This is a genomic window from Sphingobacterium siyangense, assembly GCF_007830445.1.
GTDB lineage: Bacteria > Bacteroidota > Bacteroidia > Sphingobacteriales > Sphingobacteriaceae > Sphingobacterium > Sphingobacterium siyangense.
This window is the reverse complement of sequence record NZ_VLKR01000001.1, coordinates 173015-288357: the sequence shown is the minus strand read 5'-3', so window position 1 is coordinate 288357 and position 115343 is coordinate 173015. Positions and strand designations below refer to the sequence as shown.

The window sequence follows — 115343 nt, the reverse complement described above, 5'->3', positions numbered from 1 at the left end:
AAACCTCTGCAAGGTTTGCCGGCTTTCTATTTTTCGTTCCATTGAAGATAATATTTTCCATTTTATCGGAGCGAAGCATCTTTGTACTTTGTTCCCCCAGTACCCAGCGTATGGCGTCGACCACATTGGACTTTCCGCATCCATTGGGACCGACAATCGCTGTGACACCATCATTGAAGTTGATCGTGATCTTGTCTCCGAAACTCTTAAATCCTTTAATTTCTAGTTTGGTTAACTGCATTTATACCAAATTTGTTTGTCGTTATAAGCTTGCGAAAATAGTAAAATTAAACAATAATTTTTTCTTTCTTTATTCACATTTTCCTGTTTCAGGATCACATGAAGGGCCTTCTTCGCCTCTGCGTTCAAGAGGTGCAGGCTGACCGGCCAGGCATTCATTTATTGTATTGTGAAAGACTTCCATGGGCTGTGCTCCGGGGATAGCGTATTTTCTGTCAAATACAAAGAAAGGAACACCTCGGAGTCCTAAGCTGACACCTTCTTGGATATCCTGTGCAACATCATAAGCAAATTCATCCGATTCCAATAAGTTTTTTACATCCTGAGCGGAAAGCTGCTCTTTCGTTGCGATAGTGACGAGAACCTCATTGTTATTTACATCGAGACCATCGGTGAAATGAGCCTTAAATAAGGCTTTTTTGATCTGAGTGCCTTTTTGCTGCGCCTGGGAAAAATGGATCAGACGATGAGCTTTTTTTGTATTTACAACGATTGCTTTTTCAAAATTCAGGTCAATACCCAGCTCTTTTCCCTGCGCACTGAGCTGTGAAGTCATTGCAACAACATCGTCCATGCTCATGCCTTTCGTTTGAACGAGGTAATCGTAGGTTGGCATTGCCGGAGCATCTTCGGGATAGTCGGGGTTAAGCTGATACGATTTCCAGATGATTTCAGCGGCTGGCTTACTTGCGGTTTGTTGAAGAGCCAATTCAAGCTTTGTCAAGCCAATATAACAAAATGGACAAATAATGTCCGACCAAATTTCTATTTTCATATTTCTTTTTTTACTGCGTATATTGTAATCAAAAATACATATAATAACGATGATTATCTGTTTACATTGTTGCTTGGATGTAAACAAGTGTTTCATGTACTTGTATAATTATGTTGGAGAAAGCTTTTTTGAATCGTAAAGTTACCCTTGTCCTGGGCGGAGGTGGTGCAAGAGGTCTTGTGCATATTGGTATTATTCGAAGGCTTGAAGAGCTGGGCTTTGAAATCGATGAGGTGGTAGGTTGTTCAATAGGAGCACTTGTCGGTGGTATTTATGCGCAGGGGAAGATGGATGTTCTCGAAGATTGGATGCAGCGCCTGACGAAGAAATCGGTCTTTAATATGATGGATTTTAGCTGGAAGGGACTAGGAATGATGAAGGGGGTCAAGGTGTTTAACGCCTTGAAATCTGTGATCCCCGATGCTAATATAGAGACTTTTCCAATTTTGTTTAAAGCCGTTGCGACAGATCTAAACTACGAAAAGGAGGTTGTGCTGGATTTTGGGAGTATGTATGATGCCATTCGGGCTTCGATTGCAATTCCAGCTGTATTTACAGCGGTAGAGGAGGAGAACCATGTGTACGTTGACGGTGGTGTACTGAATCCATTGCCCATAAATCATGTAACCAAGAAAGAGAATTTAATCATTGCTGTCAATCTGGAATCTAAACCGGATAAACAATATTCTGTTATCAAAAAACTGGATCCGAAGACTTCGAATTCCTTGGATATTCTACAAGCCTCGTACTATGTGATGCGCAGGAAAATGAGCCGTATGATTGTTGATTTATACCATCCCGATGTGGTGGTGGATATTCCCTATAATATCTGTAACCTTTGGGATTATCACCGCTCTGAATTTTTGGTTCAAAAGGGACGGGAATATATTGAAAAAGCATTAAAAAACAAAACCAAAGCAAAGTAGTTGAGGCGATTAACGAACTGCTTTGCTTTGGTGTGGCTTGGTTTCTCCTGGCATTGAGATGAACTAGAACTCAATTTTTTTCATTCTAAGCGAAACAAGCAAGGTGTTTGTTAAAACAAATTGGGGTAATCGCTAATAATTCCATCAACCTTTACAGCCTTCAGCTGTTCTATCTCGTCCTTTGTATTGACTGTCCATGGAATAACCTTGATATCGGCTTTGTGGCACTGTGCAATAAAATCGCGTGTAGCTATTTTATAGTGCGGACTTATAATAAAAGGTGTAAAGCCCAAAGCTGCAATTGTTTGCTCAACGCTTTTGGTATAGTTTGCATCAATAAGATAAGAAACTTTGATTTGAGGATATGCTTTGTGCAGATATTTAATAGCTCTACTATCAAACGATTGGATGACGGTTCGTGAAGCAATTTTCTTATCAGTGATCACCTGCACCATAAGGTCCACAAATTCTTCTACCCTTGGATGGAAAATACCATCTTTATCTTCCTTACTCTTCACTTCGATATTATAAAACATCGGCGCTTTCCTTTTTACACTTGCGTAGGCTTCAGTACTGTCAATAAGGTCTGATAGTTTTGCTATACGCGTAACCTGTTTTTTCTGTTCAGGAAACTCTTTATAAAATTTCGATCCGATATCGTATTTAATCAGCTCTTTATAAAGCATATCATAAATTCTCAGCGGTTTATCTTTGTCAGAAATTTCGGAGCCATTGGGTTTCAGTACAAATTTTGGGTTAAGATAATCGTCGTGAAAGACAACAACCTTACGATCTTTGGTAATGTGGCAATCCATTTCCAGTGTGGTCACCTTTGCCAGATCTATTGCATTTTTCATGGCAGCGATAGACTCTTCAGGATATAGGCCGCGGCCGCCGCGATGTGCTTCCAGACTAAGTTTAGGGAAATTGCCTGAATTTGATTTTGCTGAATCTTTCATAACTGAACAAGATACAAATGGTAATAACGTGCCCCAAAAGGCAATTCTGAGAAGACTTCTTTTCATTATTAAAATATTTAAACAAAATAGGGGAGTTGTTATATATTGCCCTTTTGAATAAGCGAATATACATATATATTTTACTTATACGTATTTTAACTGTTTCGAATATTTGATTTTGCAACTTTATGAAGGTTGATTCGAAACCGAATAAAGTTAAATGAATTTGTTTTTGTCTGAAATAGACGGAAACAAAGTGGTTGGAGTGGCAAATTCGCTTGATCTGACAGCGTTTCTGTGTCGAGCTCAACTCCGTTGCGCGGTCCTTTGTCCTTGGATAAATTTCTTTATTGTTGACATGAAATCTATTTTTTTTGTCTTTTTTGCAAGAAATTATTGTCATTCCTTTCAGAATTCCCTTTATTTGCACAAATCTCAAATTAGATGGCGAAAAATTTATTGATAGTTGAGTCTCCAGCGAAAGCGAAAACGATAGAAGGGTATTTAGGAAAGGATTTTTTGGTCAAGTCAAGTTATGGACATATTCGCGACTTGGTGAAAACCGATGATGCAATTGATACCGAAAAGAATTTTGAACAAAAGTATGAAGTTCCCTCCGACAAAAAGGCGGTTGTAAGTGAACTGAAGAAATTGGCTAAAGCTGCAGAAACCGTTTGGTTAGCGTCCGATGAGGACCGCGAAGGAGAGGCTATTTCATGGCACTTATTTGAGACTTTGGGATTAAAAGATGAAAGTACAAAAAGGATTGTGTTTCATGAGATTACGAAGCCAGCTATTCTGAAGGCTATTGACAATCCGCGTAAAATAGATTATAACTTAGTAAATGCACAACAAGCGCGAAGAGTTCTAGATCGATTAGTCGGTTTTGAATTATCTCCGGTTCTATGGAAAAAGGTGAAGCCTTCCTTATCTGCTGGTCGGGTGCAGTCTGTTGCAGTTCGTCTGATTGTAGATCGTGAGCGTGAAATCAATAAATTTGAACCCGAAGCGGCTTTTAAGATCGTTGCTTTTTTTCATACGGGAAAAGTTAAAGATAGTTTTAAAGCCGAACTTCCGCAGCGTTTTGCAACAGAAGCAGAGGCGACCAAATTTTTGGAAGATTGTAAAGCAGCGCTGTTTTCAGTAAAAAATCTAGAAACAAAACCTGCAAAGCGTTCACCAGCGGCGCCATTTACCACATCAACATTACAGCAGGAAGCAAGTAGAAAGCTTGGATTTTCGGTTGCCCGCACCATGCAGGTGGCGCAAAGGCTGTATGAATCAGGACGAATTACCTATATGCGTACCGATTCTGTTAATTTGAGTGATACGGCGATTGAGGCTGCTGAAAAGGAAATCAAATCGGCTTACGGCAATCAGTACCATAAACTCAGAAAATATAAAACAAAAACATCGGGTGCTCAAGAAGCACACGAAGCTATTCGTCCTACTTATTTCTCTGAGCACACCATTGATGGGGATGCATCCGAAAAAAGATTATATGAGCTTATTTGGAAAAGAGCAATTGCTTCCCAAATGAGTGAGGCGGAGTTTGAACGTACATTGGCAAAGATCGACATCTCAACCCGTACCGAAGATTTGAATGCGTCAGGAGAGGTTATGAAATTTGATGGGTTCTTGAAAGTTTACATGGAATCCTTGGATGACGATCAAGACAACGCGATGGACGAAGATAGTGACAATGCTATTCTTCCACCGTTAGCCATTGGTATGCCATTGACTTTGAAAAACATGTCGGCAACGGAGCGCTTTACACGACCTCCAGCACGTTATACGGAAGCTGCTTTGGTGAAAAAATTGGAGGAATTGGGAATTGGCCGTCCTTCAACCTACGCCCCTACGATTTCAACTATTCAAAACCGCGGTTATGTTATAAAGGAAGAGCGTGAAGGTAAATCGCGCGATTACCGTGTACTGACATTAAAGGATGCCGAATTAACAGCGGTAACAAAAACCGAAATAACCGGTGCCGAAAAAGGAAAAATGTTTCCAACGGATATCGGTGTTGTGGTGAATGACTTTTTGGTTGAACACTTCAACGGTATTGTGGATTTTCATTTTACGGCCAACGTAGAAAAAGAATTTGACGATATTGCGCATGGACTGACCGAATGGACAAAAATGTTGCATGATTTCTATGGACCTTTTCATTCCGAAGTAGAAGATACTTTAGTAAATGCAGATCGTGCGAATAATGAGCGTGAGCTCGGTGTGGATCCAGTTTCCGGAAAGCCCGTTTCGGTTCGTATTGGTAAGTTCGGCCCATTGGTACAGATTGGTTCTCCCGACGATGAAGAAAAACCTCGTTTTGCGTCCTTGCGGAAGGGCCAAATGATCGAAACCATTACTTTTGAGGATGCCATGGAATTGTTCAAATTACCGAAAAAAGTCGGTTTATTTGAAGATAAAGAAATGACTGTCGCGGTTGGACGATTTGGACCTTATATACGTCACAATTCATCGTTTTACTCCTTACCAAAAGGTGTTGATCCTTTGGATGTAACAGAAGAAGAGGCGATACAGATTATCAAAGACAAACGTCAGAAAGATATCGAGAAAGTGATTCGGGTTTTTGATGAAAATCCAGATGCTCAAATCGAGCAGGGACGCTGGGGACCATTTATTCGATTTGGTAAGCAAAATCTGAAAATCCCTAAGGGAACCGAGATTGAAAAAATCACGTATGCGGATGTGCTGAAATGGGCTGAGGCGGATGCTCCGAAAGGAAAAGCGACCAAAGCAAAAACAACAGAAAAGAAAACTGTAGCAAAAAAAGCTACAGCAAAGAAGGCTCCAGCTAAAAAAACTACAAAGTCTAAATAAGGATGAAAGCAGATTTGCCTGAAAATATTGTCAAAGATATTATGATCGCCGTTGTTTTGGAAGGTGAGACGGTGGAGACAAAAAATTGGACTGTCTATGTGATCAATGACAAGAACATTGCCATTCAGAATGTGCTGATCAGCTCAAAAGGTTATGGCGAAAAGGATGGCCGACAAGTAACAACAACAACTTTGCGTCATTTTATTGGAAATATAGAAGCTAAATCTTTCGATCGTGTTGAAGCGATTGACGAACAGGTATTCGGGCTGACAAATGAATATTGGTTGAGTTTTTATATTGATAATATTATTTACGATAAAAAATATATCTTTTTACCCGAAAGCATTGTGGATGGTAACCTGACTAAGGTTCCTTTGGTCAATCGTCCCGGTGTAATCATAGGAGGAAACGAATAATGAGTGGACGTCACAATTTTATTATCGCCATAGATGGTTTTTCCTCCTGCGGTAAAAGTACCCTCGCAAAGGCCTTGGCAAAAAAACTGAAGTTTGCCTTTATTGACAGTGGAGCTATGTATAGGGCCGTCACACTCTATTTTATCCGGCATGAGATAGCGCTGGATGATCAAGAAGCGATCGAAAATGCACTGAAAGATATCCACATTGATTTTATCCCAAATGCAATAAAAACAGAAATTCATCTAAATGATGAGGATATCTCGGAAGAGATCCGTCAGATGTATATTTCTGATAAAGTCAGCGATGTGAGTGCAATCAAAGCTGTTCGGGTTGCTATGGTTGCCCAGCAGCAAAAATTGGGTAGCAGACGAAATATTATTATGGATGGCCGTGATATTGGTACTACTGTTTTTCCAGATGCTGATCTGAAAATTTTTATGACGGCAGACCCTAAAGTACGTGCCGCGAGGCGTTATCTGGAGTTGACGGAAAAAGGAGAGGACGTGACTTTAGAAGAAGTCGTGGAGAATCTTTCTACACGTGACCGTATCGACAGTACGCGTGCGGAAAGTCCATTACGGCAAGCCGAAGACGCTATTGTTTTGGACAATTCAAATCTGACACCAGAACAACAGCTTCATTTTGTTGAAGAAGAATATTTAAAAGCTAGGGCTGCAAAAGCACAATCATAAAACAAAAAGGAGGCCGACTATTTAGTCGGCCTCCTTTTTTTAGCTATTTTACACTATTGATCTGCTGCTGTTCCAATAGTTTTCCAACGTTGTTTTTCTCTCCGAATTCTGCTGTCTGCTCTTGAAAAGACTCCAGAAGAGCTTTGATAGCATCTGAATTATCTGCTGTACGCTGATAGATATCGGGAATTGTTTTTTCAATATTCTTATCGCCGAGTTCAATGTTATCAACTTCGATTTTGCCTATTTTTTCCAAAACAGCTTGTTGACTATTTCTGACATCTTCTAATTCTCTTGCTATTTTTTCCATCAATTGGAATTTCTTCAATTTATCCATATGAAATCGTTTTGGTTACTATAATAAGAACAAGATGCCTCGAAAGTTTGTTTTGTTTTTTTTAAAAATGCAAATAGAAGAGGAGTTTGTGGGAAGGAACTACAAAAAAGAAAAAGGCGGAACATGCCTGTCCCACCTTTCATAAGTCCTGTTATTTTGTTATTAATTTGTACGTCCCGGATACACTTGAAGAGCTTTCTCTAGGCAAACCAATGCTTTATTAAGATCATCTTGATTAAGCACATAGGCAAGGCGTACTTCATTTACACCAGCACCCTCCGTACTGTAAAAACCCGTAGCGGGAGCCATCATTACTGTTTCGTTATTGTAAGAGAACTCTTCCAACATCCATTGGCAGAATTTATCAGCATTGTCAATCGGTAGTTTGGCAACGACGTAAAATGCACCACCTGGGTTAGGAGAGTAAACTCCTTCAATGGCGTTAAGTCCTTTCACGAGGGTATCTCTTCTTGCTGTGTATTCTTTGGATACTGCTTCAAAGTAACTGTCTGGTGTATCAACAGCAGCCTCACCCGCAATTTGACCTTCCAGCGAAGGGCTTAAGCGAGCTTGCGCAAATTTCAGTGCAGTCTGATATAGCTCTTTATTTTTGGTAATGATACATCCAATACGCGCACCACAAGCAGAGTAACGTTTTGATACTGTATCAAAAATAACCACATTATTTTCGAGACCTTCTAAATGCATTGGTGAGATAAACTCTCTGCCATCGTAACAAAATTCACGGTAGGCCTCATCTGAGAAAAGGTAAAGATCATATTTTAGACAAAGTTCACGAAGAGCTTCGAGTTCTTCTCTGGAGTAAAGGTAACCCGTCGGGTTATTTGGATTACAGATGCAGATCGCTTTGGTTTTAGGGGTAATTACTTTTTCAAATTCAGCGATAGAAGGTAATGCAAATCCACTTTCAATATAGGACATGATTGGTTTGATTACAACATCAGAGGAACACGCAAAACCATTGTAATTTGCATAAAATGGCTCTGGAATGATAATCTCTTCTCCTTCATTTAAACAGGCTTGCATAGCGATCATAATCGCTTCTGAACCGCCATTCGTTACTAATATATCTGTTGGCTCAATATTATAATTTAGCTTATTATAATATTCTGCTAACTTATTTCGATAAGAGGCTGTACCTTCAGAAGGTGTATAGGCCCACACTTTGAACTGTATATTTTTCAAAGCATTAAGCATCACTTCAGGTGTTTGGATATCAGGTTGTCCGATATTGAGGTGGTATATCTTTTTACCTTCTTTTTTTGCTTGATCAGCATATGGCGTCAGCTTTCTAATAGGCGACGCAGGCATATTCAGCCCTTTTTCTGATATTACTGGCATTATAGTTTTTTTAAAATTAGTAGTGCAAAGCTAACCAAAATAAAACGAAAAAAGCCACATGATTATGTGGCTTTTTTCGTTTTATTTACGAGCATTGTTATTCTACAATGCCCTTAATATATAGCGTTTTTACAGGAGTCTTGGTGTTCGACTGTACGGTGAAACTCTTTGTGAATGGAGCTTTTGCCGCCGCATTGTAAGTTACTTTGATCGTTCCGCTTTCGCCTGGTTTAATTGGTGTTTTCGTAAATTCTGCTACAGAACATCCGCAGGTAGGCACAACATTTGAAATGATAATTGGCTCACTGCCTGTGTTTGAAAACTTGAAATTATACGAAACGGGCGTACCGGCCGGAATTTTGCCAAAATCATGGGTTTCTTTTTCGAATTTAAATTCCCCTTGTCCTGTCTGCATCGAAGAAAAACCTATAAAGGAAATGATCACTGCTAAGATTGTTATATACTTTTTCATGCTTCTAAAATATTACTTTACGATTAAAATAGTACAACTGATATGCCAAATTTAATATTTATTGCCAATTTATTGTACATCTAACAACTTTATTACAGTTATATTATACCTTCTTTCAATAGATCCTGTATGTGGATAACACCAGCATAATTCCCTTTGTCGGAAACCAGTAGTTGTGTGATGTTATTTTCACGCATAATATGGAGAGCATTGGCTGCCAATTCATTTTTGTCGATGATTTTTGGTGATTTTCCCATGATATCGGCGGCAGTAATTGCCGCTAAATTGGTGTGTTTCTCCAGCATACGACGGATATCACCGTCTGTGATGATGCCGAGTATGCGGTCAGCAGCCAACACCGCTACAGCTCCCAGTCTAAACTGTGTTATGGTGATGATGATATCACTTACAGTGGCTTGCGGTTGGACACTAGGTTTGCCGTTCTGATCGGATAGATCGCCGACTCTTAAGTACAGTTTTTTTCCTAATGCTCCTCCTGGGTGGTATTTTGCAAAATCTTTATCCGTGAAATCGCGGCACTCTTGTAAAACGACAGCAAGCGCATCGCCCATGGCTAGCTGAGCAGTTGTACTTGAAGTCGGCGCAAGGTTGTTAGGACAAGCTTCTTTCTCAACGGTGGTATTTAAAATATAGTCTGCATTTTTAGCGAGATAGGATTCCGTATTTCCGACCAAAGCAACCAAAACATTCTTTGTCTGTTTTAAAAAGGGGACAAGTACTTTAATCTCAGGTGTATTACCACTTTTAGAGATCGCAATAATTAAATCATTTTGTTGGATAATACCAAGGTCTCCGTGGATAGCGTCAGCTGCATGCATAAAGATCGATGGTGTGCCTGTCGAATTTAGCGTTGCAACTATCTTTTGAGCGATAATGGCACTTTTGCCGATTCCAGTTACAATGACGCGGCCCTGTAAATTTAGAATACGATCGACAACGGTAACAAAATCATCATCAATATATTGAGCTAAAGCAGCTACCGCCTTGGCTTCTTCTTGAATAGCTTGAATAGCTATATTTTTTATTTCGTAGTTGTTTTTCACAAAAAATACTCTTACTTTTATGTATTAGAATAGATTGCAAAAATAGATTATTTTTCAAGATTATTTCTTCATTTATCTATCTTATTTTTGCCCAAGGCGCAATGGAAATAGAAAAATCACTTTTCGACAATTTACAAGATTTTTTTGGTTTTGATACTTTTAAAGGGGATCAAGAGGCAATTATAACTAGTATTCTTCAACGAAGAGATACTTTTGTAATAATGCCAACCGGAGGAGGAAAATCAATTTGCTACCAGCTTCCTGCTCTTATGAGTGAGGGAACTGCAATTGTTATTTCTCCGCTGATTGCTTTAATGAAAAACCAGGTAGATCAGCTTCGTGCATTCGGTGGCGAAGATAGTATCGCTCATTTTTTAAATTCATCATTGAATAAGAGCGAAATTACAAAGGTTAAGGATGATGTACTCGCCGGGAAGACCAAATTGCTGTATGTAGCTCCAGAATCCCTTGCCAAGCAAGATAATTTGGAATTCTTACATCAGATTACCGTGTCTTTCGTAGCGGTTGACGAAGCGCATTGTATTTCGGAATGGGGGCACGATTTCAGACCAGAATATCGTAAAATACGCCAGGTAATCAACGAAATAGGTGCCAATATCCCTGTTATCGCTCTTACGGCGACTGCTACTCCTAAAGTTCAGTCGGATATCCGTAAAAATTTACAGATGAATGATGCTGTTTTATTTAAATCATCATTTAATCGAAGCAATTTGTATTACGAGGTGCGGCCCAAAAAGGATGTTGTTAAGGAGATTGTTCGTTTTATCAAAACCAAATCGGGTAAGACCGGTATTGTCTATTGTTTGAGCCGTAAAAAGGTAGAAGAAATCAGTGAGGTTTTGAACCTAAATGGCATCAAAGCCTTACCTTACCATGCGGGATTGGACGCTAAAACAAGAGCTGATACACAGGATAAATTTTTGATGGAGGATGTGGAAGTGATTGTTGCTACCATCGCTTTCGGTATGGGAATAGACAAACCTGACGTTCGTTATGTCATTCACCATGATATTCCTAAATCCATGGAGGGTTACTATCAGGAAACTGGACGTGCTGGACGTGATGGGGGGGATGGTTATTGTTTGGCTTTTTACTCGGAAAAAGATGTTGAAAAGCTGACCAAGTTTATGAAAGATAAACCTGTGGCCGAACGCGAGATCGGTACACAGATCTTAAAAGAGGTTATTGATTATTCGGAGTCTGCAGTATGTCGTCGTAAACAAATTCTTCATTATTTTGGAGAAAATTTTGACGAGCAGGGCTGTAATAATATGTGCGACAACTGCCGCTCGGAGAAAGAATATTTTGAGGCCGAAGACTCCTTGAAAAATGTACTGGGTTTCATTCAGGAGCAGGGCGAGAAATTTGATGATCATCACGTGATCAACGTCATGATGGGTCAAAATAATCAACCCGTATCTTCCTATAAACATGATGAACATCGTCTTTTCGGAACGGGTAAAGAGAAAGGTGTTATTTATTGGAAATCTTTGCTGAGACAGGCTGCGCTTGACAACTTTATCGAAAAAGATATTGATCACTATGGCCTTTTAAAATTGACAGATATTGGCCGTCATTATCTAGATAACCCTTATCAACTAAAATTTGTTTTGAATCGTCCAATAGAAGGAGGAGATAGCACAAATTCGGAAGATACAGGCCACGGCACAGGAGCCTTAGATACCGTCTTGTTGGGAATGCTTAAAGACCTACGCAAGAAAATTGCAAAAGGGAAGTCATTGCCTCCATTTGTCATCTTTCAAGATCCTTCGCTGGAAGAAATGTGTACACATTATCCAATTGCCATCGATGAGTTGAAACAGATCCAGGGAGTAGGGAATGGTAAAGCGATTAAATTTGGCGCACCATTTATTGCCTTGATCAAAGACTACGTTGAGGAAAATGAAATCGATAGACCCGTGGATCTTGTCATTAAAAGTACAGCAAATAAATCGGCATTAAAGGTATCTATTATTCAAAATATCGATCGTAAAATAGCATTGGATGATATTGCTTCAGCTAAGGGGATAACTTATGAGGAAATATTGAAGGAAATAGAAACGATTGTAAATGCGGGCACAAAAATCAATATCAATTATTTTATTGACGAGATTATTGATGAGGATCGCCAGGATGAGGTATATGACTATTTTAAGACAGCGGAGACTGATTCAATTAATGATGCGCTTAAAGAACTTGGAGGGGATGATTACAGTTATGAAGATCTCCAATTGATGCGAATCAAATTTTTATCAGAGCTTGGCAATTAATATTTTTATAATTATATGATTAACAAATACATTCCCGAAATAAAGAATGGGACATCGCAGAATTTCTTTTTAATGGCGGGGCCGTGTGCAATTGAGGGAGAAGAAATCGCTTTGCGTATTGCTGAAAAGATTGTTACAATTACAGATAAACTTAATATTCCTTACATTTTCAAGGGATCCTACCGTAAAGCCAATCGGTCCCGCCTAGATTCATTTATGGGAATAGGTGATGAAAAGGCGCTGAAGATTTTAGAAAAAGTAGGGAAAACTTTTGGTGTACCGACGGTGACAGATATCCATGAGAGCCACGAGGCAGAAATGGCAGCTGCATACGTTGACGTTCTTCAAATTCCAGCATTTTTGTGCAGACAGACTGATTTATTGGTTGCGGCGGCAAAAACGAATAAGGTGGTCAATGTAAAAAAAGGTCAGTTTTTGAGTGCGGGATCTATGAAATTTGCAGTAGATAAGATCGTGGAATCAGGAAATGAAAAGGTTTTTTTAACTGATCGTGGCAATACATTCGGCTATCAGGATCTCATTGTAGATTATCGAGGGATTCCCGAAATGCGTGCTTTTAACGTCCCAACAGTGATGGACTGTACACATTCCTTGCAACAACCAAATCAGACTTCTGGCGTAACAGGAGGAAAACCAGCCTTAATTGAAACGATAGCGAAAGCAGCTATCGCCGTGGGAGCTGACGGTCTGTTTATAGAAACACATCCTGATCCGGCAAATGCGAAATCTGATGGCGCCAATATGTTACATTTGGATTTACTTGAAGGCTTGATGGAAAAACTGGTACGAGTTAGACAAGCTATTTTATAGTATAATAAATAAATCACAATAAAAAGGAGCCAATAGGCTCCTTTTTTATAATCAATTATATCAAACTTAAAGCTAAATTATTATATGTTATCAAAAGTTGCGTTGACAGCGTTTTTTCTGTTGTCTTTTTCTGCCATTAAAGCGCAGGAGAATTATAGTTGGTTTTCTCCACTAGAAGATAAACATGTGGAAGGTAGGTTGGAGAATCAGAAGCTTTCAGCCTTCAACAGACTTCCCGATGAATTGGAAAGTCAGGTACGTAAACCAGTATGGGAGCTAGGTAAGAATAGCGCAGGATTCTATATTGACTTTCAAACTTCTTCGCCTGAGATTACAGTTCAATACCAAGTTGCCGGAGGCTTAAATATGCCCCATATGCCAACAACAGGTGTTAGTGGGCTGGATCTTTATGCTTATGATACGGTAAAGAAAGAATGGAAGTGGGCTTATGGCAGTTATGATTTTTCGGATACTATTTCTTATACGTGGAAGAATATTGGGCGCAATGAAAAATTTAATTATCGCTTATATCTTCCGCTCTACAATACTGTTAAGTGGTTAAAGATTGGTGTGCCAAATACGGCTAAATTAACGTATACTCATACCACAGCAGCAAAGCCCATTGTTGTCTATGGAACCTCGATCGGACAGGGGGCCTGTACAAGCCGTCCTGGTTTGGCTTGGACCAGTCAGGTAGGAAGGGCATTTAATAACGAAGTGATCAATTTATGTTTCTCTGGAAATGGTCGACTTGAACAGCCTATTTTAAATATGATGAACCAAGAAGATGCCGCCTGCTATATTCTCGATTGTATTCCCAATCTGGCTATTTCGAAATCGTTAACAGAGACACAATTGGATTCTTTGTTGGTCCATGCGGTGACATTTTTAAGAAAAGAACATCCCGCAACGCCTATCATTTTGACCCAGCATAGTTCGGGAAGTATAGCAGAAGTCTTTAATGAAGATAAAAATGCAGAGTATCAGCAAAGTAGCCGTGTACTGAAAGCTGCGTTTGAAAAATTACAATCGAAAGGGGTTCGCCAGCTTTTCTTATTGTCGAGCCAAGAGCTTAATCTGGATCTGAATTCGACTGTAGACTATGCTCATCCAAATGATCAAGGTATGGAAAGAATCGCAAATGCGTATATTAAATTATTGAAAAAAATTCTAAAGTAGGCTATTGTTAACGGAGACGCTCTGGATATGGGCGTTCGGAATTCACTGAATCAATAATAGGGCATCGTATATGAAACAGATTTATTGGATTAGCATACATCCGTCAGCACAAGAAATAAAAATAGAAAAGGGAAGCTTAAAACTTCCCTTTTCTATTTTTATTTCTTTTTCATTTTCATCGTCATTTTTGCCTTTTCACCACCCCCATAATTAAAGGTTTTGGCATTGCTTTCTTTCTTTTGGTGAAAAGCACCGCCACGGGAAAGATCTTCTTTATCTTCCTCCTTGCTCGACTTTTTCTTTTTGTCGGCGATGGGATTATAGATTGCAAGGTCCTCAGGCAATTCCAAAACATCCATTCTTTTACCGACGGCCTGTTCTATTTTTTTGACCATTGGTAATTCCAGATCTGTTGTGAAAGTCAACACGACTGATTCTTCATTATCGTCATTTTTAACAAGATGATTTAAGAATTCCTCCTTTTCATTCGGTAACTCAAATTGAAAAATGAATGGAATAGCGGAAAGGTCCACATCGTTTGTATTTTCCCGTGCAATAATCAAGACACGAGATTGATTATTTTCCTTGAAATCTTCCATGGTCTCGTAGCCAAAATCATCGTAGAACAATGGATTGAGGATAGCAATTTCTTCTTTATTGCTACTGAACAAACTGCTGGCCAACTTTTGGGCAGTAAGTTTCGAGTTTACAAAGACGATTACTTTTTGAAATACTTCTTTATCCTGCAACAGAAGATTTAATAAATTGATCTTTGTTGTGAAATTGGGAACATGATATAATAATAGATCCAGGGTGTCGACAGTGTCATTTTCAAGTTCATCTATTTCGACTGAGGCACAATTTTCATTCATGAAATTGTCGATCATGTCATAAAGTTTTTGGTGTTCAACAGTACTGAAAACCAAATGTTGTACCTTTCCACAGCTTTCGGCTAATTCCCTTACTGTATTTTGCATTCCTTGTTTGATAATCTCTTCAGCATCATCAATAATTAGTGTCTGAATACGGTTGAGATTCAAGGCCAATTTAAGATAGATCGCTCTTGCACGATTTGGAGTAGCTACAACAATATCTTTTCCATCAACCAGTTCTTCGATTTCTTCTTCCATGCTACCTGAAGCCCGTAATCCAATGATGCGAAGACCTTTATTTTTGCTTAATTGGTAGAATCTCTCAACAATTTCGTCGATACGTTCTTCATTAGGCGCCAAGATCAAAAACTTCGGAGCTTCATCTGTTGTGAATTTCAACTTCATCAAGGTAGATAAGACATAAGTTGTGGTTTTGCCAGCACCTTCCGGAGCGATGGCAATCACATCCTGTCCACCAAGAATTCTGGAAATGCATCTACTTTGAATTTCCTTTGGAGCTAAGTAACCGAGTTCGGTCATCGTAGCAGTCAATCTTTTGCTAAGTTTTAGTTTCTCTAATGACACGTATCCTTTTATTTATGTAAGTTACAAAAGTACAAATTTAGATCTTAGATCAGCTAATGTGCGCCCATTTTTGAAAAGAGATTAATAATAATGACTCCAACGACAATCAAGACCATGCCGATAATGGCTGCTGTATCGGGGATCTGTTTGAATAAGAACATACCAATCAGCGTAATGGCTACAATACCAACCCCAGACCAAATTGCATAGGATATTCCGACGGGGAGGTATTTAAGTGTGATACTTAAAAAATAGAAGGCAATAATATAACCTACAATACAGATAAGGGTAGGTTTTATAAGGGTAAAACCTGCAGACTTCTTTAGAAAAGTGGTTGCAAATATCTCAGCGGCTATGGCAAGAAAAAGATAGATGTACTTCATTGTTACAAAGGTACAATTTTTTGTTTGGTAAGGTTCGGTTAATTAGGTCAATAACAGCGAGAAGTTAAGTTGTTTTCGAGAGAATGAATTGCGTATAAGGGTAAATTTATCTAAGTTTGGCCAATTCACATAGCTAGACGGAAGATTTGATTTTATGGGGCATGTTCGAACTTTTTGGAAATCGATACTAATATTTTTTGTTTTTTTGTGCTTTTGTAGTGCTATTCTTGCCCAAGAACAGCTGCAAGAGTTAAAGAAATCATATTACAGTCTTCCTTTAGGAAGCAAGGAGCGGTTTGTATTGACTGGAAAATATGCGCAGGGCTTATATTTTAATAATGAAAAAGTACTGGCCAGTCAACTGCTTAATGATAATATTCAGCTGGCCAGAAATTATCCTGACAAGCAATATTATGCTTATTTGAATTGTATTGCAGCCATGAATAGCTTTAACGATCATGCATATGAAAAATCACGGTATTATTTAGAACATGCTAAATCTGTGCTACCGATTGTCCGGGATAATGGAATTAAAGGTTATGTGTATTATTGTGATGGATGGGTTATGACAAGGCAGAATAAGGAGGATGAAGCCGTTTCCCAATTTCATAAAGCAATTTCATTTTTAGAGAAAGCTTCACAGACTGACGCAAATATCGCTCGAAAACTAGCCGTTTATAAGGAACTGACAGCAATATATGCAAACCAACGCAATTATGATTTTCAAGAAAAGTATACTTCTCTTTTGTTAGAAACGGCTAAAGAAGGGAAGAATGTCAATAGCCTATTTGACGCCTACATGCAGGCTGGTTATCTATTTGAAGAGGAGTATAGATCGAATAATGCAGATCGTGATTTATTGAGGAAAGCTGAACAACACTATCTTGAGGCTTATAATTTGATCAATAAGAATGAGAAGCATTTGGTTAATCCGACTGATCTAGCGTATGTTTCGGTTAATCTGGCGAATCTGTACCACGAGTTTTATCCTGATAATGGCGGTAAGAAAGCGATATCCTACGCCAGACAGGCTTTAGATATTGCTGCTGAAACGGAGCAATATGCCATTACAATACCTGCTTATGGTATCCTCGCTGACGAGTCTTTCAAAGTGGGGCATCGTGAGGAAGGGAAAAAATATCTGCAGCAGGCACTGTACAATCTTCAAAGAGAGGCCCATTACGATTATCAAGTGGGGCTAAGCCTGTTTAGCAGACTGGCCGAAGTAAGTGTTGAGGAAGGTAAATATGAAGAGGCTTTCAATTATCAAAAAAGCTACATAGATGTATTTGAAAAAGCATTTAATTCGGATAAACTCGATAAGACAAAGCAGCTGGAGCTGAAGTATGAGCGTGAACTGCAAAACCAAAAGTTAATGCGGCTTCGATTGGAAGGGGAGAAAAAGGAACAGCAGATCAAGTTGATGAAAGCCTTGAATGATAGGCAGCATCAACTGGTGGAGAATTTGAAGTTAAATGAACTGAATCGAACCCAGCAACTTAAAGTATTGCAGCTCGAACGGGATAAGAAGGAGCAGGATCTGCAATTAAGCCGACTGGAAAATGAACAACGGTTACAGGAGCTTGATGTTTCCAAAAAACAGATTGCTTTCAAGTCACGGATGAATTCGATCTATATCTGGTTATTTATCAGTTGTTTGATTGTGATCGTATTATTATTTTACGCCTACTGGCAGCGTTCAAAGGCATTGAAGCAACAGGAACATTTGCATGAGCTTGAGATAGAAAAGAATAATCAACAACATGCCATTAAAAACCTGACTGCGATGTTGGCTGGGGAAGAGAAAGAGCGTACCCGTCTTGCTCGCGACCTTCATGATGGATTGGGAGGTTTACTGTCAAGTACCAAATTGGGATTATCAGCCATCAATAAAAGTGCTTTGGAGCAAGAAACCATGAAAGTAGGAATCGATCGAAGCATTGATTTGCTGGACGGGGCTGTCGATGAACTTCGCCGGCTTGCGCATAATCTTATGCCAGATTTAATCGTAAAATATGGTTTGAAAGAAACTTTAAGAGACTATGCAAGCCGAATGAGTCAATCTACATGTCAAGTTGAATGTGAATTTTTACAATTTGAATCAACCCTAAGTACGGAACAGGAGATTTCTTTGTATAGAATTATTCAAGAATTGGTGAATAACGCGTTGAAGCACGCTAATGCGACCAACATTTTAATACAGCTTTCTTCACATAATAAACGTTTACACATTACAATTGAAGATGATGGCAAGGGTTTTGATATGGAAAGTGTCGATTTGCAGCATTCTGCAGGAATGCATAATGTGCGATCAAGACTTTCGTTTCTAAACGGGGAAATGAAGGTTATGTCGGAGAATGGAGCGGGTACAACCATTGAATTGGAATTACCCATGATTTAACTTTTTGGAAAAATGATAAAAATAGCGATTACAGACGATCACCCTTTGCTACTTGAGGGATTGAAAAACATTATAAATGCGCATGAGGATTTTGAAGTAGTGGGTATGTATTCCAGTGCAACTGAACTGTTCCATCGTATTGCCACTGATATGCCATTGGTATTGCTGCTCGATATCAATCTACCGGATGCTAACGGTATCGATTTGGTTAAAGGTCTGAAGGAAAGCAATAAGGATTTAAAAATTATTGCGTTTAGTGTCCACAATGAATTTGCAGTGATCAACAGCATTTTAAATGAGGGTGCCAATGCCTATTTACAGAAAAATGCAAATGGTGATGAAATACTTGCTGCCATTTCCGCTGTTCTTGTTGGAAGAAGATATCTCTGTGAAAAAACTCAGGCTATCTTGAACAAGAAGGTGGAAATGGGGCTTAAGCAAGTACCAAAATTGACACGTCGTGAGAAAGAAGTGCTTACTTTCGTGGCGCAAGGAATGACAACAAACCAAATTGCAGATTCATTGTTTATCAGTTCACATACGGTAGAAAGCCATCGCAAGAATCTAATGGAGAAATTTCAAACCAAAAGTGTTACTGCTGCAGTAAAATCGGCTATTGAATACGGATTAATTCGGGAAACCTAATTAAATTCCCCAATTCCCTGATTTCAGGGATGAAAAGATCTCCAGGCATTTGATACTTTTGCTATTATTGATTTAAAATAGAAGGTATCAAGTGCATTGTTGAAAACTAGTATTTTGCGCTATTTCAAGAGAAGACATTGTTTCGGTCTTCGATTCATTGATCTATTTTAAGATTCATCGGTCTATTTTAAATAGAATCTGTTTCAGAACAAAATTTCAAATCTAGGTTTTTCTTAGAGCGCCTAATACTGCGAAATATAACTTTTTCAGCTTGAGGGACCTTTCAGAGGAGCTTTTAGGAGATAAACAACCAAAAATTACTGATTCAATTGATATGATTAAAAAAATAATACTTTGGACGATAGCTGTCCTCGTACTTTTGGCGATCGTTGCCTGGGGCGGTTACATACTACGACAGCAAGAATCCTACAAATCATTGGTCCATAAAAGAAGTAAGGCTTTGTTGACCGTATCATTAGATGATATTCTTTTGAATCAGTTTTTTAATAAATGGCAGTCAGCGCCGAAAGAGGGGCAAGATTTTGGTCAAAAACTAAGTAAACTCAAAGACAATGGAATTGATATCAAAGCGAATGTATTTCTTTTTGCTTTGGAGCCCCACCCCAAAAACTTTTATGCTTTTTTTCAGCTAAAGGATAAGCAACAATTTTTGACCTTTCTAAAAGATGTGATACAGGTTGGTGCTGTGGAAAGTAATCTAGCCCCTGATGTGAGCTATGCCTATCATCAACCGAGCAAAATCGCATTTATCTGGAAAGGGGATGACCTGCTGCTAAGTCTAGGCTTTGATCTTGACACAAAGAAAGAAGAAATGCTTCAGTTAATTCAATCAAAAGAAGAACGGGTTACCATCGAACAATTTATTAACCGTCCAAGTACATTGACAGGTAAATCACTGCGTTATAGTGATATTTCAACGGATAATTTTATTGAGTTTGAATTGAAAGGAGACCATCTCGATGTGTCTGGTGAGTTTTTCTCAACAGATTGGAGCTTTCCGAAGGAATATCTTGTTAGAGAACTCGTTTCCTCAAAATACATTGGTAAAGCTTGGATCAATATCCCCAATAGTCAACTTAAAAATCAGCTAAAGCAATTAGTTAGCGAACTTCCTATAGCCGCTGATTCTATTATAGCACATTTGGATGGAAATTACGTCGATATTGAAATTTTGAAAAACAAGGTCATTCAAACAGATACCATTATTAATTATGCGGTTGACGAAAATTTCGAAACGATCGAAGAGAAAACACCCTACGAAACGAAAGTTCCAGAAGTAAGATTAGCCATGCGTGGAGATAACGACATGCGCAGGTTCCTCCCCAGTAAATTATTTTATCAATGGTTTCAAAAACAAGATAAGGAGTTTAGTTTGCTGACCACGTCAAAGGACATTGATAAACTTAATGTGGCTTACAATAAGACAGCTGAGCTATCCCATGTTGCAGTTCATTTGGTAGATTGGCCAAGTGAAGCTAAAATATCACCGATTCTATTATTGAAAACCATCGCTTCAGATATTACGCTGAGTCTGAAAGTTGTAGACCACAATCGCTTGGTTCTCCAGGGAACTATAGCGGACTACTCGCATTAAATCACACTAATTACAAACTTTCTTCGCTTCTCAATGGTTTGTTCTTGAGTACAAAGTACAAGAACATGGATAAACGAACTAAAAGTAGAAGTAAGGTGAAAACCTATTGGCGAATTTTAAAAAGTACGGTTTCGGGATTTTTGAATGAGGATTCGATGAAGTATAGTGCTTCATTATCCTATTATACTGTTTTCTCTATTGGTCCAATATTGGTTTTAATGATTGCCTTAGCCGGAATTTTTTATGGTGAGGATGCAATTGAAGGGAAAGTATTCTTGGAACTCCGTGGATTGGTGGGAAGCAGTGCCGCAAGACAGATTCAAGAGGTTATTCAGAATTTGCAACTTTCTGGAAAATCAAACCTGGCATTGCTTGTCAGTGGTATTACATTGATTTTAGGAGCAACGACTGTTTTTGGGGATATACAGAATTCGATCAATAAGATTTGGCATGTAAGGGCGAAGCCGAAAAAAGGCTGGTTAAAATTGATTCAGGATAGATTATTGTCTTCATCTTTGGTGATTGGGTTGGGGTTCTTGTTAGTTGTTACATTGATTGTAAATGGTGTAATATTAGCATTGACAGATCAGCTACAGCATTATTTCCCGGACATAACGGTGATGTTAATGGATGGGATTAACTTTGCATTGTCCTTCGGAATTATATTCTTGTTATTTAGTGTCATATTTAAAGCGCTTCCGGATGTCAATATACATTGGCGAACAGTACGTGCGGGCGCCTTATTTACTTCAATTTTATTTGTATTGGGACGTTATTTAATTGGAGTCTACCTGGAGCATTCTGCAACCCAAGATACGTATGGAGCGGCAGGTTCATTTGTGCTGATCCTTCTCTGGGTCTATTACACAGCAGCCATTTTATATTTTGGTGCAATCTACACAAGGGAGTATGCCACTGTAATGGGAATCCCTATTGAACCCTCGCAATATGCCGTGCACGTTGAAACGCAGGAAATTGAGCGTAATGTAACCGAAATACCTCCAGCTCCTTTAACGCTTGAGGAGCAGACGGTTACCGAAGAGGATGCTAACTTTCCCAAGGAACCATAAACGTTCGATTTGATGAATTTTTACGGCCAAATTCTGTAAATTTGGTCGTAAGATCGATCTATTGTTTATGAATAAATTACAATCATTACGTGAGAAACTCAATTTAACCCAAGAGGAACTAGCACAAAAATCAAGTATTTCAGTAAGAACAATTCAGCGGATTGAAGCGGGGCAGCCACCAAAGGGCTACACCCTTCGTGCACTTGCACAGGCATTGCATGTGGACGAATCGGAGTTTTCTGCATATGATATGCCTGCTGAATCCGAAAATCTCACATGGATCAAGATTATCAATCTTTCTTCCTTACCCTTTTCTATATTGCCTCCATTAAATGTTTTGGTGCCCATTGCAATCATGCTGTTAAAAAAACAGCATTCGTATAAGGTTCGTCAGTTAATCTCAATACAAATCGTATCTACCTTAATCGCGGTGTTACTGATGCTTGTTATTTTTATGCTCAACGATTGGCTAGGTGTTAAAAGCAATGTGAAATTGCTTATTCCGCTATGTTGGATTCTTATGAATATTATCGTTATACTGCGAAATGCGATCGGATTAAATAAAGGTGAGAATGCACGGATTTTGCCCGATATTAGTATTTTATAGCGACTGTTATACAATTGTCGGGTAGCTGTCGGGATATTGTCGGGATGCAAAAGTGTACTCTTCGTCTGGTATTTTTTTTCTTTGATCTTGAAAAAAAATACAAAATTATGAAAACACACTATCAAAAAAGGAAAAGCCATATGGCCTTGGCTACCTTTGTTATTTTTCTTTCTCTTTTTACGATGACGAACGTCTTTCCACAAAATAGGATAACTTTGATCAAAGCTTCATCTGAGAAAGTCCGTATTAAAGACGGCACCTATTGCCATGTCGACTGGAAATTAGATCCTAAAGCAAACCCTGATGTCTATTTCGTGAATATTCCAACGAAAGAAAGCACAGTCGTTTTTAAAACAGATCAGGAGGAATTAACTGTTATGACTAAACCCGGAGCGATGTATGATTTTATAGTACTATTGAATGGGACGGATTCTTGTCACATTCGTATAAATGCTCAACTACCACCTGATCTACCTGTATTGGATCAAAATGATCCGTTTCCTATGCCAATACCTTTTCGTCTTATTGGCTCAAGGATTTTCCTGAATGGAACAATTAACAAGAAAAATGTCGCGATACAGTTTGATTTAGGAGCAGGAACAGGTGTTGTCAATAGAAATAACTCAAAGCAGCTGGATTTATCATTTTCATCGTTTACGACAGTTTCGAATACCGACGGGGTCAATAGCGAGCGGACAAGCCTAGGTAATCAATTGCGTATTGGGTCTATGGTCTGGAAAAATGTGTCAATGACAGAGGTCGGTAATATGAAGTCCTTTGAAGATCTTATTATAGGTAACAGTTTCTTTCGAAATCACATTATTGAAATCGATTATGACAAAATGGAATTGGTAATTCATCGCGATCTCCCCACCAAAGCAAAGGAGTATACAAAGCTTCCGATATTTTACGAACAAAATCGACCAAAGTTTAAAGCTGCTTTTAGACATAATCAACGGCAATTTGATTTTTGGTTCCTTTTTGATACAGGTCGTGATGGCACGATGTTTTTAGGTGAAGATTTTACCAGTATAGGAAACAATTGGGACGATCTAGAGCCACTTACCATGATCGGTAACCGGAAGATTATCCGTTTGAATGCTTCAATAGCTGGTGTTGAATTTAAAGATATTGTGACGAATGCCGCTGATCCGGCCAAGCGTAATGGCAGACCAAGTTTATTTGGAAATCAGATTCTGAACCATTTTAATGTCATTTTGGATAATCAGGAAGGATTTCTTTATCTGAAACCAAATGGTAGGATCAAGGAACCTTATTCAAACTATGAGGGATATTTGAACCAGATGTCTCAGTCAATACAGAAAAATTAAAGTGTGCAGCCAATGTCGTTTGTTCAGGTAGCAAATGACATTGGCCACTTATGGTAAGTATATATCTAACGAATAAAATCGGTCCATTTTTGTGTTGATTTTCCCGAGGCAATCACAGTTTCTAGGAACTTCATGCCACGCAGACCATCAGCTACGGTAGGAAAATCTGTATCTTCTTCTCGCGGCTCTATACCTTGCATAGATGCCAATAGCGTGGCTGCAAAATTTCTATAAATATTGGCAAATGCTTCTATATATCCTTCGGGGTGACCGGCCGGTAGACGGATGTTATGTTTGGCGATTGGTGAAAGGTATTGTTGACCTGCACGAAATAGCTGGGTCGGCGCATCGAGCTGTTTAAAGATGAGTGTATTTGCATCCTGCTGGTTCCATTCCAATCCTCCAAGTTCACCATATACTCTAATTTTTAATGCGTTTTCTTCTCCTGCGGCAACTTGAGATGCCGATAGTACGCCTGTGGCTCCATTTTCAAATCCAAGTAATATATTGCCGTCATCTTCAAGTTTTCTTCCGGTCACAAATGTTTGAAGATCGGCGCACATTTTAGTGATTTTTAAACCTGAAATATATTCTGCTAGGTGGGCAGCATGTGTTCCAATATCGCCCATACACCCACTTTTTCCACTCTTTTCGGGATCTGTCCGCCAAAAGGCCAAAGAAAGATCATTTTCGATCATCTTACTGAGCCAACCCTGCGGATATTCTACCATAATCTTTCTAATCGAACCTAATTGGCCTTCTTTGACAAGATGACGGGCTTGTTTTACCATCGGATAGGCCGAGTAGGTGTATGTAACACAGAGTATCAATCCTGTTTCAGCTACTTTTTGTTGGAGCAATTCGGCCTGTTCTGTTGTCAGCGTCATCGGCTTTTCAAGCACGACATGGAAGCCATGTTCCAGAGCCATCATTGCTGGTTCAAAATGAGCAAAATTCGGCGTGACTATACTGACAAAGTTCATGCGGTCATCCGCTGGGCGCTTACTTTCCTTGAAAATCATTTCCTGATAACTTCCATAGCTCCTTTCCTCTGGAAGACCTAAAAGCGCGGCGGATTCTTTTGCAACAAGGGGATCAGCGCTCAGTGCGCCGCAACATAATTCAATCTGACCATCAATTCCTGCAGCCATACGATGTACAGCCCCAATAAATGCATTTTTTCCACCGCCGACCATGCCCATTTTTAGTTTTGTATTGCGCATAAAGTTGAATTTTTAATGACGATATCTTTTGTAATTACAAACCCAATAGTTTACGGTTAAGGCTATCATTGGTTTCGACGGCAGCAAAATTATCGAATGCCTTGTCAGTAACACGAATAATATAGTCTTTAATATGCAGCGCGCCTTCCCGCGCACCATCTTCAGCATTCTTGAATGCACATTCCCATTCCAGTACAGCCCAGCCTTGATAATCATATTGTGTGAGTTTGGTAAATATAGATTTGAAATCCACTTGGCCATCACCAATTGATCTAAAACGACCGGCTCTTGACTGCCAGCTCTGGAAACCACCATAGACACCCTGACGACCAGAAGGATTGAACTCAGCGTCTTTAACATGAAACATTTTAATTCGCTCATGGTAAATGTCGATGAATTGAAGATAGTCAAGACATTGAAGAACAAAATGGGAGGGATCATAGAGAATGTTTGCCCGCTTGTGGTAATTTACATTTTCGAGAAATAAGTCAAAAGTAGCACCGTCATGGAGATCTTCTCCAGGGTGTAATTCATAACATAGGTCAACATCATACAAGTCACATTCATCGAGAATGGGTAACCATAATTTTGCAAGTTCAGCGAAACCCGTTTCGATCAGGTTAGCTGGTCTTTGTGGCCAAGGGTATATAAATGGCCATAGAAAGGCGCCACTAAAGGTTGCTAGCGCTTTAAGTCCGAGGTTGTGGGAAGCTTGTACGGCATATTTTAATTGCTGGATCGCCCACTGTTGTCTTGCTTGAGGATTACCATGTAAATGCTGTGGTGCGAAAGCATCAAATAGATCATCGAAACTTGGATTCACAGCCACCAATTGCCCTTGGAGATGGGTTGAAAGTTCGGTGATTTCCAATCCAAATGACTGTACTTTAGCTTTTAGATCAAGTGCATAGCTTTTATCGAGCGCTGCTTTTTCTAGATCGATAAAACGGGCATCCAAAGTTGGTAGTTGTATACCCTTATAGCCAAGTGCCGCTGCCCACTGGCAGATTGAGTCCAAAGAGTTAAACGGAGCTTCATCACCGATAAACTGTGCGAGAAAGATGGCAGGACCTTTAATTGTTGTCATATGTATTGTGTTTTGAAAAAGACTCTATTACGTACAAAACAGATCAATATTCCAATGCGATTGAAGAAATGGCTCAGTCTGTCGTTTATACTATTATAATTTGGTTATCCAAGCTACCTGCTTGTTTAATACAATATTACAAAAATTTGCAACCGGTTGCAATAAAATCAAAAAAAAACCTTAAACTTGTTTAGACGATTCATGCTTACACTTTCCAAAATATAAGAATGGAGCGTCTAAACTAGGTATAACTGTCAGGCATCTTTGCAGCGCTTGATTGTGGAGGAGACTTTATTTTAAAGGGAAACTTCCCTTTGAGTAATAACCAAATAAACCAATTATAAATAAATGGCAAATAATGTTTATGATGCAATTGTCATCGGGTCTGGGATCACAGGTGGCTGGGCAGCCAAGGAACTAACGGAACGTGGATTGAAAACCATCATGTTAGAAAGAGGACGCAATATTGAGCATATCAAAGATTACCCATCACCAAACAAAGATCCTTGGGAATTTCCGCATCGGGGTCGGGTACCTTTGGATCGAGCACAGCACTACTTACCTTTTGGAATTAAAAATCAATGGATGAACGAAGGGAACATCGACTTTTGGACTAATGAGACAGAAAGTCCATATAAGGAAATAAAACCCTTTAATTGGTTCAGGGGCTATCACGTTGGCGGGCGCTCGCTTATGTGGGGGCGGCAGAGTTATCGATGGTCGGATGTTGATTTTGAGGCAAATAGCAAAGACGGGCATGGTATTGACTGGCCGGTACGTTATAAAGATATAGCACCTTGGTATAGTCACGTTGAGAAATTTGCGGGTATTTCAGGTAATAGAGACGGTATAGCGGTGCTGCCCGATGGCGAATTTATGCCGCCAATGGATATGAATATTGTGGAAAAAGATCTTGCTGCGCGCTTGAAATCGCGTTATCAGGGAAAAAGACACTTTATAATTGGCCGGGTAGCCAACATAACAGTGCCCCATCACGGCCGTGTTAATTGCCAATACCAGAACAAATGTTGGCTGGGTTGTAATTTCGGCGCTTATTTTAGTACACAGTCTGCAACATTGCCCGCAGCAGTGAAGACTGGAAAACTTACCCTAAGACCATTTTCAATAGTAAAAAGCATTATTTACGATCGGGATACACAGAAAGCTAAAGGAGTAGAAATTGTTGATGCGGAGACGAATCAAACCTACGAGTATTTTGCTAAAATTGTCTTTGTATGTGCTTCGACTTTAAATTCCACCTGGGTGTTAATGAATTCAGCTACTGATGTATGGGAAGGTGGTCTTGGGAGCAGCAGTGGTGAACTGGGACATAATCTGATGGATCACATGTTAAATAGTGGAGCTGGGGGAAGAGTTGAAGGATTTGAGGATAAATATATTTTTGGACGACGCGCCAATGGATTATATGTACCCCGATTTGCCAATATTGCCGGCGATACCAAGAAGAGAGATTACATACGTGGTTTTGGCTATCAGGGCGGAGCTTCAAGGGGACAATGGTCGGGCAAAGTAGATAATAGGAGCGTGGGTGGGGCTTGGAAAGATGCTATCGCCGAGCCCGGAAGCTGGGGAGTGGGGTTTACTTCATTTGGCGAAATACTGCCATATCACGAAAATAAAGTCCTATTGGATTCATCTGTAAAAGATAAGTGGGGGCTTCCTGTATTGGCTATAGATGCAGAGATTAAGGATAATGAGCGAAAAATACGGGTTGATGCAAGCAATGAAATGAAGGAAATGTTGGAATCTATCGGTGTCAAAGACGTAACAACCTACGACAACGGGTTTAGTATGGGACAGGGAATTCATGAAATGGGCACGGCACGGATGGGCAATGATCCGAAAACCTCGGTATTAAACAAATTTAACCAAGTATGGGATGCTAAAAATGTTTTTGTGACAGATGGGGCCTTTATGACTTCGTCTTCCTGTGTGAATCCATCGCTTACCTATATGGCATTTACTGCAAGGGCCGTAGATTTTGCTGTTAATGAATTAAAAAAAGGGAATCTTTAATATTTTATGATGCAATAATTATGAATAGACGAGAAGCAATACAACGTGTAGCCATGCTCATGGGAGGAACAGTTATTGGTGCTTCGTTATTTTTGGAAGGATGCCAGAGGTCTGCTTCGAAAGATATAGAAATGCTCTTTGGTCCAAAATCAATCGATTTTTTTGGAGATCTTGCGGAGGCGATTCTTCCTAAAACTACTACCCCAGGGGCGAAAGAAGCTGGGGTAGGTTCTGAAATTCCTGTTCTCGTGCGAGACTGCTATAAACTTGAAGAACAGCAGGTTTTTTTGACTGGAACAGCCGGAATTGACGAACGTGCCAAGAAAGAATTCGGACGTAAATTTCAGCAACTCGACAAAAAAGACCAAACTGCTTTTGTTGATATTTTGGACAAGGAAGCACAAGATTACGATGAAAAGAAAGCAGCTAATGAACTGCCCCATTTTTTTACGCTGTTTAAACAGCTTACACTGCTTACTTTTTTTAGCTCAAAATTAGGCGCCACGGAAGTGTTCCGTTATGTGAAAATCCCAGGGAAATATAACGGCGATTTCCCTTATGAAAAGGGTGATCATGCTTGGGCAACCTAGCTAATAAATTGTATATTGACCCCTTGTCTTTAATTGGCAGCGGGGTCAATTAAAGAGGTTGTCAAGCCTATGAACTTTAAAAGATTTTTGCTATCGAAAAGTAAAGTTGTAAAATGTGTTCCTGTTTTCATCGTCAGTCTGGTACCGCCCGGAAAAGAGCTTCCAGCATCGAGTTTTTCCTTTTTAACATTGTGTCTGCTGAATTTTGAGAGCGCCTCTTTGACTGTTGTTTTATTGATCGCTAGATCAAAAGGCAACCCTTCGACAACCAGAAACTTGTCTTCAGGGATATCAAAAAACAGTTCATTGACGGATTTATCAGCCCCATAATTGCTATAGAGTTCCAAGCCGGATTTTGTGATCCATTTTGCATACTTTTCTTCGTTGGCATCTTCATAGAAGACTGTTTTTACGTTTAATGTAGCCGCTATTTTATCTATTGTCTGCGGAAATACAAATTCACTGTTTTTATTCAACAATGATTTTAACTCCGCTTTGTTCTGCGCGAAAGTCGTTGCAGCAAAAAGGAAAAGACCTATATTTAATGTAAATGCTTTTATCTTCATCATATCCTTGTTCTATGTTTGGCAGTTGTTTATGTCCGTAAGATTAAAATTAATCAAACGAGTAAAAATATACAATAGTGCTTTATACTTGTTTTTATAGCGGGATCAACTAAAGTTTTCACCATGCGTATCGCCTATAATCGATCTAATTTAATCCTAAAAGCGTATATAAGAGATCTTTTTTATTGCTCGCAATGGGGATTGTTTTTCCATTTGAAAGCTGGACTATATTTCCATTTAACGATTGTATGCTATCTGTATTGACAATGAATGCTCTATGAATTCGAAAGAAACTGGTGTTATGTAAAATTTCTTCCATCGCCTTAAGGGTAGATAGGGTTTGATGTGCACTGGTATACGTGACAATATTCAAATAGTTTCCCTGAGCTTCAATATATAGAATATCACTAAGCAGAATCTTTATAAATTTATTTTCACTTTTTATAAAAATTCGTTCTGTTTTTATTGGGTGGTTATTTAGTTTGTTAAAGGGTGATATTTGTTCCTTTACTCTATTTGTAGCTTTCAAAAAGCGTTCAAATCGAATGGGTTTAATAAGGTAATCTACGGCACCTTTTTCAAATCCGTCAATGGCGAAATGTCGATGGGCAGTTATAAAAATAAAGTAAGGTTTTTGGGCCAGCGTTTCCAACAGATCTAAACCAGTTAAGCGGGGCATCTCAATATCGCTAAACACAATATCGATGGGATTTTCCTGCAAGAAAGCCATTGCCTCCAGTGGCCTACTGAAGGTCTTTTTTAATTCCAAAAAAGGTACTTGTTCGACGAAATCAGTAATAAGTTCAATGCCTAAAGGTTCATCATCGATGATGATGCAACTATATTTTTCAATCATGTTGTAATGCGATATTCAATGCAACGCTAAATTCATTGGAGCTATCTATGATGTGAAGGTCGCTTTGGTTTGGGTAAATCAATTGTAAACGCTTTTGTAAATTTTTAATACCGATACCCGTAAAGCTAGGTGTTTTCACGGTATTGAATACATCTTTGTCATTTTTTATTTTAAAGGCAACCTGATCTTTGCTGATATGAATAGTAAGAATGACAAAGGATTTTTCCTCGTTTTTCAGCCCATATTTAAATGCATTTTCGATAAGGGTGAAGGTCAATAACGGAGCAATCGTTAATGCGTGAGCATGCGCTAGCCCCTCTATATTTAGTTCAATCTGATATGATTTTGGGTAACGCATTTTTTCCAATGAAAAGTAATTCTCTATAAAATCCAGCTCTTTAGCTAAGGAGACGTATTCTGCATCCGAATCGTATAGTGTATACCCCATAATTTCGGATAAATTTAATACGACCTTAGGTGCTGTGTCGTCTTTTTTTAGCGTCAAACGATAGAGGTTGTTGAGCGTGTTGAATAAAAAATGTGGATTGAGTTGTGCTTTTAAAAAAGCCTTTTCTACGCTAATATTTTCCAATAACAATTTTGACTTCTGCTCCAGGATTCGCATTCGGTCTTTATTTATTCTTCTGATGTCTATTAATATTTTGGTAAAGAAAAAAGGAGACAATGAATAGATAACCGACAATGCATTTAATAACACTGCTTTAAAGCTGAATACGGACCACAGGTTGGGAATGAAATCCTTTTCCTTACCCATTAATGGATACAAATTAGAAATATCAAAATCATATTTGTAAGCTAGCACATAAAACAAATTATTGATAAATAACCAAATAAGAATACATATTGGCGCAGTTAAGAAAGGTAATATCCATAAATTTAAGTTCCTCGCGTAAGGTATAACCAAGTAGAAAAATAGATAAAAGACAACAAGAGAAGACAATAAAACACGCGTTGACAAAAATATTGATTGATTTGAGGATATTCCAGTTACGTAATAGTAGTTGCTGAAAAGGAGCAGGGTAAATGTAAACCACATTCCAAAATGAAGTAGGATACGTACATTCGTTGTATAAAAAGTATCGAAATCCTGCTTCCTGAAAAATGTATCTGCTTTAGTGATGTATTGATTAAGTCGAGATTGTTTCATAAATCCTTAGATAGTTCAGTTTTGCGGCTCATTGAGCCGCAAAGATAAAAAATAGCGGTACATTTATAATCTTCCTTTCTCCTCCATACTGCTTGATTCCATTCGTTTTGCTTTAAAGGTAGTGCCGGTTTTGAAGTTATATAGTAAAGAAATGGAGCATACACGCGATTGCTCCCTGTGCATTATCCAGATTTTAGTATTGTTAAAATAACTTGTCGCCCGATAATTATTGGTAAAAAAGATGTCGCTAATATTTGCCTTGGCAACCAATTGATCTTTGATTAATTTTTTCTGAATCCCTAGATCAACGGAGCCGATGGCTTTAGTAACAATATTTCCAAGTAACATTTGGGGGGTGTAAAAAGCATTCAGATTTATACTATATCCTTTGCCAAAGGAAATTTCTTGTTCTGTCTGTAATATAAAAGAAGCTTTCTTTAGATTAAAATAGGGGGAAGTTGAACGTGTATGAGTGAATAAAATCGTGTTCGTACTTGACCAGCAGGGTAGCAATGAAATGGGAGCGCTCAGAGTGGCCGTCCATACTCCTTGAGTCCCCGCGTTGTCTTTAATAATCGTTAACAGTTCTTCTTCTGCCTGGTTGCGTATAATTTGCGAGATCGCATTTTTGGTATGGGAATAGTTCAAAGCAGTATAATATTTTTCTTTCCATAATCCACTAATTTCGAACGAATTTGTGAACTGCGGTTTCAGAAAGGGATTTCCTGTCTGTACGGAATAATTATCTATATAATATTTATAAGGGTTTAAATCAAAATATGAGGGCCGTTTAATTCTTCTATTGTAGGTAAGTGATACATAATTGCTTCCCTGCGAGTTTAAATTCTTCTTTAAAAAAATACTTGGGAACAAATTGAAATAGCCTTGTGCGAGTTTGTCCCTTTGCTCGCTCAAAAGTTGTCCTTGAATATTGGATTTCTCGCCTCTTAATCCCAATTGATAATCTATTTGGGCCCATTTTCCCGTATAATTTGCATAGGTAGCATAAATTCGTTCTTCATAATTGAACTGGAAATCAAGGGCAGGCATTGGCATCCAGGCCTGATGAAAGACCTGGTATCGATTGGTATTCATGATATCCGTCGCGGTCGCTTTTATACCAATTGATAAATTGTTTCCAGATTTAGTTATCCAATTATACTTTGCGTCGCCAGTAAAAATTTTTGCTTTGCTGGGATAATCCAATCTGAACAAAGTATCACTGCGTATGTTACCATTCGCATCGAAATCGACACTATTGCTGATACTATTTCCGTTTCGTTGATTGTTTGTATAATCGATAACAAGGCTGAATTTCGAATGTAAACTGTCTGTTTCCAAAACATAATTTAAACCGAGATTTTGGTAGTTAGATTTTGATTCAGATGGGAAGCTACCTTGCGAGCGGATGTTTTTTGCCGCATCGGGATAGGTAATTGTCGAATGCGCCGTGGATGGTCCAAGGAAACTGCTGTATTGACCGGTGTAGGAAAAGCCTAGAAATTGTTTCCCCGTGAAATCATAGGTCGCACCAAGCCGTATACGGTCGTTTTTGTTGGTCTGAGTGTTTTCCGTTTCTTGCTGATATAATCCCTGATTTGGAAAATCTCGTCGTTGTTTTAGTTCCTCGTATGACTTTGCACGACTATGGGAATAACTTGCCATTAAACCAACTTTACCTATTTGATAATTCAAACCTGCATAAGGAGTGTACGTTACATATTTTCCAAGCCCAATTGCATAGTCATTGCCAATATAACCATTGAGCCCCTGTTTATCTTGCTTTTTTAGCACAATATTGATGATACCACCACTGCCTTCTGCATCGAACTCTGCCGAGGGATGTGCGATAATCTCAATGGATTGGATGTCGTTGGAACGCAAGGTTTGAAGGTAGTTCCTGAGATCATTTCCCGCGAGGTTAATACTTTTGCCATCGACAAGAATACGTGTTCCTACAACTCCATTAATGGAGATTTGACCATTGTTAACGAATAACCCGGGAGCCATTTTAAATAATTCCAAAGCTGATTTTCCAGAAGCATTGGCGGTTTGTGCTACGTTCATAATGATGCGGTCAATTTTTCGCTGTATTGTTGGTTTGCGCTTATTTACTGTTACTTCATCTAACATGAGGTTGGATAGTAGTGATTTTGGGACAATGAACGCTAGCGGGGCTTTAAGGTCATTAATTTCAATTTTATGTTGCGTTTTGAGTACATTTTCCACGCGAATCGAAACGAGGTAAGTCCCTTTTTCGGTAAGCGTTAACTGAAAATTTCCATGTTCATCTGTTATTTTTTCAATGAGAGAATCTTTCCTTACATCTAACGCACGAAAGGCTAATGAAGCATAGGGGATCGACGCGCCATATTGATCCGAGACTTTACCAACAATGGCGGTTTGGGCGAACAGGAAGTTGTTAAGGAGAAAGGTGATAAGACTGAAAGTAATTAATTTGATCATAAATTTTGAATAATTATTCAAAACTAGTTTCGCTGGTGGCTTATTTCAATTTTTTTGGATATAAGGAAACCTTTTAGGGATGGAAGCCGTAAATTTAAGGATAAGCCATATAAAGCGACGAGGTTTATTGTTATAAAAATGAGCGAGATAAAATATCATCGTGCCGAAAACAATTTAGCGTATTGGACAGTTACAATTTAAATTGTACTTTCATAACGTTTTTATTAAAGGAAGATATTTAATTTTTATGATCACAACCAAGTATTTTAACCATCGACAAATATTTAATTTAGCGGGCGCACATTTAATATGGCTGACGCTTTGGTGCTCTCTGGTGGCGGTCATCTATTATTTTTTTAATTGGCAGTGGATGATAATTCCTTGGGTGCCATTGGCTTTGATTGGAACCGCTGAGGCTTTTTATGTCGGGTTTAAGAATAATCAGGCCTATGATAGACTTTGGGAAGCCCGGAAAATCTGGGGTGGGATTGTCAATTCAAGTCGTTCTTTCACGGCAATGTTATATGCCTTTGATACTCAAGATGGTGATCATACCGATTTGGAGGAGCGGAGGAAAAGGATTGCCTATCGCCATATAGCTTGGTTATATACTTTTCGTGAGCAGTTGTTGATCCCGACAGAATGGGAGCATGTCAGTTTGAAAAAACACTTTGGTTCAATGAATGTTAAACGGAACAGACTGATAAAGGCTGGCTTTCCTGATTACAGTAGAACATCGATTTTTTTGCGCAAATACCTTTCTACAGATGAGTTTAAGTTGCAGAGCACCTATAAAAATTTTGCAACGTATTTGATTTCTAAACAAGCAAAGGAAGTTAATGCATTGAAAAATGATCAAATCATTTCGGATTTTAACCAAACGCAACTGCAGAATTGCCTGAATCAATTTTACGACTATCAAGGTCAGGCAGAAAGAATCAAAAAATTTCCTTCACCGAGACAGTTTGCCAGTACAGCATTTGTCTTTAATGTTATTCTCATCATTCTGCTCCCATTGGGCCTAGTTAATGAATTTGCGAAATTGGGCGACTGGGGGATATGGACGAGTATTCCTTTTTGTGTGGTAATTGGATGGATTTATATTGTGATGGAATTGGTCGGCGATTATACTGAAAATCCTTTTGGAGGACTCATGTTTGATGTGCCTATGCTTTCGATTTGTCGAACCATAGAAATTGATGTGTTGCAAATGGTGGGAGATGAGGATCTTCCGGAAGCAATAGCATCAAAAAATGGTGTTTTGGTTTAAATTTTCTTACAGATCAATTGCAATCGTATTTTTCACTTCAGCGATCATAAATGAGCTATGGGTGCTTGCGATATGCTGTAGGCTCGTTAATTTCGTTAACATAAAACTGCGATAATCTGCCATATCCTGGACACAAATCTTTAGGATATAGTCGTAGTCGCCACTCACGTGGAAACACTCTGTTACCTCCTGAAGGTTCATGACCTCTTTTTCAAATTGTAAGATATACTCCTTTTTGTGCTGTGTTAATTTTGCGTGGCATAATACAAGGAAGTCTTTTGCTATTTTCTTTTTGTCAAGTATGGCGACATAGCCTGTGATAATTCCAGTATTTTCGAGTTTACGTACTCTTTCATAGACCGCTGTTACGGACAAGCTCAGTTTGTAGGAGAGTTCTTTGGTCGTTTGTTTGGCATCTTCCTGTAGAAAACGCAATAGCTTACGGTCAATCTCGTCAAATTGCATAGATTTTTTTTTTGGTTTTTACTAGCTCGTTTTAAATCAGCTAGATGTTTTAACTAATTATTGGTTATATAATAGATTTATATTCTAAGATAAGTAAAATTACTTGTAATATAATTTTAAATATCTCAATTTTAAAGATAAAAACATGGAAAATTTTAATGCAGCAAATGAAATTCAAGATTTGCAATACTTTGGTGAGTTTGGAGGTGTGAACCCGTCAATTTCTGATAGCTCTACCTATACTTTTCTTTCGGCTAAAAAAATGTTCGACACATTTGAAGGGAATGCGGAAGGCTGTTATCTCTATTCAAGGCATTCGTCGCCCATGAATTTGTATTTGGCACAAGCCTTAGCAAAAATGGAGGATACCGCTGCGGCCAATGTAACATCTTCGGGGATGGGAGCGATTACAACAGTTCTTTTACAACTATGTAAAAGTGGTGACCATATCATTTCAAGTAGGACAATCTACGGTGGAACTTATGCCTTTCTTAAAAATTTTCTCCCGCCTTTCCAGATTGAGACGACATTTTTGGATATTAATGATGTCGAAGAACTCGAAAAATCGATAAGACCTAATACAAAAGTGTTGTATTGTGAAAGTGTGAGCAACCCTTTATTGCATGTGGCAGATTTAAGAAAACTTTCGGCCATCTGTAAAAAACACAAGCTAAAACTGATTGTCGACAATACGTTTTCTCCATTATCCATCTCACCAACACTTTTGGGAGCGGACATTGTTATTCATAGTTTAACGAAATTTATCAATGGCAGCAGTGACACAGTCGGTGGGGTTTATTGTGGAAGTCAGGAGTTTATTAATGAAACGAAAAATGTGAACACAGGTGCCTGTATGTTATTGGGGCCAACGATGGACAGCTTACGTTCGGCAAGTATATTGAAGAATTTAAGAACACTTCATATACGGATGAAACAACATAGTTATAATGCAATGTATCTTGCCGAACGGTTTGAGAAAGATGGATTAAAGGTATCTTATCCGGGCTTGCAGTCGCATCGAGATCATGAACTAATGAAAACTATGATGCATGAGACCTATGGTTTTGGTGGCTTAATGACAGTTGACGTGGAAACAACCGAAAAAGCCAATGAACTAATGGAACTGATGCAGGCTGAAAATTTAGGGTATTTAGCTGTCAGCCTAGGATTCTATAAGACCCTATTCTCCTGTTCGGGTAGCTCTACGTCATCAGAAATTCCTGAGGAAGATCGTTTGAAGATGGGTATTTCCGATGGATTGATCAGGTTTTCCATTGGTTTAGATCAAGACATTGAGCGTACCTACCAAAAAATGAGAGCATGCATGCAAAAGACTGGAATTTTGGAATAATAAGCAGTATCTCGGTTGAGTTCATTTATGGGATAATCAGACATCTTGACATGTTTTGGAGGAAACTATGGATAGTTTTCTGATTGATTGGAGTGCAAAAAGTTTCAATTGTCACATAGACATCACTATTTACGATGATAGGGGCTGTAATAGCTCAAAAATCTCTTTTGGCATATCATTAGCAATTTAAAATCAATATTTTAGTTAATATGGCAAAGAGACTTTTACTGATATTATTCTTATTTGTTTTGGGTGATATCTATTTTTTTCAGGCTTTCAGTACGGTTATTCGTGGTTCGATTTGGCAGAACATGTATTGGGGGATTGATATCCTGTTGTTTTTTGGTGTTTTTACATTAATTTTTTTGCGGAGAGCGGGTTATGATGTCCAGGAGACAGCAACAAGTCTGATTACAGCATTTTTAATTGTTTTCATACCAAAATTGCTTGCTGTTCCCCTTTTATTTGTTGAAGATCTGATGCGTATTTTTCGTTCCTTTCCTCCACGTAGTATATTTTTGAGTGAGATTGTATTGTTTTTGGCGGGGGCCATGTTATTGGTTATTTTTTTCGGTTTAACGAAAGGTCGTTATTTTTATAAAGTGAGAGAGGAAGTATTGAGTTTTCCTGATCTACCTACGGCGTTTGACGGTTTTAAAATTACGCAGCTATCGGATATTCATTCTGGTAGTTTATCTGATATCAAAAGGGTACGTAAAGGTATCGAATTGGCAAATGCACAAAACAGTGATCTGGTATTGTTTACGGGCGATTTAGTCAATAATAAAGCTTCCGAAATGGAACCCTGGGTTTCGGACTTCAACCGATTAGAAGCTCCTTCGGGCAAGTTTTCAGTCCTTGGAAATCACGATTATGGGGACTACGTACAATGGGAAAGTGTTGAATCAAAAGCCTTAAATTTGAATAGGCTTAAGGAAATTCATCATGAAATGGGATTTAAATTGCTGCTAAATGAATCGATAGCAATAGAAAAGCAAGGTGAGCGTATTTCGTTAATTGGAGTTGAGAATTGGGGGAAAGGAGGGTTTCATCAATATGGTGATCTTGCTAAAGCAACCCTTGGATTGGACGCTGATACCTTCAAAATTTTGATGTCTCATGATCCTTCACATTGGGATCATGTTACTTTGGACTATGACCAACATGTCCATCTGACGCTGGCAGGACATACGCATGGTATGCAGTTTGGGATAGAACTATTTGGGTTAAAATGGAGTCCAATTCAATATTTTTATAAACAGTGGGCTGGACTCTATCAAAAACAAGGAAAATATCTTTATGTCAACCGCGGTTTTGGTTTTCACGGCCTAAAAGGTCGGATAGGTGTTTGGCCTGAAATTACGGTTATTACATTACGGAAAAGCGTTGTCTGATATTTTGGTATGAGAAACAACGCTCATCTGTTCTATCAATCGATAAGATTCATTTCCTTTAATCGGCTAAAGATAATCTGATCTACGACAGAAGTCCTATGTTTGTCCTTATAGGTTAACCATTCAAATGTCTCGATTTCATTCGCTGGATGCAATACTCCTTCGAAATCAGAAAAGTAGCAGGTCATTCTTACGAGCGTATCTTGATTTCGTCCATCGGCAATTGCTTCAAAGGTGCCCAAAAGGCGCATTGATTCTTCGACGATGTGCACAGAAAGCTCCTCCAGTATTTCTCTTTTTAAACAGGTAATATCGGATTCATTATTCTCTCGTTTACCACCAGGAAAGTAAAATTTTGTTTTAGTCTTAGAACGTGTGCTCAGTATTTTCCTGTCTTTAATGTTAATTAAAGCAACTTTGTCTATTATTTTATGCTGCATATTGCAAAACTAGCCATTGAGAATGAAAAATCAGATAGCATGGTGGAATACTGCTTGAAATTTTATTCAAATTTGAGTATTTAAAGGAAGATGAACCTTTATATTTCTGATGTTAGTATCTTAACAATTTCATTGAAGCCTCTTTGTTTTGCGTGTTGCAAAGGGCTTGTGCCATTACAATCTGGAATATCCAATTTTGCCCCAGCATCTTTTAGAATCTGAATAATTTCCTGATATTTTTTGCTTCCGTCACCGAGTACAATGGCTTCCATCAAAGCAGTCCATCCTAAACGATTGACATGATCCAAAGGGAAATTTTTGGTATTGGCCAATAATCTTACCGTTTCTACATATCCACGTTCGCATGCCGGGATTAAAGCTGTGCCGTTATATCGATTAAATAGATCGAAGCGAGCGCCGTGATCTAAGAAAAGTTTGACGAGTTCAACTTGCCCACTTGCTCCTGCGTATAAAAATGGGCTGTCCATATTGTCGGCCTGAAGGTTGACATCGGCACCATACTCTACCAATAATTTAGCCATTTCAATATTTCCGTTGTTTGTCGCGATAAGTAGAATAGAACGTTTATTCGTATCTTCACTATTCACGTTGGCATTATTTTCTAGCGCTTTTTTCACTCCCTGTAAGTCATTTTTGGTGACCAATTTAATAATCTCTTCCTGGGACGGATTTTCAGTATATGAGTTTTCTGTTAATGCCGATCGGCACGAATTTGTTATGCTCATCATTATCAGGAGTATTAAAGTTGTTTTCATCATTTTATTGTGCTATAATTTTTTCGATAAAGCCGAAGAAGCTTCGATGTTTAATACAAAAATAGTAGCTAAGGCTGTTTTTACAATGTGGTTTTCATTCCATCTGTTGGACAATTTATTACTACAGTGTATTTTAAGTGTCGTTCTCATTGGTCTCATGCTGGCTGAAAGCACATTCGTTGTAGTTTCACCTTATGCATACTGTTGAGCAAAAGTCGGCGCTGTGATAAATTGTTCAAGTATCGAGATGTATTCTGCAAAAGATCTGGGAGAATCATTGCGACCTTTGTTTTGGTGATACTGAATAATAAAAGTGGAAAAATAATACCGTTTCTATTGTCCGGTAATTTTTAGAGAAAAAGAATATTATCAAAATAAATATGAAAGCTAAAACATATATTTTAAAAAACGTACGGCTTGAGACAGGATTCGAGTTTGATGGAAAGGAAGTTATAAGCACAAATACGGCTTTATTCTGTGTAGAAGTTGAAGAGGGTAAGATCAAAGGAATCAAACCAAATACTGCAAATGCTAATGCGATCGATGCAAAAGGACATTTGATGTTGCCGGCTTTTAAGGATATGCATGCCCATTTGGATAAAATGTTGTTTGGTCTGGCATGGGAAGCTGTATCGCCAACACGGCATACCGTAAAAGATATGATCGCGTATGAGCAGAAGATGATCCCAGAATGGTTAAGCACCTCAGTCGAAAGAACGGGCAAAATGCTGAATTTTCTGCAGGCATACGGAACTGATTTTATTCGTTCACATTTCAATGTTGATCCAACATCTGGACTAAAATCGTTAACAAATTTGGAAAAGGCACTTGCATCGAAAAAACACACGGTAGAAGCGGAGCTGGTTGCTTTTCCACAGCATGGCCTCTATTATACGGATACTTTACCCATTTTGAAGGATGTTGCAAAACTGGATGCTGTTAGTTTCATAGGTGGAGTAGATCCGTACTCTTTGGACGGAAGTATCGAAAAAAGTATGGAGCAGATTACACAGTTGGCGCTTGATAACAATAAGGGAATTGACATACACCTCCATGAAATGGGAGAAAGTGGTATGAAGACAATCGAGTTTTTGATCGACCGTACATTGGAAAACCCCCAATTAAAAGGGAAAGCTTTTGTTAGCCATGCTTTTGCACTTAGTCGTCTCACAAATGTCGAAGCTGAAAAAATTGCGGCACGTCTCGCAGAAGCGGGGGTGGGAATCGTGTCCTCTGTGCCCTTTGGCAATATGATTATGCCTATTCCGACACTTCGGAAATATGGGGTGGAGGTTTTGATTGGAAATGACAATATTCAGGATCACTGGAATACGTTTGGCTCGGGAAACATGCTGCAGAAAGCGAATCTTATTGCTGAGCTTTATGGTTATGGAACAGAATTCGGCTTATCTAGAACACTTGCTTTCGCGACACGCTACAAATTGCCTTTGGACAATAATGGAAATCAACAATGGCCGAAAGTGGGTGATGAGGCAAGCATGGTTTTTGTTGAGGCAAGTTGTTCCGCTGAAGCAGTTTCTCGTATTTCACCGGTGACTTCCTTGATACACAAAGGCAATATTGTATTCTAAGGAGACCATCTATCGGATAATTTAGCTGCTCTCTGGAGGCCAACTGTTTTCAGGATTCCAGCGAGAAATATTGAAAATAAGAGAACAATTTTGTTGAAGAGCCGGTTATTCTTAATAACTGGCTTTTTACATACATAGCCTTGCTTAAGTCCTGATGTTACTAAGGGTGTTCACTTATAACTACAGCGAGGATAATATTCGGTTGAATAGATAATAATTTATACGATGGAATTTTCACCATTTAACGGGGTTGTCAAACTTTGCCTAAAAGGCATACAATTGGAAGAAAACGGTAGACACGATGAAGCGCTGTCCTTTTTTGCAGAGGGTTATCGGGAGGCAAGCGATGACCATGAGAAGTTTATTGCAGCCTATTTTGTATCCCGGCAGCAGAAAACGGTGTCGGATCGTCTGAAATGGCTGCACATAGCCTTAGATCACGCATTGGTAATCGGTGATGATCGGACTACCAGTGCATTGCCCAGAATGTATTTGAAGATTTGTGCCTGTTACACAAGTTTAGGAGAAGAAGCAATGGCAAGTGAATATGCTAGGTTGGCCTCTTCTTATAAGAACATTCCCTTTGATAAGGGACCTTTTTATCACGGTACAAAAGCAGATGCACAAATCGGCGACTTATTGGTTCCAGGCTTCAATTCTAACTATCAAGCCGACTTCAAAATGAATCATATTTATTTTACAGGTATGATGAATGGGGCCGGACTTGCAGCGGCCCTGGCAAAAGGTGAGCGCAGCGAGCGGGTATTTATTGTTGAACCTACCGGTGATTATCAGCATGACCCTAATCTGACGGACCAGAAGTTTCCCGGAAATCCTACACGTTCCTATAGATCTGAATTTCCATTAAAAATTATAGGTGAGGTTGCTGAATGGGCAAAACCAGGTGTTCAGGAACTTGAAAAATTTCGTGATAAACTAGATCAGAATGATGGTGAGATTATCAATTAAGAAACCAAGAGCGGTTGCTCCGGCAATCGGAATTATGTCTTACTGATAACAATCTTACTGATGACTTCAAAATCTGAAATTCGATAATCGTCGTCAAAAAATAACCCGTTGATATAACGCTGTATAGGATAGAACAGATCGGCCGGTGTATCACCGAAAAACGTTTTGAAATCGTTCGGAATAGAATACAGATAATTGTATTGCCCTTTACCCAAACTGATACCGCCGATCTTTTTGAGATAACCCGTTATCTTATGTTTATTTTTGTTGGAGAATGCTTCTTTCGTCTCTATAAAATAATCTTCAATGTAAAAATTACGGATATCCTGAAGATTAAGTATGCTGTTCGGAGCAGGTTTGATACGTCTTGAATAGGATACATCAACCAAAATACAACTGGCTTTATACGCTTTCGCGAGATCAATAAAGTAGCCTTCATCGACCATAAGGTGTTTACTGTCTTTATATACACCGAGCAGCATTTCATTGATCTCCCGATCCGAATAATCGGATATATTAGAAGATCTTCCCAACTTTTCAAATGCGAGGTCACTTTCACTCCAATTTTTTCTAATTCTATTAAGCTCGTGTTGTTGAAAAGTTTTTATTTTCTCCATATATAATTTGTCTAACCTTACTTTAGCGAGTTTAAAGATAATTTTAAAACTTTACTTTCATCAATCTTATCGCTTGCTAAGTGCAATTTGAATCAAATCTAATTTAACAGAGTCTTTGTTTAGTGTTGTAGCACAGCGCTAATGCGCTATTTCTGAGGAAGAATAAGTGCCACACTGTTGGATTTTCCGTGCCGGTATGAGGTGACATCACAGCCTTAAGTAGTCTGTGTGTAAAAGCAGCTCGAGTAAATTATGTCGATTCTCGGTGCGATTATTCAATGAAGGAAGAGCCGCCTGTATTAACAGAGGGCTCTTATGAGGTTTTTATTTTACAGCCTTAAGCACGATATCTAAGGTGAATTCATCATCGATGGCGCGATTGCCTAGGTCGGAGAAAAAGCTTGCTGAACGATACTGTATATCAAAGTCCAGCCGATTTACCTTAACCCCTATAGCTTCAGCAGAAAGTCCATCTGCAGTTGTGGTGACTTTTGCTGGAAAGGAGATCGATTTTGTTTTATTCTTAATCGTCAGATTACCGGTTATGATTGGAGTGCCTTTGCTATTATCAACTTTACTGATGACAAATTTGCTGCTAGGGTAGGTAGGCACATTGAAGAAATCTTCATTTTTTAGGTGCCCGGTCAATTTAGGTGCGTCAGTACAAGCCATGGAATTCATATCTATGGTAAAACCACCGCCGGTAATTTTCCCCTTTTCTGTCTGTACCGTTCCTTCTTGTATATTGATTGTTCCCACATGTCCCCCGACAACTTTTTTCGCATTCCATTTGATCGTCGAATTTTGCGTGTTCACTTTGTAGCTTATCTTTTGGGCGAAGGCCATTGATGTTAAGCAAATAATTGCTAGCGTTAGACTGGTTCTTTTCATTGAAGTGATTTATATGAACTCAAATATACATGGTCTTGTGCGGATACTTCTATGTTTAAACTTGTTTTTTTGTTTGCGCAGTGTCAATATTGTGCTTGCCTTTCTTTATTCGTCATCGATACCCGCTAACTTAGTACAACGTAAATAGGGGATCGAAGATATCTTCGTATCCAAATTGTGGTCTATAAAAAAGATAATATGATTAAGTCGAAAGGTTATGCGGCGAAAGACAGTAGTTCTCCACTTGAATACTGGGAGTTTGAAAGGAGAGAGCTTGGTGCAAACGATGTTTTAATAGATATCTTGTACAGCGGGATTTGTCACTCCGATATTCATCAAGTACATGATGAGTGGGGTGGTACACAATACCCAATTGTTCCCGGGCACGAAATTGTTGGTCGGATAAGTGCAGTTGGTCCTGGAGTGACTAAGTTCAAAAAAGGTGACCTGGCAGGTGTCGGTTGTATGGTCGCTTCCTGTGGCGAATGCGATAACTGTAAGTCAGACCAACAACAGTTCTGTTCAGAAAAGAAGACCGTTTGGACGTACAACAGCAAAGATGTGATGCACGATCACAGCTATACTTTTGGTGGTTATAGCAATAATATTGTTGCGGATGCAGATTTTGTGCTGCATGTGCCGGAATCTTTGGATATTAAAAAGGTGGCACCGCTACTCTGTGCAGGAATCACCACCTATTCGCCATTAAAAAGATGGAATGTTAGCAAAGGGCATAAAGTTGGTGTGTTAGGCTTAGGCGGATTGGGACATATGGCTGTTAAAATTGCAGTGGCAATGGGGGCAGAAGTTACAATGATAAGCCATTCACCACGCAAAAAGGACGATGCCGCTCTACTTGGAGCACACAAGTTCTTAAATACCCATGAGGCCGATGAAATAAAAGAATTCTCCTCGTATTTTGATTTTATTATTGATACCGTATCAGCACCACATGATTATAACCTCTATCTTGCATTATTGAAAACAAAAGGAGTTTATATTTGCGTGGGGATTCCGGCTGCACCCATGGAAATTAATGGACGCTCGATCATGGGGGGAAATAAGATCCTAACGGCTTCCAGTATTGGGGGAATACAGGAAACTCAGGATATGCTTGATTTTTGTGCTGAACATAATATTCTACCCGAAACAGAAATGATTGATATCGATTATGTAAATGAGGCGTATCAAAGAGTATTGGATAGTGATGTGAAATATCGTTTTGTAATCGATATGTCGTCTATTGAAAAGTAATGAAAAAACAGGTCGGTTAAAGAGCCGACCTGTTTTTTAAAATCTTATCCTTGTTTGAGTACTTCATATGATATGAATGCTCATCTTCTCCGATAATTTCGAAACCAATACTGAAGTAGAGCTTTTGCGCTTTATTGGTTTTTAATACATGTAATGAAATCGACTTCCCTTCGTAAATTGCTTCATCTATAAGATCTTTTAATATCTTTTTTCCTAGCCCTTTCCCTTGGTATCGGGGATCGATCTGTATTTGAATCAACTCGATATGAGCCCGTCCTTTCTCGGTTTTCAAAAGTCCGATAGGGATATGGTTGTATTCAATGATAGCAGCATGTTCAAATTTGTATTTAATTCTTTGTAGATGTGAATCCCTCGTTGTGGGTAAAGCAGCGGCTATTAAATGTTGGGTCATTGTCTTTAATCGTAGATCTAAAAGAAAAGTCAAATCACTTTCCATTGCTCGTCTATATACTATTGGGATCATAGATGATTGGGTTTTATCAATGTAATCTGTTCAATCTATCGAAGGCTTTATCTGACATGCTCAAAGAAGGTCAGATTGATATGGGCCATGAGTACGAAGATAAGATTTTTAACTATGAGCACAATGATCTGATCGAAAGTCGGCTGCAATTTAGTATAATCATAGTAACTGCGTACTAAATTGCAATAGCGTACTTTACTCTTTTTGACATTTAGATGTGAAGAATGCTGGCGTGGCTCAAGATGAATACCGTAACTTTAGCTTTATAGCTGTACTTGCATAGCGATTTTTTATTTAAAGGAACAATAAACAGATAATTTCAATGAAAAAGGTAGAAATACAACACACAGATTTGCAGATAGCTCCAATTAATTTTGGCGGGAATGTTTTTGGCTGGACATTAGATGAGCAAAAATCGTTTGAAATGCTAGATAAATTTGTAGGAGCAGGATTTAATTTTATCGATACGGCAGATACGTATTCTTGGTGGGTGAATGGAACCGGCGGGCAGTCCGAAGAAATTATTGGGAAATGGTTAAAAAGCCGTGGCAACCGTCAAAATATAGTAATCGCAACAAAAGTTGGATCCGAGACTAAGGAGCACGGGTATGATATCTCAAGAAAACATATTTTGAAATCTGCTGATGAATCGTTGCGACGATTGGGAGTAGATCATATTGATTTATACTATACCCACTTTGACGATAACGTAACCCCTTTGGAAGAGACATTGTCGGCTTATGCTGACTTAATAAAAGCAGGTAAGGTACGTTATATTGCCGCTTCTAATCTATCGCCAACGCGGTTAACGGAAAGCTTTGATGTTGCGGAGAAAAATGGTCTTCCTAAATATGTTGCTTTGCAACCGCATTACAATTTGGTAGAGCGTGCTGGTTTTGAAACAGATTATGCGGGATTGGTCGAGAAGTACGGTTTGAGCGTATTTCCATATTGGTCGCTTGCTGCAGGTTTCTTGACCGGTAAATACCGTACTGAAGCTGACTTTGATAAAACGGCTAGGGGTGGTGGGATCAAAAAATATTTTGATGCTAAAGGTAAAGCTGTCCTAAAAGCGCTCGATGTTATCTCCGAGAAACACGGGACAAAACAGGCTACTGTAGCATTAGCATGGTTGTTGGCTAAACCGCTAATTACCGCTCCCATTGTAAGTGCTACAAGTGAGAGTCAATTGGATACGCTATGTGCGGCGCCGACTCTTAAATTAGATACGGAAGATATTGAATTATTAAATGAGGTCAGCAAATGAAATAGTGATAAAGCGTAAAAACAAAATCCCTACATTTCTTAGGGATTTTGTTTTATTGGGAAGCGGTTCCTAATAGAAGGTAGAAATTGCTTACGCATTTTAACAAGTTTATCGTAAATTGGAGCCTAAATTGATCTTATGAAACAGTTCCTGATATTATTTTCTTTCATGCTTTTTGGCAGAAGTTATGCGCAAATACTTACACCTTATGAACGGGGTAATGGCAATCAATCGACAACTTTTGAGGAAATGCGGGCATATTATCAGGAATTGGCACGGAAATATACAACAATTCACTATGAAACACGGGGAGAAGACGATAACAATAAACCAATAGATGTTGTTGTATTTAATCCGTTTGGAAAGACACTGGAAGTGGCTAGGGAAGAGAAGTGCGTTTTATTGGTCAACAATGGTATTCATCCTGGAGAGCCAGACGGTATTGATGCGACTATGATGCTTATGCGCGATTTGGCAACAGGAAAGATAAAGGCACCTCAAAATGTTATTGTTGTTGCGCTGGCGAGTTATAATGTGAGTGGGATGTTAAATCGTGGGAGCTTTTCTAGAGCTAATCAAAATGGCCCTGAAGAGTATGGTTTTCGTGGAAATGCAAGACACTATGACTTAAATAGGGATTTTATTAAGACAGATACTAAAAACTCGCGGAGCTTTCAGCGGATTTTCCAATGGGTCAAACCAGATGTTTTTATAGATAATCATGTCAGCAATGGAGCCGATTATCAGTACACCTTCACCTATATCTCAACAAACAAAGAACGTTTAGGAAACCTTTTGGGAAATTATTTTAACAGCCACATGCAAAAGAACTTACTCAAGGATCTCCAAAAGAAAGGATTTATGTCTGTTCCCTATGTCAACATCCACAACGATGTGCCCGATGGTGGTTTTCCAACCTTTATGGATTCGCCAAGATACGCAACAGGCTACACCAGTCTATTTAATGTAATCGGAACTGTTGTGGAAACACATATGTTGAAACCTTATCAAGAACGTGTCAAAGCGACTTATGACTATATGCGTTGTAACTTGGATTTTATCGAACAGAATTATAAGGTGATTAAACAAAAAAGAGCTGAAAACCTAAAGCAATATCAAATAGGGGATAAATATGCCATAGCATGGAAGCTTGATTCATCAAAATATGAATCGCTGGAATTTAAGGGCTTCGAGGCAAAATATAAACCAAGTGACGTTTCTTCGAAAGATAGGTTGTGGTATGATAGAAACGCTAAGTTTTCAAAACAAGTTAAGTTATATAATACATATGTTCCGACAAAAGAAGTGACGATTCCATCGTATTATGTCATTCCGCAGTCTGAATGGAAAGTTATTGAATTGTTGACACTCAATCAAATCAAGATGATTCCGCTTAAACAAGATTCTGTTATTGCGGTGGAACAGTATAGGATTAAGGATTTCAAGACAACTTCAAGTCCATATGAAGGACATTATTTACATTTTGACACCAGTCTCCTTAGGGAATCCAACAAGGTAAACTTCAGTGCCGGTGATTTTTTGGTCCCTTTGAACCAGGACGGTGTGAAGTTTCTGCTGGAAACCTTGGAACCTGAAGCAATAGACTCTTATTTTAATTGGAATTTCTTTGATGCGATCTTAGGACAGAAAGAATACTATTCAGCTTATGTTTTTGAAGATACAGCAGCCAAGCTTCTAAAAGAGAATAAAGATTTAAGATCTGCCTTTGAACGCGAAAAGATGAACAACCCTAAACTTGCTGCAAGTAGTAGTGCGCAGCTGGATTGGATATACAAACATTCACCTTATTATGAAGAGTCACATCTTCTTTATCCCATTTATCGCATCAATTGATGATGGTGGCTTCTTAGATACATGTCTGCATCAGTCAAAAAAATGCTATTTTATAAGTACATCCAATGTAATACCAATGAAAAGTATGACGATCAAATAGGAGAAAAAACCTATTATTGAAGCGGCAAATGCTTTAAAATAGTTGATCTTTTTAGCTTTATCAAAAAACTGTCCTATGGCCCAGGAGTAATATATACAAATTACTAAAGTTGCATATAGGATTAAACTTTGGTGCGTGATACCGTCAATTATTGCAAAAAGTGCATAAATTAACATTGTCATCCCCATAATAAAACATAATAAGATGATGATTTCAAAAAGATTATAACCGTATTTTTTAAAAAATAATTTAGTCCAAAGGGCAATAAAGAACCCCATAATAATGTTAGCATAACCATAATGACCTTGTAGCCATCGAAAGATGTTGGTTGTGATGACGAGTTTGCTTTCAATACCATGGCTGTCGATTGATTGCAAATAGCGCTCTTCAGTATGGAAAAAGTGGGCAATAATAGAATACACTAAAGATGTGACAATAACGAAAATAATAGGTTTGACCAGTCGGCTGCGATTTTCAGAAATGTAGTTTTGCACATTCTTACCTGGAGCTGTCACCAATTCTCGAATGGTATAGAGAATACCGCGTTCAAAGTGAAGCACATGTTCTATTTCGTGGGTGATGTAATGAGCGTCTATCCTTTTTAGCGTCGCAGGTTGGCCACAATCGGGACAGAATTTTGATGTAATGCCCGTGCCACAGTTTCTGCATGTGATCATGTTGAAGTGTTTCTTTAAGTAATTAAGGTTTGTTAATCTGTTTCATTCGAAAGTCGCCAAAAGAGTCTTTGCTTACCGATGGTTTTATTGAAGGTATTCGGCAACCTCTACGAGTTTGTATTTGGGGCTCCGTTGCAAAAGTTCACCAAGGAAAGCTGCGTGAGTAGCGCCCGTGATTAGCAAAATTCGATCCTGCCCAGTGACTGGGATCTGATTTAAATTGGAGAATATCCGTAGATTTCTTCGGTAGAATTTACTGGCTTCATCTGCTCCTTCAAAATTACCTTTTGTACTGCTGTAGGTTAAGATATCGGCGTTTACATTGATAAACTTTTGCAAGGTCTCTTTTTGATTAAATACCTTTAATTTTTCTAAAATGGAGAGTTTATCAATATGGGTGAATTCCTGCATAATTTTTCCCATGTAGCTTTTATAGGTTACACTGTCTACCTGATTCTCCAACTCATTTGCAATGTTGTAATTATAAGCAGCAGTTTGTTGTTCATCAATTCCATAAATTTTTTTTACCCCTGCAAGTTTGCCAACTTCATATGCAATTATGGCTATTTCACCACCGAACTTAGCTTTATATCCTTTATCTTTAATAAAAGAGCTGTAATCGCCGTTCAATTCTTCGTTTTTTTCAGGAATGATTTCCACGCAGATGATAGTTGGTTTAAAGTCTGCCAATAGTTTGGCTACTTGGTATGTTTCTTTTCTGTTTTTTTGATCTTTTTCGTCAAATTCCACTTTATGTGCATCAGGCGTATAGCTCATGTGAAATGTCCCAAAATTTAGAACCTCAATTTTCTGCTGTGCATAGCTGTTTCCAAAAAATAAGATCCCGATAGCGATTCCAATATTTCGAATTTGAATAGTGTTAATAAGCATTTGTGTAAGAAGTGGTTTTATGTTTTTTCCGGCTTTTCGTTCAGTTAGCTATATTTCTTAGCTGTTTTGTCCAAAAGTATTACAGTTTGTCCAAATAAAAGCTACACTTGAGTGTAGTTTTAATTAACTTCGACATTTAGAATTTCGTTATGGATTTTAACGCGCTATTTTCACAAAAAAATACTGTTGATCGTCTTTCAGAAAAGGACATCCAGCAGACCCACGGCTATATTGAGCTCGTCAAAGCCTTCTCACGGATTACTTATCAGAGTATTTACCTAATCGATTACCAAGCTAAAAGTTTTGAGTTTGTTTCAGACAACCCGCTGTTTCTAGCTGGTTTAACAGCCAAAGAGGTGATGGAAATGGGCTATGGCTTTTATCAAAAATATGTTCCATCTGATGATTTCCAGATGCTCATTAAGATTAACGAAGCGGGGTTTAGCTTTTATGAAAAAATACCCATTGAGGAACGGAAGCTTTATGTTATATCGTATGATTTTCAGATACAAAATGCACACAACAAGTTTATTTTAATTAATCATAAACTGACACCTGTTTTTTTGACAGAAGAGGGGAAAATATGGAAAGCAATTTGTATCGTGTCTTTATCCACTAATATATCTTCAGGTAACGTGACTATCGAAAAGTTGCACTCCAACTTAGTATGGGAATTGGATCTGTTGACTGGGAAATGGAACTCCCAGAAAAAGATTAATCTTACCGAACGTGAAATAGAGATTTTACGTTTTTATCATCGAGGTCTGACCATTCATGAAACTTCGGAGAAAATTTTCGTTTCCATTGATACGGTGAAATTTCATCGGCGAAAATTATTTGAAAAGCTAGGGGTAAGCAACATGAATGAAGCATTGGTTTTTGCATTGAATAATAGGTTATTATAAGGGTAGCCTGAAGGATTCTGAAATGTTCAGAGCAAGCGCCTCCAATGAGGCGCTGCAGCCTATTTTTTTACCAATAATGGCAAATACTTTTCGTAACCCTGTGCTTTCATCTTGTCTTTTGGAATAAATCGAAGTGAAGCACTGTTTATACAATAGCGCAGACCACCTTTATCTGCCGGTCCATCGTTAAAAACGTGGCCAAGGTGTGCATCACCAGTTTTGCTGCGTACTTCCGTTCTGCGCATCCCGTACGAATTGTCGGAGTGTTCTTGAATCAGGCTATCGCTAATCGGTTTGGAAAAACTGGGCCACCCACATCCCGATTCAAATTTATCTGTAGAAACAAATAAGGGTTCTCCGGTTGTGATATCGACATAAATACCTTCCCTAAATTCATCATTATAGGCATTGTCAAACGCGCGCTCCGTTGCACTGTTTTGTGTAACATCGTATTGCAATGTAGTCAACTCTTTCTTCAAGGTCTCCTTATCTGCTTTTTTATACGTGTTTTTAACGTCCGCTTTCGCTTTTTCGGGGTTGGCATTTCGCGCAAGTTTAAATAAATCAGGGCTTATATGGCAATAACCGCCAGGGTTTTTGTCCAGGTATTTTTGATGATAAGCTTCAGCATTATAATAATTCTGTAAAGGTTCTATTTCCACCACGATTTTGCTGTTGTATTGACTTGCTAAAGCAGCTATCTGTTCTTTGATAACAGCGGCATCATCCGCATTGGTATAATAGATTCCTGTACGGTATTGTGTACCGATATCGTTGCCTTGTTTATTTAATGAAGTTGGATCAATTGTTTTGAAGAAAAGGTCTACGAGAAGCTTTAGATCGACAAGCTCCGGGTCGAAGGTTACCTTTACCGTTTCGGCAAAACCTGAGGTTCCTGTCGAAACTTGTGCGTATGAAGGGTGCTGAAGGTTTCCATTGGCATAGCCAACTTCGGTTGCCGTGACCCCGCGGACTTGTTTAAAGAAATGCTCAGTTCCCCAGAAGCATCCTCCGGCAAAATAGACAACATGATCTTTTTGATTTATAGTATTCATAGTATTTTGTATTGACGGTTTTGAATCTTTCCCTTTTTGTGAAAAGCAAACCTTGCTGATCAGAAATAAGCCTGTCGCTATAGCAAGGAGGACGAATAAGTGTTTCATGGTATGAATTGCTACATGAAAGAAACAACATTGTTTCTTTCATGTAAGCCACAAACACCGTACCTTTCTGGATGTTTGTCTTAGAAGATATAAGCAGTTTTGGTTCTTATAGATTCTTTTTACAATTGAAAGACGAAGTAAATCTATGAAAGGCATGTCCTGACAAAAAGACCTTTTAGGAAAGCTTCGCAAGCTGAATGTCTGACAGGGTCGGCCCTTTGCTGTTTAGATCCTATGATCAGACCAAATGATAGTTTAATCTATATTGTTTAAGCACTACTATTGTGACTAACTTAACTGTTTGGGGAAGACTCGTTCGGCTTAAGGCTACACCCTGAGCCTGCCGATTCGAGCGGGCCCGTGTATAGCTGTCTCACCGTGGCGATAATAGCCTGCTTATTGTAGTAATAAAGTTGGTGAAGCTGTTGCTGTGTACCCTGTACTGCAAAAGTATCGGGCAAGCCAAGTCGCTTCAAGGTCGCTGAGTAGCCATGTTCGGTCATAAATTCCAGTACTGCAGTTCCTACTCCACCAGCTATACATCCATCTTCAACAGTGATGATATAGGAATATGATTGGAATACTTCATGTAATAACGCTTCGTCGAGCGGTTTAAAGAACCGTAGATCATAGTGCCCAACCTGCATGCCTTCCCGGAGCAGTTCGTTGCATGCGTCCTGTGCATATTGACCAACGGGCCCAAGAGAGAGTATGGCAATGTCCTGGCCTGAACAAAGCCTTCTTCCTTTTCCAATTTCAAGTCTTATAAATTTGTCTGATTGCTTCTCTCGACCACCTGGGCCTTTTGGGTAGCGGATTGCAAGCGGTCCGTCAAGAGTGATGTCCTGAGCCGTGAACAACAAATTTTTAAAGTCTGTGAGCGTCATGGGCGAAGCGCCTGCGATGTTGGGTATACAGCGAAGAAAAGCAATGTCGAATGCCCCCTGATGGGTGGGGCCATCGGGGCCGACAACGCCGGCCCTGTCGATACAGAACACGACCGGTAATTTCTGTAAAGCGACGTCGTGGATTAGTTGATCATAGGCGCGTTGTAAGAATGTCGAATAGATCACACAGAAAGGAAGTAGCCCATCAGCAGCAAGGCCTGCGGAGAAAGTAATGGCATGCTGCTCGCAGATACCAACATCAAAAACGCGGTTAGGCATCTGCTGTTTCATTGCCGTCAGCCTGCTGCCGGAAAGCATAGCTGGGCTTATAGCGATAATACGGCTATTATGTTGGGCGAGCTGTATCAGCGTTTCGCCCAGCACTTGCTGAAAAGTTTCCTTGTAGAGTTGCGGTAGTTGGTTTTCTAACCGTATACCTGTCAGTTTGTCGAATTTCCCTGTGGCATGCCATTCCGCCTTGTTTAACATGGCTGGTGTAAAACCTTTTCCTTTTTGTGTTACACAATGCACTATTTTGGGCCCGGGGATATGCTTCAACTGTTCAAATATTTTGATAAGCTTGTGGAGGTTATGACCATCCAGTGGTCCAAAATAACGTATTCCTAAGGCCTCGAAAATATTGCTCGAAGCAAATAGCCCTGTTTTTATCAATTTCTCTATTTTTCTAATCGCAGCAATTGACCATTGTGTCCGATCTTTATGGGATGACAGCAGCTTTTTGATCTGTGATTTGAACTGATTATAGGCTTGCCCCGAGGTCAGGTCGGTCAGATAGTTTTGTAGGGCTCCCGTACCGGCATCAATAGACATATCGTTATCATTTAATATAATCAATAGGTTAGGCTGTTCGAAACCTATATTATTTAAAGCTTCGAATGCTAGACCGGCAGTCATGGCGCCGTCGCCGATAACAGCGATGTGTTGACGGCTGTTATCACCCTTATACCTGGCTGCGCAGGCCATACCCAGAATTGCTGATAGGGATGTGGAAGAATGACCTGTACCAAAGGCGTCAAAGTTATTTTCTTCCATAACAGGAAATCCGCTTATGCCGCCTAGAAGTCTGTTCGAATGGAAGCGAGCCGCTCTCCCTGTGAGTAGTTTATGGATATAAGCCTGATGACCAACGTCCCAGATCAATTTATCCTTAGGGGTGTTAAATACATAATGAACTGCTATAGTAAGTTCTACAGCACCAAGGCTTGAACTAAAATGACCGCCATGTGTAGCAATATGGTCAATGAGGAAGTTTCTTAGTTCCTGACTTAATTCGGGTAATACCTCCTGTGGAAGAGCACGTAATTCGCTAGGGCTATTGATTTGATAATTACCTGTCATTTCTTTTTTAGACAAATTTAGATTGATTAGATTTGCGATACAGGTACAGTATAGGTAAAAGTGATCAATACAGATGAAGAGCTATAAATTTGAAATTTTTACACAAGCAATTGAGAAAAATATAAAATCAGGAGTCTATAAACCGGGGCAAAAGCTGCCTTCAGTACGCGAGTTTAAAGATTACTACGGTTTAAGTATGAGTACTGTTCAGTCAGGTTATGAGTGTCTTATGATTATTGGTTTGGTGGAGAGCGTTCCGAAATCTGGCTACTATGTCAGTGCGAAGAATGAAATGCTGGCAGAACCGGAAGGGCGTCGACGTCCACCGGTAGTAAGGGATGCTGTCTTTGAGCAAGGGCTTGGTCTGACAACAGCGTCACCTGTGGGGCGGGGTTTTTCGGAATTTAATGTTGCTGCCCCAGGGGACCTTCTTGTTCCGCAAAAACTTTTACTTCGGACCATGCAGCAGGTCATTCGGGAACAAGGGGCAGGGTTACTACGCTATTATCCATCTAACGGTTCGGTACAATTGAAGGACAATATTATCAGGCGTGCGGCCTCCTATCAGACCTTACTGCATGCAGATGAACTGCTGATCACAGATGGCGCCCTGCAGGCTTTGTATATCGCCTTGGCTGCTGCATGTGAAGCCGGAGATATTGTTGCTGTGGAAAGTCCGTGCGTATTTTCTGTATTGGAGGTCATTCGGGTGCTCAAGCTGCGCGTTATTGAAATTCCTGTTCTTACTAAAGATGGTTTTGATATAGACTTTTTTAGACAAGCATGTCAAGGAAGTGCTGTAAAAGCAGTCGTCCTAACACCGAATTTTCATAATCCAACAGGTATTTTGCTCTCAGATGAACAGAAAATTGCTTTATTGGCGATTGCTCATAAATATCATGTTGCTGTAATCGAGAACGATATCTATGGAGACCTGAACTTTCAGGGGAGCAGACCATCCACACTAAAACAATTTGATGAAAGCGGATTGGTCATGACGTATTCATCGTATTCAAAAACCCTGGCACCTGGAATTCGGCTGGGTTGGTTAAGCACAGGGCGATTTCTGAAAGATGCTGAACAGATCAAGTTTGCATTGGGCAGTACAGTTTCTCCTCTGAATCAGGAGACCGTAAACCGTTTGATCGGTAGCAGCAGTTACGATCGGCATATTCGTTCACTGAAGATGCAACTGGCAAAAAATGCCTATCTGGCCACCAACCTAATCGCTTCCAGTTTTCCTGAAAAAACCAAAGTGATCACACCTGCAGGTGGGTATAATCTTTGGGTTAAAATGCCTGAAAGTACAGATATGGCGGATTTTTACGCGCAGTGTGAAAAAATTGGTGCAAGATTTACGCCGGGCTATACGTTCTCTTTTGCGAATACTTTTGAACATTATTTTAGGTTGGTCATCGCGGACAAGTTTTCTGCTAAACGAATAGAAGCGATCCAGCATATAGGTCGTTATTTATGTGGGAGCCTGTACTGATGCTAAATGAACAATGTGTATCGAATAATAGCAAGTGATAGCATGTACATTTGTGTATTTAATAGTAGATGCACATATGAATATAGTCACAAAATTTACGGTAGCAACAGAGCAGGGAATTGAAGCGTTGTCAATGCTCACCAAAACTCTAGCCCTAGAAAAATTCGGCAGCTTAGTGGAGCCAGCTGAACTAGACAATTACATTGTTGATAGTTTTAATTCCAAAACACTTGTCAACGAAATAAACAGTATGTCAAATCAATGGCTGGTAGTATATGCTAACGATCAGCCGATGGGTTATGCCAGAATAACCTCGAAAGGGCAGAAGCCGGATGGCTTGGCAGGTAAACGTGTGATTCGAATCGCGGATTTCGGTGTCTGCCAGCATGAGGCTTTGCAGCAAATGGAGGTATCATTAATGGACAAATGTCTTGCCGTCTGCAGTACCTACGACGTGATTTGGATCAATGAACCCTTAAGAAGTTCGTTGATCGGACTTTTTGAACAGAATGGATTTGTAAAACAACCAGGTATTAGCAGACTCGATGGATTGAACTTGGAATCAGTAGTATATCTCAAGGAGACTTTGTAGTTCAAAGAGTCTTTATATTGATGTATAAACACAGCATAGTCTATGTTGAGCAAAAAAGTACACATATTAAGTGTGCTTTTTTTGTTTAATGATAGATATTTTAGTGATATAATGTATTTTTAGGGATTTAAAAGAAGATGTTTGTCAAATTCTAATAATCTCTTTTTAACTAAAAAATATCATTTATAACCGTTTTCACAAGTGTTTAATGAAGAAAATATCTATAACGTTTCTATATCTTTTGCTCAGTGCATTAGCGCTTGGACAAGAATCTAAGGAGACAAAGCCAGACAGTATCGTTCAATATTTTAGTGAAATTAAAACTGCAACTAAAATTGGTTATTCGTTATGGAATAGGGATTTATATGGTGATATTATTTTGGTGGAGCCTTAGACACGACAGCTATTTAGTAATAACTTTGGTGCCGATAGTTCGTTTGTGCAATATAAAAATAGCTATATTGGTAAATTGCCCGACAGTGTAAATATTGCCAATACGTCTTTAACGTGGAATGGCCGAACTTGGGCGATGATTATGTTGCCTTTATCTAAAGATTATTATGCACGGATCAATTTGTTGGCTCATGAATTGTTTCATTCCGCACAATCGGCTTTGGGCTTCGTTCAAAATAACAGCGAAAGTACCCATCTGGATCAAGAGAATGGACGGATATACTTACGTTTTGAATTGGAGGCGCTTAAAAAGGCGGTTTGTTCAGACGCGCAAGATGAACAACGAATGCACTTGAAGGATGCTTTGATTTTTCGGAAGTATCGAAATTCACTTTTTCCAGGCTCTGCCCATATTGAAAATCAATTGGAACTTAATGAAGGGATTGCAGAGTATACCGGAGTAATGATCAGTGGGAGAGATAAAGAAAAAACAAAAAAACATTTCATTGATGTAATAGACAGATTTTTCAAGAACCCCACTTATGTAAGGTCTTTTGCCTACAATACCACGCCCATCTATGGATATATAATGAGTTTAAAGGATCCGCTTTGGAATCAAAAGATTTCAGTAAATACAGATTTAACTGTATTCTTTATGCGCGAATTGAACATTGAACTTCCGAAAGATCTTGCAGCAACAGTAAAAGCCATTACAGCGGAGTATAATGGAAAACAGATATTCACAGAAGAACAATTACGAGCGGAAAAAATAAAGAAGCAAATTGCATTATATCGTTCCTTGTTTGTGGATCAGCCTCATATGACCATTAAATTTGAGAAAATGAATGTGTCTTTTGATCCGAGAAATATCCTCCCAATCACAGATTTGGGAACTGTTTATCCAACCATAAGGATCACCGATAACTGGGGGATTCTAGATGTCAAAAGTGGGGCGCTCATGGCGCCCAATTGGGATAAAATAACCGTTAGTAGGCCTACTAAAATCGAAGGACAGCGAATAGAGGGTGAGGGTTGGGTGATGCAACTCAAAGATCAGTATACTGTTCAAAAGGACGAATCGCTGAATAATTACAAGCTTATCAAAAAGCAGTAGCTGCACTATCTTGATTTTTATTCACTGTGCAGCCTTATTGAATCAATATTAAATGTTGGTAAATGCATGAGTATCATGAAACATCGTAAAAAGGTTTACCTAAAGATATTCAATTTTTAACCATCGAAATGAGAGATAGTCGCTGGACAAGTCTAAATATAATCCAATGCGTTTAATGCTCTAAATTTTCGCGGACTAAGACCAGTATGCTTTTTTATAAACCGTGTTAATGATGCTGATGAACTAAAACCATAATACGAAGTCAACTCTTTAATCGGAATCTCCGTAGAAGCTAGTTTTTTGGCAATCTCACTTGCAACAATTTCCTTGACGATCGTGCTGGGTGAAGTTTCATTACTTGAAAGCGTCAATCGATGTAACGCTATTCTTGATATATTGAGCTTTTTCAAGTAGAATTGGAGATCCCAGTGATTCTGAGGATACTGGTGAATAAGGTTTTTAAATTCTACTAGAATGGGGTGTTCTGCTAGCAATGCTGAATTTTGATCCAATTGATTTAACGTTTCGTTTTGTTCCTTTATGTTGTTTTTCATGTTTTAAGATAATCGCTCGTTATTGCCGCACTATAGTGTCTAGGGCTATAGTTTAGGTTAAGTGTTCCATCAATCTTGTTTGATTGCAAGCAAAATTAGCGTATTAATTTCATAGTGTACTTTTCGAATTTAACGATTCGCTTTTTAAAATTATAATTTTTTATCACCGATTGTGGTAAAACCAACCTGCAGAAGACTATCACTGGAAAAATAGGCGGATGAATAAAAACCTGATTCCAATAACAGAGAAATCGCCTTTTTTATTTTATTTTTTTGACTGCTGTTTTTTTATGATTTTATTTTTCGTTATTCTTTGTATTGTAGGTGTTTATGTTTGTTATCTGTATTAAAAGTTGATTATAGAAACAGGTGTGTTATAACTTTTGGTTATACTGTTTTTTTTGGAGTTTTTCGACTTCACGTAATGATTATTCTGCATCAAGAGAATGATATATAATGTTATTGATGGTAACAGTTGTGATGATCATGTGCTGCCATGTTAGTCCTTTATGATGTGGTGTTCGAGGGAATAACGTTGGGGTTGTGTAATTAGTTTGAATAACATCTAGCTTCTATAGCAGTAGAGAATAGGGGTGTTACTCGTTTCTTGTCATTTTTTTAAAACAGATTTTCTTTATAATTATTTGAAATTTATCAAAGCGAAAAGGTTTTCACTGATTGTGCAAACGTTTGATGTGGAGTGGTTGATTATTTTTCCGTACAATATATTATATCTTGCTTTTAGATTATGAACTAAAATACTTTGCTGAAGGTGAAGTGAATTCTTTGCAGGGATCATCTGGTTTTCAGGTTTCGATGAACCATAAATCGATTAGAAAAATAAAAACTTCGAAACAGCCGCTGAGGCTTTGAAGGGTGATCGGAAAGAAGTGTTGACAATTAATACAAATTATAAACTTTATTTAAAAATTATGAGAAAGACCGTGTTTTCCTTAATCACGATTTTAGTGATCGCTATGACCACTTCCTGCCGGAAGGATGGTAGCTTAATGTACACTTTACTGAACGATTCCAGCGCAGAATCCTTAGCAATAGCGGATTCGGTCCAACGATTTAAAGTAAGTCCTTCGGCTGCAACTGAGGTTGATAGACTTCAGTTTCGCGCAAATCATAATGAGATGCAAATGACCGGATTTTATGTAGCGCCAAACAGTACTATAACGATAAAAGTCAAAGTCAACTCGGGGACGACAGCAGCACGCTTGGCGATCGGGACGCCTTTTAGAGACAATATTCGACCAGTACGGCAGTATTTTAATCTCCAAGCAGGTACGCAAACGTTCACAGTGGATCAATACGGGGGCTTGGTTTATGTGATTTATACAGCTGATAATTACACAACAACTGGAGAAATAGAGCTTTCTTTTGGCAATGGCTTTATCCCGGTACCTTACTTTCAAAAGGGAATTACCACCCATGAGCAATGGGTAGCTACATTGGATTCGTTGAAAAATACCGTGCCGGATGTCGTCTTCTCGTCAGATCACACCATTATGGTAACCAAAATTGCCGATGCGATGCTGTATAAGAACGAAGATCAACAGCTTATTGTGGATAGACTGGATTCAATTATTGGTTTTTCCAATCGGATCAGTGGTTTGAATGGTACGAGTGGAGTACATGCCATACCATATAATAAACACCTGATTACCGTGAGAGATTCGAGTGCAGGTGGTTATATGGCTGCTGGTATTTCTATTTATTTCACAGATGCTTTATCTTATCGTATGTTGCAACCAAAATACCTGTCCAATACAAATGGATGGGGAATATGGCATGAAGTAGGGCATACCTATCAACAAAAAGCTTGGACCTGGGGCAATCTGACAGAAACAACCGTGAATGTCTATTCTCTAGCCAGTGAAAGGGGATTTGGATTGCCGGTAAGCCGGGTGACTGCCAATAATTCCTGGCCTAAATTGACGACTTACTTTCAGAAAAACATCGCGGACCGCAACTTTAATTCAGGGGATAATGATTTGAAAATGATTATGTTTCATCAGCTTTGGTTAGGATTTGGTGATGATTTCTACATCAAACTTAGCAAAACTACCCGCGAGAACAGACCCTCAGTTTCAACAGACGCAGAGAAAATGCGCTATTTTATGCTGTCGGCATGTCAGATTGGACAAAAAGATCTTTCGGATTTTTTTAGAAAATGGGGTTTTAAAGTTGATGAATCTGTCTATACGGCGATCAGTAATCTGAATTTGCCGGCTCCTACACAAGATTTAACCGCTTTAAGAGATTAAACAGTCTTGCATACTGTGACGTTTAATCTTTTAGAACAGATGTTAGGAAGTATGTACCTTATTGATGATAAAAAAATTAATCGTTGTTTTACAATAAAAACATTGAAAAGTATTATCTTTAGTATGGAAGTTAATTCCGATAACCACATATTTATTTAATTAATTGAGAAAATGGGTAAATTTGAAGTAAAAACACGGAAAAATGGAGAATTCCAGTTTAATCTAAAAGCTGGAAACGGACAGGTGATTTTAAGCAGTGAAGGCTATACAACTAAAGCAAACTGCTTAAATGGCGTTGAATCTGTAAAAAAGAACGCTCAGGACGATAACAAATTTGATCGTAAAACTTCTACGAACGGTAAGCACTACTTCAACCTCAAGGCTACCAATGGCCAAATTATTGGAACCAGCGAGATGTATGAAAGCGCAAGTGGTATGGAAAATGGCATTGAATCTGTCAAGAAGAATGCGCCTGACGCGACGGTTGAGGAGACAGCCTAAGTCTATTTTCAAATGCCGGACTACTACATGTAAGTGTAAGCAGTCTATCAATAAGCACGTAGGATTTGATAGTAAAGAGCCGGGTAAAAACCGGCTCTTTTGCGTTTATTTTTCTGCTGTCGGGAGTGGGATGGAAAACCAGAAACTGCTGCCCAAACCCACGGTGCTATCAACTCCTATCTGACCCCCGTGTTTTTTGATTATTTCAGCGGAAATATAGAGCCCCAGTCCAAGCCCCGAGTAGGATTTACCTTCGTGATTAGCTCTATAATATCGATCAAAAATAAATGGCTGTACTGCCGGATTAATACCTTCACCTTGATCTTTGACGGTTATTTTGATACGATCTTGCAGTTGTTCAACCGTAATATTGATTTCTCTCGATTCTGGGGCATATTTAACGGCATTGTTGACAAAATTGACAAGGACTTGTTCCAGACGTTGTTCGTCGGCAAAGATATCTGCATCGAGATCGCCGGTAATATTAACTTGATGGTTGCCTTGGGATATGATATTGTGACAACTGGAGGTAAGTATCTTTGATGCCTTGAAGGTTGTTTTTTCGAGATGAAGCTGCCCTTCACTGATTCGATGCATATTGAGCAGGTCGTCAACAAGTGTAACGATCTTTTTGATATTGACAGCAGACTGATCAATAAGTCTTGAAATGATGTCACTTCCAGTTTTGTCCTTGAATCGTTCCAGCAGTTGAATCGTTCCCTTTAACCCCGTGACGGGCGTCTTTAGTTCATGGCTGGCAATGCCCAGGAAATCATCTTTTTGAGACTCATAATTTTTCCGTTTTGTGATATCGGCCACTACACCAATGAGGTGAGTCGCATTACCTTCTGCATCGTATTTGGGAAGACCCGACGCATTGATCCAATGCAACGATCCATCAGGCCAACGGATGAGATATTCAGCGTGATAAGTGGTCTTGTTCTGGATAGCATCCTGAACTTTTTGATAGACCATTTCGCGGTGCTCCGGGACGATGCTTTGCATGAGGACATCATAGTCAAAGCGATCGTTTTTAGTGAGACCAAAATTGAGTTTACAGGTTTCCGAGCAGTCCATTTTACCTGTTCTTATATCACGATTGTAAGAACCGAGTTCACCAGCTTTTAGTGCAATTTCCAGCTGATAGTTGAGGGCTTCAAGGTGTTCGTTTCTTTTGATACGCTCCGTAACCTCATTGGCGATGACAATAATAGACTCCGTTTCGCCTTCATCATTCTTCAACGGCTCATAGGTGAAATCAAAATAATGATCGCCCAATACTCCCATAGACTCAAGTCTTGCGTAGGCAGTGTCTCCAATATAATTTTGGCCAGTAGTAAAGACATCATCCAATATCCCCAAATAAGGCTGTCCCTGTAATTCGGGAAGCGCCTGTCCAAGTGGTTTGCCAAGAATGATTTCTGTTTTGTGCCAGAGTTTGAGCATCATATCGTTGGCAACTTCAATGACTAATTCACGACCTGTTAAAATCGCAAAGGCTATTGGGGCCTTATCTATAAAGGATCTGAATCGACGTTCACTTTTTTTGAGGTTTTTGTTGAGCAGCACTGTCAAATCATAGGATTTGTTGAGCTGGCTATTGGTACGATAAAGTTCATCATTGGCAAGTTCCATCTCGTCATTAAGCTCGAGCAGCCGTTGTTGCATGGTTGCCATAGTAATATTGACACCCTCAAGCTCATCAATTTTATCTATGGAAGAACTTCGAAGCTCGATTTGATCCATTGCGGTTCGAGCAAGACCTTCTAATATCTGTCGATCAGCCACAGTGAAAGCGCGCGGATGTTTGTCGATGACGCACAGTGAACCGATCATAAAACCATCATGCGTAATAAGTGGTGCACCTGCGTAAAACCGTAGTCCAAAATCACCAATTACATTTGGATTGGTCAGTAGGATATCTTCTTTCAGTGTATCTTCAAAGACCGTTACTTTCTTGTCCAGAATAGCTAGACTACACAAGCTTTGCCCTCGATTCGTTTCCTTTGTGGTGCCCATGCCAATATTTGCTTTGAAATAGACAGATTCTGCATCCACTAGTGAGAGTAATGCAATAGGGGCATTGAAGATTTGTGTGGCTAATTTTGCAATTCCATCAAAGCTGGCTTCAGAAGGGGTTCCAGTTATTTTATAGCGTCTGAGGGCATTCAGTCTGTCATGTTCATTTTCAGGCATTATATCCATTCCAAACGTATTCTCTATCATAGTGACCGTGTAATTCTTTTCATAAAGATATAGTTTTAATTACAAAAGCGGAGATGCAATTTTTTTTCTCTTCATCCGCAATTCAAAGATTTCCTGAAATGATTGTTATTCCGCAGGAATAACATACTCTAAGGCTAATAGTCAGCGTTAAAGAATAGTGTCGGGGTCCGATATTGTTGTTCAAGGTCAAGCAGGATAGACTTATTGCGAATGCCTCCGGCAAAGCCAACGAGCTTGCCCGAGGTGCCAACTATCCTATGGCAAGGGGCAATGATAGCGATAGGATTTTTATTCAACGCGCCACCAACGGCCCGGACGGCTTTGCTGTCGCCAAGTTGCTGCGCCAGTTGACCGTAAGTCCTGGTTGTGCCATAGGGAACACCTAAAAGCATTTTCCAGACCTTGATCTGAAAGGCTGTTCCCTGAAAATCAAGCGGAATATCAAATATCTGTCTTTTTTTTGCAAAGTACTCATTCAGCTGCAGTTCCGCCTGTATTAAAACGGGAGCCTCTTCATTGTAGGTTGCTGTAGGAAGTTTTGTGCGGATATAATCCTTGTCCGCCCAAACTAAACCTGAAAGTCCCTTTTCGGTAGCGATTAAGTGTATAGGGCCAACTGGTGTGTCGATGATTTTATATACATAATTGGCATTTGCTTCCATATTTCCTTTGCGTCAATGTGTATTAGGAGTAAATCTACAAAAATGAACCTATATTGAAGTACACAAAGTTTTTCTACCATAAATAATCTCATCAAAAATTTTCTAAACCTATATTTGGGTTAACAGCATGTAGGCACTTCGATCTTGGTTTGCTGCTTATGGTTGGGGCAGGATGGCAATCCAACTGTAAAAACGGATCCCTTATTGGGTGTACTTTGGATGTTCACAACACCTTTGTTTCGTTCAATAAGATCCTTGCATAAGACTAGGCCCACACCCGATCCGGGCTCGTCTTCAGTGCCAAAGGACTTTTGCTGAATTTCATTAAAAAGTGCGGCAGACTTCGAAGGGTTAATCCCTATTCCTTCATCCTGAATATGAATATGTGTATAGGTTTCATCGATGCTGGTGTAGATGTTGATATTCCCATTCACATAGCTGAATTTGATCGCATTGCTAATCAAGTTGCGTAAAATAATGATGGTATGATCCCGATTGGCAATTATCTGCGTGTTGTTAGGTATATCAATATTGATTTTTAGTTGTTTAGATTGTGTGTTCTCATTAAAAACTTTAATAATTTGTTGTATCATAGGTTTGATCAATTGGGGTGATGCTTTAGTATTCATACCTTGCATACTGCTGCTGCCCCACTGCAGCAAATCATCCAAAGCTTGATTCTGCTGCGTAATCTGCTGATAGATCTGTTGGATATATTCCTGGGATGCCGTACTATCGAGCATCTGATTACGAAACATAAATACCAGTGCTTCCAAGTTGGCAAAAGGACTTTTGATGTCGTGCGCGATAATAGAAAAAATTTTTTCTTTGTCCCGATTCATGGATTCTAAGTTGAGGCGTTGCTGCTCAATTTTTTTCATATTCTTATAGATGATATCAAGAAAAAAGTTGACAGCAACGACCATAAAAGCAAGCGCATTGATAATATTGAAAACAGATCTGGATCGTGGAACTTGCTGGCTCAGGGGAAGTATATCAGGAAGCAAATATAACAGTAAAATCAGGAAAGCTACCGTAATACAAAGGACTATATGGATCTTTCGGTTGTCATACATCAACATCGAGACAATCAATGTACACAATAAAAAATATTCACCGCCATTTTTGTAAAGTAGTGCCCCAGCGAAGAAAAACACAGAATTACTTATCAATAGAGTTGCCTTAGCGATATTGTGTTTCCCATAATATTGAAGCAGAAGGACCGTAAACGAACATATAGAATTGGAGAAATTAATCGCCGATAAAACATAGCGGTGGTCGATAAGATTGAGGATTGAAAAGAAAATTGTCGGAAATAAACATAACAATGCAATCAAATTTATCATGTGCACACGTTTGAAATCGATGTATGACATGCCCGGATGTGCACCAATATGGGAAAATAGTTTCCAATATTTACGAAAATGATTCATAGAGACGTGTCTGATTTTGCTTACAATTTCTAAACACTCAAAATTAGCCATAAATCAGCAGTCCAACAATGATTTTTCTTGAATAGCAGGTTAAGATTGGCAAAATCTGCCATGAAAGGAAGATAAAAGGGCTACATCGCTTTATTAATTTGGGAAAAATAAACGGATTTCGGTTCCTTGGTTTTCCTTACTGAAGATGGCCATCTGCGCTTTGAGTCTTTCAAGGATTTCCTGAACGATAAACAATCCGATGCCTTTTCCCTGGTAATCCGTTGAATTTGAACCACGGAGTCTTTCCATGCGGATATTTTCGAGTTCATGCTGCGGAATACCGATACCATTGTCTTTGATGATATATAACACACCGTTCGTTACTTTTTCACTATAAATATGCACCGCTGCTTTCTTATTGGCCGAAGAGTATTTGACGGCATTGTTGATCAAGTTTGTAAAGATTTGGTAGATTGCATTTTGATCACTGTTTACTGGAAAAAGGTCACCAAAGATAAGTTCAGTATGTGGGCTCCGGTATAGTAATTTGGCTTCCCGGCACCAATTGGGCAATGTAAGATCTAAACGAAGAGCTTGTTTCCGTAGTCTGTTAATTGGAGCAAGACTCAGTTCGACCGTTTTGTCGATAATATCAGCAATGTTTTCAAGTGATTGATCAATGACATCGTACAATTCGAGCCGCCTATTGGACTGCATATCCAAATGTTCTTTTAGCACACCTATGCCCAATTTAGCAAGAGCCAAAGGATTTTTAGCATCATGTGATAGCGTATAGGATATCATGCGCAGGTTGGTTGCGGGATTGATTGTTATATTTTCTTGATCTTCAGGTTTCTCTTCGTGTATCTTATGCGTGACATCTGTAGCTGTGTGGAGGATGGAATAAGTTCGGCCACGCTTATCAAAGAGGGGCCTATATTCAAAATCAAAATAACGTTTGATCTTGAAATCACGGTCAATGATCGTTGCAGGGGTTTCAAATGCCTTGTAGGTGACACCGCTCTCCCAGACATTACGGAGTATATCTGTAAATCCTTCTTGGGTAAAAACCGGAAAAACCTCTCCAAAGGAATGTCCAAATATTTCGTTTTCTGTACGCCACATATTTAGCATTCGCGAGTTGGCGAATGCGATATTGAGGTTCGAATTATCATAAATGGCAGTTGCAATCGGCATCTGATTTAATGCTTCAAAAAAAATCGGAATATCCTTTTGAGGTTTTTGCATATTGGGTATTTAATGATCATCTGCTTACCGCAGTGCGACCGTAAAATTAATCAAAAATCAAGCCAATAGCGATGGTTTTTAATGTTTCTTGGGAAAAATATGGCCAATCGGTGGGCTTGGAAATAGCGCAATAAAAACACACTAAATTATTATTATATTTAATAAACTTCAAAGGAAATGTAAGTTAACAATAGACAGGGATTTGTAATCATACCAATTATGGATAAGTATTTGGAAATTAGGAAATATGATGTTCAGGATAGAAATAAGCTGATCGATATTCTTCATATGAATATACCGAAGTACTTTGCACAGAGCGAGGTTGCTGATTTCACAGAATATCTTGACCAGGAAATGTAGACGTATTTTGTTGCACTGGTTAACGGGCAAATTATTGGTGGCGGTGGAGTAGGTTTTTCTGATGATGAGCGCACAGGATTTTTGAGCTGGAGTTTTTTAAATCCAAAATATCACGGATTTGGTTTTGGAAAAAACCTATTGCATCACCGTATTGACTTTCTGTACACCCATCATCAGGTTGAAAAGATCGAAGTCGGTACCTCTCAATTCACGTTCGGATTTTATAAGAAAAATGGTTTTATACTAAGGGAAATCCATAAAGACTATTGGGCTGAAGGCTTTGATTTATATGATATGGTCCATACAAGAGAATAGACAGTACCGTTAACACTGATTCGATGAAAAGCTGATAAATAAAGTGTAGCTCATTGATTGAATGAGACCAAGTTTTCCTTGATTTGATTCAGGTGGTGTAAGGGATGATAGCTCATCAGAAAAAACATTTCGCGAATACTGAGTTTGCCGAGCAAAGGATGTGGTAAAACCAGGCTATCGAGCTCCTCTTCATTGTACAGTACAAATAGCTGATTGATTTTCCAGTTGCGCAATCAGCCCCTCTTTCTGTGCGGGCAGGATTTCTTCAGGCAAAAATTGACTTGGGGCCTGCCGGCTTGTTTTGAGATAATTGTTACGCACCGTGTCGTAGTCCCAGGTGGCGCGTTGCAGGGATCCGAATTTTTGGGCTATATAATCTTTTGACTGAAGTACCTTTGGAAAGGGTAGAAGCGTTAAGAGAATATGTTTTAGCTGCTGACCAGCCGTCCATTTTTCATGATTACGATATGAAAAATGGGGCTCAGGTAATGCCTGGATATAGGCAATAACCGTATGGTGGTTGTCAGAAAAAGTTTTGATCAGTTCTTGTCTATTCATCCTAATTTTAGTGATAAGTGATTATTTCGATCGTTTTTTCTAGCTTATTGATAAGTCAAAGTCAGTATGATCTACTAAAAATATAAAATTATTTGCTACCCTCAATTATGAATCTCACTTATTCGGTTATGAATCTCACTTATTCGGTGTTGATCAAAGCTAAAAAAGGCCGGTACTATTTGTTATACCGGCCGTTTATTCTATCGATCTAAGTTTTAATATGCACCAAAATCTGCAAGATGAGAATAGAAGAAATCACCCCAAGAACTTGTCGACTCTATTTTAAGGTATTGGGTGCTAACGGATGTAGTAAGGTCGACATTGATCCAGGAGCCCGCGACTTTGCTCAATTGTGTCGTTTTGATCAAGGTCCAACTTACACCATTTGTACTTGAGTAAATATTGACATCTTTCATCGCTCCATTTAAATTATCGCGGTTACGGAAAGCAATACCTTTCACGGTGCGTAATGCACCCATATTGACGGAAAAGAAATGTGGCTGCGGGGTTTGAGTGGACGACCACGGAGTATGCCAGACCGTACTTCTATTCATATCCAATACATTGCTGGCTGGTGATCCAGGCTCATTACTATCGCTAGCTACAATTGACCAACCTGTTGTCGGTAACAGTTTATAGGTCACAACCTTCGATAAATCGGGTATATTGTTAACGAAGTTATAGGCGTATCCTAAGGTGGTACGGCTTCCATTGACATGGAGAAATCCTATTCTCATTTCGTAATTCCCTGTCAGATCATAAAAATCAGCTAATGGGCACTCAAATCGAAAACTATCCTGTCCAATTATTTTTGTCGACCATTGTACGGCATCATAATCGTTATTCACTCCAAATGGCTCCCTATCATGCCAAACAACAATGTCATTGACCGGTTTTGTTGTTGTAAATTTCCCGGAAACGATAATCTTATTGTTCACAAAGCTTGATGATAAGGATGTTATTTCTGCAGATGCGGATGCGTACCAGTCAGTTCTTACCACAGAGCTGAATACTTGGCTATTGTTAAATGTTGCTGCTGTGGTACTGGTCAAAGAAGTTGTAGAGATTCCATAGGTTGAATTGCCCGAACCCATCAATGCCGTACCTAAAGCTGGCGCTAACGTTTTGTTCATTCTGTTGTGGCTGGCATTTAAGCCATGGCCCAGTTCGTGAATCATTCCACCTATCCATACAGTTGCTTTCCATCCAATATCACCGCCTATTCCTAAGTTTTTGGCGTCCAGATTTACATAATCTAATGCGTAGCAGCTGGTACCTGTGCCATAGAATGGAGGGCCTCCCGGATTAGCTGGATCTGTATTGTAGGTTGGAATAATGATTAGATTGTGCTCGCTTTTTTTTCCTGACGGATTTTGATTAAAATAGCTGTCCACTTCGGCTTTCACAGCGCCGCTGCCCCCTGAGTACGGATAAGTAGCTTTGCCATATTTTCCAGCGATGTAATGGATATTAATCAGGCTGTCATTGAGCAGATCCAATCCGAAGGATTTTCTGCCGAACCCTTCGCGATCCATATTATTTGCAAACATATTTTGGGCGTCCAACAGGATCTTGCTAAGACGCTTTCTGAAGTTGGGAATGGAATCCACATCATTTGGAACAAAATAGATGACGTTCAGCTTGTAGGGATTACTGTTCCATTCATTTGTTACCGAGCTAGTTGATGTTTTTGCTTTTAGAGTTTCGACACTTTCTTCGGTATTTACCAAGGTCTTGTTACAGGATGCAGCCCCTAAAGCGAGGGTTGCAAGCATTAGATTTAAAAGTTTTCTCATAATGGTTTATATTGTGTATCAATAAATATAAATAAGGCATCTTTTATTGGTGTGTAAAAAAATAAACTTTTATCACAATTAGTTTAGTCAATCGATTGATTAATCAACTTTGAAAAATGTTTTGTAACATTTTAATTTATTTGAGCATGAAATGGTTGAGAGTTAATAATGGCTGGATAAAATTTAACCGACTTCTTACTTGCTTTTCATCCAGGTCTTATTACATTTGATTGTATGAATATTTAAATCGTATGGAAAAAATTAAAAACCTGATATTATTGTTGGGCGCACCCAATGATGAGCGGGGGAATCTCAGCGTTATGGCATTAGATAGAAATGAATGTGCCTATAATTTCTATTGTCATAATGAAGGGACTACAATTTTGTGTACCGGCGGCATGGGTGAACATTTCAATCGGACAGAAAAGCCGCATGGCGCTTATGCTCAAGCTTATCTTATGGAAAGAGGTGTCGCAGAGAAAGATTTACTTCCATGTGTACTATCCACAAATACTTACGAAGATTTTATGCTATCAAAAGAGATCATAAAAAACATCTCTCCAGATCTCTTCATCGTGATTACCTCAGATTTTCACATGAAGCGAGCGAAATTATTGCAAGAAAAATTCATTGACTACCCAAATGCATTGTTTATTGCTGCAAAGTCGACTGTTAGTCCCGACGAACTTAATTTGTTGTTACGGCATGAACAACAAGCTATTCGAAGAATACTGAAACGTTAAACAGGTGTATTGAATAGCACTATTTTTAGCGGTTGCCCCTTATGCCGCTAACTTTTTTTATACATTAACCCAGTTTCTTTCTGAGCCATTTGCGGACAGGTTCGTCATACCATTTCAAGCTTACATAGGCCATTGTAATACTTCCTACCAAAATCAATAGGGCATAAGGCAAAGCTTTTATAAGCGTCATATCCTTATTGTTGCTGATCCAGGCAACATAAAAATAGACGAAAGGGTAGTGTACGAGGTATAGCGGGTACGAGATGTCACCCAGAAATTTACAAAGCTTGTTTTCTAATCTGCTGCTTGATATGCTGCTTGTCCCCAGGTAAACGATCAGGGGGAATACAATGATAATACATACCGACTCATATATCCCGTTCATCCAGAGCTGTTCTGCTCCACCTATACGAGGCATATACAATACAATGGCGATTAAAATACTACAGTATAAAAAAGCATGTCGGATACGGCTCGGGCTCGTTATTCTGGATAGCAGGAGTCCCGCAAAAAAAGGGTACATGGTGCGGGTGATTCCTATCCGCACTTGTTCAGCATTTAATGTCCAGCCACCGCTAACATCTCCAGTAGGACTTGTGATCGCCAAATGGGCGAGTGCCACAGCTGCAATAAAGACCAAAATGCTTAACGCTGTTTTGGATAGTTTGCGAATACCGATGGCATATAGCATATTGGCAATATATTCAAAAAACAATGACCAACCGACACTATTGAGCGGATGCATTTCCTGCCAGCCTCGAATATCCAAAGAGAGGGGAACTGGAAGAATCGTATAACCAATGAGCATGACCAAAAGCATTTTCCAGAGCGGAACGGTGTGAATAAGTGGCCAGATTGTAGAATCTGTAAAATAAAAGCCTATTGCGCCAAGAGTCATACCTAATATAACCATCGGCTGAAGGCGTTCAATACGGCGTTTAAAGAAGGTACCAATAGACATTTTATGCCAGCGATCATCATAGGCATAGCCGATTACAAATCCAGATAAAAGGAAGAAAAAGTCAACGGCCAAATAGCCATGGTTGACCAAGATATCGAGATGTCCTGTTCCCAATGGCTCCGTGAGATGAAAGGTTACAACGATAATCGCAGCGACGCCTCGTAGTCCGTCTAAAATGGGATAGTGTGGCTTTGTAGAAAGGTTTTTATTGTTCATGGCTTCTGATTGTATTTCGAAGATGTCTATGGACTTGCTAACTGTTTATAAATGTTATTGAATGAATGGCTGAAAATAATGAAATAACAGGTTTAAATTTGATCAAATCGTATCAAAATCCCGATGGTTAGTCTCATTTTTTGTGATGTACCGAATCGTTTATGGGGATTCACAATTTTTATTGCTGGTACACTCAGCTGCCGGCATTTTAATGCTTATAGATTGTACATTCCGAGATCCAATGACCCAAATTTTTCATATCTTGTTGTCCAATTCACAAAGGCTTTCTTCGACTGTCAGTTTACGTGAAATCGAGAAGCTCCCTTTGCGCATTGAAAATTCCGCTGTGCATTTATAAACATAAATTAATAAAAGAAATGATCGTTGTTAAAGTAACCTATAGTGTCCATGATGACTATGTACACATGAATAAAAAAATGATTGAAAGCTTTCTCAAAGATTTCAGGAAGTTAGATGGAACACAATTCCTGTATACTATTTTGCAGGGTGGTGAAAGCAATACTTTCGTACATATTTCCCAATATAAGAATAAAGAGATACAGGATCAATTGCTGAGAATACCGAGCTTTGTCCTTTTTCAGGAACAAAGAGATAAAAACCTTGCTGTTGAGCCCAAAATTGAGTTTATGAACTTTATAGGGAGCTCAAACGATCCGTTTTAGCGAAGGAGGGACCGCGCTTCATGCAAAAGATATGTTTAATCACTATAGGCAATTAAACCACTTTGTTTGTTACTTGCAATGTCAAGTATTTGGATGAAGCTATTTATGTCAGTATCCATTTGGAGTCCCTTGTTTAGTATAATTTGCTCAATTTGTTTAATCAGAGCAGTATCCAGCCTGAAATCCGTATAATAGTCAAATCGTGTGGCGATTATGCCTTTTCGCTGAAGACTGCTGAAAGTTTTTTCGTCAAGTTGTCCAGCGAAAACCAATCCTGCCTTTTCAGGGAAATCTGGTTTTACTTGTTTATCATCAATAATATAAAAATCTAACATCTCAGGATTTAATTTTTGCATGTATCTGGTTATTACGACTCGATAATGGGCCGTTTACTTCAATAGCTTGTATACCAAAGTCGTCAATCCAATCGCGGAGTAAATCATTAACTTTAGATCTAAGTTTGGGTAGATCCGACTTGTGGCAAGGTATCAAATCGGGTTCTTCAATGGGGACAAACACCAAAAGATCAATTTCGGCCAATATAGCAAAGGTCTTTTCAAAAAGGAACTGAATATTTTTCTTTGGATCAAGAATATACAGATAAGCTAAGATGTCGAGTACACATCTATCGAATATTACATTGTCTCCGCTTTGTGAAATTAGCTGGGCGGAGTAGTTAAATTGTTCAACGAAATCTTCGGCAGTGGGTTCTTCAAGGAATTCATGCCCCGATGATTCCAGCTGATAGTAAGGTTCTACTTCCAGTGTATACCCGGGAAGCTTTTCTAGAAGCTCTTCTGCTAAGGTGGTTTTAACTACTTTGTGCGTGCCAAATAGAGCAATTCTCATTTTTTAAATTTATAAGATTAAAAAAATACGATATGATTCCAACTTCCAGCTGTATTAAGCTACGTGTTTTTTTTGATACTAGTTGTAAAATATTATATTTATATGAGATTAATTTATAATTATTTCATTTTAAGTGTGATGCAGTGTGCTGGTATTGTTTGAGTGTGGTTTAGGTAGCAGTTACTTATTCTTTGCTTCAGAAATCTTTATATATTATCTTGTAATCCTTAGAAGGAAAAAACAATACTGTTATTATGAATATTTTAATTGTTTACTGCCATCCTAGTAATCTGTCGTATACATTTGATATATATAATCACTTAAAAAAGATGTTGATTTCCGAGAACTGTTTTATTGAAGTTTCCGATTTGTATGCTAACAATTTTCAGAGTAATCTTACCGTAGAAGAATACCAGCGGGAAGGGGGGAACAATATCAAATTGTCTATTCCCAATGATGTGCTCGAAGAGCATCGAAAAATAGAAAATGCGGATTGTATTATCTTCCTTTATCCTGTTTGGTGGAGCGATTGTCCTGCAATGATGAAAGGCTGGTTTGATAGAGTTTATTGCCTTGGTTATGCTTATGGCCAAGTAGCAGAGCTGCCAAAGATGAAAATAATTAAGCAGGGAATAGTGATCTGTACTGCCGGACATCCTAATAAGTTTTTAGAGGAAATTGGTATTGCTCAGAGCATGGAAAAAGTTATGCTTGAGGACAGACTTGGAACACGCTTTCAGCATAAAGAAATGTTAATTCTAGGCGGAACTTTAGCAATAGATGAAGTGAGAAAGGAGCACTTAGGTCAAATTAGTGAATTGGTAAAAAAAATAGGAGTAAAGTGCGATTAATTCTTTAAAGACATTTCTACATTGTATTAAACCTAGTCAATCCTCCTTTCGAACCCTAATATTCCTAAATTAATCAGAACCTTGAAAATAGTTGAAACTATTCAAAAGCAAATACTGGGTTTCGCGCTTCCTCAAATAGACAAGAAGTGTTAGGCATGTAAGAACGTTTTGGCATGGGTGTCGTTAAAAATTAACTTCAAAACTGCTTGCAGTAATAAACAAATAACAAAACAATAATTGGTATGATAGGAAAACTAAAATATTATCTTACAAACAACGCGAGTATCACTGAGGAACACATAGACCAGATAAGCAGATGCTTCACACTACAGCATGTAACAGAAATACTTGCCTCTTATCTTGATATTACACAAGAAACGTTGAGCAGGCTTAAATCGAAATGATTTTTTGACATACATCAACGCGTCTAAAGTTGGAATGTTTTAAATTTGATTAGTTACATTTTTAAAAATAATCAATATGTATTTAGATCCAGATAACCACGTCGTTAAACTTTGTGCCCAAGGTATGGACATCGAGGGAAAACCGGAAGAAGCAAGCAAATTATTTACTCAAGCTTGGAATGAAGCGATAAATGACTTTGAAAGATTTATAGCAGCCCATTATATAGCAAGACATCAGAAGAGTGTTGCAGACAAATTGAAATGGGATGAGACGGCCTTACATTTGGCTCAAGAAATAAAGAACAACGATGTCAGCGGGGCATTCCCGTCGCTGTACTTGAACATTGCCAAATGCTATGAGGATCTAGGCGATGTTGAAAATGCAGAAAAAAATTATCAATCAGCACTTTCGTTCACGGACAAATTATCTGATGACGGATATGGAAATATGATTAGAGGAGGTATTTTGAACGGAATTAAAAGGTTAAAGTCATTGAGTGAGAATAGATAACATAATCGTCCAGTCTTTGTCATTTATAATTCATATAAACAAAAAAAGCTAATCTTGTGATTAGCTTTTTTCTGTGATCCCGCTGGGATTCGAACCCAGGACCCATACATTAAAAGTGTATTGCTCTACCAGCTGAGCTACGGAATCTTACTTCTTTATTTTTGAACTACCGTTCCTTGTTTGAAGTGATGCAAAAGTAGGGCTTTAATCCTATTCCTGCAAATAATTTTGGCTTAAAATCACGCTCTAATGCTTAATAAGCTGATTTTAAGCCAAAAAAATTAATCATTTTCCAAATCCATGATTTCTTCCGCCAACTGCTCCCAACTCTCCTGGAATTGTGTCAATAATGCCTTTGCTGAGTTGTAAGAACGTGTAGTTTCCTGTAACTTAGTCGCATCCGAATAAACCGCTTCGTCCGCAAGCTTCGATTCTAAGTTTTTGACTAAAATTTCCTGCTCCTCAATTTTTTGTTCAAAAGACGTTAGCTCCTTATTTTTCTTGCTCAACAAACGTGTCTTATCTTCCGTAAGAGGTTGTTTCTCCTTCTTTACTTTGGGTTCTTCCTTGACTTTTTTCTCGGTTTTTACCTCCGCTTTCACAACGCGTTTTGCAGCCCATTCTTCATACTCCTGGTAAGTACCTGGGTACTCCTTGATCTGTTTGTCTTCAATGTACCAGATTTTGTTTGCCACATTGTCCAAGAAATACCGGTCGTGGGATACAACGATAAATGTACCTTCGTATTGCTGCAAAGCCTGGATCAGAATGTTGACAGACTGCATATCCAAGTGGTTGGTAGGTTCATCGAGCGCTAAGAAGTTCGCGTCTGCGGTTAATGCTTTTGCAAGAGCCACACGTGATTTCTCGCCTCCGGAAAGTACTTTGATCTTTTTGAAAGCATCGTCTCCGGTGAATAGGAAACATCCAAGAATGGAGCGCAATTCGGTCTCTGTATGCTTCGGTGCGAAAGTTTGTAACTCGGCAAGGATGGAATTTTCCAGGTGTAAGGCTTCCAGTTGGTGTTGGGCAAAAAATGTTTGCGACACGTTGTGTCCCTGCTCTGCTTTTCCTTCAAACTCGTGATCCGCATTAGCCACGATACGTAAGAGGGTAGATTTACCTTTACCATTGGCACCAATTAATGCAATCTTATCACCCTTTTCTATAATCGCTGAGGTATTTTTTAAGATCTCCAGGTTAGGGTAGGACTTGGAAATATTTTCCAACGTCACAACGTGACGACCTGAAGGTTTTGAAAATTTAAAGCTGAAGTTTACTGTAGGGTTGTCATCGTCAACATCGTCAATTCTCTCCAAGCGATCCAACGCTTTGATCCGCGACTGCGCCATTTTGGCTTTGGAAGCCTTAGCGCGGAAACGCTCAATTAAACGTTCTTCCTGTTTTATCTTGGCTTGCTGGTTTTTAAACTGATTGGCCTGCAATTCATTTCGTAATTCCTTCTCTTCAAGATAAAAACTGTAATTACCTGCATAAAGTGTTAATTTTCCTTTACGTGATTCTACTGTTTTCTTGATGATGCGGTCAAGAAAATATCGATCGTGGGAAACAATCACAATGGCCCCATCAAATGCTTGCAGATAGTTCTCCAGCCATTTAATGGAAGGTAAGTCCATGTGGTTGGTCGGCTCATCCAGTAACAGAATATCCGGAGTTTGCAATAAGATACGGGCAAGCATAACCCGCATACGCCACCCTCCAGAGAAAGTGGCCAATGGTCTTTTTTGTTCTTCTTCCGAAAAACCTAGACCAGCAAGGATTTCATGGGCCTTAAATTCGATGTTATAACCATCTAAGGCCTCAAATTCTACTTGTTTATCGCTTAGTTTATTCAGGATGTCATCCGAATAATCTGTTTCTAGTTTGTGGAGTAAGTCTTCGATTTCGGCATGTAATTGATTTTGGCGCTCAAAAGCTTCCATGGCAACATGCAGAATGCTTTTGTCAGAATGGTACGACAATAAGTCCTGGTTTAAATAACCAATCTTAAGGTCCTTCGCCATGGAAATCGTTCCTGATGTGGGCGTATATTGACCGACAATAAGGCGAAGTAAAGTCGATTTACCTGTACCATTGGCACCGATCAAGCCAACTTTATCTCCTGGTTTGATATGCCAGTTTGCTTCGTCATATAAAGCGCGAGATCCTATTTCAAATGTTAAATTATTTATTGATATCATTTCAACTGCAAAAGTACAAAAGTAATGAATATTTCTTCTTCTTTGAGTAACTTTGCGATTATGTATAAATTAGTCAAACCTATATTCTTTACAATGAATCCGGAGACGGCTCACCATAAAGTGACCGGTGGATTGAATGTTTTCTCAAAAATTTGGGGCGCCAAACAATTATTGAACGCTTTTTTTACCGTGGAAGATCCACGTTTGGAACGCGAAGTCTTTGGATTGAAATTTAAAAATCCTGTGGGCCTTGCGGCTGGCTTTGATAAAAATGCGGAATATATTGCAGATATGACTAATTTGGGATTTGGTTTTATCGAAATTGGAACGGTAACTCCTAAGCCACAACCGGGCAACGATAAACCCAGGATGTTCCGACTTGTTTCCGATGAAGCTTTGATCAATAGAATGGGATTTAATAATCAAGGGGCAGACGTTGCTGCCACAAGATTGAAAAATCTAAAGGATCGAAAAGGATTGTTAATAGGGGGGAATATCGGTAAGAATAAGGTGACGCCTAATGAAGAAGCTGTCAATGACTACATTTATTGCTTCAATGCATTGTTTGACTACGTGGATTATTTTGTTGTCAATGTGAGCTCCCCGAACACACCGGGCTTACGCGATTTGCAGGAAAAGGAACCTTTAAAACATCTATTAAATACTTTACAAAGCCTCAATGTCGCTAAAATAGCTCCGAAGCCAATTCTGCTTAAAATAGCACCTGATTTGACGGATAGTCAATTGGATGATATCGTCGAGATCGTATTGGAGACACAAATTGCAGGTGTCATCGCAACGAATACAACAATTTCAAGAGAAGGCTTAAAGAGTCAACAGGAACTTATTAATGAAGCGGGCGGGGTAAGTGGACGTCCTTTGACCAAGCGTTCAACAGAAGTTATTCGCTACTTAAGTGAAAAGTCCAACAAGGCATTTCCTATCATTGGTGTAGGGGGGATTCATTCGGCGAAAGATGCCATAGAGAAGTTAGATGCTGGAGCCAGTCTTATTCAAGTTTATACCGGTTTTATCTACGAAGGTCCAGGCTTGATCGCAAAGATTTGTAAAGGCATATTGCAGACAGGAAGATAAGGATTAGCATGGCAGTTGATTTTGATCTGAAAGATTTCTTGGATAAGAAAGTTGATGAATATAATCAACCTGGTTTTATTCCAAATGATCCCATATCCATTCCGCATCAATTTTCAGCGAAGCAGGACATTGAGATCATGGGATTCTTGGCTTCCATTATGGCTTGGGGGCAAAGAAAGACGATTATCAATAAATGCAACGAGCTGGTGGCTCGAATGGATGGTTCACCATACGATTATATCGTCAATCACCAAGAGCAGGATTTAAAAACCTTACTGGGATTTAAACACCGCACGTTCAATGATACCGATATTCTTTATTTTGTTTCTTTTTTTAAGCATCACTATCAGCATTTCGAATCTTTAGAAGATGCTTTTCTTGTAGGGCAGGAGAACAGGGAGGAGGTTGACTTAGAAATGGCACTGAATGCCTTTAAAACCTATTTCTTTTCGTTGCCTGATTATCCTGTTCGCACACGGAAACACATTAGTAGTCCAGCACAGAAGTCAACCGTCAAGCGGATCAATATGTTTTTACGTTGGATGGTCAGAAAAGATACAAAAGGGGTAGACTTTGGGATTTGGCACCGTCTGTCCCCAAAAGATCTAATCTGTCCGTGCGATGTTCATGTTGAGCGCGTTGCCCGTAAATTTGGTCTAATTACATTGGATAAAGTGAATTGGAAAACAGCCCAGGAATTAACGGCTAATCTACGCCTACTAGATCCGCTGGATCCGGTCAAGTATGATTTTGCGTTGTTTGGCTTAGGCGTAGAAGGGGAAATGTAAAATTAGGGCGTGAAGAAAAAAGCGTCCTTGTCAACTATAGCTGGCAAAGACGCTTTTTTTATACCGGAACCTATCGTAAGATGCTGCAGGGGCAGCTGATTATACAAGCTTGTCGATCTTGATCAGGAGGTCAACCAAACGATTAGAATAACCAAATTCATTGTCATACCAGCCCACAACCTTGACCAGACCACCCACTACCGAGGTTAACTGGGCATCAAATACACATGAATAGGGGTTATTGATGATATCTACCGAAACTATGGGGTCTTCTGTATAAAATAATACATTTTTTAAGTCGTTTTCTGCTGCTGCTTTGAACGCTTTATTAATTTCTTCTACCGTGGTTTCTTTCTCAAGTGTACAGGTAAAGTCCGTCAATGAGCCATTAAGTACAGGTACACGTATGCCTGCGCCCCCTAATTTATGCTGCAAATGTGGAAAGACATTGGTTATCGCCTTAGCAGCACCAGTAGTTGTTGGAATGATCGCCGACGATGCTGCCCGCGCTCTCCTTAAATCTTTATGTGGTGCGTCGTGAAGATTCTGGTCTCCAGTCATGGAGTGAACCGTGGTAATATAGCCATCTTTGATGCCCCAATTTTCATCCAATATTTTAACTAGGGGAGCAACATTGTTTGTTGTACAGGAGGCATTGGATAAAATCGAAGCAGATAAATCAATGACACGATCATTAATGCCCAATACCACTGTTGGAATGTCTTTATCTTGTGCCGGTGCGGAAATAATCACTTTTTTTGCACCAGCTTCCAAGTGCAACGACGCTTTGTCACGACTGGTAAAGTACCCCGTAGATTCTATGACAACATCAATCTGAAGCTCCCTCCAAGGCAATGCCGCGGGATCTTTTTCATTGGTGACCAAGATGGAAAGATCATTGACAATAATATGTTTGTCGTCGTGCGTCACAGTACCAGGAAAAGGACCATGTACAGAATCATATTTAAATAGATGGGCCAACGTCTTGGTGTCTGTCAGATCATTGATAGCGATGACATTCAGTTCATCGAAAGCCCCCCTTAAAAAGATATTACGTAGTGTATTTCTACCGATACGTCCGAATCCATTGATTGCTATGTTTAGCATTTCAGATTATTTATGAAATTGGCTTATTGCTTCGTTAATATTTTTTTCACCTTCCCAATGCGCTTTTAGCTTTCCATCCGCACCATACACATAATTTGCCGGAAATTGTGAAGGTACATGGATTGTTTGTATAAACGTTTGGTCTTTATCAATCAATACCTCTACATTAGATGCTTTGGATAGCTTAGGAGCGAATGTGTCAAAAAAACCTAATACTAATGCCGGGTCATTCATGGAAATATAATAGATATTGACGTCTTTTATACGATCAATATTCTTTTCTAGCTCCGTAGCTTCATGTTGACAATGACTACATCCTGGATCAAATAGGATAAACACGGTATTCTTGTCTTTGGCAACGTTTTCCTGCGTAACACGGATGCCCGAACGAAGCTGATAAAATGTGAAATTAGGGAGAATGGCTGCAGGGTCGGAAGATTGCGTTGGTGCAGCTTGACTATGGTCGTGGCCTGCATGATCGTGACCTGCATGGTCATGGCTTTCAGCGCTGGCTTCCTGGGTCGTATTTGCAGTATGATCTGTTTTCGGTTTGTTGTTGTTACATGAGGAAAGAATTCCGGCAGCCAATGCCACAGTCACTCCTAAGATTATCTTTTTATTCATAGAATACGTTTGCTTTTAAATCAGTTTTAGTGATTTTATCGTTTTAATATTTATGCTTAATAAATTGTCAAATTCTGTGTAGAAAGCATTGAACAATCTATTGTATTAATGATTCAAAACTATGAAAAAAAAGGGATTATCAATCGTTGAATCTCATTTATGACAGTTTACTGGATATTGATGCATTTGTGATCAAATCAACTTAACCTATTGAAGTACCCTTATTCTATAATGTCAGGGCTGTCATGAGTAGACTTTGTGTCTGTCAATGAGGTAGATTGAATGATTTCAGGCGTACTTCGTCCAAATTCAATACTGTAGACTTTCAGGAGTACGCTAACGCAGGATAAAATGAGCGGACCGAAGATCAATCCCAGCATACCAAATAGATTTAATCCTAATAATACACCGAACACGGTTATTAATGGATGTACATCGCCCAACTTTTTCAATATGGTAAACCGAAGGACATTATCAATACTCCCGATGATAATGATCCCGTATAAGGCAAGACCTATTGCATTTCCGGACTGCCCATTCGCAAGTAGAAAAAGCGCTGCCGGTAGATAGACTACCATCGTTCCCAAAATAGGAATTATGGTGGAAACAGCGGTGAGTATCCCTAGAAAGATAGGGCTTTCCAAGCCAAAGAACCAATAGCCAAGACCGGCTACAATACCTTGGCACATGGCCAAAATCGGGATGCCGATTGCATTGGATTTTACCATCATGTCAAACTCTTTCCACAATTCGGCTTTACTGGCCTTGGTGAAAGGGATCGCTTGATAGATGGTTTGTTCCAATTTTTTGCTGCTAACCAACATGAAATACAAAACAAACAAAGCAACCAATATATTGACACCCACTTCTGCAACGGAATTCAGAATATTGGGTATGAATTTAGCTGCTTTTTGAAGCGCTCCCATTAAGGCAGTATCTGAAAGATCAATATTGCTTAAATAAGGACTGTCTTTAAAGTAGGTTTTGATCGAGTCAAACTTGTGCATCAGATCGTCTTTGTTGCTAATGACTTCTGTTACCTGAGGTACCATGTAGTTGATTAACAGATAGAGTGGTCCTACCAAGAATATGATGGTCAATAATATCAATAAAATACTGGCGAAAGATTTATTCCATTTTTTTTCTTCAGTCAGCTTAAAGTTGATTTTTCTAAAAAGAACATATAAGGTAACTGCTCCCAGAAAACCGGGTAGGTAGTAGAATAGGCTTGTAAAGATCAATATACATATCGCCAGAATGATGACGATTAGCATGATTTGATTGATGGAATTATTGTTGATTTGTTTGTACTTCATATAGCTGACAAATATACTGTCTATCGATTGTTATTTATCGTATGACAATATTTTTTTAGAAAAGTTTTATCTTGTTAAATTAAACTTCCTTTTTTATAATTTCAATGATTTTTTGAATTTCTTTTTTTTGTCCCCGGATCAGTTTGGATTGGGTGGCTCCATGAGAATGGCAATGACGCTATTTTGCATCCAGCAACTCCAAACCAATTGTTCACTTTTGGATGGAAAGATAAGCCTTTTTATTCGAATTTAGTTTTGATTCTGCGGCATTAAAACCTCCTTCAAGATCGTTAGGATATCGTATTGTTTGACAAAAAGCATGGATTGTGTTGTCCTTAATGGACTGGAATCTTTAGCTGAAAAGGTCGTATTGACTACTGCTTTGCTCGCTTTATGAAAAAAAGGATGAGACCCTTTTCCTTTTTTGTTGTTTGAAAATAAGCCCATAATCTTTTGTTTTTGTTGGTTATAGCGATCAGGCTTGTTCAGCGGGACCGCTATAACTAATATACAAAATAAAACGGAATTAATTGATAAAAATTTTGCTACCCTGTTCTTCGTCCTTTTCTATCGAAAGGGACACTGGAATACGTTCTTTGAGTTCTTCAACGTGTGAAATAATACCGACGATCCGGTTTTCCTTATGTAAATCCAATAGCGTTTCGAAAACAATATTAACAGAAGTGATATCTTGTGTTCCAAAACCTTCATCGATAAAAAAGAAGTTTTTGGCCGCACGCGAATTTGACTGCACACTTTCGGCCAAAGCCAAAGCCAAACTTAGGGATACCTGAAATGCCTGTCCACCGGATAATGTTTTTACACTGCGACTTTTTCCCTCATTCAAATAATCTATAATTTCAAATTCATTGTTGTCGTTCAGCTGTAGGCTAAGCTGATTTCGGGTCATGCGATGGAACCGAATATTTGCATGATCACACAGCTGCCTTAGGTAAATCGAAGAAACATATTGTACAAAGCCCGCACCTTTAAAGAGATTAAAAAGTTGCTTCAAATTGTCATGGCGTAAATTTAGTTTTACCTGTTGTTGCAGGAGATTTTCCTTTTTTGCATAGGCGATTTTTAGCTGATCGCGCTCCTGCTGAAGTAGGGCAACAGCTTCAGTGCTCGCTTTCAATTGTTGGGCGCTCTCATCCAGGATTTTTTCTTGTGCAAGAAATTCGTTCTCGTCATATACCTGGTCGACGAGTTTCTTTTCCGACTGACTGATCTGTGCCTTCACAGTTTCAAACTGGATTTGAAACTGTTCAAGCTCTTGTCGGATCTGTATGACAGACAAATTCTCGGCAAGAATTTGCCGAATCTCTGCCAAAGTTTCAAAGGATGAAGCCACAAGTAGCTGCTGGATTGTAGCATCGGTTTCTTGACTTTCACGACGGATATCTGCAAGCTGTTCAACAATCGTCTGTACCAAGCTGTATTGTGCTGCAAATTGACTGTTTAACTCATTTAATCGTTCGCTTAAAGTAATGTAGTCGCGCTCAATCTCCAGATTTGATCTTTTCAGTGCAGTATATTCCTTTTCAACTGCTTCGGATTTCCGCATCTCATAATCAGACCAGCGCAGCGCTTTCAGGTTCCCCATATTTTGATCAATCTGGGCCTGTTTGCTTGCTTCATCACGTTCAAACTGATGCAGTGCTTTATTGTATTTCTCCAGCTTTTCCTCAACGGAAGCGAGTGTCGTCTGGTGCTCACCAAGCTGTTGCTCCACTGTTGTTATCTGTGTTTCGATCCGGGCAAGTTCCTGCTTATTTGATGTGTAGCTGGATTCATCCGTAGCGCTATAACCGATCCATGTAAATTGCTGAGCATGCGCAATTTTGCTATTGGTATTCAGCTGAATTTTCGTGTTTAGATCTTGTTGCTGCTCATTTAATGACTGCAAGCGCAGCTGGAGTTTTTCGACTTGGAATTGTTGGTCCTGTTGATGCTTAAGACTTTCATTTGTCTCGGCAATCAATTTTTCATTGGCGGCAACTTCCTGGGAAATATCCTGTCCTTGGTTGATAGCAGGATGTTCCAATGCTCCACATAGTGGGCATGGGGATCCTGCTTTAAGGTTTTCTGCATATTGGGTCAACCTTTGCTGCAGGAGAAGATGTGATTTTTCATTTTGGAGAGACTGAAGTTTTCGCTCGAGGGCACTGGCTACAAGGAGGTGATTTGATCGGAATTTTTCGAGGTCCGGATGAATGGCCTGGAGTTCCTGCTTCAGCACAGCTATACTTGTTTCTAAATCAATGGCCTGCTTGTTTAGATCGTCTTCCTGTTGTTGGATGCCCTGCTGTTTGGCGTACCACTGGCCCAGCTCCATGAGTTCATGGGCAGAAGGCTTTGATTGCTTTAGCCTAGCGATCTGAATTTCTGCCTCTTGGATTTTGGCTTTAAAATGTCGTTGTTGCGCTCTTGTTTCCTCCACAAAATTACGCCCCTTCTGTGCCCGATCCTGTAAACTCTTAATTTCATTTGAAAACGTAATCAATTGGCTTATCAATTCAAGGTCCAGTTCCTGGACACGACGTTGCGGCAGTAGTTCGTATTGTGATTTCAACAGATTGAGATTTGAGGAATGCTCCTGCATCAGCTGCTGAATTTCGGCCTGTCTCTTTTTTTCGGTTTCTACTCTTTTATGTGCAATTAGGCCTTCTTGTGCTAATTTTTCCTTGGATTTAAGAATATGTAGAAAGTTGGTTTGCGCTTCCTCAAAGCGGTTTAACTTTAATCGTAAGGTCTCTTTTTCACCTTTTTGTTCTAGCAATTGCTGAAAGAGCGCCTTCACCGTACGAAGCTCTAAGACATCCTCTTTGAGTTTTTTGAGCCTTAAGAACTTTTCATGATGCGACTTGTACGACGATTCAATCGCGACGAAGGACTCGACTGCCAGTTGGAGATTTGTTTCGGTCGTTTCTATCTGTTCGCTTGTAACCTCGTCAAAACCTATTAATTGACCGTTGAGGTGATCCAGCTCGGACTGATTTTTTTTATAGAGGTTGGAAACTTTATCCTGCAGGTCAAATCGATGCAGTTGAAAAATCTCTTTCATCATATCCGTCCGTTCCTTAGCGCCAAGTTCTATAAACTCTTTGAACTGCCCTTGGGGAATGATGATTGTTCTTTTAAAGTTCTCATAGCTTAATCCAATGATATGCTGTGTGTTGCTGCTTTCCTGTGGAACCCATTCTTCATTTATTTTTTCGTAGAGTACAACCGTGGGGGATTTTACATCATCGAAATTTTTGGAATTGCGTTTAAATTCGCGGGTAATTCTAAATGTACGGTCTTCAAAATTGACAAAATCAAGCTCGATATAAGATCGATTGGACTTGAGATTCATCATGTTATAAGCGCGTTTATCCCGTGCATTCAGGCGTTCCGTTTCTCCAAATAAGGCGTAGGTAATCGCTTCCAATATCGATGATTTACCGGAGCCTACAGCACCGAAGATACCAAAAAGCCCAGCTTGAGAAAGCGCGGTAAAGTCGATCGTCTGACGTTCTTGATAAGAGTATATCCCCTCTAGAGTTAGCTTTAATGGAATCATGGATTAAGAGTTTAGGATTTCGCGAAAAAGATCAAGGATGTCGTCATTGGGCGCCTGATTGCTATTCTTGGATTTGAAATAATCGTTGAATAAGGTCGACATGTCTTGTGTAAGATTGATTTCTTTATTGTCCCGAAGCGCTTGCTCATCTTGTTTAACGAGCGGAATGAGATAGATTATTCCCGAATGGCTCTGATAGATTCGCTTGCGGTCTTCGGCTTTTAAGAAGGTTTCTGATTTCAGCGTGAGCTCCACCAAAGCATCGGGGTTTTCAGACAACCAGGATATGCACTGTTCAATATCGTCGAACGATTTTCGGATCAGCGGTTTGCCCTGAGTTAGTGGAATGCGCTCAACCCTTGCTTGCTCGCCGGCCGATACATTGACCAGTGCGACGTATTTAGCTTGCCCAGCCTCCGAAAAACTATAACATAGGGGTGAAGATGCATAAACCACCGGTTTTTCGGCAGAACCGATATTTTTATACCCGTGGAGATGCCCTAATGCGGTATATTGGACCTGTGGTGGGATGGCCTCTGAATAGATTAAGTCTGCATTGCCAATTTTGACCGGTTTTTCGCCGTCAGGCTCCTCTAAAAGTGGGCTGCCCAATTTATTCATGTAAAGATGTGCCGTCAATATATTTACGCCTTTATCATCGCAATAGGTATTGGCTATTTTTTGCCAATTTGCTGCTAAGACCTCATTTAATTTACTTTCTTTCTCTTCGCCTAGATATTGTTTTAAGCGTATTTCGTTGGCATAGGCTGTATGAAGAATACGAATCGGATAGTCAAATTGCGGTAAGCTCAATTCAATGAAGCCCGTATCTGACTGTAACACGGTGAAACCATCTGTTGTGAAAGGGGTAACCACAGCATGCGGATGCCCAATTAGGATGATGCCCGACGCTCGTGCCAAAGGATCGGGCGCGTCAATCAAATGGGGTGAATCGTGATTGCCCGCGATTGCTAGTACTGGGCGTATGCCATTCTTGGTAAGACGCTTGATTGTTCGGTAGAATAGCTCGATGGCTTCCACACCGGGATTGAAGGCATCGAACAGATCTCCTGCGATGATCACGAGATCCACGTTTTCCCGGTCTGCGATATCAACGATTTCATTCATGACCAGTACTTGTTCATCTATCCGGGAGAAACTGTCCAATCGTTTTCCTAAATGCCAATCGGCGGTATGCAATATTTTCATGTGAGAGCTTGGATATTTTGCGCAATGTTACAAACTAAGATAAATTTGGCATGAAATGCAATTATAATTGGATGGAATCTTCCAAATGATCAGTTTGGGGCAAATATGGGATGTCGTCTTTGCGTTGTGCTAAAGTGTAATGTTGTCGCAATTGAAATGTTAAAACATGTTAAATGCGTGTCATAAAAGTCATTTAATTGTATTTTTAGTGCTCCAAAATTAAGCTAGATAGTCATAGACAAGAAATATGCGAAAAGTTTACCTGTATATCTGTTTTTTCTTTATGCTGTTGATGCGCGTAAACGCGCAGGAAATACATGCTATAAAAGGAGAAACTGCTTATCCTTTTTTATTGAAAGATGCCGCACCAGATTCATTGGAATCTGAAAAACAACCTGTATTTGTGTTTTTACATGGAAGAAGTTTGTCCGGGACAAATTTAGATCGTGTAAAGCGTTATGGTGTATTGTATGCCATCAACAAAGGGCAGGAGGTACCTGGGATAATTGTTGCGCCACAGTCCCGGGGAGGATGGGATCCGGACAAAGTAATCGAAATTGTTGACTATGTTATTGAACATTACAATGCTGACCCCGACCGTATTTACGTTTGCGGCATGAGTATGGGGGGCTATGGCACCATGGATGTGGCTGGTAAATATCCCGAAAGGGTGGCTGCTGCAGTAGTAATATGTGGCGGCGGATCGAGTCAGTATGCTTCTAACCTGACGCAGGTGCCGATATGGCTTCATCATGGTACCGCTGACCGTGCAGTGCCAATTTCGGAGTCCAGAAAAATTATGAATGCGATTAAAAGAGAAGATCCGGATGCAAATGTGAGCTTAAATGTGATAAAAGGGGGGACGCATGGAAGTGTGGAGCGATTGTTCCATGATGATGCAATTTACAATTGGATGTTGAAATTTAAGAAAAAGCATAAATCTTAGGGTCGTATTGGTCCGGTAGCGGTGTATCGAAAGACAATTTATAAAAAAAAAGCCTGATGAAGTATTTCCGTCAGGCTTTTTTTATTTATTAGCCTTCGTGATCAAATGCAGGCGGTCTTTTTTGAAATTGTGCCATCAATATATTGGGTTGATGGATCAAGTGTGTCTTTGTGAGATATTCGGAGTTGTCTGCATAAATAAACAACAACGTTCCATCTTTGATGGTGTTAATGATAGGGCCTGCAAATTCCCTTGGTACTGCGGGGCAGCCGTAGCTTTTACCGAGTCTGCCTAAACTTGCTATTGTACCTGTGCTACAGTAATCGGCGCCATGCATCACAACGTATCTTGCTTTTGCATTGTCATTTATACCTTCTTCAAGACCATTTAATACCAAGGAGTAGCCATTCTCGCCGTTGTACGTATTTTCTGTTGTGAAGAACCCTAAAGAACTTTTAAGTGACTCCTGTTGATTTGAAAAATTGACGGCATAGTTTTCTCCGCTATTTTTTCCATGCGCAACCAGTGTGTTGAAAAGTACTTTTTTGTGCGCAAGGTCGAGTACCACAAGTCTTTTTTCCGTTGATGCCAATGAAAAGTCAATGACGGTCATGATGTCCTTGTTGTGGATCGGAAGTTCTTTTCTGCCTTCCATTGCTTGACGAAACGCTTCGTATTTTAATACTTTGCCTAGATTCATTTCATCATACAACGAGTCAACTTCGGTGTGTTGACGTTCGACATTGATACGATGAGTGCTGGTGGTTTGTTGATCTGTTGTTTTTAATTCTTCTTGTGAGGACAATGCTGTATTGAGTGCCATCAAAAGAAACATAAACGTATTTCCCATTCTTCTCCCTTTTCTGTGTAGATGTTTACAAAATTAATTATTAAAGTTAATACATATTTGATTTACAGAATGTTAAATATTGTTAATCAATAACAACGACCAGTGAAGCGAGGTCTTTTGACCGTTTATAGACAAATTGAGCGTGAGATGACGCATTTCTGACGCACATATGCGACTTGGGGGTTGTGCCTAGGCTCTCACTATATTCGATAATGCTGCCATTGGGATTGTTGACTGGAACTCCATGTATATAGGCTCCGGCGGTAAATCGAGTGGCATAAGGCGCGAATCCGGCGTAAGTTTTGGTGCCGTCTTCATAATAAAACATCTTGGATTTGTGTTCCTGAACAACAAAGAGGCCTGTTGGTGTTTCCTGGGCATGGGGAGGTTTGTGCCGACCACTCGTCACAGGATTCATGCTTCGGATAAGCCATTCGTTTCCGACTTTTTCCAAGGTACAGATATTTTGGTTCTTTACATCGACGACATTGATGATCTTGAACTGCACAGTGTCGCTAATAATACGCAGATATCTTTTGGGAACCGTATATTTTCCTTCGAATGAAATACCTTCAATCGGAATTCGAGCTATGCTGTCGGGGCCTTGTATGCGGACAAGCCAGCCGTCCCGACCGTAACGAACAGCTTTGGCGCTGTTAAGATCGTAGAGTGGTGCCGCTTGATAGCGTTCAACGTTGAAACTGTCGGATACGCGTTTATAAGAGTCCCGTTTATAGTCCTGTATTGTTGGGGCTTCGCCTTTTTCATTTTGATAATTCTGTAGAACCCCATACAGTGATGGTGTCTGTTGAAAATTTTCGATAAAGGCCAGGCGTTCTTTGATCTTTTCCCATTGAAAACCGCGTGTGGTGTCTTTGTAAGGATAGCTGTCTTCCAGGGTGTATTTGTTGTAAAGCAGCTCTTTTTTTAAGGTAATATCCTCAGCGGTAAATATTTTTTTCTGCTCAACCTGCTCTTTAGGTGGAGTAGGTTTTTGCTGCTCAGTTTGCTGATTGGTTTTTGCTGTGTTTTTCTTGTCCTGCTGGCATCCCGGCAATAGAAACAATATGCTTAGTATTAAACAGGTTAATCTTCGATTCATATATGGAAGTATAGATTATCGTTTTATACCTTAAACTTAGATAATTAGTTTATTATTTGCAATTTTATTGCAGTTGAAGGAAATAGATTTGCTGTTAAACCTTACTATTCGTTTTGTGAACTGTAACAGATTTTCAATGATAAGGCGTTTATTGCGGTAAAATTTTATTTTAAAGAGCTGTCTTGAATGCGGGGGAGATATTTCTTCGATGATGGATAAAAAGTTAGTTTTGTGATCTGAAATAAATGATATGGACAAAATTGTTATTTGCTCGGCGGTGATGCTTGCTCCGGAAGGAGATTTGCTAATGGTTCGTAAAAAAGGGTCTAGCTATTTTCAGCTACCTGGAGGGAAGGTAGGGCCAGAAGAAAGCCGTGAGCAGACCTTAATTCGTGAACTGAAAGAGGAGCTTCGGTATGATGTGAGCAGAATGGAAATAAGCTTTATCGGTAGTCACAGTACACAGGCTGTAAATGAAGTAAATACGGTGGTCGTGGGCTATATCTATTTAATTAAACTTGCAGAGCAATATGCATTTGAGCCCTATGAAGAACTGGAAGAAGTGCTGTGGATCAGTAGAGCTGATTGGCAAAGTTATCAATGGGCACACCTGGCATCCGAGTTTGTTCTACCAAAATGGCTTTCGGGTGATTTTGATCGTTAAATCGTGTAGGGTAAACAAATTAAACCTTTGTTTGTTAGAGTTTTATATAAACTATAAATAAACAAAGATTATGGAAAATCAGCTTTTAAAAGGGGCGAAGGACTTTTTTGACGAAGAGGCGGTCGCTCAGATAGGGCAAGTTTTAAATCAGGATAAAGAGGGGGTAAAGCAGGGTTTGAATGTAACAATTCCCGCCTTGTTTTTAGGTTTAAGCCAGCATTCCGATTCCGGTAGTGGGATTTCGGAGATACTTGAAAGGGCTAAGCAGCACTTTGCGAATTTTGATTTCCACGAGCTTCTCGGTAGTGTGACCAAAGCAGATGAGCCCGCAGGGGATCCTGCTGTGAAAGGCGAGAATGCTCAGGGTTTATTGGGATCAATATTTGGTGACGGTCTGGATACTGTTTTGAGTACTGTTGCCGGTTATTTGGGGTATGATGGCAGTTCCATTGGGAAATTAATGAATTTTTCTTTGCCCGCGATATTCTCCAGTCTAACAAATAAGGGCCAAAATTGGGATTTTGATCGTATCGGTCATGTTTTGGAGGAAAATAAAACCGCTTTTGCTGCTGCTGTTCCAGCTGGGTTAGGCTTAGGCGCCTTTGGGAAGCTTTTTGATGGTGCGCATTTTTCTGCACCGGAAGAATCCGCGACTGAACATGCAATTCCTGCTGATGTTGCTAAGGAGGTGGATAGTCATAAGTCAATACCCATTAATCCGGCAAATGAACTGGAAGCACATAAAGAGCCCTTGTCACTGCCAAGAGCGGAAGAGTCCAGGGCAGCAATCGCTGGAACCGGTTCGGGTGGCGGTTGGTGGAAGATTTTAATCGCCCTGGTCGTATTGGCTGCACTTTGGTTTTTATTTGGAAAAGGCTGTAGTGGAAGCAAGCAAGACGGTGCTACCGACACCAGTGTAAATAAGACAACGGTAGAGTCAGATACTATGAAAACGGGTTCCGGTATGGTCGAGCGCGAGCAAACGGAGGTCATCCTACCAAACGGTGTCAAACTTGCTGCTTTTAAAGGCGGGATAGAGGATCACTTGGTCCAATTTTTAAAATCCGATTATAAATCGATGGGTGAAGATTCCCTGAAAAATACCTGGTTTGATTTCGATAACCTGAATTTCAAAACAGGTACAGCCGAGGTACTGCCTGAAAGTCAGGTGCAACTAAGTAATCTTGCAGCGATATTAAAGGCTTTTCCTGCAGCTAATATTAAGATCGGTGGCTATACCGACAAAACGGGCAATGAGGATTTTAATAAAAAGTTATCGCTTGAGCGGGCAACGGCTGTAAAGGATTACCTGAGTAAAGAGCAGCTTTCCAAACAGGTGATAGGTGCAGAGGGGTACGGCTCACAGTTTGCTAAGTATAAGGCCGATGCGCCAGAATCTGATCGTATTATGGATCGGCATGTTTCGATAAGTGTTCGATAATTGCTTTGTGCAGCATAACTAGACCGCTGTGAAAATAAAAAAGAGCAGATTCCACTGGAACCTGCTCTTTCCTTTTATGTGTAATGCAATGTTGTTTAGAAACTGTAGACACAGGCCAACAGAAATTGTCCTGCAGATTTGGTTGGGCTTAGATCGTTTTTGATGAATCGTTCGGTATTTCCTTTGTCAATTCTGATTTCGGGAATAAATTTGAATCCATGGTAATTATATTCTGCTGTCAATGTGGTTGCGAGGATATTGGAACTAGGGATTCCATTTTCTTCCTCTTTATGCGTTTGGAAAAACTCTTCGCGTAATCCTAGGCCGAAATGTTCTGAAAAGTGAATTCTAGGGTAAAGTGCTACTCCAGAGTAACCCCCACCATCTCTCTTTTTATAATTTGTAGCATTTAAACCAAGGAAAAATTTGGAGGTGAAGTCATAATTAGCAACGAGATCGACCAAGGTTCCAGAGCTGTAATTGGTTTTACCGCCAGCAGAGGATCCTGTCAGGAAATTGAGATAAAAGCTGCTTTTATCATTGGGGGTATAGGCTAGTTGGGAGCCGACATGGGAAACTCCGTTCATATCTTGATAGACATTCCAGTCGTTAAATAGTCCGACCATTAAAGCCACTTTATCTGAGAAACTATACGTAGCTTTTAAACCAGCGTCTTGAAATGGGCCGGCGCCGAATAAATAAGAAGTTGAATAATGGAAGTTGTAGGTTGGTGATATCACTTCAAAACCCACAAATGTTCCCATGAATCCTGCAGTAAGATTGAGTTTCTCGGTTAGATCATAGCCTACATATAGATTTTGGATATGAAAACTGTTTTTGTCGTCGCCAGCCTGGCCGTCGCCATTCATAATGGATCGATATTGCCCTCTGGGGCCAAAAGATAATTCTCCGACAAATGATGCTTTTTTAAACTTCTTTTTTACAGCCAAATCCACCATCCCAATAGAGACGGAGTTGTTGTCTTCGGTAAAATAGGTGTTGATGTTAGGTTTGTTTTGAAAATCATATTTCCAATAGGTATCCACTGATCCGGATATTTCTATCCCTTTTTCTTTTGTTTCTTCTTGTGATGTCGCTGTTTTTATTAGAAATAGTGATAAAAAGATGGTTGTTAGAAGTTTTTTCATGTTTTTTTTGGTTTAAGTTTGATTTGTTTGATTTTTTAAGGCTTAATTCTTTTGTTTTATCTGTTTTGTATTGGTTTTTGTTTAAAAATTAATTGGTAATTATGGTTTTTGTGTTTGTTTTTGTGAAATTATGTAAAAAAAATCATAAAAAATAAAATGACATAGTATTTTTTTAACAAAAAGAGTTTATATTTGAAAAAATTATAAGGGAAAGTAGGTTTTTGTTTTGTTCTTGTATTTTTTTAACAATTTTATTAATATATTGAAAACACTAATCAGTTTAAACAAATGAAAAAAATTATTCCACTCATTGTTCTAGTTCTTTTGGGAGTATTGGGACTTGTATTTCCGTCCATCGACTTGTCTGATTTAAACAAGGCAGAATTTGATACGGGAGATACGGCCTGGTTGTTAACTTCTTCTGCATTGGTGTTAATTATGACACCTGGACTTGCCTTTTTTTATGGCGGTATGGTTAGCAAGAAGAATGTAATTTCAACGATGATGCAAAGCTTTATATGTATGTGTTTAATGACAATCCTCTGGGTCATTGTTGGCTTCAGTTTGGCTTTCGGCGATGATATCGGTGGTATTGTCGGTGATCCGCGTACATTTTTTATGATGAAAGGTACATTAGGGAATGTCGCTTGGGGAGCGCTTCCCACTATACCTTTGGTTTTGTTTGCGATGTTTCAATTAAAGTTTGCGATTATCACACCAGCATTGATTACGGGGGCTTTTGCGGAACGTATTCGTTTTAATTCATTTATGCTATTCATTATTCTGTTCAGTATTTTTATTTATATGCCGTTGGCACATGCTACTTGGCACCCTGAAGGTATATTAGCAAAATTTGGTGTTCTTGATTTTGCCGGGGGTACAGTTGTGCACATGTCGGCAGGTTGGGCAGCATTGGCAGCAGCGATTTATTTAAAAGGACGTAAAATGCAAATTCATAATCCGGCGCGCATAAGCTACGTGATATTAGGTACAGCACTCTTGTGGTTTGGCTGGTTTGGATTTAATGCAGGTTCAGCTGGTGGAGCAAATTCTTTGGCAGCTTACGCTTTTGCGACAACGACTACAGCATCAGCAATGGCCGCCATGGCATGGATATTTGTTGATATCATACGTGGAAAGAAACCTTCAGCAATGGGGGCATGTATCGGTGCCGTTGTTGGTTTGGTTGCGATTACACCAGCAGCTGGTTTTGTCAGTATTCCACATGCGATGATCATTGGCTTGGTTGGCGCGTTGGTTAGTAATCTGGTTGTATATCTGAGAAGTAAAACAAGTATCGACGACACCTTGGATGTATTCCCTTGTCATGGGGTAGGTGGCATGGTTGGTATGGTACTTACCGGTGTGTTTGCCCATCATAACATTAATCCTGTTGTTGTGGACAATGGTTTATTTTTTGGCGAAACGAAGTTGTTTTTTGTCCATATGGTCGCACTATTTGCCGTGTCATTTTTTGCCTTCGTTGGTTCACTTGTGCTATTGAAGATCACCGATCTTATTGCTCCATTACGCGTCGAAGAGACAGATGAAGAGCTTGGTTTGGATGTTTCTCAACATGCAGAAGCATTGTAACCTAGTCGCAGCATAACGCATAGTTTATCCCAAACAATCTACTGCTTAGCGGTACATTGTTTGGGATATTTTTTGCATTTTTGTCCTGCCAGGAGAGAAGTGTATGATGCTATGCGCTATTTCGAGTACCTGTGCCTCTAAAAAGATTTTCATGACTACTGAGATTAAAGATACTTTGCGTTCTGATTTTGAAAAAATGATGCGTTATTGCCTACAGAAAAATGGTGATTTCGGTTTTAACGTGTTTGGTGATTATGCAGTATCTGTATTAAATTTTTATGTCGGGAGTTCAATTTTGCCACTCAACGAAAAACGTGCTGGTGCCCTATTTCTTGTAAATCTCTACAATGCAGGTATCAGAAATGCAATCACGCCGGAAGATATTGAGGAAATAGCTGATGTACTCACACAGGACAAGACGTTAAACTACCCGCTATTAGCTCCGATCTTCGACTAATGTTTGGTCCATACAAGATCGCCGGTTTCATAGCCACATTGCAGGGCATAGGTTAAAAATTCATTTCTGATTTTATCTGGAATCTCTGTCTCACGGCCTAAAATCCACATATAGTCTAGATTGTCACCAAAAACGAGTGCGTATTTATAATCCGGCGTTATTTTTACAATATTATATCCACTGTAGAAAGGACCAAAGAACGATACTTTAAGTGCGCCTTCATTGGGGCTGTTGACAAATTTGGCTTTTCCGATAGACTGTTTCCAGCGTTCTTTGTCTTCGGAGTACCCTTGGTTATTGACACGTATTGTGCCATTTTTATTTTTGCTATATTCTGCGGAAACTTGACTTAAGCCTTTTTCCCAATAGAAGTCGAGTCTGGCTATTTCAAACCATTTTCCAAGATATTTATCCAAATCAAATGGATCCACGACATCAGGTCGCGAGACGACAGGTTTAAAGGCGTTATAAGCCACAGCCCCAAGTGCTATGCCAGTTAATAGTAACAGTGATTTTTTCTTATCCATGTTCATCTTCGAATATGTTTATTGTTAAAACAACAATTTTGATACCAATAAGGTTTAGACATACCGAGCTATTTTACTAATTTTGTTGACTAAAAATTTGTATCGGTGTATTCAAGGGAAGAGATAAAACAATTGAAACAGTTATTCTGGACGAAGTTTGGACAATTTATGGCTTTACATGCATCGGCAGATGGGGAGAAGGCAAATTGGATTAACTACAGGACAGGTATTAAGCATTTATACTTCAGAATGGATGCGGATAAGAAGCTGGCAACTATTGCGATACAGTGGTCCCAACCTGATGCTGGGCTCAGGGCATTAATGGCAGAACAATTTCTTCAGTTTAAAGCATTGTTGCAGGATCTTCTTGAAGAAGAGTGGATTTGGGATATGGACGGAATGGACGAATATGGAAAGCCGATTTGTCGGATCTATACAAGCTTAACCGGTTACAGTGTTTTTAAAGAGGATGACTGGGCCGAGCTCATTTCTTTTTTTAAGCCTCGAATAATTGCTTTGGATGAGTTTTGGTCTTCGGCTAAGTATACGTTCGATATTTTCAAATAATTAACATTCAGTATAGTAAGATGAGTTATTACAGGTCTGATTCCGCTTTTCAACTCCAGTTTGTGGGAGCGAACGGCGTTTTTCTAACAGGTAGGAGCTTCGTCATCATTTAAAACAACAATCTAATGAGAAAAATGATCAAGGGTTTGCTGGCAATGGCATTGTGTTTTCAACTTTCTTCGGTATTTGCGTGGGGGACAACAGGGCATCGTGTCGTGGCTGAAATTGCGGAACGCCATTTGACTAAAAAAGCCAAAAAGAATATTGGAAAAATTATTGGACAGCAAAAGCTGGCCTATTGGGCCAACTGGGGGGATTTTATCAAATCAGATCCCAATCCTGAATTTAAAAAACTGGGGAATTCTCATTTTATAAATTTAAACTCAAATTTACCCTGGGCCGATTTTCAATTGGGTTTAGAAAATTCAGCTGATGAGAATCTGTATAAGACAGCGCTCCGTATTGAGAAATCCTTTGCAGATAAGACTATTCCAATGGATCAACAAAAGCAAAACCTGTATTTCTTGATCCATATTCTGGGCGATGCGCATCAACCCATGCATGTTAGCCGTGCCGAGGATCAAGGTGGTAATAAGATTGAAGTAAGCTGGTTTGGAAAAAAATCAAATATTCACCGTGTTTGGGATAGTGATTTGGTAGACAATGAGAAGTATAGTTATACCGAGTTTGCAACTGTTTTAGATGTGAATAACAAAAAAGAGAATGAACAGCTGGCAGCTGGAGAGCTCGCTAACTGGTTGTATGAGTCAAATCAATTGGCTGAAAAGATTTACGCTGACGTAGCTAATAATGCCAATTTATCGTACTCCTATGTTTATCAAAACAAGGATATTATGGAGCAATGTATGCTAAAAGGTGGCTTAAGGCTAGCTAAAGTATTAAACCGAATTTTTGGTTAATATTACGGCTACCATAAATTATTAAAAAGGCGTATCCTGAAACGATACGCCTTTTTTGTCGTAGTATGTCATTGCGATCACATTGATTTTATGCTTTCATTTAAACAATGTCCCTAGATTAGTTGTTTCCTCTATATTAAAATCAATTTCAATGACTATCCCGCAATTATTTAAAAAAATTGTTCCCTTTGCCAAACCTTATCGTCAGTTGATTATTTATACCTTGCTATTAACGGTAGTGGGGTCTTTTGCTGCGCAAATAAACGCTTTTATTTTACGTTATACCGTCGATCGGATTAATGATCTGATGGTCGCCAAAGAACCCTTATCAAAAGGCATGTATCTAGTGGGCATGATCAGTATTATTTTGTTAATTAAAGAAATTGTCTACGCTTTTGTTCAGTTTGGTCAGAAATTTTACGGAGAGAAACTTCGAATTTATACGCACGGGACTTCTCTCAATCCATTGTAAACCGCATTTTAACCTATAAGTTAGCCTTTTATACCTCAAGTGATAATGAAAGTGGAAAATTGGCTACCCGAATAGACGCCGGTATTAGCTCGTTGACACGTTTAGTCCAAAATTTCTTTATTGATATTCTGCCTTTGTTTGCAAATGCAATCATAGCATTAATCTGTATGTTCTATGCTAATGTATATGTAGGGCTGGTGGGAGTGGCTGTTATTCCTTTGTACCTTTATATTAGTCAGACTCAAGCCTCCAAGTTGACAGGCTTTAGGCGGCAGATGCGCAATTACAGGGAGTCGAAAAATAACCGGATCATTAGTTTGATCGATTCAATTTTAGTAATTAAATCATTCGTTCGGGAGCCAGAAGAAGCTAAACGTCATGAAAAGATCCAATTTGAAATGACGGAGAATCAAATGGAAACTCGAAAAACGAGTTTTCTTTATGATAGCATTAAAAATTTTGTCGAACAGATTGCTGTCGTCATTATCATCGTTTTAACAGCTTATCTTGTTCTCTCTGGCCAAATTACTATTGGTGCGATTATGTTTCATATCATGTTATTTAATAACGTTTCGGCGCCGATACGTCAGTTGCACCGTATTTATGATGAGGTAAACGATGCCCTGATCTATTCAGAATCTTTCTTCGAAATTTTGGAATCTGACGAGCATATTGAATCAAAGGGTGATTATAAGCCAGCACATATTCAAGGACATTTGGCGTTACGGAATGTATTTTTTGAATATCCAAATGGAACCGTTGCTTTAAAGGACGTGAATTTTGAGATCAAGCCGAATGAAATCACAGCTTTAGTGGGGCTGAGTGGGGCCGGGAAAAGCACGATTATCAACTTATTGGATAAATTTTATGAACCTAGCAGTGGCCAAATTTTTTTGGATGGGGTAGATCTGGCAAAGTATGATACAGCGTTTCTCCGTCGACATATCGGTATGGTTTTGCAGCGTAATCATATTTTTAAAGGGACTATCTTTGAAAATATCGAGTATGGTAAGATGGGAAGTTCTAGGGAAGAAATTATTGAAGCAGCCAAGAAAGCCTATATTCATGAGCAGATTATGGATCTGCCCAAAGGTTATGATTCAGATGCGCAGTCACTATCAGGGGGCCAACAGCAGCGGATCGCCATAGCCCGTTTATTTTTAAAAAATCCACCGATTATTTTTCTCGACGAGCCTACGGCTAATTTGGACGCCATCGCGACCGAACAGATTAAAAATAGTTTGGATGCCATAAAGAAAGACCGTACAGTAATTATCGTTTCCCATAGTATCTCTCAGATCATCGATTCCAATGCCATTGTGGTTATGGAAAAGGGAATGGTGGTGGAGAAAGGGCAACATGAAGATCTATACGCACATAAAGGAACTTATTATGATATTTTCTCAGCAATGGCCAATAGTTTAAACCTGAGTAAAATAAGCAGAACATTACAAGCAGATGAAAGGTGAGGTATTATTAACTTGTGCGACTATGTAAAATCATACCAATGACCACCATGACAATACCAATACAGGAATATACATTTGGAAGCGCCGCCTGCAGGATAAGAATTTCGCCAACCAACGTAAAAATGACTTCCATAGCCTGTGTTGCCTCTACAGCTGCCAATGCTTTATGGTCCTGATGAACGAAATCGGTAGCTGAGAAAAATAAAAGTGTGGCAATCACTCCCGAACAAATGGCTACTAAAAAGGTTTGGAAAAGTTGACTATCAGTGGGCAGGCCATTATCTAAATAGCCAAATAGGCTCAGGATAATCCAAAATGGCATACTACAGAGTGTCATGCCGAGTGTACGTTGAAAAGCATCCAATCTATTGTTCGATATTTTCATCATTTTACGGTTACCTAAGGGGTAGGCAATAGCGCCGATCAACACCGGGATGGTTCCCAATAGCATTGTGTTTAAGGAGGTTGATTGAGCTTCTGAAATTTGCATCAAAAGAATACCTAAAAAAATAAGGATGGAGAAGAGGAGTGAAGCTTTTGAAATGCTTTTTCGTTGCCCTTTTTTATCAAGTAGCGGACCAATAAACATGCCGGCTATAATGGTGAATTCGAAGGTGCTAGCTACGAGCCAAGATGGGCCATAATTTGCGCCATAGGTAAGTGTTGCATAGAATAGCCCGAATCCGATCGTACTCCAAAGAAGCCATTGCCAACGGTTGGATCTGATTTCTTTGAGTAAATCGATGAGGTTTCCTCTTATGGCAACAATGATAAGTAAGATTGGAAGCATCCAAATAAAACGTAAAGAGGCTGTCCATTGCCAACTTCCACCGGAGACTGCCATAATTCGGTTTAGAACGAAGGTGCTGGCAAAAAATAATGCAGCTAGCGTTCCTAAAAAAAGTGCATTTTTTTTATTCTTTTTTATTGTAAATTGGATTGGCATAAATAAAAGGAGTGCGATGTATACTTAACTTTGTGAAAGTAAGCAAATGTCCGTTCAAATGGAAATGAAACAAAAACTAATTGATTTTTATCGCGATTTTCTCATTTAAAATTCCTTATTTTGCCTAATCAATAAAACAAGTAGTAAGAAAATTAATCAAGATGATTATACAACCAAGAACTAGAGGTTTTATTTGTTTAACCTCGCATCCACAAGGGGCTGCGCAAAACATTAAAAATCAAATTGAATACGTGAAATCCAAAGGTGAGATCGCGAATGGTCCAAAGAAAGTATTGGTAATCGGTGCTTCTACTGGATTTGGTATTGCATCTCGGATTTCTGCAGCATTTGGTTCTGGAGCTGCTACAATCGGTGTATTTTTTGAAAAACCTGCAGCAGAAGGCAAGCCAGGAACTGCTGGATGGTACAATTCGGCAGCTTTTGAGAAAGAAGCCCATGAGGCGGGATTATATGCCAAAAGTATCAATGGCGATGCTTTTTCGGACGAAGTGAAAAAACAAACTATTGAACTTATTAAAAAGGATCTAGGACAGGTTGATCTAGTGGTTTATAGTTTGGCATCACCACGTCGTACGCATCCAAAAACTGGCGTAGCACACGCTTCTGTTTTGAAACCGATACAAGAACCTTTTACCAACAAAACGGTAGATTTTCATACAGGTGTAATTTCAGACATTACCATTCAGCCTGTTGAAAATGAAGAAGATATTGCGAATACTGTAGCTGTTATGGGTGGAGAAGACTGGAAGTTTTGGATCGAAGATCTTAAAGCTGCTGGTGTGTTAGCTGAAGGAGCAAAAACAGTTGCCTATTCTTACATAGGTCCTGAACTTACTTATCCAATTTACCGTAATGGTACGATTGGTCGTGCAAAGGATGATTTAGAAGGAACAGTGCCTGCAATAAACGCGATTTTGAGCGATATTAATGGTGTATCCTATGTATCGGTGAATAAAGCCTTGGTTACACAATCAAGTTCAGCTATTCCAGTTGTTCCTTTATACATTTCTTTATTGTATAAAGTTATGAAGGAAAAAGGTATTCACGAAGGTACAATTGAACAAATGCAACGTTTGTTTGCTGAGCGACTTTATACCGCTGACGGAAAGGTATTGCTTGATGACAAAGGTCGTATCCGTGTTGATGACTTAGAAATGCGTGAAGATGTTCAGGCTGAAGTTGCAGCATTATGGGAGAAAGCAACAACTGAAAATTTAGCCGAAATTTCAGACATTGAAGGTTACCGTAACGAGTTTTTCAATTTGTTCGGTTTCAATTTCGACGGTATCGATTACAACGCTGATACCAATGAAGTTGTTGGTGTACCTAGTATTGAAGGTTAATTTTAACGGATATACCTACAAAAAGAGCGGATAATGTTTAAACATTATCCGCTCTTTTTGTAGGTATATCTTTGATGCTATGTTTATATGTTTGGGAGACTATGGTGTCAGCTCCCGCCGCTTTTGATAGAGTAGGTTTCCAACAACGGCAAAACCAATAGAGACTATAATGGTACTAAATGGGTATATCGCTGTCATACCCATATTATTGGCCACAAAGCCAATTAAAGGGCCTGTGATACCTAGTGAAATGTCTATAAATAGTCCGTAAGCAGCCAGAGCAGAGCCTTGTTGACTTTGATCTACCCGCTTAATGGCTTCGACACCAAGCGCTGGAAATACCAGTGAGAAGCCAAAACCCGTTAATGCTGCGCCCAATAGGGTCCATAATGGATCAATAGCCACTGCGATAACCATGAGACCTAATGTTTCAACGAAAAGACTCACTAAAGCAACTTTAAGCCCGCCATATTGGTCAATAACCTTATTGAAAATAAGCCGTGTTAAAATGAAGAATACGCCAAATATAGTTAAGCAAGCTGCGCCATTTTGCCAATTGAAATGTTCATAGTAAAGCGTCATAAAAGTGGAGATACTGCCAAAGCCTAGACCTCCTAGAGCAAGACAGATTCCAAAGGGCGCTACTAAAAGCAATACGCGTTTAAAACTCACTTTTTCAGCCTTTTTACGTGCGACTTGGTAGGGTGTTTTAGCGCGGCAATAAAAGTAACCAAGGAGGCCAACTGCACTGGTAAGTAGAGCTAAAGCTTCGTAATTGATATGATCCACCATCAAAACACCTAAGGGTGCACCAATTGCCAATGCACCATAGCTGGCTATTCCGTTGAAAGAAATTGCTTTTGCGGCATGTTCATCGCCGAGTTCCATTAATGCCCAATTTATAGGGCTCGCACCCACCAGCCCCTCTCCAATTCCAGTAAACAAACGGGTAATAAGCAGAAGCCCTAAACTGATAAAAGGCTGTGATTTAAATAAAAAAACAAGGAGCAGAAGGAGTCCTGATAATGCAAAAAATAACATGCTGCGCGAAACTGAAATCTTGGGACCCTTGGTGTCTACAATTTTTCCTGCATAACCGCGGAGTAAGAATGTAGCGACATACTGAACACTAATGACCAATCCCGCAATAATTGTATTAAATCCTAAAGTTTGATGAATAAAGATGGGAAGGGTTGCAAGCGATAGGCCGATTGTGAAATAACCAAGGAAAGTTAAAGAGACATAGCCTAAAATCTTTTGATTGACCTCCCGAAGAGAAATTGTCATTATAAAAAATTTTAGGCGAAATTACGTCTTTGTGCTTGTTTTTAGAAATAAAATCAATAAACAACTGTCTCTTTAATATCACAATTTTTTTCGAGCCATTCTTGATCAAATTGTTTTGGTGAAATTCTTTTGCCTTGATAGATATAGTAAACTTTTTCAGATTCACCCTTTACTGGAGGACCGGGGATTTTATTAACAATCTTCTCTTCAGGACAGTCTTGTATTAAAGCCTGTTCTTTGACTTGACGAGTTTTACATGAAGTGAACGCAATTACAAAGATAAAAAGGTACAATAGTTTATTCATGAGTTTAGTTTTAATACAAGTGTTAACGTAAGCGCTGTCTAAAATGCGACATCAATTTATTCAATAGTGTACAACTTTTTGATCGACTCTTTGTTCTATAAAAGATACCTGAAAAGTTAGAAACGCGACAGGAGAAATTGACATAGGAAAAATTAAATTGAATAATTGATCGTAGAAAACATGAGAAGAAAAGCAACAGCCCAATGGAATGGCAATTTGAAAGAAGGAAAAGGTAGTCTGACTACAGACAGTACAGCGTTGGATCATACGCAATATTCATTTTCGACACGTTTTGAAAATGGTATTGGGACAAATCCCGAAGAATTATTGGCAGCAGCGCATGCTGGATGTTTCACCATGCAATTGAGCGCTTATCTTTCTGAGTCTGGTTTTGTTCCCGAGGAATTAACGACAGTGTCGACAATTGTTTTCGAAAATGGTTCAATTGTGCGATCTGAACTGGAGCTGAAAGGAAAGGTCCCAACGATTACAGAAGCTGAGTTTCAAACAATAGCGCATAAAGCAAAGGAAAACTGTCCTGTGAGTAAGGCGTTCAGTTTCGAGAAAACCTTAGATGCAAAGCTACGCTGATAAAGGTACAGTATTGAACAAAAACCCGGTCTTTTTTCGTAAAAAGGAGAAAAAGCTGTTATTTTGAGAATATCATAAATAATTAGCAATATTGAATTTTAATCAATTGAGTTTTGGTTCAGAGAAAGAAAAATAAGTTAAGTTCAGCAGCGCTTGCGGAAAAGAATCTGGAGGCAGGAAAGGTCTTTTTGGAAAAGTATGCACAACAAGATGGAGCTGTTGTATGTGCCTCGGGTTTGCACTATAAGGTATTAACAAAGGGGGCGGGGCAGATTCCCAAAAAGTCCGCGAAAGTTATCTGTCATTATAAAGGCGAGCTTTTAGACGGAACCGTATTCGATAGTTCGTATAAGCGGAAGCGTCCCGAAACGTTTTATATCAATGAACTCATAGTCGGTTGGCAAGAAGCGATTTCAATGATGCCTGTTGGGTCAATCTGGGAAGTGTGTCTTCCACCAAAGCTGGCTTATGGAAAGGAAGAATTGTTACCTCGAAAAGGAGGGGAATGTACGTTGATATTTCAGATTGAGTTGATTGCCATTTTAGCTTAACACAAAAAAGACTTTCATAAAAAAGCCCGCATCTTATTATGCGGGCTTTTTTATGAAAGTTTATTTTTTTATTCTACTTCTTTGATTTTAGCATTGATTTCTGCAGTTTTAGCTTCGTCTTGCATAAAAATATAGTAGTTCTTTAAATTCGTTAAAGCATCTACATTTTTGGGCTGCAAAGAAACTGCTTTCTCCAAGTACGGAAGCACTGGCTTTAATTCTGCTTTAATCTTATTTAATTCTGCATCATATTGTGCCTGCGTCAATTTTCTGTTATTATTAACAACATTTAATTTTTCACGTGTTTTGTTCATCAACGTGATCGCCAAATTTGTATTTGCTTCAAAAAAGTTAGGGTCGATTTCCAAAGCCTTTTTGTATGCTGCAACTGCTGCATCCTCATTTTTTGCTGAAGATTGGGCAATACCTAAGTAATAATTTAAGCTTTTATTGTTTGGATCTTTTGCTAATTGTGCTGTAATGGCATCAATTGTTTCTTTTTCATGACCTGTAATCAAATTCAATTCGATGTTTTGAGTCATTGCTGCATTGTCATCTGGATAAGCTTCAGCTGCTTTTTTTGCATATTCAAGTGCTGAAGTCGTATCTTGCATAGAGAGGTACAATTTAGGTAAATCGACCATAATCGTTTTATGCGAAGAGAAATCTTTTCTTGGAATTAGTTCTTTATAACGTTCCACAGCATTCTTATAATCTTTGTTTGATAGTGCTGCAACGCCACTGTAATAAGTAACTAATGTATCTCCAGGAAGGTATGTCAATGCTTTTGTAAAGGAGCTGTAAGACTCAGCATATTTTTGTGCTTGATAGGCTTCTGCACCCAAATTGAAGTTATATTGTCCCAGAATTTGTTCTGCAACAGTAATATTCGCTTTATTTGCACCATCTGTATCGAGCTGTTTTGCTCTGGCAATTCCGTCCTCAGCTAATTTCGCTAATTCAGATGACTTATCTATTGTTGATAGATTTGCATTTACCAATGCATATACTGTCCATGCTTCAGCATTATCTTTTGTTTTGTCATTGACAACAGCTGCGTCAATAGCTTCTTTCGCCGATTTCAAATTGGAGATACCCAATTGAACTGTACCAGCGTCTTTCAATTCTTGGAATTTCGCTAGGGCTGACTTCGCCTTTTTAACATTACCCGTCTGCGCAAAAGAAACTGAGGTAGATACAGTACCTATTGCTGCTAATAATAATAGAGATTTTAAATTCATATCTATTTAACTGTTAATTGATTCAATAATAAATTCACTCTGTCTAATTGTGATGCGTCATCAATAAGCTTATAATATTTAGCCAAAGCTTTAAGCGCATTGACATCATAAGGCTTAATCTCATTTGCCTTCAACAAATACTCGATGGTCAACTCTTGTATATCTTGGTTGGAAGGTTCCTTTAATAAAGTCTCCAGATTAATTAGTCCTAATGCAAGATTAGATTCATAATTATTCGGATCCAACCGCAATACATTATTATAATACTCTTTCGCTCGTTTTATATCATTGGCGTTTTCATAAGAATAGCCCGCAATATAGTTCAGTTCGACATTTTCAGGTTCTAAACGAATGGCATCAGCAATGACATTTAAGATAGCGTCATAAGAATTATTGGCTGAATACACATCAATTAATCTAAAAAGTATCTGTTTATTTTCAGGAAATATAGCATGTCCTTTTTCAAGAACGTTCAAGACATCCTGTTTAGTACCTCCGAGCGAATAAATCTGTGCCAATTCAAGAAAGTAATTAGGTTTTGGATGTTCACTTTTAATGAGTTCGTCATAATATTTGATCGAATTCATATAATCTTTATTCTTGCCGGAGAGTACGGCCAGATTATATTTGAGATCATTATTTTTGAAGCCAAGTGAATCTATTCGAAGGTAAGCTTTATACGCTTTGTCAAACTTGCCATCTTTTAAAGCCAAAGCTCCCTGATAGGAGATGGCTCCAGCAAGATTTTGACGAATATAGTCCATCTCTGCAGGAAAGTTTCGACGTGCTTTTTTTTGATCCAGAAGCTTAAGTGATTTGATGGATACGTCGATAGGATCCATTTTATATGGCTGCTTCCTTGTTGAATCTGCAACTGCCAAGGAGCTATATACCAATGCTCTTAAAAGGTTATTGTTGACAGAAGCCGAATCTTTCTTCGATTGGAAGGCGGCGTCTGCAAACTTTCGCGCATTTTCAAGATTTTTAAATTCGCCAGTTTTGGTATATAAAGCAAAACTGTTGCTGCCCTCTTTCAGATTGGATTGGGCAACAACAGTTAAACTACTTGCAGATATTAACAATGATATCAGTAAGTTTTTCATTAGACTATTTATTCTTCGTTTGAGTCCGTGTTTTCTTCAGAAGTTGAATCGCCATTTTCCGTTGACTCTTCGGTCAATTCAGACTCTTCTTCAGATTCTTCTTCACGATCGACTTTCGTAATAGAAGCGATCTCGTCGTTATCTTTTAAATTAATGAGTCTTACACCTTGTGTTGCACGTCCCATTACTCTTAATTCTTCCACAGCAATACGGATAACAATACCAGACTTGTTGATGATCATTAAATCTTCGTTGTCTGTAACGCCTTTTATCGCAACGAGTTCGCCTGTTTTATCTGTAACGTTGATTGTTTTCACACCTTTACCACCACGATTCGTTACGCGATAATCCTCGATATCTGTCCGTTTTCCGTATCCTTTTTCAGAAACGACCAACACGGTAGTTTCCGAATCATTCACACTAATCATGCCAATCACTTCATCACTTTCAGCTCCCAAGGTGATACCACGTACACCTGTTGCCGTTCTGCCCATTGGACGCACTGTAGATTCATTGAAACGAATTGCTCGACCAGAACGGAGAGCCATGACAATTTCACTGCTTCCAGTAGTCAAACAAGCTTCAATTAATTGATCGCCTTCATTAATATTGATGGCATTGATACCGTTTGCTCTTGGACGAGAATAGGCTTCCAACGACGTCTTCTTAATCGTACCTTTTTTGGTACACATAATAATGAAGTTGTTTTCCAAATATTCTTGGTCTTTCAAGTTCTTCACCAGGATGAAGGCCTTGATTTTTTCTTCTTTTGGAACATTGATGATATTTTGAAGTGCTCGACCTCTAGAAGTACGGCTTCCTTCAGGAATCTCAAATGCACGCAACCAGAAACAGCGACCTGCCTCTGTAAATAGCAGCATATAATTATGTGCTGAGGCTGTGATGATATGCTCGGTAAAATCTTCTTCGCGTGTGTTTGTGCCAATTGATCCACGACCACCGCGGCCTTGGCGTTTGTATTCGGATAATGGTGTACGTTTTACGTAACTATTGTGGGATATTGTGATAACGATTTCTTCATCATCAATAAAATCTTCCATACGCATATCTTCAGCAGAGTGTACAATCTGAGATCGACGTTCGTCACCGTATTTTTCCTTGATTTCAATTAACTCGTCTTTGATAATTTTCATACGAAGCTCTTCGTCTTCCAATATCGATTTCAAATAGTCAATTGTTTTCATCAATTCAGCATATTCCTCTTTGATTTTATCACGTTCCAGTCCTGTTAGACGACGTAAGGTCATATCGAGGATCGCGCGAGCCTGAAGGTCGGACAGGCCAAATTTCTCCATTAATCCAACGCGTGCATCTTCTGGTGTATCCGAGTTACGGATCAATTTGATGACTTCATCCAAATGATCTAAGGCAATTAAATACCCTTCTAGAATATGAGCACGTTTTTCAGCTTCTGCCAGTTCATAGCGTGTACGTCTAACGATTACATCATGTCTATGCTCCACAAACTCATGAATCATATCTTTCAGATTCAACAGCATTGGTCTTCCTTTAACTAAAGCAATATTGTTTACTGAAAATGAAGTTTGTAGCGCTGTGTATTTAAACAAATTGTTTAAAACAACATTTGCATTTGCATCACGTTTGATGTCGTATACAATACGCATACCCGTACGGTCCGATTCATCACGGATGGCAGAGATACCTTCTAGTTTCTTCTCATTAACCAGTTCGGCTGTACGCTCGATCATATTCGCCTTGTTCACCTGATAGGGAATTTCGGTAACAATAATCTGCTCTCTTCCAGACTTGGTTGCCTCTATTTCAGCTTTTGCACGCATGACAATACGACCGCGTCCTGTATTACAAGCATCTTGAACCCCGGCATAGCCGTAGATCAATGCACCTGTAGGGAAGTCTGGGCCTTTGATGTGCTGCATCAATTCTGGAACCTCAATATCACGATTATCAATAAAAGCAATTGTACCATCGATAACCTCAGATAGGTTATGCGGAGCCATATTTGTAGCCATACCTACAGCAATACCCGAAGCTCCATTTACCAGGAGGTTTGGAATACGCGTAGGAAGGACTGTTGGTTCTTGTAAGGAATCGTCAAAGTTATTTTGGAAATCAACAGTATCTTTGTTGATATCGGATAGCATTTCCTCGGCAATTTTCTTTAATCTTGCCTCAGTGTAACGCATCGCCGCAGGTGGATCGCCATCAATGGAACCGTAGTTACCTTGACCATCTACCAAAGGGTAGCGTAAACTCCAATCTTGAGCCATACGAACCATGGTGTCATAAACGGACGAATCACCATGTGGGTGATACTTACCTAATACGTCACCGACGATACGGGCAGACTTTTTGTAAGGCTTGCCACTGGTAACCCCTAAGTCCAGCATGCCATAAAGAACACGTCTGTGTACTGGTTTCATGCCATCACGGGCATCAGGAAGTGCTCTTGATACAATGACAGACATGGAATAGTCAATGTAGGCAGACTTCATCTGATCCTCGATGTTGATTGGGATAATCCGGTCGTTTGCCGGAACAAGATTGTTGTCGTTTTCTGTTTCTTCAGCCATATGAATTTGGTTTCAATAAAACTAGTAAGCAAGCCCTGTAAACTGGCTTGCTACGCATGCGAAGTTACAAAAATTTAACCTCAAAAGCGAATGATTTAAGCCCTAATATACACAAAAAAGACAATCTTTTATGGATTGTCTTGGTACTTATGGGGTATCGTTTTTATTTGATTTTTTTAAAGCGGAGCCGAATCGAATTGCCTATGACAATTAAGTCTGAAAAGGCCATGCTTAAGGCTGCAAGCATAGGTCCGAGAAAGCCCACAGCGGCAAGCGGTATGGCCACAATATTGTACGCGAAGGCCCAAAATAGATTCTGTTTTATTGTCAATAGGGTATGGTGACCAATCTTTAGCAGCTTTTCAATGGATTTGAGATCATTGTTTAATAAAACCACCTTTGCCGATTGAATAGCAATATGTGTCGAATCACCGAGCGAGATGCCAACATCGGCAGCAGCTAATGCCGGAGCGTCATTGATACCGTCACCAACCATTGCAGTAGGGCCATTCTTTTTGAGCTTGAACAATATTTCTAGTTTTTCTTCTGGCGACTTATCCCAGTATACATCAGCAATACCAAGCTTTTGTGCTGTGCGTTCACATTTACTTTGTCGATCCCCACTCAAAAGAATAGGGCGTATCCCTTTATCTTTGAGGTATTGGATGAGTTCCTTTGCATAAGGCTTAATCTGATCTTCCAATACAATACCAGCAATTACAACGCCATTGATTGTTAAGGCAAGATCATAGCGATTGGAGTAATCCTTTTCACCAAGTTTTGCATTGCAAATGGAATAGTTATTACCATTTGTGTCTGTAGCAAATATCCCTTTCCCTTTTATTTCATTGACTTCCTTAAAGATAATGCGGTAAGATTTTATCTCCTTGAGTTGTTTTCGGATCGACTTGGCAATCGGATGACTCGAATAACTCTCCAATTGTGCTATGATCGATTCGACTTGCGATTGTTCAATACCAAAGGTCTGAATCGCTTTGATATTAAAATCGCCAGTTGTTAAGGTGCCCGTTTTGTCAAATACCATCTGTTTGAGATCGGACATCTCCTCAATGGTGCTTCCGCCTTTGATCAGTATTCCTTTTTTTGCGGCTCTTCCCAGACCAACCATGACAGCTGTAGGTGTTGCTAACCCCATGGCGCATGGGCAAGATACAACAAGTGTAGCTATCGCATTCATGAGGGATTGTTGGAGCGGTAATTGTGCAATAAAGTAAGTAATAAAAAAAGTGAAAAATGATATCGTAACGACTATTGGGACGAAATATGCGGCTACTTTATCACCGAATTTTTGAATAGGTGGCTTTTTACTTTGTGCATCTTTAATTAATTGAATAATTTGATACAGTACACTTTTAGACCCAACTTTGGTCGCCACGATTCTGATATTTCCTTCAGTTAGTAAGGTACCACCAATGACAGCATCATATTTGAGTTTTTCAATAGGTAGACTTTCTCCGGTTAGCATAGATTCGTCCACCCAAGCCTGTCCTTCCAAAATATCGCCATCAGCAGGTATCTGATTTCCGGAATTTACCTTTAAAATATCACCTGATTTAATATCTCGGGCTAATATCTCTACTTCTTGGTCGTCTTCAATTTTAATAGCAGGTATATCCTGATATTTAACCAGCTCTTTGATTGCTGATGTGGTTTTGGTAACGGCTCTTTTTTCGAGGACATTTCCCAGAAATACCAATGTTATAATTGTTGCGCATGTTTCGTAGAACTGGTAATCATGCCCTAAATTATAATATGTTCCAATGAGGCTATAGCTAAAAGCAGCTGTAGATCCAACAAAGATGAGTACATCCATATTGGGCATTTTGTTCCAGATGGAACGGAATGCGCTGATTCCAAAATAGGAAAAACCAATGATATAAACTGGGACACATAGCGCAAATTGGATATAGGGATCATGCAGAATGGGTAAGTCTATAAACATGTGGCTCCACAGGGGTATGGTGAAGATGAGGCAGCAAAGGAACTTAAAATCAATAGATTTCCAAAAGCTAGGCTTCTTATCCTTACCCGAAATAACTTTGTAACCCAAAGACTCGATACCTTTGACCAGCACAGGTATTTGTTTCATGGGGATCTCCGAAAATTTCACTTCATCTGAGGCGAAATCGACGTAGATATCCTTAGCGCCGTTGTTTTCTAGGTATTTGTGGATTGAAATAGCACAATTTGCACAATGCATTCCGCTTACGTTAAGTTCAGTTTGCACGTTCGATTCCTTCATTTAATAGCATGTAATGTCTTTAGGCAAAGATAGCTATTTCCTGATAATGCTTTTTACGTAAAGTAAAATTGTTTAGTTTAGCAAGCCTGTTTGTGGCCGTTTTACATGAACTATCGTGCATAGCGAATGGGAGAACATTAAAATTTGACTAGACAGACAACTTAAGCTTGTGTAAAAAATGACAAAACCAATTTCAATTTCTTTTATTGTACGAATTATACTGCTGATTGCGTTAACGGCATCATTTGTTCAATTTGAAACCTTTTATATGCAGCGGGAGGTCATCCGGAATATGGCTTACGGCTTAAATACTTTTCTAACAGCTAGTGTCCTGATCTCAATCGGTCATTTTATCCTTGTAAAACTATACAACAGTCGAAATGAACAGCAGGTTGTCCGGGGTAATTTTGTGCTCGGAATTACACGTGTAGCTACAGTAGGTAATGTTTTTTTTATTATAGTCAGCCTAATGATAGCGGTTGGTATTAATCCAAAAGATTTTATCACCAGCATGACAATTGTCGCAATGGCGATTGCGGTAATTTTTAGAGAATATATCACGAATATGATATCCGGTTTGATTATTATGTTTTCGGATCAATTTTCCGTTGGAGATCGCATAAAAATAGGTGAATATCAGGGGAAAATTGTTGATATCACATTGGCCAATCTGGTTGTGCGCGATGAAGATGATGATGCTGTGATGATTCCCAATAATTTGGTGTTTACCGCGACTTTGGTCAATAAGACTTCTCAAAAGTCAAATAAAATTGTTGTAAAGTTTGAACTACCGATTGATCGCTCATTTGCAGTGGCGGAATTGGAACAGTATTTAAGTCCATTATTTCAGAAAAACCCAAATTTAGATCATTCCCAGGGCTTTACAATCAAGGTCGCCGATATGACTAAAGACTATATCAAGTATAAAGTTGAGGTAAGTACAATCTCGTCCAGCAACAAAATACATCAGCAGGTCCAGAGCAACATATTAAATGAAATCCTCCAGTTTACAAGAATGCAGGGTTAAATCTTTCTTACTTTGACATTTTTAACAAAGTGGTGGCTTCCTTTTTCTAAAATGAGATCCGCGCGATATCTAGTCGGCAAAATGTTTTTAAGTAGATTGGGTTTATTAATTTCGTTCCAGATATTCACAGCCATGGCATGGCTTTCATCAGCTGTCATATTTGCATATTTATGGAAAAATGAAGCCGGATTTTGAAATGCCGTAGCACGCAGTGATTCAAATCGATTGGTATACCATTCAATAAGATTTTTCTCGCTGGCATGTACATAGATTGAATAATCAAAAAAGTCGGAAACGAATACGCTATGTCCCTTTCGTGGTCGTTGGGAATTGACTTGTAATACATTTATCCCTTCTACAATGAGGATGTCGGGTTGTTCAATCACTTGTTGTTGTTCGTCCGGTAAGACGTCATAGACCAAGTGGCTGTATACTGGTACCGCAATTTTTGGAGCCCCTGATTTCACTGCTGAAAGGAAATGAATCAATCTTTTGGCATCATAGCTTTCAGGAAAGCCTTTTCGGTTTAGAATACCACGTTCGATAAGTTGTTGGTTGGGGTATAAAAAACCGTCTGTGGTCACCAAATCGACCTTCGGCTTGGACGGAAGCAAACTTAGGACACGCTGCAAAACCCGGGCAGTAGTACTTTTTCCGACAGCGACCGACCCAGCTATACCAATGATATAAGGCAGTTTGCTCTCTTCTTTGCCAAAGAACCGGTTTGTACGCTGGTGAAGGCTCTGGAAACGATCAATATGAATCTCAAGTAGATGACTTAAGGGAAAGTAGACTTCTTCTATTTCCTGATTTGTCAAAGGTTCATTCAGTGCATGTAGATTTTCCAGGTCTTCGACACTGAAATTGTGCAATACCTTCCCGTTTAAATTTTTCCAATCTTCCCGTTTGATCGATCTAAAAGGCGAGTCTATTGCTATTTGCGGATCCAATTGCATCGTTTGCTTTATTTTTATTACAAATATCTATATTGCAGGACAAGTAAACCTTTACTATTCGATTCTATCGACTATTAAAGGTCTTTTTTGCGCGGACAAATATAAATAGTGTTATCCGTTATCCCAAGAAACATTATAAATGATTTGAAGTTATTACAATAGGATTTGATAATATTTTATGAACAGGACACTTTTCAGCTATTTTAAACAAACGCTGCTTTTGAACCTCATCTAAATCTCCTTTAAAGCTAATAAAGCATTGTATATAGGTCGTTTGTTGCTGTTCACTTGTTTGCACCTCATAAGATAAACGCACCAGCACCTCCTCCAGGGGCCAGTTTTTGCGGTCAGCATACATTTTGACTGTAATGGCTTTGCAGCTCCCTAAAGAGGATAGTAATAGTGGAGTAGGGTTTATGCCCTGATCTTCACCACCTACATCTTCGGGTTCATCAACCGTTATTTGATGTTTGCCGTATTGTACTGTAGTTGTATAGGGTGTTTTCCCTATTGAAACGATTACTTCATTGTCCATAAGCGATTAAAATTAGGATTCCACGTCTTCTAATAGTCCTTCAATGATGAGGCTTCCTGTTGCAGGGTTTGTTGCCAAAGGGACATTATAAAGATCACATACACGCATGAGCATCTGAATATCTGGTTCATGTGCATGTTTTCCTAGTGGATCGCGAAAGAAAATAATACCATCAACTTTTCTTTCGGCCGCCAAAGCTGCGATTTGTGCATCACCACCCATGGGGCCGCTCAATTTCAATTCCACAGGCAAACCTGTCTGTCTGACATAAGAGCCCGTAGTACCTGTGGCAATGATATTGGCGCGCTCCAATAATTCCTGGTGGTCTTTGACAAATGCGACCATTTCAGGTTTTTTGCCGTCGTGGGCTATTAGTGCAATTGTTTTTTTCATCAGTATATAATTATATGTAAAAGAATCGGCTCAAATCTAAAAACAGAACCTTTCTAGATCCGTTTTGTATACTATTTAAAAAATATATAGGATATAATAATTGCGGCTATCACACCAGCCAATTCAGCTAGCAGAGCGCAGGGTAATGCATGCCGTGTACGCTTTATTCCTACTGCGCCAAAATATACCGCGAGGACATAAAAAGTAGTCTCTGTTGATCCCTGAATAACACAAGCAACCCTGGCAGCGAAGTCCATTGGCCCCTTGGCATTCATCAAATCGACCATAAGTCCTCGTGCACCTGATCCACTGAGCGGCTTCATAAAGGCAACAGGTAAAGCGTCTACAAACGATGTATCTAGACCACATAATGCGATAGCTTTGGAAATTCCAGCGACCATATAGTCCATGGTTCCTGATGCTCTAAATACAGCGATACCGACAAGCATCGCGACGAGATAGGGTATTATTTTTACAGAGACTTCGAAGCCCTCTTTGGCACCCTCTATAAATGAATCGTATACATTCACTTTACGGAAAAGAGCCAAACCTATAAAAGAGGTGAATAAGCTAAATAAAATAAGATTGCCGAATACCTTGCTGAATATTTCAATTTCTGTTTGCTGCAGTCCCGAAAAGTAATAAAGTAGTCCACCGATAAATAGTCCCATTGCTCCCAGGTATCCTAGAATTACACGGTTAAATAAATTGATTTTTTGGTAGATGGAAACGAGAATCAATGCCACCAATGTGGAAAAGAAGGTTGCGATCAGAATTGGCAGAAATACATCTGAAGGATCTGGTGCACCAGCTTCTTTCCGATAAGCCATAATTGAAATAGGCAAGAGGGTTAAGCTAGATGCATTGAGCACAATAAACATGATTTGTGCGTTGGTAGCTGTTTCCTTATTTGGATTGAGCT

At 39.1% G+C, this 115343-nt stretch carries 107 protein-coding genes and 1 tRNA gene (2 of these 108 running past the window's edge); 50 read left to right on the top strand and 58 right to left on the bottom strand.

Annotation, left to right across the window (positions count from 1 at the left end):
- Positions 1-241, bottom strand: partial view of a chromosome segregation protein SMC gene (gene smc, locus IQ31_RS01285; protein WP_145326872.1) — the beginning only. Its footprint begins 3302 nt before the window's first position; 241 of the gene's 3543 nt are visible here — the first part of the coding sequence; the start codon lies at positions 239-241; its stop codon lies beyond the left edge, outside the window.
- 69 nt (positions 242-310) lie between these two features.
- The gene (locus IQ31_RS01280; RefSeq protein ID WP_158638766.1) at positions 311-1015 is read right to left on the bottom strand and encodes a DsbA family oxidoreductase; all 705 of its coding nucleotides are present in this window, start codon (positions 1013-1015) and stop codon (positions 311-313) included.
- A 110-nt stretch (positions 1016-1125) separates the two neighbouring features.
- On the opposite strand from IQ31_RS01280, the gene IQ31_RS01275 reads away from it, so the two are divergent.
- Positions 1126-1941 (top strand): patatin-like phospholipase family protein, encoded by an 816-nt coding sequence (locus IQ31_RS01275; RefSeq protein ID WP_145326870.1) that lies wholly within the window; start codon positions 1126-1128, stop codon positions 1939-1941.
- 110 nt (positions 1942-2051) lie between these two features.
- On the opposite strand, the gene IQ31_RS01270 is transcribed toward IQ31_RS01275, so the two are convergent.
- A complete protein-coding gene (locus IQ31_RS01270) occupies positions 2052-2966 on the bottom strand; it encodes a glycerophosphodiester phosphodiesterase family protein (RefSeq protein WP_145326869.1) in 915 nt (304 codons plus the stop codon).
- Between the two features lie 378 nt (positions 2967-3344).
- Between IQ31_RS01270 and topA the strand changes: the two genes are divergently transcribed.
- From topA to cmk, 3 genes are read left to right on the top strand one after another with little or no spacing between them, the layout of a single operon-like run.
- On the top strand, positions 3345-5744 hold the full coding sequence (gene topA / locus IQ31_RS01265; protein WP_145326868.1) for a type I DNA topoisomerase: 2400 nt from the start codon (positions 3345-3347) through the stop codon (positions 5742-5744).
- Positions 5745-5746: 2 nt separating this feature from the next.
- Positions 5747-6160 (top strand): hypothetical protein, encoded by a 414-nt coding sequence (locus tag IQ31_RS01260; protein ID WP_046672862.1) that lies wholly within the window; start codon positions 5747-5749, stop codon positions 6158-6160.
- Positions 6160-6855 carry a (d)CMP kinase gene (cmk, locus tag IQ31_RS01255; protein ID WP_075992844.1) on the top strand — a complete coding sequence of 232 codons (696 nt, stop codon included), beginning with the start codon at positions 6160-6162 and terminating at the stop codon, positions 6853-6855. Before IQ31_RS01260 ends, cmk begins: the two co-directional genes overlap by 1 nt.
- 43 nt (positions 6856-6898) lie before the next feature.
- Here cmk and IQ31_RS01250 read toward each other — a convergent pair whose 3' ends face one another.
- The 4 genes from IQ31_RS01250 to IQ31_RS01235 all read right to left on the bottom strand — a co-directional run bounded on the left by IQ31_RS01250 (position 6899) and on the right by IQ31_RS01235 (position 10090).
- Positions 6899-7192, bottom strand: coding sequence for a hypothetical protein (locus tag IQ31_RS01250; protein ID WP_075992843.1), 294 nt, complete (start codon positions 7190-7192; stop codon positions 6899-6901).
- Between the two features lie 162 nt (positions 7193-7354).
- Complete coding sequence (locus IQ31_RS01245; RefSeq protein ID WP_120334125.1) at positions 7355-8554, bottom strand: pyridoxal phosphate-dependent aminotransferase; 1200 nt, start codon at positions 8552-8554, stop codon at positions 7355-7357.
- A 97-nt stretch (positions 8555-8651) separates the two neighbouring features.
- Entirely contained in the window at positions 8652-9026 is a 375-nt protein-coding gene (locus IQ31_RS01240; RefSeq protein ID WP_075992841.1) for a DUF1573 domain-containing protein, read from the bottom strand.
- A gap of 98 nt (positions 9027-9124) precedes the next feature.
- A complete protein-coding gene (locus tag IQ31_RS01235) occupies positions 9125-10090 on the bottom strand; it encodes a KpsF/GutQ family sugar-phosphate isomerase (RefSeq protein ID WP_145326867.1) in 966 nt (321 codons plus the stop codon).
- A 101-nt stretch (positions 10091-10191) separates the two neighbouring features.
- Between IQ31_RS01235 and recQ the strand changes: the two genes are divergently transcribed.
- The 3 genes from recQ (at position 10192) to IQ31_RS01220 (ending at position 14391) form a co-directional block, all read left to right on the top strand.
- Positions 10192-12381 carry a DNA helicase RecQ gene (gene recQ / locus IQ31_RS01230; protein WP_145326866.1) on the top strand — a complete coding sequence of 730 codons (2190 nt, stop codon included), beginning with the start codon at positions 10192-10194 and terminating at the stop codon, positions 12379-12381.
- 15 nt (positions 12382-12396) lie between these two features.
- Entirely contained in the window at positions 12397-13212 is an 816-nt protein-coding gene (gene kdsA, locus IQ31_RS01225; RefSeq protein ID WP_120334127.1) for a 3-deoxy-8-phosphooctulonate synthase, read from the top strand.
- Between the two features lie 84 nt (positions 13213-13296).
- Complete coding sequence (locus tag IQ31_RS01220; RefSeq protein WP_145326865.1) at positions 13297-14391, top strand: SGNH/GDSL hydrolase family protein; 1095 nt, start codon at positions 13297-13299, stop codon at positions 14389-14391.
- Between the two features lie 158 nt (positions 14392-14549).
- Here IQ31_RS01220 and IQ31_RS01215 read toward each other — a convergent pair whose 3' ends face one another.
- Positions 14550-15848: a DEAD/DEAH box helicase gene (locus IQ31_RS01215; protein ID WP_145326864.1), complete on the bottom strand. Its 1299-nt coding sequence runs from the start codon at positions 15846-15848 to the stop codon at positions 14550-14552.
- Positions 15849-15901: 53 nt separating this feature from the next.
- The gene (locus IQ31_RS01210) at positions 15902-16231 is read right to left on the bottom strand and encodes a DMT family transporter (RefSeq protein WP_075992835.1); all 330 of its coding nucleotides are present in this window, start codon (positions 16229-16231) and stop codon (positions 15902-15904) included.
- Between the two features lie 205 nt (positions 16232-16436).
- Here IQ31_RS01210 and IQ31_RS01205 point away from each other — a divergent pair, with 205 nt between their 5' ends.
- The 6 genes from IQ31_RS01205 (at position 16437) to IQ31_RS01180 (ending at position 23900) form a co-directional block, all read left to right on the top strand.
- Positions 16437-18632 (top strand): tetratricopeptide repeat-containing sensor histidine kinase, encoded by a 2196-nt coding sequence (locus IQ31_RS01205; RefSeq protein WP_158638764.1) that lies wholly within the window; start codon positions 16437-16439, stop codon positions 18630-18632.
- 12 nt (positions 18633-18644) lie between these two features.
- Positions 18645-19277, top strand: a complete 633-nt coding sequence (locus IQ31_RS01200) for a response regulator (RefSeq protein WP_120334131.1) — start codon at positions 18645-18647, stop codon at positions 19275-19277.
- A gap of 334 nt (positions 19278-19611) precedes the next feature.
- On the top strand, positions 19612-20892 hold the full coding sequence (locus tag IQ31_RS01195) for a hypothetical protein (protein WP_145326862.1): 1281 nt from the start codon (positions 19612-19614) through the stop codon (positions 20890-20892).
- Positions 20893-20957: 65 nt separating this feature from the next.
- Complete coding sequence (locus IQ31_RS01190) at positions 20958-21962, top strand: YihY/virulence factor BrkB family protein (protein WP_145326861.1); 1005 nt, start codon at positions 20958-20960, stop codon at positions 21960-21962.
- Between the two features lie 67 nt (positions 21963-22029).
- Positions 22030-22569: a helix-turn-helix domain-containing protein gene (locus IQ31_RS01185; RefSeq protein WP_145326860.1), complete on the top strand. Its 540-nt coding sequence runs from the start codon at positions 22030-22032 to the stop codon at positions 22567-22569.
- A gap of 107 nt (positions 22570-22676) precedes the next feature.
- Positions 22677-23900 (top strand): retropepsin-like aspartic protease, encoded by a 1224-nt coding sequence (locus IQ31_RS01180; protein ID WP_158638763.1) that lies wholly within the window; start codon positions 22677-22679, stop codon positions 23898-23900.
- 65 nt (positions 23901-23965) lie between these two features.
- On the opposite strand, the gene IQ31_RS01175 is transcribed toward IQ31_RS01180, so the two are convergent.
- Both IQ31_RS01175 and IQ31_RS01170 read right to left on the bottom strand, forming a co-directional pair.
- Entirely contained in the window at positions 23966-25123 is a 1158-nt protein-coding gene (locus tag IQ31_RS01175; RefSeq protein WP_145326858.1) for a Gfo/Idh/MocA family protein, read from the bottom strand.
- Positions 25124-25157: 34 nt separating this feature from the next.
- Positions 25158-26210 (bottom strand): sugar phosphate isomerase/epimerase family protein, encoded by a 1053-nt coding sequence (locus tag IQ31_RS01170; RefSeq protein WP_145326857.1) that lies wholly within the window; start codon positions 26208-26210, stop codon positions 25158-25160.
- 348 nt (positions 26211-26558) lie between these two features.
- On the opposite strand from IQ31_RS01170, the gene IQ31_RS01165 reads away from it, so the two are divergent.
- Both IQ31_RS01165 and IQ31_RS01160 read left to right on the top strand, forming a co-directional pair.
- Positions 26559-28247, top strand: coding sequence for a GMC oxidoreductase (locus IQ31_RS01165; RefSeq protein ID WP_145326856.1), 1689 nt, complete (start codon positions 26559-26561; stop codon positions 28245-28247).
- 20 nt (positions 28248-28267) lie between these two features.
- A complete protein-coding gene (locus IQ31_RS01160; RefSeq protein WP_145326855.1) occupies positions 28268-28837 on the top strand; it encodes a gluconate 2-dehydrogenase subunit 3 family protein in 570 nt (189 codons plus the stop codon).
- Between the two features lie 29 nt (positions 28838-28866).
- On the opposite strand, the gene IQ31_RS01155 is transcribed toward IQ31_RS01160, so the two are convergent.
- The 4 genes from IQ31_RS01155 to IQ31_RS01140 all read right to left on the bottom strand — a co-directional run bounded on the left by IQ31_RS01155 (position 28867) and on the right by IQ31_RS01140 (position 33893).
- Positions 28867-29406, bottom strand: coding sequence for a hypothetical protein (locus tag IQ31_RS01155; RefSeq protein ID WP_145326854.1), 540 nt, complete (start codon positions 29404-29406; stop codon positions 28867-28869).
- A 142-nt stretch (positions 29407-29548) separates the two neighbouring features.
- A complete protein-coding gene (locus tag IQ31_RS01150) occupies positions 29549-30259 on the bottom strand; it encodes a LytR/AlgR family response regulator transcription factor (protein ID WP_208734077.1) in 711 nt (236 codons plus the stop codon).
- Positions 30252-31082, bottom strand: coding sequence for a sensor histidine kinase (locus IQ31_RS01145; protein ID WP_158638762.1), 831 nt, complete (start codon positions 31080-31082; stop codon positions 30252-30254). Before IQ31_RS01145 ends, IQ31_RS01150 begins: the two co-directional genes overlap by 8 nt.
- 408 nt (positions 31083-31490) lie before the next feature.
- Entirely contained in the window at positions 31491-33893 is a 2403-nt protein-coding gene (locus IQ31_RS01140) for an outer membrane beta-barrel protein (RefSeq protein WP_145326852.1), read from the bottom strand.
- 247 nt (positions 33894-34140) lie between these two features.
- On the opposite strand from IQ31_RS01140, the gene IQ31_RS01135 reads away from it, so the two are divergent.
- Positions 34141-35163, top strand: coding sequence for a bestrophin family protein (locus IQ31_RS01135; RefSeq protein WP_075992821.1), 1023 nt, complete (start codon positions 34141-34143; stop codon positions 35161-35163).
- A 6-nt stretch (positions 35164-35169) separates the two neighbouring features.
- Here the strand turns inward: IQ31_RS01135 and IQ31_RS01130 are convergent, their stop codons facing one another.
- Positions 35170-35628, bottom strand: coding sequence for an Lrp/AsnC family transcriptional regulator (locus tag IQ31_RS01130; protein WP_145326851.1), 459 nt, complete (start codon positions 35626-35628; stop codon positions 35170-35172).
- Positions 35629-35773: 145 nt separating this feature from the next.
- On the opposite strand from IQ31_RS01130, the gene IQ31_RS01125 reads away from it, so the two are divergent.
- Positions 35774-36979, top strand: coding sequence for an aminotransferase class I/II-fold pyridoxal phosphate-dependent enzyme (locus IQ31_RS01125; RefSeq protein WP_145326850.1), 1206 nt, complete (start codon positions 35774-35776; stop codon positions 36977-36979).
- 209 nt (positions 36980-37188) lie between these two features.
- On the top strand, positions 37189-38373 hold the full coding sequence (locus IQ31_RS01120; protein WP_145326849.1) for a metallophosphoesterase: 1185 nt from the start codon (positions 37189-37191) through the stop codon (positions 38371-38373).
- A 35-nt stretch (positions 38374-38408) separates the two neighbouring features.
- Here IQ31_RS01120 and IQ31_RS01115 read toward each other — a convergent pair whose 3' ends face one another.
- Both IQ31_RS01115 and IQ31_RS01110 read right to left on the bottom strand, forming a co-directional pair.
- The gene (locus tag IQ31_RS01115) at positions 38409-38813 is read right to left on the bottom strand and encodes an NUDIX hydrolase (RefSeq protein WP_145326848.1); all 405 of its coding nucleotides are present in this window, start codon (positions 38811-38813) and stop codon (positions 38409-38411) included.
- A gap of 98 nt (positions 38814-38911) precedes the next feature.
- The gene (locus IQ31_RS01110; protein WP_208734075.1) at positions 38912-39562 is read right to left on the bottom strand and encodes an ankyrin repeat domain-containing protein; all 651 of its coding nucleotides are present in this window, start codon (positions 39560-39562) and stop codon (positions 38912-38914) included.
- A gap of 407 nt (positions 39563-39969) precedes the next feature.
- On the opposite strand from IQ31_RS01110, the gene IQ31_RS01105 reads away from it, so the two are divergent.
- Positions 39970-41181, top strand: a complete 1212-nt coding sequence (locus tag IQ31_RS01105) for an amidohydrolase (RefSeq protein WP_145326847.1) — start codon at positions 39970-39972, stop codon at positions 41179-41181.
- Between the two features lie 225 nt (positions 41182-41406).
- A complete protein-coding gene (gene arr / locus IQ31_RS01100; RefSeq protein WP_145326846.1) occupies positions 41407-42150 on the top strand; it encodes an NAD(+)--rifampin ADP-ribosyltransferase in 744 nt (247 codons plus the stop codon).
- A 32-nt stretch (positions 42151-42182) separates the two neighbouring features.
- Here the strand turns inward: arr and IQ31_RS01095 are convergent, their stop codons facing one another.
- A complete protein-coding gene (locus IQ31_RS01095; RefSeq protein ID WP_145326845.1) occupies positions 42183-42767 on the bottom strand; it encodes a hypothetical protein in 585 nt (194 codons plus the stop codon).
- Between the two features lie 324 nt (positions 42768-43091).
- Positions 43092-43658, bottom strand: a complete 567-nt coding sequence (locus IQ31_RS01090) for a YceI family protein (RefSeq protein ID WP_145326844.1) — start codon at positions 43656-43658, stop codon at positions 43092-43094.
- 198 nt (positions 43659-43856) lie between these two features.
- On the opposite strand from IQ31_RS01090, the gene IQ31_RS01085 reads away from it, so the two are divergent.
- The gene (locus IQ31_RS01085) at positions 43857-44912 is read left to right on the top strand and encodes an NAD(P)-dependent alcohol dehydrogenase (RefSeq protein ID WP_145326843.1); all 1056 of its coding nucleotides are present in this window, start codon (positions 43857-43859) and stop codon (positions 44910-44912) included.
- Between the two features lie 16 nt (positions 44913-44928).
- Here the strand turns inward: IQ31_RS01085 and IQ31_RS01080 are convergent, their stop codons facing one another.
- Complete coding sequence (locus IQ31_RS01080) at positions 44929-45396, bottom strand: GNAT family N-acetyltransferase (RefSeq protein ID WP_208734073.1); 468 nt, start codon at positions 45394-45396, stop codon at positions 44929-44931.
- A 322-nt stretch (positions 45397-45718) separates the two neighbouring features.
- Here IQ31_RS01080 and IQ31_RS01075 point away from each other — a divergent pair, with 322 nt between their 5' ends.
- The gene (locus tag IQ31_RS01075; protein WP_145326842.1) at positions 45719-46663 is read left to right on the top strand and encodes an aldo/keto reductase; all 945 of its coding nucleotides are present in this window, start codon (positions 45719-45721) and stop codon (positions 46661-46663) included.
- A 138-nt stretch (positions 46664-46801) separates the two neighbouring features.
- Positions 46802-48517, top strand: coding sequence for a M14 family metallopeptidase (locus tag IQ31_RS01070; RefSeq protein ID WP_145326841.1), 1716 nt, complete (start codon positions 46802-46804; stop codon positions 48515-48517).
- A gap of 45 nt (positions 48518-48562) precedes the next feature.
- Here IQ31_RS01070 and IQ31_RS01065 read toward each other — a convergent pair whose 3' ends face one another.
- Positions 48563-49294: a DUF3667 domain-containing protein gene (locus IQ31_RS01065; RefSeq protein ID WP_083663647.1), complete on the bottom strand. Its 732-nt coding sequence runs from the start codon at positions 49292-49294 to the stop codon at positions 48563-48565.
- Positions 49295-49378: 84 nt separating this feature from the next.
- Positions 49379-50185, bottom strand: a complete 807-nt coding sequence (locus IQ31_RS01060) for a DUF5694 domain-containing protein (RefSeq protein ID WP_198385912.1) — start codon at positions 50183-50185, stop codon at positions 49379-49381.
- Positions 50186-50334: 149 nt separating this feature from the next.
- Here IQ31_RS01060 and IQ31_RS01055 point away from each other — a divergent pair, with 149 nt between their 5' ends.
- Entirely contained in the window at positions 50335-51090 is a 756-nt protein-coding gene (locus IQ31_RS01055) for a response regulator transcription factor (protein ID WP_145326840.1), read from the top strand.
- Between the two features lie 59 nt (positions 51091-51149).
- On the opposite strand, the gene msrB is transcribed toward IQ31_RS01055, so the two are convergent.
- Positions 51150-52145 (bottom strand): peptide-methionine (R)-S-oxide reductase MsrB, encoded by a 996-nt coding sequence (gene msrB, locus IQ31_RS27815; RefSeq protein WP_232475538.1) that lies wholly within the window; start codon positions 52143-52145, stop codon positions 51150-51152.
- Between the two features lie 401 nt (positions 52146-52546).
- Entirely contained in the window at positions 52547-54499 is a 1953-nt protein-coding gene (gene dxs, locus IQ31_RS01045; RefSeq protein WP_145326839.1) for a 1-deoxy-D-xylulose-5-phosphate synthase, read from the bottom strand.
- Positions 54500-54572: 73 nt separating this feature from the next.
- Between dxs and IQ31_RS01040 the strand changes: the two genes are divergently transcribed.
- From IQ31_RS01040 to IQ31_RS01030, 3 genes are all read left to right on the top strand, one after another.
- Positions 54573-55991: an aminotransferase-like domain-containing protein gene (locus IQ31_RS01040; RefSeq protein ID WP_208734071.1), complete on the top strand. Its 1419-nt coding sequence runs from the start codon at positions 54573-54575 to the stop codon at positions 55989-55991.
- A gap of 76 nt (positions 55992-56067) precedes the next feature.
- Positions 56068-56583 (top strand): N-acetyltransferase, encoded by a 516-nt coding sequence (locus tag IQ31_RS01035; RefSeq protein ID WP_145326837.1) that lies wholly within the window; start codon positions 56068-56070, stop codon positions 56581-56583.
- Positions 56584-57022: 439 nt separating this feature from the next.
- Positions 57023-58090, top strand: coding sequence for a hypothetical protein (locus IQ31_RS01030; protein WP_208734069.1), 1068 nt, complete (start codon positions 57023-57025; stop codon positions 58088-58090).
- Between the two features lie 152 nt (positions 58091-58242).
- On the opposite strand, the gene IQ31_RS01025 is transcribed toward IQ31_RS01030, so the two are convergent.
- Entirely contained in the window at positions 58243-58644 is a 402-nt protein-coding gene (locus IQ31_RS01025; protein WP_145326836.1) for a helix-turn-helix domain-containing protein, read from the bottom strand.
- A 932-nt stretch (positions 58645-59576) separates the two neighbouring features.
- Between IQ31_RS01025 and IQ31_RS01020 the strand changes: the two genes are divergently transcribed.
- Together IQ31_RS01020 and IQ31_RS01015 are read left to right on the top strand one after the other, a co-directional pair.
- Positions 59577-60917 (top strand): M60 family metallopeptidase, encoded by a 1341-nt coding sequence (locus tag IQ31_RS01020; protein WP_145326835.1) that lies wholly within the window; start codon positions 59577-59579, stop codon positions 60915-60917.
- Positions 60918-61088: 171 nt separating this feature from the next.
- A complete protein-coding gene (locus IQ31_RS01015; RefSeq protein WP_145326834.1) occupies positions 61089-61418 on the top strand; it encodes a YegP family protein in 330 nt (109 codons plus the stop codon).
- Between the two features lie 105 nt (positions 61419-61523).
- On the opposite strand, the gene IQ31_RS01010 is transcribed toward IQ31_RS01015, so the two are convergent.
- The 4 genes from IQ31_RS01010 to IQ31_RS00995 all read right to left on the bottom strand — a co-directional run bounded on the left by IQ31_RS01010 (position 61524) and on the right by IQ31_RS00995 (position 66978).
- On the bottom strand, positions 61524-63644 hold the full coding sequence (locus IQ31_RS01010) for an ATP-binding protein (RefSeq protein WP_145326833.1): 2121 nt from the start codon (positions 63642-63644) through the stop codon (positions 61524-61526).
- 134 nt (positions 63645-63778) lie between these two features.
- Positions 63779-64306: a methylated-DNA--[protein]-cysteine S-methyltransferase gene (locus tag IQ31_RS01005; protein ID WP_145326832.1), complete on the bottom strand. Its 528-nt coding sequence runs from the start codon at positions 64304-64306 to the stop codon at positions 63779-63781.
- Positions 64307-64425: 119 nt separating this feature from the next.
- Positions 64426-65652 carry a sensor histidine kinase gene (locus IQ31_RS01000; protein ID WP_158638760.1) on the bottom strand — a complete coding sequence of 409 codons (1227 nt, stop codon included), beginning with the start codon at positions 65650-65652 and terminating at the stop codon, positions 64426-64428.
- Positions 65653-65883: 231 nt separating this feature from the next.
- Positions 65884-66978, bottom strand: a complete 1095-nt coding sequence (locus IQ31_RS00995; RefSeq protein ID WP_145326830.1) for a sensor histidine kinase — start codon at positions 66976-66978, stop codon at positions 65884-65886.
- 219 nt (positions 66979-67197) lie between these two features.
- Between IQ31_RS00995 and IQ31_RS27245 the strand changes: the two genes are divergently transcribed.
- Together IQ31_RS27245 and IQ31_RS00990 are read left to right on the top strand one after the other, a co-directional pair.
- Positions 67198-67338, top strand: coding sequence for a hypothetical protein (locus tag IQ31_RS27245; RefSeq protein WP_158638759.1), 141 nt, complete (start codon positions 67198-67200; stop codon positions 67336-67338).
- Positions 67339-67353: 15 nt separating this feature from the next.
- Complete coding sequence (locus IQ31_RS00990) at positions 67354-67653, top strand: GNAT family N-acetyltransferase (RefSeq protein WP_145326829.1); 300 nt, start codon at positions 67354-67356, stop codon at positions 67651-67653.
- A 189-nt stretch (positions 67654-67842) separates the two neighbouring features.
- Here IQ31_RS00990 and IQ31_RS00985 read toward each other — a convergent pair whose 3' ends face one another.
- The gene (locus IQ31_RS00985; RefSeq protein WP_145326828.1) at positions 67843-68211 is read right to left on the bottom strand and encodes a hypothetical protein; all 369 of its coding nucleotides are present in this window, start codon (positions 68209-68211) and stop codon (positions 67843-67845) included.
- Between the two features lie 215 nt (positions 68212-68426).
- Positions 68427-70007 carry a discoidin domain-containing protein gene (locus tag IQ31_RS00980; RefSeq protein ID WP_198385910.1) on the bottom strand — a complete coding sequence of 527 codons (1581 nt, stop codon included), beginning with the start codon at positions 70005-70007 and terminating at the stop codon, positions 68427-68429.
- A 251-nt stretch (positions 70008-70258) separates the two neighbouring features.
- Between IQ31_RS00980 and IQ31_RS00975 the strand changes: the two genes are divergently transcribed.
- A complete protein-coding gene (locus tag IQ31_RS00975; RefSeq protein WP_145326827.1) occupies positions 70259-70750 on the top strand; it encodes a YdcF family protein in 492 nt (163 codons plus the stop codon).
- Positions 70751-70814: 64 nt separating this feature from the next.
- Here the strand turns inward: IQ31_RS00975 and IQ31_RS00970 are convergent, their stop codons facing one another.
- Complete coding sequence (locus IQ31_RS00970; RefSeq protein ID WP_075992795.1) at positions 70815-71927, bottom strand: acyltransferase family protein; 1113 nt, start codon at positions 71925-71927, stop codon at positions 70815-70817.
- 377 nt (positions 71928-72304) lie between these two features.
- On the opposite strand from IQ31_RS00970, the gene IQ31_RS00965 reads away from it, so the two are divergent.
- Positions 72305-72610 carry a hypothetical protein gene (locus tag IQ31_RS00965; protein ID WP_088161717.1) on the top strand — a complete coding sequence of 102 codons (306 nt, stop codon included), beginning with the start codon at positions 72305-72307 and terminating at the stop codon, positions 72608-72610.
- 35 nt (positions 72611-72645) lie between these two features.
- Here the strand turns inward: IQ31_RS00965 and IQ31_RS00960 are convergent, their stop codons facing one another.
- Together IQ31_RS00960 and IQ31_RS00955 are read right to left on the bottom strand one after the other, a co-directional pair.
- Positions 72646-72966 carry a hypothetical protein gene (locus tag IQ31_RS00960; protein WP_145326826.1) on the bottom strand — a complete coding sequence of 107 codons (321 nt, stop codon included), beginning with the start codon at positions 72964-72966 and terminating at the stop codon, positions 72646-72648.
- On the bottom strand, positions 72947-73459 hold the full coding sequence (locus tag IQ31_RS00955) for an AAA family ATPase (RefSeq protein ID WP_145326825.1): 513 nt from the start codon (positions 73457-73459) through the stop codon (positions 72947-72949). Before IQ31_RS00955 ends, IQ31_RS00960 begins: the two co-directional genes overlap by 20 nt.
- 254 nt (positions 73460-73713) lie before the next feature.
- Between IQ31_RS00955 and IQ31_RS00950 the strand changes: the two genes are divergently transcribed.
- Both IQ31_RS00950 and IQ31_RS00945 read left to right on the top strand, forming a co-directional pair.
- A complete protein-coding gene (locus IQ31_RS00950) occupies positions 73714-74310 on the top strand; it encodes an NAD(P)H-dependent oxidoreductase (protein WP_145326824.1) in 597 nt (198 codons plus the stop codon).
- A 480-nt stretch (positions 74311-74790) separates the two neighbouring features.
- The gene (locus tag IQ31_RS00945) at positions 74791-75225 is read left to right on the top strand and encodes an rRNA adenine methyltransferase (RefSeq protein WP_145326823.1); all 435 of its coding nucleotides are present in this window, start codon (positions 74791-74793) and stop codon (positions 75223-75225) included.
- 74 nt (positions 75226-75299) lie between these two features.
- Here the strand turns inward: IQ31_RS00945 and IQ31_RS00940 are convergent.
- Positions 75300-75372 (bottom strand) — tRNA-Lys (locus tag IQ31_RS00940).
- 134 nt (positions 75373-75506) lie between these two features.
- Entirely contained in the window at positions 75507-77426 is a 1920-nt protein-coding gene (locus IQ31_RS00935; RefSeq protein WP_145326822.1) for an ABC-F family ATP-binding cassette domain-containing protein, read from the bottom strand.
- Between the two features lie 60 nt (positions 77427-77486).
- Between IQ31_RS00935 and IQ31_RS00930 the strand changes: the two genes are divergently transcribed.
- Together IQ31_RS00930 and IQ31_RS00925 are read left to right on the top strand one after the other, a co-directional pair.
- The gene (locus IQ31_RS00930) at positions 77487-78521 is read left to right on the top strand and encodes a quinone-dependent dihydroorotate dehydrogenase (RefSeq protein ID WP_075994823.1); all 1035 of its coding nucleotides are present in this window, start codon (positions 77487-77489) and stop codon (positions 78519-78521) included.
- Positions 78522-78529: 8 nt separating this feature from the next.
- Positions 78530-79309: a TIGR02757 family protein gene (locus IQ31_RS00925; RefSeq protein ID WP_120334283.1), complete on the top strand. Its 780-nt coding sequence runs from the start codon at positions 78530-78532 to the stop codon at positions 79307-79309.
- Positions 79310-79408: 99 nt separating this feature from the next.
- On the opposite strand, the gene gap is transcribed toward IQ31_RS00925, so the two are convergent.
- The 6 genes from gap to IQ31_RS00895 form a co-directional block, all read right to left on the bottom strand.
- Complete coding sequence (gene gap, locus IQ31_RS00920) at positions 79409-80416, bottom strand: type I glyceraldehyde-3-phosphate dehydrogenase (protein ID WP_075992787.1); 1008 nt, start codon at positions 80414-80416, stop codon at positions 79409-79411.
- 6 nt (positions 80417-80422) lie between these two features.
- Entirely contained in the window at positions 80423-81040 is a 618-nt protein-coding gene (locus tag IQ31_RS00915; RefSeq protein WP_075992786.1) for a TlpA family protein disulfide reductase, read from the bottom strand.
- A 221-nt stretch (positions 81041-81261) separates the two neighbouring features.
- Positions 81262-82356: an AI-2E family transporter gene (locus tag IQ31_RS00910; RefSeq protein WP_075992785.1), complete on the bottom strand. Its 1095-nt coding sequence runs from the start codon at positions 82354-82356 to the stop codon at positions 81262-81264.
- A 249-nt stretch (positions 82357-82605) separates the two neighbouring features.
- On the bottom strand, positions 82606-82803 hold the full coding sequence (locus IQ31_RS00905) for a hypothetical protein (RefSeq protein ID WP_145326820.1): 198 nt from the start codon (positions 82801-82803) through the stop codon (positions 82606-82608).
- Between the two features lie 79 nt (positions 82804-82882).
- Entirely contained in the window at positions 82883-85921 is a 3039-nt protein-coding gene (locus tag IQ31_RS00900) for an SbcC/MukB-like Walker B domain-containing protein (protein ID WP_145326819.1), read from the bottom strand.
- Between the two features lie 3 nt (positions 85922-85924).
- Positions 85925-87130: a metallophosphoesterase family protein gene (locus IQ31_RS00895; protein ID WP_120334286.1), complete on the bottom strand. Its 1206-nt coding sequence runs from the start codon at positions 87128-87130 to the stop codon at positions 85925-85927.
- A 247-nt stretch (positions 87131-87377) separates the two neighbouring features.
- Between IQ31_RS00895 and IQ31_RS00890 the strand changes: the two genes are divergently transcribed.
- Positions 87378-88076: a carboxylesterase family protein gene (locus IQ31_RS00890; RefSeq protein ID WP_145326818.1), complete on the top strand. Its 699-nt coding sequence runs from the start codon at positions 87378-87380 to the stop codon at positions 88074-88076.
- Between the two features lie 88 nt (positions 88077-88164).
- Here IQ31_RS00890 and IQ31_RS00885 read toward each other — a convergent pair whose 3' ends face one another.
- Positions 88165-88926, bottom strand: coding sequence for a murein L,D-transpeptidase catalytic domain family protein (locus tag IQ31_RS00885; RefSeq protein ID WP_244294286.1), 762 nt, complete (start codon positions 88924-88926; stop codon positions 88165-88167).
- 82 nt (positions 88927-89008) lie between these two features.
- Positions 89009-90028, bottom strand: coding sequence for a L,D-transpeptidase (locus IQ31_RS00880; protein WP_145326817.1), 1020 nt, complete (start codon positions 90026-90028; stop codon positions 89009-89011).
- Between the two features lie 250 nt (positions 90029-90278).
- On the opposite strand from IQ31_RS00880, the gene IQ31_RS00875 reads away from it, so the two are divergent.
- Together IQ31_RS00875 and IQ31_RS00870 are read left to right on the top strand one after the other, a co-directional pair.
- A complete protein-coding gene (locus IQ31_RS00875; protein WP_145326816.1) occupies positions 90279-90692 on the top strand; it encodes an NUDIX hydrolase in 414 nt (137 codons plus the stop codon).
- 70 nt (positions 90693-90762) lie between these two features.
- The gene (locus IQ31_RS00870; protein WP_145326815.1) at positions 90763-92133 is read left to right on the top strand and encodes an OmpA family protein; all 1371 of its coding nucleotides are present in this window, start codon (positions 90763-90765) and stop codon (positions 92131-92133) included.
- A gap of 95 nt (positions 92134-92228) precedes the next feature.
- Here the strand turns inward: IQ31_RS00870 and IQ31_RS00865 are convergent, their stop codons facing one another.
- Positions 92229-93281 (bottom strand): outer membrane beta-barrel protein, encoded by a 1053-nt coding sequence (locus IQ31_RS00865; protein WP_075992777.1) that lies wholly within the window; start codon positions 93279-93281, stop codon positions 92229-92231.
- 288 nt (positions 93282-93569) lie between these two features.
- On the opposite strand from IQ31_RS00865, the gene IQ31_RS00860 reads away from it, so the two are divergent.
- Positions 93570-94874, top strand: coding sequence for an ammonium transporter (locus tag IQ31_RS00860; protein ID WP_075992776.1), 1305 nt, complete (start codon positions 93570-93572; stop codon positions 94872-94874).
- 151 nt (positions 94875-95025) lie between these two features.
- Positions 95026-95331 (top strand): hypothetical protein, encoded by a 306-nt coding sequence (locus IQ31_RS00855; protein WP_075994821.1) that lies wholly within the window; start codon positions 95026-95028, stop codon positions 95329-95331.
- Here IQ31_RS00855 and IQ31_RS00850 read toward each other — a convergent pair.
- Positions 95328-95864 (bottom strand): lipocalin family protein, encoded by a 537-nt coding sequence (locus IQ31_RS00850; RefSeq protein ID WP_240199576.1) that lies wholly within the window; start codon positions 95862-95864, stop codon positions 95328-95330. The genes IQ31_RS00855 and IQ31_RS00850 overlap by 4 nt on opposite strands.
- 126 nt (positions 95865-95990) lie before the next feature.
- On the opposite strand from IQ31_RS00850, the gene IQ31_RS00845 reads away from it, so the two are divergent.
- From IQ31_RS00845 to IQ31_RS00835, 4 genes are all read left to right on the top strand, one after another.
- A complete protein-coding gene (locus IQ31_RS00845) occupies positions 95991-96425 on the top strand; it encodes a DUF4268 domain-containing protein (protein ID WP_244294284.1) in 435 nt (144 codons plus the stop codon).
- A 125-nt stretch (positions 96426-96550) separates the two neighbouring features.
- Entirely contained in the window at positions 96551-97345 is a 795-nt protein-coding gene (locus IQ31_RS00840) for a S1/P1 nuclease (RefSeq protein WP_208734067.1), read from the top strand.
- Positions 97346-97496: 151 nt separating this feature from the next.
- Complete coding sequence (locus IQ31_RS27810) at positions 97497-97817, top strand: hypothetical protein (RefSeq protein WP_244294282.1); 321 nt, start codon at positions 97497-97499, stop codon at positions 97815-97817.
- Positions 97760-99286 (top strand): ABC transporter ATP-binding protein, encoded by a 1527-nt coding sequence (locus IQ31_RS00835; protein ID WP_342212498.1) that lies wholly within the window; start codon positions 97760-97762, stop codon positions 99284-99286. Before IQ31_RS27810 ends, IQ31_RS00835 begins: the two co-directional genes overlap by 58 nt.
- A gap of 7 nt (positions 99287-99293) precedes the next feature.
- On the opposite strand, the gene IQ31_RS00830 is transcribed toward IQ31_RS00835, so the two are convergent.
- Entirely contained in the window at positions 99294-100232 is a 939-nt protein-coding gene (locus tag IQ31_RS00830) for a DMT family transporter (RefSeq protein WP_145326814.1), read from the bottom strand.
- Between the two features lie 161 nt (positions 100233-100393).
- On the opposite strand from IQ31_RS00830, the gene fabV reads away from it, so the two are divergent.
- Complete coding sequence (gene fabV, locus IQ31_RS00825; RefSeq protein ID WP_088161698.1) at positions 100394-101596, top strand: enoyl-ACP reductase FabV; 1203 nt, start codon at positions 100394-100396, stop codon at positions 101594-101596.
- 99 nt (positions 101597-101695) lie between these two features.
- On the opposite strand, the gene IQ31_RS00820 is transcribed toward fabV, so the two are convergent.
- Together IQ31_RS00820 and IQ31_RS00815 are read right to left on the bottom strand one after the other, a co-directional pair.
- A complete protein-coding gene (locus tag IQ31_RS00820; RefSeq protein ID WP_145326813.1) occupies positions 101696-102883 on the bottom strand; it encodes an MFS transporter in 1188 nt (395 codons plus the stop codon).
- A gap of 53 nt (positions 102884-102936) precedes the next feature.
- On the bottom strand, positions 102937-103188 hold the full coding sequence (locus IQ31_RS00815; RefSeq protein WP_088161696.1) for a hypothetical protein: 252 nt from the start codon (positions 103186-103188) through the stop codon (positions 102937-102939).
- A gap of 180 nt (positions 103189-103368) precedes the next feature.
- Between IQ31_RS00815 and IQ31_RS00810 the strand changes: the two genes are divergently transcribed.
- Positions 103369-103779 (top strand): OsmC family protein, encoded by a 411-nt coding sequence (locus IQ31_RS00810; RefSeq protein ID WP_145326812.1) that lies wholly within the window; start codon positions 103369-103371, stop codon positions 103777-103779.
- 113 nt (positions 103780-103892) lie between these two features.
- Positions 103893-104330 (top strand): FKBP-type peptidyl-prolyl cis-trans isomerase, encoded by a 438-nt coding sequence (locus IQ31_RS00805; protein ID WP_088161694.1) that lies wholly within the window; start codon positions 103893-103895, stop codon positions 104328-104330.
- A 68-nt stretch (positions 104331-104398) separates the two neighbouring features.
- Here IQ31_RS00805 and IQ31_RS00800 read toward each other — a convergent pair whose 3' ends face one another.
- From IQ31_RS00800 to IQ31_RS00785, 4 genes are all read right to left on the bottom strand, one after another.
- On the bottom strand, positions 104399-105571 hold the full coding sequence (locus IQ31_RS00800) for a tetratricopeptide repeat protein (protein WP_075992766.1): 1173 nt from the start codon (positions 105569-105571) through the stop codon (positions 104399-104401).
- A gap of 2 nt (positions 105572-105573) precedes the next feature.
- On the bottom strand, positions 105574-106674 hold the full coding sequence (locus IQ31_RS00795) for a tetratricopeptide repeat protein (protein WP_070568880.1): 1101 nt from the start codon (positions 106672-106674) through the stop codon (positions 105574-105576).
- Positions 106675-106682: 8 nt separating this feature from the next.
- Positions 106683-109247 (bottom strand): DNA gyrase subunit A, encoded by a 2565-nt coding sequence (gene gyrA, locus IQ31_RS00790; RefSeq protein WP_120334294.1) that lies wholly within the window; start codon positions 109245-109247, stop codon positions 106683-106685.
- Between the two features lie 163 nt (positions 109248-109410).
- On the bottom strand, positions 109411-111510 hold the full coding sequence (locus IQ31_RS00785) for a heavy metal translocating P-type ATPase (RefSeq protein ID WP_145326811.1): 2100 nt from the start codon (positions 111508-111510) through the stop codon (positions 109411-109413).
- A gap of 178 nt (positions 111511-111688) precedes the next feature.
- Between IQ31_RS00785 and IQ31_RS00780 the strand changes: the two genes are divergently transcribed.
- The gene (locus tag IQ31_RS00780) at positions 111689-112537 is read left to right on the top strand and encodes a mechanosensitive ion channel family protein (protein WP_145326810.1); all 849 of its coding nucleotides are present in this window, start codon (positions 111689-111691) and stop codon (positions 112535-112537) included.
- Here the strand turns inward: IQ31_RS00780 and coaA are convergent.
- The 4 genes from coaA to IQ31_RS00760 all read right to left on the bottom strand — a co-directional run.
- Complete coding sequence (coaA, locus tag IQ31_RS00775; protein ID WP_120334297.1) at positions 112534-113493, bottom strand: type I pantothenate kinase; 960 nt, start codon at positions 113491-113493, stop codon at positions 112534-112536. The two genes, IQ31_RS00780 and coaA, sit on opposite strands and share 4 nt — an antisense overlap.
- Before the next feature lie 133 nt (positions 113494-113626).
- Complete coding sequence (locus IQ31_RS00770; RefSeq protein WP_088161689.1) at positions 113627-114028, bottom strand: OsmC family protein; 402 nt, start codon at positions 114026-114028, stop codon at positions 113627-113629.
- A 12-nt stretch (positions 114029-114040) separates the two neighbouring features.
- Positions 114041-114421, bottom strand: a complete 381-nt coding sequence (locus IQ31_RS00765; protein ID WP_046673562.1) for a methylglyoxal synthase — start codon at positions 114419-114421, stop codon at positions 114041-114043.
- Between the two features lie 71 nt (positions 114422-114492).
- On the bottom strand, positions 114493-115343 hold the 3' portion of the coding sequence (locus IQ31_RS00760) for a nucleoside recognition domain-containing protein (RefSeq protein WP_075992759.1). 382 nt of this gene lie beyond the right edge of the window; only the last 851 of its 1233 coding nucleotides appear in the window; the start codon falls outside the window, past its right edge — the gene reads right to left on this strand; the stop codon is at positions 114493-114495.

Coding starts and splice junctions, on each gene's coding strand:
- IQ31_RS01280 (WP_158638766.1), bottom strand. CDS start 1,015: ATGAAAATAGAAATTTGGTCGGACATTATTTGTCCATTTTGTTATATT.
- IQ31_RS01275 (WP_145326870.1), top strand. CDS start 1,126: ATGTTGGAGAAAGCTTTTTTGAATCGTAAAGTTACCCTTGTCCTGGGC.
- IQ31_RS01270 (WP_145326869.1), bottom strand. CDS start 2,966: ATGAAAAGAAGTCTTCTCAGAATTGCCTTTTGGGGCACGTTATTACCA.
- topA (WP_145326868.1), top strand. CDS start 3,345: ATGGCGAAAAATTTATTGATAGTTGAGTCTCCAGCGAAAGCGAAAACG.
- IQ31_RS01260 (WP_046672862.1), top strand. CDS start 5,747: ATGAAAGCAGATTTGCCTGAAAATATTGTCAAAGATATTATGATCGCC.
- cmk (WP_075992844.1), top strand. CDS start 6,160: ATGAGTGGACGTCACAATTTTATTATCGCCATAGATGGTTTTTCCTCC.
- IQ31_RS01250 (WP_075992843.1), bottom strand. CDS start 7,192: ATGGATAAATTGAAGAAATTCCAATTGATGGAAAAAATAGCAAGAGAA.
- IQ31_RS01245 (WP_120334125.1), bottom strand. CDS start 8,554: ATGCCAGTAATATCAGAAAAAGGGCTGAATATGCCTGCGTCGCCTATT.
- IQ31_RS01240 (WP_075992841.1), bottom strand. CDS start 9,026: ATGAAAAAGTATATAACAATCTTAGCAGTGATCATTTCCTTTATAGGT.
- recQ (WP_145326866.1), top strand. CDS start 10,192: ATGGAAATAGAAAAATCACTTTTCGACAATTTACAAGATTTTTTTGGT.
- kdsA (WP_120334127.1), top strand. CDS start 12,397: ATGATTAACAAATACATTCCCGAAATAAAGAATGGGACATCGCAGAAT.
- IQ31_RS01220 (WP_145326865.1), top strand. CDS start 13,297: ATGTTATCAAAAGTTGCGTTGACAGCGTTTTTTCTGTTGTCTTTTTCT.
- IQ31_RS01210 (WP_075992835.1), bottom strand. CDS start 16,231: ATGAAGTACATCTATCTTTTTCTTGCCATAGCCGCTGAGATATTTGCA.
- IQ31_RS01200 (WP_120334131.1), top strand. CDS start 18,645: ATGATAAAAATAGCGATTACAGACGATCACCCTTTGCTACTTGAGGGA.
- IQ31_RS01195 (WP_145326862.1), top strand. CDS start 19,612: ATGATTAAAAAAATAATACTTTGGACGATAGCTGTCCTCGTACTTTTG.
- IQ31_RS01190 (WP_145326861.1), top strand. CDS start 20,958: ATGGATAAACGAACTAAAAGTAGAAGTAAGGTGAAAACCTATTGGCGA.
- IQ31_RS01185 (WP_145326860.1), top strand. CDS start 22,030: ATGAATAAATTACAATCATTACGTGAGAAACTCAATTTAACCCAAGAG.
- IQ31_RS01180 (WP_158638763.1), top strand. CDS start 22,677: ATGAAAACACACTATCAAAAAAGGAAAAGCCATATGGCCTTGGCTACC.
- IQ31_RS01175 (WP_145326858.1), bottom strand. CDS start 25,123: ATGCGCAATACAAAACTAAAAATGGGCATGGTCGGCGGTGGAAAAAAT.
- IQ31_RS01170 (WP_145326857.1), bottom strand. CDS start 26,210: ATGACAACAATTAAAGGTCCTGCCATCTTTCTCGCACAGTTTATCGGT.
- IQ31_RS01165 (WP_145326856.1), top strand. CDS start 26,559: ATGGCAAATAATGTTTATGATGCAATTGTCATCGGGTCTGGGATCACA.
- IQ31_RS01160 (WP_145326855.1), top strand. CDS start 28,268: ATGAATAGACGAGAAGCAATACAACGTGTAGCCATGCTCATGGGAGGA.
- IQ31_RS01155 (WP_145326854.1), bottom strand. CDS start 29,406: ATGATGAAGATAAAAGCATTTACATTAAATATAGGTCTTTTCCTTTTT.
- IQ31_RS01150 (WP_208734077.1), bottom strand. CDS start 30,259: ATGATTGAAAAATATAGTTGCATCATCATCGATGATGAACCTTTAGGC.
- IQ31_RS01140 (WP_145326852.1), bottom strand. CDS start 33,893: ATGATCAAATTAATTACTTTCAGTCTTATCACCTTTCTCCTTAACAAC.
- IQ31_RS01135 (WP_075992821.1), top strand. CDS start 34,141: ATGATCACAACCAAGTATTTTAACCATCGACAAATATTTAATTTAGCG.
- IQ31_RS01130 (WP_145326851.1), bottom strand. CDS start 35,628: ATGCAATTTGACGAGATTGACCGTAAGCTATTGCGTTTTCTACAGGAA.
- IQ31_RS01125 (WP_145326850.1), top strand. CDS start 35,774: ATGGAAAATTTTAATGCAGCAAATGAAATTCAAGATTTGCAATACTTT.
- IQ31_RS01120 (WP_145326849.1), top strand. CDS start 37,189: ATGGCAAAGAGACTTTTACTGATATTATTCTTATTTGTTTTGGGTGAT.
- IQ31_RS01115 (WP_145326848.1), bottom strand. CDS start 38,813: ATGCAGCATAAAATAATAGACAAAGTTGCTTTAATTAACATTAAAGAC.
- IQ31_RS01110 (WP_208734075.1), bottom strand. CDS start 39,562: ATGATGAGCATAACAAATTCGTGCCGATCGGCATTAACAGAAAACTCA.
- IQ31_RS01105 (WP_145326847.1), top strand. CDS start 39,970: ATGAAAGCTAAAACATATATTTTAAAAAACGTACGGCTTGAGACAGGA.
- arr (WP_145326846.1), top strand. CDS start 41,407: ATGGAATTTTCACCATTTAACGGGGTTGTCAAACTTTGCCTAAAAGGC.
- IQ31_RS01095 (WP_145326845.1), bottom strand. CDS start 42,767: ATGGAGAAAATAAAAACTTTTCAACAACACGAGCTTAATAGAATTAGA.
- IQ31_RS01090 (WP_145326844.1), bottom strand. CDS start 43,658: ATGAAAAGAACCAGTCTAACGCTAGCAATTATTTGCTTAACATCAATG.
- IQ31_RS01085 (WP_145326843.1), top strand. CDS start 43,857: ATGATTAAGTCGAAAGGTTATGCGGCGAAAGACAGTAGTTCTCCACTT.
- IQ31_RS01080 (WP_208734073.1), bottom strand. CDS start 45,396: ATGATCCCAATAGTATATAGACGAGCAATGGAAAGTGATTTGACTTTT.
- IQ31_RS01075 (WP_145326842.1), top strand. CDS start 45,719: ATGAAAAAGGTAGAAATACAACACACAGATTTGCAGATAGCTCCAATT.
- IQ31_RS01070 (WP_145326841.1), top strand. CDS start 46,802: ATGAAACAGTTCCTGATATTATTTTCTTTCATGCTTTTTGGCAGAAGT.
- IQ31_RS01065 (WP_083663647.1), bottom strand. CDS start 49,294: ATGATCACATGCAGAAACTGTGGCACGGGCATTACATCAAAATTCTGT.
- IQ31_RS01060 (WP_198385912.1), bottom strand. CDS start 50,185: ATGCTTATTAACACTATTCAAATTCGAAATATTGGAATCGCTATCGGG.
- IQ31_RS01055 (WP_145326840.1), top strand. CDS start 50,335: ATGGATTTTAACGCGCTATTTTCACAAAAAAATACTGTTGATCGTCTT.
- msrB (WP_232475538.1), bottom strand. CDS start 52,145: ATGAATACTATAAATCAAAAAGATCATGTTGTCTATTTTGCCGGAGGA.
- dxs (WP_145326839.1), bottom strand. CDS start 54,499: ATGACAGGTAATTATCAAATCAATAGCCCTAGCGAATTACGTGCTCTT.
- IQ31_RS01040 (WP_208734071.1), top strand. CDS start 54,573: ATGAAGAGCTATAAATTTGAAATTTTTACACAAGCAATTGAGAAAAAT.
- IQ31_RS01035 (WP_145326837.1), top strand. CDS start 56,068: ATGAATATAGTCACAAAATTTACGGTAGCAACAGAGCAGGGAATTGAA.
- IQ31_RS01025 (WP_145326836.1), bottom strand. CDS start 58,644: ATGAAAAACAACATAAAGGAACAAAACGAAACGTTAAATCAATTGGAT.
- IQ31_RS01020 (WP_145326835.1), top strand. CDS start 59,577: ATGAGAAAGACCGTGTTTTCCTTAATCACGATTTTAGTGATCGCTATG.
- IQ31_RS01015 (WP_145326834.1), top strand. CDS start 61,089: ATGGGTAAATTTGAAGTAAAAACACGGAAAAATGGAGAATTCCAGTTT.
- IQ31_RS01010 (WP_145326833.1), bottom strand. CDS start 63,644: ATGATAGAGAATACGTTTGGAATGGATATAATGCCTGAAAATGAACAT.
- IQ31_RS01005 (WP_145326832.1), bottom strand. CDS start 64,306: ATGGAAGCAAATGCCAATTATGTATATAAAATCATCGACACACCAGTT.
- IQ31_RS01000 (WP_158638760.1), bottom strand. CDS start 65,652: ATGATAAATTTGATTGCATTGTTATGTTTATTTCCGACAATTTTCTTT.
- IQ31_RS00995 (WP_145326830.1), bottom strand. CDS start 66,978: ATGCAAAAACCTCAAAAGGATATTCCGATTTTTTTTGAAGCATTAAAT.
- IQ31_RS27245 (WP_158638759.1), top strand. CDS start 67,198: ATGGATAAGTATTTGGAAATTAGGAAATATGATGTTCAGGATAGAAAT.
- IQ31_RS00985 (WP_145326828.1), bottom strand. CDS start 68,211: ATGAATAGACAAGAACTGATCAAAACTTTTTCTGACAACCACCATACG.
- IQ31_RS00980 (WP_198385910.1), bottom strand. CDS start 70,007: ATGAGAAAACTTTTAAATCTAATGCTTGCAACCCTCGCTTTAGGGGCT.
- IQ31_RS00975 (WP_145326827.1), top strand. CDS start 70,259: ATGGAAAAAATTAAAAACCTGATATTATTGTTGGGCGCACCCAATGAT.
- IQ31_RS00970 (WP_075992795.1), bottom strand. CDS start 71,927: ATGAACAATAAAAACCTTTCTACAAAGCCACACTATCCCATTTTAGAC.
- IQ31_RS00965 (WP_088161717.1), top strand. CDS start 72,305: ATGATCGTTGTTAAAGTAACCTATAGTGTCCATGATGACTATGTACAC.
- IQ31_RS00960 (WP_145326826.1), bottom strand. CDS start 72,966: ATGCAAAAATTAAATCCTGAGATGTTAGATTTTTATATTATTGATGAT.
- IQ31_RS00955 (WP_145326825.1), bottom strand. CDS start 73,459: ATGAGAATTGCTCTATTTGGCACGCACAAAGTAGTTAAAACCACCTTA.
- IQ31_RS00950 (WP_145326824.1), top strand. CDS start 73,714: ATGAATATTTTAATTGTTTACTGCCATCCTAGTAATCTGTCGTATACA.
- IQ31_RS00945 (WP_145326823.1), top strand. CDS start 74,791: ATGTATTTAGATCCAGATAACCACGTCGTTAAACTTTGTGCCCAAGGT.
- IQ31_RS00935 (WP_145326822.1), bottom strand. CDS start 77,426: ATGATATCAATAAATAATTTAACATTTGAAATAGGATCTCGCGCTTTA.
- IQ31_RS00930 (WP_075994823.1), top strand. CDS start 77,487: ATGTATAAATTAGTCAAACCTATATTCTTTACAATGAATCCGGAGACG.
- IQ31_RS00925 (WP_120334283.1), top strand. CDS start 78,530: ATGGCAGTTGATTTTGATCTGAAAGATTTCTTGGATAAGAAAGTTGAT.
- gap (WP_075992787.1), bottom strand. CDS start 80,416: ATGCTAAACATAGCAATCAATGGATTCGGACGTATCGGTAGAAATACA.
- IQ31_RS00915 (WP_075992786.1), bottom strand. CDS start 81,040: ATGAATAAAAAGATAATCTTAGGAGTGACTGTGGCATTGGCTGCCGGA.
- IQ31_RS00910 (WP_075992785.1), bottom strand. CDS start 82,356: ATGAAGTACAAACAAATCAACAATAATTCCATCAATCAAATCATGCTA.
- IQ31_RS00905 (WP_145326820.1), bottom strand. CDS start 82,803: ATGGGCTTATTTTCAAACAACAAAAAAGGAAAAGGGTCTCATCCTTTT.
- IQ31_RS00900 (WP_145326819.1), bottom strand. CDS start 85,921: ATGATTCCATTAAAGCTAACTCTAGAGGGGATATACTCTTATCAAGAA.
- IQ31_RS00895 (WP_120334286.1), bottom strand. CDS start 87,130: ATGAAAATATTGCATACCGCCGATTGGCATTTAGGAAAACGATTGGAC.
- IQ31_RS00890 (WP_145326818.1), top strand. CDS start 87,378: ATGCGAAAAGTTTACCTGTATATCTGTTTTTTCTTTATGCTGTTGATG.
- IQ31_RS00885 (WP_244294286.1), bottom strand. CDS start 88,926: ATGGGAAATACGTTTATGTTTCTTTTGATGGCACTCAATACAGCATTG.
- IQ31_RS00880 (WP_145326817.1), bottom strand. CDS start 90,028: ATGAATCGAAGATTAACCTGTTTAATACTAAGCATATTGTTTCTATTG.
- IQ31_RS00875 (WP_145326816.1), top strand. CDS start 90,279: ATGGACAAAATTGTTATTTGCTCGGCGGTGATGCTTGCTCCGGAAGGA.
- IQ31_RS00870 (WP_145326815.1), top strand. CDS start 90,763: ATGGAAAATCAGCTTTTAAAAGGGGCGAAGGACTTTTTTGACGAAGAG.
- IQ31_RS00865 (WP_075992777.1), bottom strand. CDS start 93,281: ATGAAAAAACTTCTAACAACCATCTTTTTATCACTATTTCTAATAAAA.
- IQ31_RS00860 (WP_075992776.1), top strand. CDS start 93,570: ATGAAAAAAATTATTCCACTCATTGTTCTAGTTCTTTTGGGAGTATTG.
- IQ31_RS00855 (WP_075994821.1), top strand. CDS start 95,026: ATGACTACTGAGATTAAAGATACTTTGCGTTCTGATTTTGAAAAAATG.
- IQ31_RS00850 (WP_240199576.1), bottom strand. CDS start 95,864: ATGAACATGGATAAGAAAAAATCACTGTTACTATTAACTGGCATAGCA.
- IQ31_RS00840 (WP_208734067.1), top strand. CDS start 96,551: ATGAGAAAAATGATCAAGGGTTTGCTGGCAATGGCATTGTGTTTTCAA.
- IQ31_RS27810 (WP_244294282.1), top strand. CDS start 97,497: ATGACTATCCCGCAATTATTTAAAAAAATTGTTCCCTTTGCCAAACCT.
- IQ31_RS00830 (WP_145326814.1), bottom strand. CDS start 100,232: ATGCCAATCCAATTTACAATAAAAAAGAATAAAAAAAATGCACTTTTT.
- fabV (WP_088161698.1), top strand. CDS start 100,394: ATGATTATACAACCAAGAACTAGAGGTTTTATTTGTTTAACCTCGCAT.
- IQ31_RS00820 (WP_145326813.1), bottom strand. CDS start 102,883: ATGACAATTTCTCTTCGGGAGGTCAATCAAAAGATTTTAGGCTATGTC.
- IQ31_RS00815 (WP_088161696.1), bottom strand. CDS start 103,188: ATGAATAAACTATTGTACCTTTTTATCTTTGTAATTGCGTTCACTTCA.
- IQ31_RS00810 (WP_145326812.1), top strand. CDS start 103,369: ATGAGAAGAAAAGCAACAGCCCAATGGAATGGCAATTTGAAAGAAGGA.
- IQ31_RS00800 (WP_075992766.1), bottom strand. CDS start 105,571: ATGAATTTAAAATCTCTATTATTATTAGCAGCAATAGGTACTGTATCT.
- IQ31_RS00795 (WP_070568880.1), bottom strand. CDS start 106,674: ATGAAAAACTTACTGATATCATTGTTAATATCTGCAAGTAGTTTAACT.
- gyrA (WP_120334294.1), bottom strand. CDS start 109,247: ATGGCTGAAGAAACAGAAAACGACAACAATCTTGTTCCGGCAAACGAC.
- IQ31_RS00785 (WP_145326811.1), bottom strand. CDS start 111,510: ATGAAGGAATCGAACGTGCAAACTGAACTTAACGTAAGCGGAATGCAT.
- IQ31_RS00780 (WP_145326810.1), top strand. CDS start 111,689: ATGACAAAACCAATTTCAATTTCTTTTATTGTACGAATTATACTGCTG.
- coaA (WP_120334297.1), bottom strand. CDS start 113,493: ATGCAATTGGATCCGCAAATAGCAATAGACTCGCCTTTTAGATCGATC.
- IQ31_RS00770 (WP_088161689.1), bottom strand. CDS start 114,028: ATGGACAATGAAGTAATCGTTTCAATAGGGAAAACACCCTATACAACT.
- IQ31_RS00765 (WP_046673562.1), bottom strand. CDS start 114,421: ATGAAAAAAACAATTGCACTAATAGCCCACGACGGCAAAAAACCTGAA.